This is a genomic window from Bordetella genomosp. 8 (assembly GCF_002119685.1).
Classification (GTDB): domain Bacteria; phylum Pseudomonadota; class Gammaproteobacteria; order Burkholderiales; family Burkholderiaceae_B; genus Bordetella_C.
Window position 1 is genome coordinate 1,253,977 of the sequence record NZ_CP021108.1, and the last position, 112,013, is coordinate 1,365,989.

A 112,013-nucleotide genomic window follows, 5' to 3' on the forward strand; every position below is an offset into this window, starting at 1 on the left:
GGCCGAGGCGCAATTGCGCCAGGCCCGCGATATGTCGCGCGATTTCTATGTTTCTTCGCAGATCGACGTGCAGATCAAGCAGGTCAGGGACAAGCTGGACGAGCAGCGCGAACTGCTGCAACGGTTCAAGAGCTGAGCGGCCGGCCGTCAGCCGCCTGTTTCGAAGAAACGCCCCAGCCGCTGCGGCAGCCAGCCCAGGTGCGCGGGAAACGGGCCCGTGGGGAAACCCGCGTGGCCGCCGTTGGCCGGCTGGTGCAGCAGTACGTGCGGCGAGCAATCCGCCGGCCCGGGCAATGCCGGCTCGGGAAAAAACGGATCGTTGCGCGCGTTGAGCACCAGCGTCGGTACCGCGATCGAGGCCAGCCAGGGTTTGCTGGACGCGCGCGTCCAGTAATCCAGGGCGTTGCGGAAACCGTGCATGGGCGCGGTATAGGCATCGTCGAAGTCGCGCAGATTGCGCGCATGCGCGATGCGCATCACGTCGATGGCGCCTGGAAAACGCCGCGCCTTCTCCAGCACCTTGTGCTTCATGGTGCGCAGGAAGTAAGCGCTGTAAATGCGCCGGTTGATGAAACCTCGGCACAGGCTGTTGCCGCCGGCCACCAGGTCCAGGGGGACGGAAATGCCGGCGCAAGCGGCCAGCCAATCCACCGACTGCTGCTGTTCGCCGACGTATTTCAGCAGCGCGTTGCCCCCGAGCGATACGCCAACGGCGTGCCAGCGGGCATGCGGCGCGCGCGCCCGGACGCTGGCCAGCATGAATCCGACTTCATCCGAGTCGCCCGAATAATAGGCGCGCGCCAGCCGGTTGGGCGTGCCCGAGCAGCCGCGGAAATGCGCGATGGCGACGATCCAGCCGCGCGCGCGGAAATAGTGGGCGATGGACTGCGCGTAGCGGCTCAGGCTGCCGCCTTCCAGGCCGTGGAACAGGACCAGCGCCGGGGTGCCGGGCAGCTGTGGCAGCGACGCCCAATCGGCGTCGACGATCCAGCGTGCCGCCGCGCTCTTGGCCGTGACGACCGGCGGCGCCGCCGCGGGCTGGCCGTCCACGGATTTATGGGGAAACAGGCCGGGACCGGTCCAATCGATATCGATGAAATCGCCGTCCGGCGTGTCGACGCGTTCGCGCACGAAGGCGATACGGTGATAGTGCGCCAGGGTGGCGGCGTACAGCGTCTGGCTATGCCCGTCGGGCAGCCAGCGCGGTACGGGGCAGGGGGTGGTATCCAGTCGGGCGTAGGCCAAAAGCTGTCACCCGCCTAATGCAGCATGTCAGGGACGTCGTGCAGGTCCAGCAGTCCGGCTTCCGCCGGCGCCGCGGATGCATGGTGCATGACCATGCGCCAGCCGGTCGGTCCCTTGTGGTAGATATTGGTCGCGTAGCAGCTGACGTAGCCGTCATGCGGCCCCTTGGACGAGCCGACCTGTTCGACCAGTATGTGCACCGCGCTGCCCATGCTCTGCATGATCAGCGGTCGCATCGGCCGCACGTGCAGCGGGCCCGCCGCGAGTATCGCCTGCCAGGATTCTTCCACCGCCTTGTGGCCGACGATGCGCATGCCTCCGGGGTGGATGCATACGATTTCCTCGTCGTCCGCCCAGACCTGCATCAGGCGGGTCAGGTCGGCGTGTTCCAGTGCTTCGTAGAAAGCGTCTTCGGTTTCTTGCGGCGTGGCGAACATGGGCTGGTCGAACGAAAACGAAGTGGACGAAAGGCAAGGCCGGCTAGGCGCGGGATCCTGGCGAAGACCGGTCGGGGCCGAGGGTCGCGGGCAGGCGCGGGCAAGCCGAGGCAGGGCGCGAGGTCAGTGCCCGTGCCCGCTCAGCACGGTGCCCGGCTTCAACCGGTATTCGGCGCCGCAGTAAGGGCAGCGCGTCGAACCGGTATGGGCGACGTCCAGGAACACGCGCGGATGCATGCTCCACAGCGGGGCCTTGGGATTGGGGCAGTAAACGGGCAGGTCTTCGGCGCCGACCTCGATGATTTCATGTTTGGAGGCAGTGGCGGCAGCGGTCATGGCAGGTCCTGGGACGATGGGTGCTTCGAATAGCGCAACGATAGCGGAGGAATCGATGTACGGGTAGGTGGGGCTTCACACCTTGGTCAACCACGACTGGTACTTGGCGTTGCGGCCCTGGACCATGTCGAAGAAGGCTTTCTGCAGGCGCTCGGTGACGGGGCCGCGGCGGCCGGCGCCGATGCGGCGATTGTCGACTTCGCGGATGGGCGTGACCTCGGCCGCCGTGCCGGTAAAGAAGGCTTCGTCGGCGATATAGACGTCGTCGCGGGTCAGCCGGCGGGTCAGCACCTGTATGCCCAGGTCGGCCGCCAGGGCGTGGATGGTCGATCGCGTGATGCCCGTCAACGCGGACGCGATCTCGGGTTCCACCAGCACGCCGTCCTTGACGATGAAGATGTTTTCGCCCGCGCCTTCCGCGACGAAACCGTCGGTGTCCAGCAGCAGGGCTTCGTCATAGCCGTCCTGCAGCGCTTCCGAGTTGGCGATGATGGAATTCGCGTAGGTGGTGGCCACCTTGGCGCGCGGCATGGTGACGTTCACGTGCTGGCGCGAATAGGACGACACCTTGACGCGGATGCCGTTGGCCAGGGCTTCTTCGCCCAGGTAGGCGCCCCAGGGCCAGGCGGCGATGGCGACGTGCACCTTGGCGCCCTTGGGCGACACGCCCATTTTTTCCGAACCGTAGAACACCAGGGGCCGCAGGTAGCAGGACTCCAACTGGTTGGCGCGCACGACTTCGCACTGCGCGGCTTCCAGCGTTTCGGCGTCGTAGGGAATGGGGATCTGGTAGATGTGGGCGGAGTTGAACAGCCGCTTGGTGTGATCCTGGAGGCGGAAAATCGCGGTGCCGGTGTCCGTCTTGTAGGCACGGACGCCTTCGAACACGGACAGCCCGTAGTGCAGCGAGTGCGTCAGCACGTGCGTGGTGGCGTCGCGCCACGGAACCATTTTGCCGTCATACCAGATGAGTCCGTCGCGGTCGGCCATCGACATGTTCGTTCTCCTTGAGTGGGCGGTATTGTATCAAGCGGACGGCTACAATATGCCCCATTGCGGTGCGCGGTATGCCCCACTGTGCGCCATTTTTGTCCGCCCGCGCGGCGGCATCAACCCCCTCGTACCAGGTCCGCTGTTGTCGTCCGAGCCGGCAGTTTCCGATACCGATGCGCCAGCCATCCGGCAGGAGCGGTGGAGCGCCGCCCGCCAGGGCGCGCAGGCCGTCGCGCCCACCCTGATCGCGACCGGTACATGGGGCCTGGTGACCGGCGTCGCCATGGTCAAGTCCGGCCTGACGGAGTCCATGGCGTTGATGATGTCGCTGGCCCTGTATGCGGGGTCCGCGCAGCTGACGTCCCTGCCTCTGATCGCCTCCGGGTCGCCGTTGTGGCTGATCTTCGCCGCCGGCTTCATCGTCAACCTGCGGTTCCTTATCTTCGGCGCGGCGCTGCATCCCTATTTTCGCCACTTGCCCTGGCCGCGCCGCCTGGCGCTGGGCTACTTCACCACCGACATGAGCTTCGTGATGTTCGTGCCGCGCTATGGCGACGCCCGCGTGCGCGGCACCCGCGAGCAGCTGTGGTTCTTCATCGGGGCGATCGCGCCCGCCTGGTTCGTCTGGCAGGGGACTTCGATCGCGGGGATCTACCTGGGCGCCCTCGTGCCCACGGCCTGGTCGCTGGATTTCGCCGCGGTCCTGGCGCTGCTGGCGATCGTGGTGCCGCTGGCCACGACGCGGCCGATGCTGGCGGCCATGGTGGCGGCCGCCGCCACCGCCTGGGTGGGGCAGGTGTTTCCGCTGCGCCTGGGGCTGGCCGCGGCCGTCGTCGCGGGCGTGGCGGCGGGCATGCTGGCGGAACGTTATGGGCGGGCCCGGACGTGAACCTCGACCTGGCCTCGGAAGACGCTTATGTGTATGCGGCCATTGCGCTGTTGACGCTGTGCAGCCTCATCACCCGCGCGGGTTACCAGGTATTCGGCGATTACCTGCCGCTGTCAGACAACGTGCGCCGCGCCCTGCGCTATGCCCCCGCCGCGGCCCTGACCGCCATCATCGTCCCGGACCTGCTGCCATGGAAGGCGGGCATGGGGCCGCAACTGGACATGAGGCTGCTGGCCGGCGTGGCTGGCGTGCTGGTGTTCCTGCGCACCCGCAGCGCCGTGCTGGTGATCGTGGTGGGCATGCTGGTGCTGTGGGGCTTGCGCTGGCTGGCGCCATGATGTCCGAACGGGCTCTGGCGCCACGCCGGGTTGTAGCGTCCCCAATAAATTAACGCGGACCCTGCCAGCGGGTGCTACCTGCGTTAAAATCCAGTTATCCACAGCAATCCGGGCCTGATTCCTTCTGTTTTCGTGCTTGCACGTGGCCTCGGAATCTGCCTACTCCATGACTGAAACCAATTCTTCCGCTGCGCCTTCCACGGAAGCGCCGACTCTCTCGTTTTCGGATTTCGATCTGCACCCGCAACTGCTGGCGTCGATCACCGAGACGGGATACACCACCCCGACGCCCATCCAGGCTCAGGCCATACCGGTGGTCATCGCGGGGCGCGACGTGATGGGCGCCGCCCAGACCGGTACCGGCAAGACGGCCGCGTTTACCGTGCCTATCCTGAATCGGCTGATGCCGATGGCCAACAGCAGCGCATCGCCCGCGCGCCACCCCGTGCGCGCGCTGATCCTGACGCCCACGCGCGAGCTGGCCGACCAGGTCGCGGAAAGCGTCAAGCGCTACAGCAAGCGCACGCCCCTGCGTTCCGCCGTGGTGTTCGGCGGCGTCGATATCGGCCCGCAAAAAGAAGCGCTGCGCAACGGCTGCGAAATCCTGGTTGCCACCCCCGGCCGCCTGCTGGACCACGTCGAGCAGAAGAACGTCAATCTGGGCCAGGTGGGCATACTCGTTCTGGACGAAGCGGATCGCATGCTCGATATGGGCTTCCTGCCCGATCTGGAGCGCATCATCCGCCTGCTGCCCGCGCAGCGACAGAGCCTGCTGTTTTCCGCGACCTTCAGCAACGAAATCCGGAAGATGGCGCGTTCCTATCTGAACCAGCCGGTCGAAATCGAAGTGGCGGCGCGCAATGCCACCGCCGATACGGTGACGCAGATCGCCTACGAAATGAGCAGCGAGGGCAAGCGCGCTGCGGTCGTGCATCTGGTGAAATCGCGCAACCTGAACCAGGTCATCGTGTTTTCGAATACCAAGATCGGCACGGCGCGGCTCGCGCGCCAGCTTGAACGCGACGGCATCAAGGCGGAATCCATACACGGCGATAAAAGCCAGGCGGATCGCATGAAGGCGCTGGAGGCTTTCAAGGCCGGACAACTGGAAGTACTGGTCGCCACCGACGTCGCCGCGCGCGGACTGGACGTGGCTGGCGTTCCCTGCGTCATCAATTACGACCTGCCGTACAACGCCGAAGACTACGTGCACCGCATCGGCCGCACCGGCCGCGCGGGCGCCTCGGGCGAAGCCATCGCCCTGTATACGCCCAGCGAAGAACGCCTGCTGCTGGACATCGAAAAGCTCATCAAGCGGCCCGTGCCGCGCGGGCATCTGGACGTACCCGCCGAATTGATCGCGCGCAGCCGCGGCCATGGCGACGAAGCGCGCGGTGGACGCGAAGGTCGCGAATCCTCGGGGCGCGGCGCCAGCGATCGCCGCTACGGCGATGCCGGCGCGCGCCAGGGCGGCTCGCGCCCATCGGGACCGCGCCAGGGCGGCCCGCGCCAGGCGCCGGTCGACGATTTCTTCCTCAAGCCTTACGTGCCCAGCAATCCGGCGCCCGAAGCCGCGCCGGAAACCGAGGCGCCCGCCGAGCGCGCCGGGACCAAGCGCAAGGTCGCCGTGCTGTTGGGCGGCAGCCGCAAGCCTTCCTGATTTCCAACGGGCACCGTCGCCACGTCTGGTCATGCGATCTGGCGATGCATGTCGCCGGGCCTGACCCGGAGCAGTTGGCGACCAGGGCCGCCAGGAGGGCCGCCGGGAAGGCCGCCAGGCTAGGCCGTCAGCAGGGCACGCACGTCGGGCAAGCCCGTCGCCACCGCGGCGTTGTCGGGACCCAGCGTATCCAGCAATCGTTCCAGGTGACCGATGTGCGGCAGCATGGGCCCGTAGAACACCGTCCTGCCCGCGCGCTGCACCAGCAGCGTGGGAAAGTTCTCCACCTCTTCCTCGCCCAGCAGTTCCGGATGGTCCTCGATGTCGACCCACGCAAAGGCCGCGGCAGGCGTGCGCGCGGCCAGGGCGTCGAACTTGGGGCGGTATTCCCGGCAGGTATCGCACCAGGCGGCGCAAAAGCAGGCGACCAGGTCGATGTCGGGGCGTTGAAGCAGGGCGCGCAGGGCGGCTGTATCGTTACCGGGTTCCAGGGCGGACATATGGAGCGAACATACTGGGATTGAACATGCAGGGCGGCGGGTCGACTATTTATTTATCATACCTTCGATGCACAACCGGACCATACCCATGCGCCCATCCCCTTATCCATCGCTCAATCCGCCTCCTGCGTCGGCAGGCATGACAGGCGTGTGGCAAGCCTTCAAGCGCGCGGCGGTATCGCAATGCCACCCGGCCATGCTGTTCGCGGTGCTGCTGCCTTTCCTGATCGCGCTGGTGGGTGCGATGCTGCTGTTGTGGTTCTGCTGGACCCCGCTGACGGATTGGCTGCGCGACGAAGCTTCCAGGTGGAGCGTCGTCAACAACGTCGACGAATGGCTGGTGACGGTGGGGCTGTTCTCGCTGAAGGTCTATCTGGTGCCGGTGGTGGCCGCCGCCATCCTGCTGCCGGTTTCGGGGATACTGGGCCTGGCCATCGCGGCGATATTCGTCATGCCGCTGGTGCTGCGGCATGTCGGCCAACGCGAGTACGCGGCGGTCGGCAAGCAAGGCAAGTTCGGCACGGCGGTCAGCGTCTGGAACGCGTTGTGGGTGAGCCTTGCCTTCGCCCTGGGCTGGCTGTTGACGCTGCCCCTGTGGCTGGTGCCCCCCATGGCCGTGCTGCTGTCCGTATTCTGGTGGGCCTTCGCGTTCTCGCGCATGATGCGCATCGATGCCATCGTCGAGCACGCCAGTCCCGAGGAACGCCGCATCCTGCTGCGCCGGAACAACGTGGGCTTCTGGGTCGTGGGCCTGATATGTTCGCTGATCAATCTGCTGCCGCCGGCCTGGGTCTTCCTGCCCGTGTTCTCGGCGCTGGTGTTCGCCCACTACGGCCTGGACGCCTTGCAGCGCCTGCGGCAGGAAAAGGTCATCGAAATGGCGAGGTTCCCAAATGTCTCTTGATTCCACCACGCCCCGCATCGGGCTGATCATCGTCGGCGACGAAATCCTGTCCGGCCGCCGGCAGGACAAGCATTTTGCCAAGGTGATCGAGCTGCTGTCCGCGCGGGGGCTGCGCCTGTCCTGGGCTGAAATCCTGCCCGACGACAGGGATGCCTTGATCGCCGGCTATCGCCGCAGCTTCGCCAGCGGCGACATCGTGTTTTCCTGTGGCGGCATCGGCGCCACGCCCGACGACCACACGCGCCAGGCCGCCGCCGCGGCGCTGGAACTGCCCTTGGTGCTGCATCCGGATGCCGAACGGGAAATTACCCTGCGCTGCGCCGAGATGGCCCAGAAGGGGCAGGGGTCGGCGGACATGAGCACGCCCGAGAACCAGCGCCGCCTGGAGATGGGGCGATTCCCGCAAGGCTGCGAAGTGGTGCCCAACCCGTACAACCGCATACCCGGATTCTTCATCCGCGATCACACTTTCGTGCCGGGCTTTCCCGTCATGGCCTGGCCCATGCTGGAATGGACGCTGGATACGCGCTATCGCCACCTGCAGCACCAGACGGCGCACGCCGAGCACGCCTTCCTGGTGTACGGCCTGCCGGAATCCCGCATCACGCCGGTCATGGAAGAAATCCAGTCGCGCTGGCCCGGGGTCAAGGCATTCAGCCTGCCCAGCGTGGGCGAGGACGGCAAATCTCCCCACATCGACCTTGGGGTCAAGGGGGAGCCGGCCGCCGCGGCGGAAGCGATGAATCACTTGCGTGCCGAAGTCGAGAGGCTGGGCGGACGGCTGACGCCTCCCGTTTGATGCAGCGGGACAGCGGGCCGGACAGCGCGGCGGGCGGGCGGTGGCTACCCGGGACCGCCGTGGCAGCGGGCCGTCCAGGTTGCCAAACGCACCCGCGTATTTCACAATACGGGAAATAACGAATTATTGCGCCGCCGCATTACCCCACATTCCGGTGGGGCGCGGGACCGGCGCATAGAGCTTATGACCCGCCCTTCTACGCACGGCAATACCATCCAGCAGCCTGGCGATGGCCATACGACCATCGCCATTCAGGTGATCGAGCGCGCCATGCGCCTGCTGGACGCGCTTGCCGCCCAGCCGGATCCTGTCACCTTGAAGGAACTGGCCGCCACGACCGGGCTGCATGCATCCACGGCGCACAGGATCCTGAACGATCTGGTCGTGGGTCGCTACGTCGAACGCGTGGACAACGGCGTGTACCAACTGGGCATGCGCCTGCTGGAACTGGGATCGCTGGTAAAGGGTCGCCTAAACGTACGTGATGCGGCTAAGGCGCCCATGCACGACCTGCACGAAATGACCGGACAGACCATCAATCTGTCGGTCCAGCAGGGCGATGAAATCGTGTACATCGACCGGGCCTGGAGCGAGCGCTCCGGCATGCAGGTGGTGCGTGCGATCGGCGGCCGCGCGCCGCTGCACCTGACGTCGACCGGAAAGCTGTTCCTGTCCATGGCGGAGCCGCGTCAGGTTCGTGCCTACGCCTCGCGCACCGGCTTGGCCGGCCATACCGGGAACAGCCTGACACAGCTGGAGCAGCTGGAACAGGAGCTTTCCACGGTGCGCAGCCACGGCTACGCGCGCGACAACGAAGAGCTGGAAGTAGGCGTGCGCTGCATCGCGGCCGGGATCCACGACGACAGCGGCAAGCTGGTGGCCGGGCTGTCGATTTCCGCGCCGGCGGAGCGCATGCAGGACGAATGGATCGCTCGGCTGAAGGACACCGCCGCTCGGATTTCGGCATCGCTCGGCTATGACATCCGCGCGGTCCATGCAGGGTTCGAACAGATCGGCACCGCGGAAAACGGCGACGGCCGCTGAAAGCCCGGCTGTGCTCGGGGACGGCCGGGCAGGTGCGCGGGATACCCCGCGCAGCCTATCGTATCAGCCGTCGACCCCGTGGGACGCGGCATGCTCGGCGATCCGCAGCAGCGCTTCGTCGTCTCCATAGCGGCCCACCAGTTGTACGCCCAAGGGCAAACCACCGGGCCCGCTCGCAACCGGCAAGGCCACCGTGGGCAGATGCAGCAGCGTCCACAGCGCGCCATGGCGTGGCGAGCCGGAGTTCTCCAGCCCCGCCTCGGCCTCTCCATCGGTGGCCGGGTAGACCAGGGCATCGACACCGTCGAACAGCATTCCGGCGCGGCAGCGGCCCAGCGCCGCGCGCTGCTGCATGGCCATATACGAAGGCAAGTCGATATCCTCGCCGCTGGCCATGCGGGCGGTCAGGCGCGCGCTGAGCCTGCCGGCATCCGTGCGGCGTTCATGGGCAAGGGCGTGGCGCGCGTCATAGGCCACCAGGCGACCCTGATCCTCTATCAGCGCTTCGAACTCGGCCGGCAGCGGGCGTTCGCTGATCGCGTAGCCGGCGGACGCCAGCCGGTCGACCCACGAGCGCAATGCCTGGACTGCCTCGGGACTGGCGTAGCGCCACTGGGATGACAGGCAGATGCCGAGCCGGTAGCGGCTATCCGCGGGCGCCGTTTCGAAGCGTCGGCCATGGATGCCCAGCACGGTGGCCGCGGCGTCGCCGACATTGCGCGCCAGCACGCCCACGGTATCCTGCAAGGGGCTGAGCAGCCCCACGCCGGCCGTCGATACCAGGCCGAAGCTGGGCTTGTAGCCGACCACGCCGCAGTAGATGGCTGGGCGTGTGATGGAGCCGGTGGTCTGGGTGCCCCAGGCCACCATCGCCATGCCGTCCGCCACCGCGGCCGCCGAGCCGCTGGAAGAGCCGCCGGGCGTGTGTGCCAGATCGAGTGGGTTGCGCGTGGGACCAGGCGTCTGCGTGGCGAATTCGCTGGTGACGACCTTGCCCATCAGAACGGCTCCCTGCTCGCGGGACAGGGCCACGCAGGCCGCGTCGCGGCCGGTGCGGTGCCCGGCATAGATGGCCGAGCCATATGTCGTGGGGTAATCGGCGCTCTGGATGACGTCCTTGACGGCGAAGGGGATGCCGGCCAGCAGGCCGCCGCGCCGGCCCGCATCGATCTCGTCGGCCTGTGCGCGCACGCGAGCCGGATCGCAGGCGGCATAGGCTTGCACCTGCGCATCGCGGGCCTCTATCCGGGCCAGGCACATCTCGGCCAGATCCCGCGCGCGTAGCTCGCCAGCCTCCATCCGGCGCAGCGCTTCCGCTATGCCGGGCAACTCATTCGATCGTTCCATCTTCTACTACTCGAGGCGGATGTTGGCGTCCTTGATGACCTTGGCCCACTTGTCGTGCTCGGCCTGCACGAAACGCGCGAAGTCCTGCTGGCTGCCCGAATTCGGTTCCGCGCCCTGGCGGCGGATCTGCTCCGCGGTCGCCGGCGCGGCCAATACCTTGGCGGTCTCGTCATGCAGGCGGGCGACCAACTCGGCGGGCATCCTGGCCGGACCGAACAACGCGAACCAACCATCCACGGCGTAGCCCGGCAGGCCCGCCTCCGCGATCGTCGGAACGTTGGGCAGCAGCGGCGAACGCTGCGTGGATGTCACGCCCAGCGCGACCAGCTTGCCGGCCTGTATATGCGGCAGGCACACAGGCAGGTTGCAGAACATCACCTGTACGCGGTTGCTCATCAGGTCGGGCAAGGGCTCGCTGCCGCCCTTGTAGGGGATATGCACCATATCGGTCCCCGACATGCTTTTGAACAGCTCGGCCGACAGATGCTGGCTGCCGCCGGCGCCGCCGGACGCATAGCTGTAGTTGTTCGCCTTCAGTTCTTCGATAAGCGCGGCTACGCTGCGCGCTTTCACCTGGGGATTGACGACCAGCACATTCGTGACCGATGCGACATTCGCGATGGGTACGAAATCCTTCATCGGGTCGAACTTCAGGTTCGAATACAGGCTGGGATTGATGGCATTCGTGCTGGCCGCTCCCATCAGCAGCGTATAGCCGTCGGGCGCGCTCTCCGCTACATAGCCTGCGCCGATATTGCCGCCCGCGCCGGCCTTGTTCTCCACGACGACGGACTGTCCCAGGCGTTCCGCCAGGCCGGAAGCGACGATGCGCGCCAGCTGGTCCGTCACGCTGCCGGGCCCGAAGGGCACGATCAGCCGGATGGGCTTGGCCGGATAGGGAGCAGCCTGCGCATGGACCGCCGGTGCGGCGGCCAGGGCCAGGGTCAGGCCGACGGCGAGCGTCGCCAGGCGGCGTTTGCGGATGGACATGTATTTCCCCTCGACGGTGTGGTCCACGGGCGGAACGATTCGCGCCCTGAGCTTCCGGCATCGTAGGAAAAGGCGATCCATATATCCAATATAAAATTCTGCTGCCGTTGATACGATAATCGTCTCAATCTGCTGGCTCGCGCCCTCGTGCGCCTCCATCGTCTTGCCAATGATCCGGAGATCCCGTGGCGCTCTTTTCCCGTCAGATGATTGCCTTCATGGCGGTGGCCGAAGAGCTGCACTTCGGCCGCGCGGCGCAACGCCTGCATGTCAGCCAGCCGCCCTTGAGCCAGCAGGTCCGCCTGTTCGAGGAAAGAGTCGGCGTGCCGCTCATCGAGCGCTCCACCCGCACCGTCAGGCTGACGGCGGCCGGCCTCGCGCTGCGCAACGCCCTGCAGCGCCTGATGGACGACGGCGATGCGGCGCTTACCGCCGCGCGGCGCGTGGCCGTCGGGGAGTCCGGCCTGCTGCGCATCGGTTTCACGCCCACGGCCGCCTATCGGCTGGTGCCCGCCGCGGTCGGCACGTATCGCCAGCAGTACCCGGGCGTGCACCTGTCCATGATCGAGGCCGATACCGCGCATTTGCATGCGCTGCTGCGCCATGACAGGCTCGACATCGCCGTGACGCGTCGCCACGAAAACATCGCGGATGACGACCTGCACACGGAGCCCGTCGATACCGAACCCCTGGTTGTGGCGCTGCCCGCGCACCATCCCCTGGCCGCCCGGGACGAGATCGACATTACCGAGCTGGCGGATATGCCGCTCGTGGGCTTCGTGCGCGCGCAATCGGAATACTTCCATGCGCTGCTGAACGAGCTGTTCAGGGCGAACGGCGTTGCGCCGGACATAGTCATGGAAAGCCTGCTCCCGACCTTGCTGACGCCGGTGGCGGCTGGCGTGGGCGTGGCGGTCGTCCCGGCGTCGATCAGCGAACTGCGGCCGCGCGGTGTCAGATACCTGCCCCTGAAGGCAAAGGTACTGCCATGCTCGACCCTGTATGTCGCCTATCGGAAGGACGGCATCAACCCGGCCGTGCCGCGAATGCGGGCAGCCCTGGTCGATGCGGGGGTGGTGAACGCGGGGATGATCTAGCCGGCCCGCGTGCATCCCGAAGGCTCGGGGATGCACGGGGCGTGCGCCGTGGTCCTTACTGCTTTTCGACCTTGGCTTTCTTGAACAGCTCAGCCCATTGCGGCACCTGCTGCTTGACCTTGGCGTCCAGGGCCTGGGGATTGGCCTCGTCGACCAGGACGGTGGCGCCCAGCGTCTGCATGCGTTCCTGGAACTTGGGATCCTTCACGCCCGCCTGCAAGGCCTTGACCAGCTTGTCCACGACAGGCTTGGGCGTGCCCTTGGCGACCCACATGCCGTGCCAGATGCCGACTTCGAAGCCCTTGTAGCCCGATTCGTCCATCGTCGGCAGGTCCGGCAGCGTCGCCACGCGCTTCAGGCTGGTGACGGCGTAGGCCTTGACCTTCTTGGCGTTGATCTGTTGGGTGGTATTGGTGGTCTGGTCGCACAGCATGTCCACCTGCTTGCCCAGCAGGTCGTTCATGGCGGGCGCAGTGCCCTTGTACGGAACCGTCAGCAACTGCACGCCGAAGGCTTCGTTCAGCATGGTGCTGCACAGATGGCTGGCGGCGCCGATGCCGGCATTGGCCAGCGTGATCTTGTCCGAATTCTTTTTGACGTATTCGGCCAGTTCCTTGATGTTGTTGGGCGGGAAGTTGTCGCGCGCCAGGATGGTCATGGGCACGTCGACCACCAGGCCGATGGGTTCGAAGCTCTTGTAGGGGTCGTAGCCCGGATCCTTGTACAGCGACGGCGCCGTCGAAAATCCCACATGCATCAGCAGTACGGTGTAGCCGTCGGCGGGCGCGCGGGCCGCGAATGTGGTCCCTATCGTGCCGCCGGCACCGCCCTTGTTCTCCACGATGACCGATTGGCCCAGCGACGGCCGCATGGCCTCGGCCAGCGATCGGGCGACGTTGTCGGTCGGTCCGCCTGCAGCGAACGGAACCACCATATTGATGACGTGGTCCGGATATTCGGCGTGCGCGGCGCCTGCCGCGGACAACGCGACGGCCGTGAGGACAGCGGCTAGCCGACGGGAAGGGAAGGGCATGTTGTCTCCTGGATCTGCGGATGCATTATGGTCATGAGCGCCTGCTGGACTACCCGCCGGGGGATACCCGCCGAGGCTCACTCTGAGGCCCAGTCTAGGCAATAAGCAGGGACGCGTCACCCTAGTTGTTTCCCCATGTTGCGCCTGCTCCACGGATCTCTATCTTTCGGTCCGAGTATTGAAGGCGTCATGTTGTCGCGCCATATTTCCCGGGTGTTTCCCGGGCGATGTTCCCGGGTTTTTTACCCGGCTATGGCCGGTTTTGTTTTTGCTCCCCGGCGATTTGTTTTTCTTTGTTGCGGCGCACCAAAAGTGCTTGACATCGATTCTGAGCTGCCTACAATGTGAATTGTGCAGTGCAACAACGGCTCGGGATTGGTGGTAGGCCGCGAGCCGGAGGCGTCTCCAGCAATATACGGGACCCTCTGCTGTCTTCCGCTTCCCATGTCAATTCCGCCCCCCGTGCAGGGGCACTAGAGGAGATCCCCTAATGAGCGCTATTCCGCAACAAGTTTTCGCCCGCCAGAAAGCCAGCATCAATACCCTGGTCGCCACCCAGTCGGCGCTGTTCGCCGGCTTCGAAAAGCTGATCGACCTGAACCTGAAGGTCATCAAGGCCACCATGGATGAAGTCGCCCTGCGTTCGCAGCAGGCCGCCGATGTAAAGGATCCGCAGGAAGCCCTGGCGTTCTCCACCGGCCTGGTGCAGCCCAGCGCTGAAAAGGCCCTGGCCTACGGCAAGCACGTGTACGACATCGTCGCCGGCGTGCAAGGTGAACTCGTGAAGCTCGGCGAAGAGCATATCGCCGACAACCAGGCGCAGCTGTCCGAAGCCATCGACCAGATGGCCAAGAATGCCCCCACCGGCACCGAAGGCGCCGTGGCCCTGATCAAGTCCTCGCTGGCCACCGCGACCAGCGCGTATGACTCGATGACCAAGGCTGCCAAGCAGGCCGCCGAAGTCGCCGAATCGAATCTGAATGCCGCCGCCAATGCGACCTTCAAAGCTGCGTCGGATGCCGCCGATGCCGCCAACAAGGTCGCCACGCCGCGCAGCCGCCGCGCCGCCGCCTGAGCCGAGATCGTTCACAGGTAGCACGCGCCGCCCTGCGGCGTCATCGAAGTAAGCCAGTTTGAGCAGAGCTGGAGCTGGGCCGCCCTATGGGCGGCCCTTTTTTGTCTGCCGTCGCCAGGCGCACCTGGTCCAGCAGCGCTTCGATGGGGTGACGGATGTGTCGGCCGCGCGGGACAGGCCCGGCGGCGGCCGTGCGCGCGACGCTCAGGTGGCGCGCTTCGACACCGCGTCCACGCATTCGCGGACCAGCTCCGGGCCGCGGTAGATCAGGCCGGTGTACAGCTGCACCGCATCGGCCCCGGCCGCCATTTTTTCCGCTGCCTGGCGGCCGCTGTGGATACCGCCCACGCCGATGATGGACAGGCTGGACCCCAAGCGTTGCTTCAAACGGGCGATCACCGCAAGGCAGAGTTCGTGCACCGGCGGGCCCGACAGGCCGCCTGCTTCGTCGGCATGCGGCAGGCCGGCCACGGCCGTGCGCGACAGGGTGGTGTTGCTGGCGATCACGCCGTCCACGCCATAGCGGGTGAGGATATCGGCGATCGCATCGACCTGTTCCGGCGTCAGGTCGGGCGCGATCTTGACGGCCAGCGGCACGTCGCGGCCATGCGTATCGGCCAGTTCCTTGCGCGTGTCGCGCAGGCGGCTCAGCAGGTCGCTGAGCTCGTCGCCGCCCTGCAGGGAACGCAGGTTCTGCGTGTTCGGTGACGATATGTTCACCGTCACGTAGTCGGCGTGCGGAAACACGCCGCGCAGCCCCTTCAGGTAGTCGTCCGCGGCCTGGGCGATGGGCGTGTCGGCGTTCTTGCCGATATTCAATCCCAGGATTCCACCGCGCGCCCGCCACTGGCTGCGCTTGACGTTGGCGATGAACGCATCCAGTCCCAGATTGTTGAAGCCCAGCCGATTGATCAGCGCATTCGCCTTGGGCAGCCGGAACAGCCGCGGCTTGGGATTGCCCGGCTGCGGCCGTGGGGTCACCGTGCCGACCTCGACGAAGCCGAAGCCCAGGTTGCCCAGCGCATCGATATAGGCCCCGTTCTTGTCCAGCCCCGCGGCCAGGCCGACGGCGTTCGGCACGCGCAGGCCCATCAGCGTTACCGGCGCCAGCGGCGCGGCGTGCAGCAGTGAACGCGTCAGTCCGCATTCATAGGCGCGCTGCAGGCTTTTCAGCGTGACTTCATGCGCGGTTTCGGCGTCCATGGCGAACAGGGCCTGGCGCGCGATCGGATAGGCGTGGAACAGGATAGACATGGGGCGGCATTGTAGAGCCATCCGCCGGCGGCGTGGGGCGTATCAGCGCGGCCCGTCTTCGTGCGCGGGGGGGCTCTGCCAGAGGCCCTCGATCAGCAACTGCGAAGGGCGAAAGCCGGCCTTGTAGGCCATCTTGCGGCTGGCGCCGATCCAGTACCCCAGGTACAGCCAGGGCAGGTCCAGCACGCGGCACTGGTCGATCTGCCACAGGATGCTGTAGGTACCCAGGCTGCCGGGATGATCGGGATCGTAGAAGGTGTAGACCGACGACAGACCTTCGTCCAGCACGTCGATGATGGACACCATCGCCAGGGTCCCATCCGGGTCGCGGAACTCCACCAGCCGGGTGTTCACGCGGCTGGTCAGCAGGAATTGCGCGTATTGCGTGCGGCTGTCCTCATCCATGCCGCCGCCTGGGTGGCGGCCCTGCTGGTAGCGCGTGTAGAGCTCGTAGTGCTCCGGCGACCAGGCCAGCTCGGCCACGAAGGGCCGCAGGTCGGCGTGTCGCTTCCAGGCCCGGCGCTGGGTGCGGCTGGGCGTGAACCCTTTGGCGTCCACGCGCACCGGAATACAGGCCTGGCAGCCATCGCAGTGCGGTCGATAGGTGAACAGGCCGCTACGGCGGAAGCCTTGTTCCACCAGTTGCGAATAGGTGCCGGCATGGATCAGGTGGCCCGGCGCGGCCACTTGCGAGCGCGCCTGGCGCCCCGGCAGGTAGCTGCAGGGGTAGGGGGCCGTGGCATAGAACTGCAGGGTAGAGAAAGGGAGTTCTTTTAGCTGGCTCATGCGCGGCCGCCAGCCGGTGTGAGGCCCGGTGGCGGTTCGGACATGATAACGCCAGTCGCGCTAGCACGCGCCATCGGTTTCCGCGGCCGGCAGGGGCAGCAGCCGGCCTTGCGTATCGAGCCGGCCGGGGCGCCAGGGCGGCGCGGGCCGGGCCACCAGTTCCGCCACCCGGGCGACGAACCGCGCGCGCGGCAGCGGCCGCGCGCCCAGGCTGGCCAGATGGCCGGTCTGCTGCTGGCAGTCTATCCAGGGCACGCCGTGGCTGGACAGGAAGCGCACCAGGTGCGCCAGCGCGATCTTGGATCCGTCCGTCACGCGCGTGAACATCGATTCGCCGAAGAACATCGCGCCCAGGCTGACGCCGTACAGCCCGGCGCACAGCTCGCCGTCGACCCAGGTTTCTACGCTGTGCGCGGCGCCGGCGCGGTGCCAGTCGGTATAGACGTCGCGCATCTCGCGCGTGATCCAGGTGCCGGACAGGTGGTCGCGGGGCGCGGCGCAGGCTTCCAGCACCTGCTCGAAGGCGGTGTCCACGCGCACCTGGACGTGAGGCTGGGCCTGTTGTTCATCGCGCGCCAGGCGACGCAGCAGCTTGGCCATCGAGTGCGAGACGACGAAGTCTTCGCAGGCCAGCACCATGCGCGGATTCGGCGACCACCACAGCACCGGTTCGCCGGCCGAATACCAGGGAAAGATACCGCGGGAATAGGCTTCGGTCAGGCGCGCCACGGACAGGTCGGCGCCGGCCGCGAGCAGGCCGTCGGGCTCGCTCATCGCGGACTCGACCGGCGGCAGCGGCGTGTCGGGATCGACCCAGGGAAGCTTCAATGATGCTCGAGCGAGTAGCGGTGGGTGGCGAAGACACCCCGCCGGCGGTCGTCCAGGTAGTGCCGCAGCGTCGTGACGACGGTGCGGAACGACAGGTCATCCCAGGGGATGTCCGCTTCATCGTAGTAGCGCGCTTCCAGGCTTTCGGGGCCGGGATCGAGCTCCGGACCCAGGGCGCGGGCCAGATAGTAGATGTGCACCTGATCCACCTGCGGCACGTCGATGACGGTGAAGAGCTCGCCCAGTTCCACGCGGGCGCCGGATTCTTCCAGGGTTTCGCGGGCGGCTCCCTGCGCCGAGGTTTCGCTCAGCTCCATGAACCCGGCCGGCAGCGTCCAGGTGTCGTAGCGGGGCTCGATGGCGCGGCGGCACAGCAGGATGCGGTTTTCCCACACCGGCACGGTACCCACCACGACCCGCGGATTCTGGTAGTGGATGGCGCCGCAGTGGTCGCAGATGTCGCGTTCGCGATTGTCGCCGTCGGGCACGCGCCTATCGACCGGCGATCCGCACTGGCTGCAGAATTTGGCGCGGCGGGGAGCCGGGAAATAGTGTGGGGGCTGTTCGCTCATGATGCCGATTCTACCGGCTTGGCCGGAAGGCCGGGGTTGGCCACGAAGCCCAGTTCGCGCGGCAGGCTGCCGCGCGGGATCCGGCGCAGGGGCGCCCGGTCTTTCGACGCCGGATGGCGTACCTGAAGCACGGCGCCCTCTTCCAGGGCGGCCGCCGCTTCCAGCGCGTCGCCGCCGTCCTCCAGCCGCATGGCGTCCATCACGACGGCAACGTCCCGCCCCGCCACCATGCCCGGGCCGACATCCGTCCGCGCATACAGCTGGTGCGCATCGTCCAGATACCAAGCGGCGACGTCGCCCACGGCCTGGCCGGTATGGGTTTCCAGCACCGAAGCGTCCGCGCCGCTGCGCAGGATATAGGGGGCCGCGTCCAGGCGGACGTAGACGCGCTGCGGCCCGTTCTGGAAGAACCAGCGGCCCTGTTCGTCGTGACCGTAGTTGCGATCCATGAAGGCCAGGATGGCGGTGTTGGAAATCGACATGCCCGGTCCGGCCTGCGCGGCATTGCCCTGCGGATGCAGCTTCCAGCGGCCCTGGGCGTCCAGCGACAGCCAGCCTGCCACGGCGGGAACGTCGGGCCAGCGGGCGATGGCTTCCAGCACTGATGGGTCCATGGGGTCTCCTGGTGTCCGTGCGGATGGCGCGGCGGCTAGCCCGCGCCGGCTTCGGCCAGCGTCGAGGGCAGCAGCGAGATGCCGCCGGCAAGCGTTGCGCCCGGGGCCAGTACGACTGTTCCGGTGGCAGGATCCGCGACCGTCGCATTGCCGCTGGCGGCGGTGCCGCCCGCATATCGGTTGAAGGCATCGGTCATGTGCGAAACCGGTTCGATGGCCAGGTGCGGCTTGCCGGGCGGGGTGAAGATGACGAGATGGCTGAATGCGGCGTCCGCTTCCAGCCTGACGGCGGCATCGCGTTCCGGCCAGGCCACGCACGCATGGCCGGAGAAATCGCGGAAAACGTTGTCGTAATCGGTTTCCGTCACCGCCAGGCGGGTCGCCAGCGCCGCCGGGGGCGGCGCCAGGTGCGTGGGCAGATGGTCGGCGTCGTTGACCCACATATCGCCGACGCCCGCGCGTATCCAGGTTTCAGCGGTGCGCGGGAAATACGGATGCCAGCCCAGGCCGGCGGGCTGCGGCAGGGTGCCGGTGTTGCGGATGGACAGCGTCATGCGCAGGCCATTTTCGCGCAGGTCGAACGTCTGCCGCGCGGCATAGGGGAAGGGCCAGGCCGGCGACGCGTCCTCGGGCACGTAGTCCTGTTCCAGCACGGCCTGGTGGCCGGTGCGCGAGGCGATGCGCCAGGGCCGCTGCCACGCCAGGCCGTGCATGGGCAGCGGCGCGTAATCGACGGTGGGCGGGATGGCGTAGGCGTGACCGCCGAAGCGCAGGCGTCCGCCGCCGATGCGGTTGGAGTAAGGCAGCAGGGGATAGCAGGCCGTGAGTCTGGCGATATCGGGCAGGCCGTCGCTGGGTCGCAGGATGGGGATGCCGCGCCAGGAGTAGCGCAGGATGGTCCCGCCCAGGCCGGGGCAGAGTTCGACGCTGGCATCGCCATGTTGCAGCCGCAGTATGGGGGTGTCGCGGGGTATTGTGTCGTTCATGGGCCGATTATGGCTCATCCACGCATGCCCGGTCCTCGCTGGAGGGGGCCCGGCGGGAACATGTTTTGCGGCGCGCGGCAGGCAGCGGAGCCGTTTCCGCGACGGAGCCTCACCATGAAAAAGACGCGTAAACAGCAGGCGAGAAAACGTTCGGCCCTCCTGGCCGTGCTCTACGTCGCCACGGCCATCGTGCTGGCCATGGCGCCCTGGGCGGCTTCCAGCGTGCAGGCCGCGGACCAGCGGTCGTCTTCGGGCTCTTCGCGCCCGTTGATGCCGGGCAACCAGCCGGCGGGAACGGGGCTGAACCAGCCTGTTCCCGGTTCCACCATGGGGCCGAACGGGCAGCGTCCCGGCACGCCCGCGCCGCCGGCCGGTACCGGCGTGCCGCCGACGTCGAAGGTGCCTTCGGGCGCGCCGTCCAGCTCCATGCCGGGGCAGGGCACCGTAAGCGGCAGCAAGGGAGCGCCCGGTTCGATCGGCGATCCCGCCGGTGGCACGGCGGGGTCGCGCGGGGCCAAGGACAATCAGCTCGGCCGTTGAAGCCGGTACGGAGCGCTTGTCCGGGCGGCTGGCCCCTCGCATCCGGAAATGCCCCGGGGCATCCTCAGAAAAAAGCCGCCCCGTCGGGGCGGCTTAAGCTCGTGTGAGATTCGGTCTACCAAACCAAATCCAAGGCAATTTTGCCGTCATTACGGCAACTTAGGAAGTTGGCGTTAACCACGATGCTGCCAGGTTAGGTCAGCAACCCTTGACAGTAATCCTTGAGACGGCGACACCAATGAAAACGGCCCCCATCGCTGGGGGCCGCTGAAATCCTGGAGGCGCAAGCCGGAATCGAACCGACGTACACGGATTTGCAATCCGCTGCATAACCACTCTGCCATTGCGCCTTGATATTGCCTGGTATTGCTTTGATAGCCTTGCTGCTGCTTCGCTATCGCCTGCGGCGATCCCCTCAGGGCCCGCGGTGATCCCCTAAGGGAAGCCCAAGATTCTAACATCATCCGCGGGCGGCCTGCAGCGTCGCTCGTCAGGCCGTGCAGAGCGCCTGCCGGGATGCATAAAATCCGCGCGGAACAGCAAAGGGGATTCCGTGAACGAGATCCGCGCCATTTCGCTTTTTGTCAGGACGGCCACGCTGGGCAGCCTGCGCAAGGCCGCTATCGAGCAGGGCGTGACGCCGCAGGCGGCCAGCCTGGCGGTCACGCAACTGGAAAAGCATCTGGGCATACGGCTGTTCCATCGCACCACCAGGCGGATCAGCCTGACCGACGAGGGCCGCCGCTTCCTGGAATCCGTGCAATCGCCGCTGGATGCGCTGAACGACGCCATGCACAGCGCCCGCCACGCGGACCTGGCGAGCGGGCCATTGCGGGTCACCGCGCCGCGCAGCCTGGGCTACTCGGTGCTGTGGCCGCTGTTCGAGGCTTTCGCGCGGGCGCATCCCGACGTGCACCTGGACATCCAGCTGGAAGACCGCCTGCAGGATTGGGTGGCCGAACGCATCGACGTGGGCTTTCGTACAGGGCAGCAGCCGGACGGACGCATCATCGCGCGGCGGGTCCTGCCGATACAGCTGATCGTGTGCGCGTCGCCGGAGTATCTGGCGCGCCATGGCGCGCCGGCCGGCATCGAGGATCTGGGCGCGCATCGCTGCACGGGGTATCTGCAGCCGAATACGGGCAAGGTGGCGCCCTGGGAATTCCAGGTAGGCGACGACGTCGTCTACCGCGACGTGCCGCCCGCCATCTGCATGAACGATCCCGACCTGGAAACGCGCGCCGTGCTGGCGGGGTTGGGGATAGGGCAGCTGGGGAGCTTCAACGCGGTACCCCTGATCCGGGCGGGGCAATTGGTGCCGCTGCTGCTGTCGCACACGGTGCAGCGTATCGCGATGTACCTGTACTACGCGCGCCGTACGCAGATGCCGAAACGGGCGCGGCTGTTCATCGACTTCATGATGGAACGGCTGCTGGCCAGCACCGAATGGCATCTGGGCGAGGAAGAACTGCGCGCCGGAAAGCCGGCGCGCAAGCGCCAGCCGCGCAAGGGATGATCGTGCGCGGATGCCCCGTGTACGCCCCGTGGGCGTGGCCCGTGATTCGGAGCTTCGCGCCAGACCCGGGCTTCGTGCGTGGCGCACGACCTTACCTGGGAAAGTCCGTCGACGCGGCCAGCTCGCTCCAGGCGGCGGTTTCCTCGGCGACGTAGGCGTTCTTGTCGGCGATGGCGGCCAGCGTATCGGTACCGAAAGGCATGCGCAGCGGCGGCTGGTCGGCGTCCACCAGCTTGATCATCGCGGCGGCCAGGCGCTTGGGGTCGCCCGGCTGCTGATGGTTGATCTGCACTGCCCGTTCGCGGACCTGGCCGGCGGTTTCCGCGTAGTCGGCGATGATCGTGGGCGACTTCACCAGCGAGGTCGCATCCAGGAAGTCGGTCCGGAAATAGCCGGGCTCGACCACCGTGGCATGGATGCCCAGCGGCGCCAGCTCGTCGTGCAGGGCTTCGGTCAGGCCTTCGACCGCGAACTTCGTGGAGCAGTACACGCCGAAACCCGCCGCGCTGCGATAGCCGCCGATGGATGAGATGTTGATGACGTGGCCGGCCTTCCGTTCGCGCATATGGGGCAGGATGGCGCGCGTGACGTTCAGCAGTCCGAAGACGTTGGTGTCGTACATCCGGCGGACGTCGGCGTCGTCGGCCTCTTCGACGGCGCCCAGCAGGCCGAAGCCGGCATTGTTGATCAGCACGTCGATGCGGCCGAAGCGGCCGATGGCGGCGCTGGCGGCGGCACGGGCCTGCGTTTCATCGGTGACGTCGAGCTGGACGGCCAGCACGTTGGGCGCGTCGCCGAAACGTTTCGCCAGAGCGGCGAGGTTGCGGCCGGCCACCACCACGGCGTTGCCGTCGGCCAGGGCCGCGTCGGCGATCAGGGCGCCCAGGCCGCGCGCGGCGCCGGTAATGAACCACACGCGCTTGAAAGAGGATGAAGTCGTAGTCGTCATGGCAATTCTCCGGGATATCAGGTGAGAGGGCACGGCCCGCATGCATTTGCTTGTGGCGCCGCGTTCGATGCCACTTTAGGTTTCCGCCCGTATCCGGCCTAGCCACGGAATACTGATTTGATTGACAAGAAAAACTTGTTAATCCGTCCTCCATGGCCTCGCAAGCGGGTTGCCAGCAAGGGTCGTTTACGATGTCCCCGAAGCGTCGCGCGGCGGCTGGAGGCCGGCCTGCGGCGCGGGCGCGCCAAGCATCCCGACTCTGTCGCGCCAAACACGGAGAACTGCCCATGATCGGTTTTGAGATCCATACCCGCCGCCGCGCCGTCGCCGCCAATATCGTCGCCAAGTACGTCGGCCTGCCCGTCGCCAATATCAGCGACGTCATGTCCCGGATGACCGCCGGCGGCCCGCGCCTGCGTCCCATGCATGACGGCAGCTTCATGGCGGGACCGGCGCTGACGGTCCGTACGCGGCCGGGCGACAACCTGATGGTGCACAAGGCGCTGGACCTGGCGGCGCCGGGCGACGTGGTCGTGGTGGATGCCGGCGGGGATCTGACCAATGCCATCATCGGCGAAATCATGGTGTCGTACGCCAAATCGCGGAAGCTGGGCGGCATCGTCATCAATGGCTCGATCCGCGACGCCGGTGCCTTGCGGCGCGGCGATTTTCCGGTGTTCGCGGCAGGCATTACCCATCGCGGCCCCTACAAGGACGGCCCGGGCGAAATCAATTGCACCATCGCGCTGGATGGCATGACCATCGAGCCGGGCGACCTGGTCGTCGGCGACGACGACGGCCTGCTGTGCATTCCCTACGACCAGGTGGACGCCATCTACGAAGCGGCCAAGGGCAAGCACGCTGCCGAGGAAAAGACCTTCGCCAACATCGCCGCGGGCAAGCACGACACCAGCTGGGTCGATGCCCGGCTCAAGGCGCTGGGCGTGATCAAGTGAACCGGAACGTCCCGGCAGATATACGCTGGGCGGTATGGTTGATAATTTAAATTCATTTCAGACTGCATGGCTCCGACAGGATAATTTCCTTCGAAGACGAATGACAAAACAAGCACGGGGATCGCGTCGCCACGTCTGGACGAGCGATCCAACCGGCACATGCCGACCCCGGCGGGTAATGCCACCGGAGGCGGCCATAGCAGCCGCGCCATGCGGCTAGCCATATGGAGACAGTCATGGCCATGCTTTCCCGCGCGCGGCTTCATCGCGCCTGTTCCATTCCCCCTCACGACCCGCGCGTCGCGCGATCGCCTTTGACGCGCGCCGCGGCGCGGGATCCGCGCGACAGCGCGGGCTAGCGCCCGCCGCCGGCGGCACGCCCTTGCGAGCGCCGTGGCCAGGCCACGCCGCATACCGATCTCGACATAGACGCGCCTGCGCCCACTCCCGCGCGCAGGCGCGATGGATACGTACGTCCGTCGCCTGGAGGCGGGGACGTCGCGCCACACTTTTCGACCCTCTTACCTCGAACCCCTTACAGGACGACGCGCATGCAGCTTGCCAGGCACCATATCGACGGAAAGTGGACCGACTCCATCGGCGGGCGCGACAGGCACGGCGTGTCGAACAACCCCGCGACCTCGGAACCGGCGGCTCGCTACGCCGATGGTGGCGTGGAAGATGCGCAGGCCGCCATCGCCGCGGCGCGGCGCGCTTTCGAGCAGACCGCCTGGCGCCGGTCGCCGCGGCTGCGCGCCGACGTGCTGTGGGACTACGCCGTGCGCCTGGACGCTCGCAAGGAGGAAATCGCCGACTGGCTGGTGACGCTGAATGGCAAGCTGCGCCGCGAAGCGATCGGCGAGATCATGGCGGGGGTGTCGGAGCTCAAGTACTACGCCGGCCTGGCGCGAAATCTGTTCGGACGGCTGATCGAAGTGGAGCCCGGCTGCCATGCTTCGCTGCGGCGCGAGGCCGCGGGCGTGGCGGGCATCATCCTGCCCTGGAACGCGCCCATCACGCTGCTGGTGCGATCGCTGGCGCCGGCGCTGGCGGCGGGTTGTTCCACCGTCATCAAGCCGGCCTTCCAGACCGCGCTGGCCCATAACCTGGCCCTGGAATGCCTGACGGTGGATGAGCGGCTTCCGGCGGGCATCGTCAATTCCGTGATCGAAAGCGGATCCGCGGTGTCGGAGACGCTCTGCGCGTCGCCGGAGGTGGACGTTGTCAGCTTCACCGGATCCACCGCCGTGGGCAAGAAGATCGCGGCCGCCGCCGCGGGTACGCTCAAGCGCCTGTCGCTGGAGCTGGGAGGCAAGGCCCCCGCGCTGGTTTTCGCGGATGGCGCCTCGGACGCCACCATCAAGGGCATCACCGCGGGCAGCCTGATACTCGCGGGCCAGCAATGCACCGCCATCAGCCGCGTGCTGGTCCAGGACAGCGTGTATGACGACTTCACCCGCCGGCTGGCCGCATCCTTTCGATCGGTAAGGGTAGGGCCGGGCAACGATCCCGGATCGCAGATGGGCAGCCTGATCGACATCGCCAGCCGCGACCGCGTGGCCGGACTGGTCGCGCGCGCCGGCGACGCCGGTGACGTACTGGTGCGTGGCGAGGCGCCGGACGGCGCGCTGGCCAAGGGCGCTTTCCTGGCGCCCAGCCTGGTCGCCATCGATGACCTGGAATCGGAATACGTGCAGCGCGAACTGTTCGGCCCCTTGCTGGTGGTCGAGCGATTCAAGGACGAAGAAGACGCCATCCGCCGCGCCAACGCCACGCGCTACAGCCTGGCTTCCAGCGTGTGGACCGCCGACGCGATGCGCGGCGAACGGGTGGCCGCGAGGCTGCGCTTCGGCACGGTCTGGGCCAATACCCACAACCGCCTGTTCGCCGAGGCGGAAACCGGCGGCCACGCCGACAGCGGCTATGGCCGCTTGCACGGGGTGGAAGGGCTCAACGATTTCCTCGAGACCAAGCATTACTACTTCGAGACCGGCGTCTGACCGCACCGCGACGAAACAACACAGGAGACGACATGGACACGCAGCAAACCGGTTCGGGCGCGCAGACCCGGCGCACGACGGCGCACTATTTCCTGGAAGGACTGGCCGATACGGGCGTCGAGTACATCTTTTCGAACCTGGGCACCGACCATGTGACGCTGATCGAAGAGCTGGCGCGCTGGCAGCGCGAAGGCCGGCGCGCGCCCGCCACCGTGCTGTGTCCCCACGAAAATGTCGCCATGCACATGGCGGCCGGTTATGCGGCCATGACGGGACGCGGGCAGGCCGTCATGGTGCATGTGGATGCCGGTACCGCGAATGCGGCCATGGGCATGCACAACATGTTCCGCAGCCGCCTGCCCGTCATGCTCATGGCGGGGAAGGCGCCTTACACGCTGCGCGGCGAGCTGCCGGCCTCGCGCGACAACTACGTGCACTTCGTGCAGGATCCGTTCGATATCGGCAGCCTGGTGCGTCCCTACGTGAAGTGGGAATACACGCTGCCTTCCGGCGTCGTGGCGAAGGAAGCGCTGCGGCGCGCCCATACGATGATGCAAAGCGATCCGCCCGGGCCGGTGTACATGACCCTGCCGCGCGAAACCCTGGCCGAGTCCTGGCCGGAGACGAACATGCCGTCCTATCCGGCCGATCGCTATGGCGCAGTGATGCGCGGCGGCATCGATGCCGAACAGGCCGAGGCCATCGCGCGCGACCTGATCGCGGCGCAATTGCCGATTGCCGTGACGGCTTACCTGGGCCGCAACCCCCAGGCCGTGGAGGCCCTTACCCGGCTTGCCGACCGCTGCGGCATGCGGGTCTATGAATTCATGCCCACCTACATGAACGTGCCGCGCGACGCGGCGTGCTTCGGCGGCTTCGACCCCAAGGCCGGCCTGGCTGGCGCGGACTTCGGCATGCTGCTGGACGTGGACGTTCCCTGGCTGCCGGCCTTCGCCGAAGCGAATCCGCGCACTGCCTGGACCCACATCGACGTGGACGCGGTCAAGCAGGACTTTCCCATGTGGGGCTTCGCCACGCATCGGCGCCTGCAGGCCGATTGCGGACGCGCCCTGGAACAGGTGCTGGCGGCGGTGGAGCGCCTGGCCACGGCCGATTTCGACCAACGCGCCCGGCAGCGCCGCGAGGCCTGGGAAGCCGACAACGCGCAGCGCAGGGCCATGCTGGCGCGTGCCGCGTCGCAGCCGGGCGCGGCGCGCGCGCTGTCGGCGCCGTATGTGTGCGCCGCCGTGGGCCGGGCCATCGCCAGCGACGACGTGGTCGTCAACGAAGCCATACGCAATTCGCCCGCCGTGCTGGGACAGATCCCGCGCAGCCGACCGCTCAGCCTGCTGGGATGTTCCGGCGGCGGCCTGGGCTACAGCGGCGGCATGGCGCTGGGCGTGAAACTGGCGCGTCCGCATGCCCGCGTGGTGCAGATCGTCGGCGACGGCGGCTTCCATTTCTCCACGCCGACCTCCGTCTACGCCGTCGCCCAGCAATATGGCCTGCCCATTTTCACGGTGGTGCTGGACAACGGCGGCTGGCAGGCGGTCAAGGAAGCCGTGCTGCGGGTATATCCCGAAGGCGAGGCCGCCGGCGTGGACAACTTCCAGGCCCGCCTGGCGAACCGCGGCGAGCGTCGTTTCGACCAGGTGGCGATGGCCTTCGGCGCGCATGGCGAGTACGTGGACGAGCCCACGCAGTTGGAGGCCGCGATCGCGCGCTGCCTGGCCGCCGTGGACGCGGGGCAGGCGGCGGTCATGCACGTGCGCATCGCGGCGCTGTAGAGGAGCAGCCATGCGGCGCATACTGATCGTGGGGTGCGGCGCCATGGGCGGCATCTTTGCCGCCCACCTGGCCGCCGTGGCGGACGTGACCGCGCTGGACGTCAATGCGGACCATGTCCAGGCGATACGCGGGCAGGGCTTGCGTGTGGAAGGACCCGAGCCGCGCACTGTGCCCTTGCGCGCAGTCATGTCGGCGGATGAGCTTGCCGGCGAGTCCTTCGATGCGCTGATCTTCCTGACCAAGTCCGGTCAGACGGGCGCAGCATGGTCGGCCCTGCGGGCCGTCCTGTCCGGCACGCCGCTGCTGGTCACGCTGCAGAACGGCATGGGTAACAGCGAGACCCTGCAGGACGGCAGCGATGCGCCGGTGGCGCGCGGCATCACGCTCGACGCCGGCCGTTACCTGGGGCCGGGCCGGGTCGAACACCTGATCCGCGGCAATACGACGTGGATCGGTCCCATGCGTGGCGCAGTGGAGGACTGCGACTGGCTGGCGCGCCTCTTGAGCGAGGCCGGCATGCCCGCGCAGGCGATCGCCGATCCCATGGACGCGGTCTGGTCCAAGTTCATATTCAACGCGGTGATGAACCCCGTCGGCGCCTTGCTGCTGGGGGTGAACCGCGCCCGGTATGAGGTGCCGCAGGTGCGCGACCTGATCGACGATCTGGCTCGCGAATGCATGAATGTGGTGGCCGCGCTGGGCGGCCGGCTTGCCTTCGATCCCATGCAGCTGGTCAAGCAGACGCGTGCCGGCGAGCGCCCGATCACGCGCCATGCGGGGTCCATGGCCCTGGACATCGCGCGGGGCGCGCCCACGGAAATCGAGGAATTGACCGGGTTCGTCGTCCGCGAGGGCGACCGGCTGGGCGTCGACGTGACGGCATGCCGCACCGTCTATCGCCTGGTCAAGGGATTGGAGCTGGCGCGCGCGATCCAGCTGGACGACAACGTGAATCACACCGTGGACGACGCCGTGGAAAACAAGGCGCCGCCGCCCGCGAGATAACAAAACCCTATAAAACACTGGAGACATGAATCATGACGCTTATCCCCGAGCGCGGCTTGCGCGTGCTGGCCCTGGCGGGCATGCTGGCCGCGACCTGCGCCCACGCCGACGACACCTATCCATCCAAGCCGATCACCATCGTGGTCGGCTATAGCACGGGTGGAGCCAACGATCTGCTGGCCCGCGTCGTGGCGGAAAAAATGTCCACCCTGCTGAAGCAGCCGGTCATCGTGGAAAACAAGCCGGGGGCGGGCTCCATCATCGGCGCGAACTTCGTGGCCAAGGCCAAGCCGGATGGCTACACGTTGCTGATGGGCGCGAGCGGCCCGATTTCCTTCAATCCTTCGCTGTACAAGAAACTGCCCTACGATCCGCAGAAGGACCTGACGCCGGTATCCCTGGTAGGCACGTTCCCGCTGGTGCTGCTGACGCAGAAGTCCAACCCGGACACCGGGTCCCTGCCCGCCTTGGTCGAGTATGCCAAAGGCCATCCCGGCAAATCGAACTACAGCGCCAGTTCGGCCTCGTTCCAACTGATCACCGAGCTGTTCAAGCGCCGTACGGACACGCAGTTCGAATACATCCCCTATAAGGGCAGCTACGAATCCGTGATGGCCGTCAGCACGGGCGACGCCACGATGACGCTGGCCGATTCCGGACCCGCCATGCAGGGCATTGCCGGCGGCCGGGTGCGGCCGCTGGCGGTGACGTCGCCGAGCCGGACCGCTTTCCTGCCCGACACGCCCACGATGAAGGAACTCGGCATCGACATGAACGTGGAGCTGTGGAGCGGCCTGTTCGTCCCGGCCGGCACCCCGCCCGCCGTGGTCCGGAAGCTCGAGGCTTCGATGAAAACCATCATGGACGACGCCGACGTCCGCAAGCGGGTGGAAGGCATGTCCATCAACCCGGTCAGCAGCACGTCCAAGGCCTTCGCCGCCCGCATCGCCGAAGAAATCCCCCTGTGGCAGAAGGTCGCGGCGGACGCCGGCATACAGCCGAACTAGCGGCCTGTTTCGGCGAATTCGCCGATGCGGCGCGCCAGCGCGCGTGGGTACTGGTACATCATCGCGTGGCCGGCGTCGTCCACTTCCAGCGCCGTGGAGCCGGGCAGCGCCTGCAGCAAGGCGTCGCCGTTGCGGGGCGCCAGGATGGCATCGTCCTTCGCATAGGCCACCAGCGTCGGGACGCCGATATGGTCCAGCGCGGCAAAGGCCCGCTTGTCCACGGTCCACGCTCGCAGGATGGCCTGCTGCGACCGGGTGACCTGGGCCGGAACGCTGACCGGGCCATAGTCGGCCGGACGGAACATGTCGCGCGCGAAGCAACGGTCCGCCTGTTCGCGGACATTCGCGGGGAACAGCACTGCCATCACCTGCGAGAATGTGACGCCGGGTCCGCCGGACAGGACGCGCATGTCCTGTTCCGGCACCGGGGCGCCCGCCGGTCCGGGGGGCGCCGTATTCATCAGCACCGCATTGCGCACCTGTTCCGGCTGCCGGGCCAGCAGGGTCTGGACGATCATGCCGCCCATCGACCATCCCAGCATCGTGACGTCCCGCAACTTGAGCGTCTGCATCAAGGTCGACGTATCGCGTGCCAGATCCTCGATACCGTAGTCGCCGGCGGCCGGCCCCGACCCGCCTATGCCACGGTTGTCGAACACGATGACCTCATGCCGCCTGGCCAGTTCGCCCAGGAAGTACGCGTTCCAATTGGCGATGGTGGCGCGGTAGCCCGTGACCAGCACGATGGGACTGCCCTGGCCGAACCGGTAATAGGCGATGGGCCCCCGCGGCGTGATCACGTACCGTTGGGTAAGGTCGGCTTGTGCGTCAGGGCGGCGCGGATCCGCGCCGCACACCATGGCTTCCTTCCAGTTGACCGGCTGGGCCCATGATGCGCCGCCGGTGCCCAGGGCGGCCGAAACGGCCAGCGTGGCCGTTGCCAGCAGTTTGCGCCAGGCCGGGCCCGGGCCGGGCCGGCGGAACGCCGTCATAGGGTGCATGCGTTTATCCTCCCGCGCTCGCTCGTGTCGGGCATCGCCATCGACCGGCGGGCCACCCGCCACATCTTAGCGGCTGTCCAAGGCGCAATGTATCGCACTGTATACGGATGCCCGGGGCCGGTACACGGCGATACCGCCCAGGCCCAAATCGAAAAAATGCCCGATACATCGGTCCGGTGAAATGCGTGCAATCCGTACCACGCACCCCCGAACACCTCGCACAGGAGAGCCACCGATGCCGGACCAGATCAATAAACGCCGCCGCCGTTTCCTCGGGACAGCCGCCGCCGGTATCGGCGCCGTCGAGCTGGCCATGGCCGGGCTGGCCCACGCCGACGCCGCGCCGCCCGTCGGCCAGCCCGGGGATGAACCTGCGCCTGCCCCCACTGGCAAGGCCGCCCGCGCCGTCGCCGCATTTCCGGTGATCCGGCAGGTCGACGCGGGACCGCTGAACATCGGCTACGCCGAGGCGGGTCCCGCCGATGGCCAGGTGGTGATACTGCTGCACGGCTGGCCCTACGACATCCACAGCTATGCCGACGTCGCGCCCATGCTGGCGGCCAAGGGCTATCGCGTCATCGTCCCCCATCTGCGAGGCTACGGCACCACGCGTTTCCTGTCCGAACAGACGCGGCGGACCGCGCAGCAGACGGCGGTCGCGGCCGACATCATCGCGTTGATGAATGCGCTGCAGATCCGCCGTGCGGTCATCGGCGGTTATGACTGGGGCGCGCGCACCGCGAACGTCATCGCCGCGTTGTGGCCGGAGCGTTGCAAGGCCATGGTGTCCGTCAGCGGTTACCTGATCGGCACGCAGGCGGCAAACCAGGCGCCGCTGGCGCCGGACGCGGAGTTGGCATGGTGGTATCAGTTCTATTTCTCCACGGAACGCGGCCGCCTCGGCTATGAAAAGAACTGGCACGATTTCGCGAAACTGATCTGGAAGACCGCATCGCCCAGATGGCGCTTCGACGATGCGACCTTCGAACGGTCCGCCGCGTCCCTGGCGAATCCCGACCATGCCGCCATCACGATCCACAATTACCGCTGGCGGCTGGGCCTGGCCGAAGGCGAGCCGCAATACGATGCGCTGGAAAAGCGGCTGGCCGGCCTGCCGGCCATCGCGGTGCCCACCATCACCATGGAAGGCGCGGCCAACGGCGCGCCGCATCCGCCGCCCGCCGCCTACGCGAACAAATTCACGGGCAAGTACAAGCACATCGACCTGCCCGGCGACATCGGCCATAACCTGCCGCAGGAGGCGCCGCGCGAGTTCGCCGACGCCATCATCGAAGTGGCCAGGTGGTAGCGGGCGCGGGCATGCCCCGGGCCGTCGATCATGCGACCTTGCGCGACCGTCCCCGCGAAATCCCGGCGCCGGCTTCCGGTGCCAGCGCGGCATAGCCCGGCGTTGACGCCAGCACCACCGCGCCGATCGCGATGAAGGACCAGGCAAAGTCCCAATGTTCCGGATGGTCGCGGCCGGCGATCAGCATGGACAGCTGCATGACGCCCGCCGCCACCGCGACGCCGGCGGCGCGCGGCAGATGCTGGGCCGTGCCGGAAAACGACGTCGCGGCGGAAAGCTTCGCCGGCGGGATATCCGCGTACGTCAATGCATTCATGCAGGCGAAGTTCAGCGAACGCGCCAGGCCGCCGCACAGCAGCAACACGAAAATGGCGCTCTCCGGCCAACTGGACGTCAGCGTCGCGCAAACCAGCAGCGTTGCGGTGAAGGCATAGCATCCGCCCAGCAGGATGTTGCGCACCCGAAAGCGCTGCAGGAAAAACTGCGCCATGGGGCGCATGCAGAAAGCGCCTACGGCGCTGGCCAGCGTCAGCATGCCGCTGCGCGACGCCGACAGGCCGAAGCCCAGCTGCAGCGTCAGCGGCACCATGAAGGGCAGGGCGCCGGCGCCCGCGCGGAACAGGCTGCCGGCCGCCGTGGCTGCCCTGAAGGTGGGAATGGTCAGCAGCGAAAAATCGATCGCCGGATTCGGCGCGCGCCTGCAATGCCACACCGTCAGGCAGAAGAACAGCAGGCCGACGGCAATCGCCAGCCAGGGCAGCTGCGGCGCCACGATGCCGCGTCCGACGGTCTCCACGCCTATCATGAAGACGCTGATGGCGATGCCCATCAAGGTCATTCCCGGTATGTCCAGCCTGGGCGGACGCTCGGTTTCCGAAGGCGGAATCAGGCGCCAGACCAGGGCCAGGCCGAGTACGCCGATCGGCAGGTTGATCCAGAAGATGCTGCGCCAGGAAAACGTATCGGTCAGGAAACCGCCCAGGGGCGGACCGATCACCGGTCCGACCATCGCCGGCATGGACAGCCAGGTGGTCGCGGACAGCAGATCTTCCCGGCGCACGCCGCGCAGCAGCACCAGCCTGCCGACCGGCACCATCATCGCGCCGCTGGCGCCCTGCACGATGCGGGCGATGACCAGGCCGCCCAGGCCATTGGACAGCGCGCAGCAACAGGATGCCGCGGTGAACAGGAAGATCGCGCACATGAAAATCCGCTTGGCGCCGAAGCGGTCCGCCACCCAGCCGCTGACCGGGATGAAAACGGTCATTGCCACCAGATAGGATGTGATCGCCGCGCTCAGGTGCACCGGATTGACGTTCATATCGCGGGCCATCGCCGGGAGCGCCGTCGCGATGGCGGTGCTGTCGATGTTCTGCATGAATAGCGTCGTGGCGACCACCACGGCGATGACGCGGAAATTGCTGTGCGGGTTCACAGATCGTTGCTGCAAGTTGACGGGGGCGGCGGGCAGCCAGGATTCTCGCCATAGCCCCGTGCCTTGTCAAAATGCTGAGCAGTGATTGCAAGCGGTTCATGGTTCTGTCAGCATGCGTTCCCACTGCATGATGAATCTGTCCCGCGCGGGCGGCACTCTGGCGCCTTGGCTGCCCACGCCCCGGGTCCACCTTTACGTCACGCTGAACGCAAATGACGCTTATCGTCTTCGTCGGGATCGTCGCGATCGCCACCTTGTTCCTATGCCTGGGCTGGCGTCGCGCGGGCCAGGCTGGCTACGGCATCGCGGCCGTCCTGTTCCTGGCGGTCGGCTGCGGGCCCGTGCCAGCCTGGCTGCTCGGGCAACTGCAATCCGCCTACGCAACGCGGCCCATGGTGCAGTGGGCGGAGCGCAACGCCATCGTCCTGCTGGGCGCCGGCACCGCGCTTATACCCGGCTCGCCAGGTGTCGAGCCCGGTTTTTTCGCCTACCCGCGCCTGGTCGAGGCCGCCATGCTGTATCGCGGCTGCCGCGCGACGCAGGCGGACTGCAAGATCATCGTGAGCGGCGGCGATCCCCAGTACCACGGCATGCCGGAAGCCTCGGTTTACCGGGCCGCGCTGGTGGACGTCGGCATTCCGGCTTCGGACATCCTGGCCGAAGCCGAAAGCAGGAACACCTGGCAGAACGCGCAGTTCACCAGTGCCATGCTGGCCGATTACCGGGCCAACCGCGTGGTGCTGGTTTCATCGGCCCTGCATCTGCGGCGCAGCCTGATGTACTTCGCGCATTTCGGCATCGCGCCGGTGCCGGTACGGGCCGACTACCCGCAGGCCGTCAGGTCGTGGCTGCCGCTGTCCTTCAATTTCACCCTGGCGGACTTCGCACTGCATGAATTCATCGGCATCGCGCGCTACCACTTCTACAACGGGATGGGATGGAATGTCGCAAGGACCCAGCCCGGCCAGGCGTGAATCAGCTCGCCGCCGTCAACTCCAGCTTGTCCCAATACAGGTCATGGCGAAAGCGTTCGGCGAAGTAGTCGACGCATGCGCGTATCTTGGGCGATACGAAAGGCCCGGCCACGTAGTGCAGCCACACGTGGGAACCGAAGGTGCCCAGGGCCTCGTAGTCGCTTAGCAGTACCCGCAGCCTGCCCTCCATGACATCGGCGCCGATGGCGAAGGTCGGCATCAAACCCACTCCCATGCCCGCGAGCGTGGCGCGGTAGACGGCCTCGCTGTCGTTGACCAGGTAGCGGCCGCGGACGGATATGGCGAACTCGGCCGTGCCGGCGCGGAAGCGCCATACCTCGCCCGATGTTACCGACGATCGGTAGAACACGCAGTTGTGCGCCTCCAGGTCGGCGGGCGTGCGCGGCACGCCGTGGCGCGCCAGATATTCGTCGGTCGCGCAGACCACCCAGCGTACGTCGGCAAGCTTGCGGGCCACCAGGTTCGCGCCGGGTATCACGTCCGCGCCGATGGCCAGGTCGAAGCGTTCCTTGACGAAATCCGCCAGGCGATCGCTCATCGTCAGTTCGATGGATAGATGGGGGTGCAGATGCAGGAATTCCGGAATGGCCGGTGCGACGTACAGGCGGCCGAACGCCGATGCCGCGCCGATGCGCAGCAGGCCGCGGGCCTCCGCCGCGAAATGGCCGGCCACGAGTTCGCCGGCTTCCGCTTCCCTGGACATGCGGGCGCAGTGGGCGAAAACGGCTTCGCCCACTTCGGTCAGGCTCAGGCGCCGGGTGGTGCGATTCAGCAGGCGTACGCCCAGCGACTGCTCCAGGCGCGAGACGTGCTTGCTGACCGCGGACGCGGACATCTGCAAATGCTGCGCGGCGGCCGAAAAACTCTCGTATTCGACGACCTTGGCGAACACGATCATGTCGATGGGGTTGTGCATACAGGCTTATACGCGATGGCGATCGGCGAAGGGGGGCGAGCGGCGTTCAGCTCCACCAAAGGTTACGAATGGCGCTCCGATTCGTCAATGAATGGAAAAAGACAAATTCCTGCTGGACGGCTTATCGCAGCCGCCACGCGACCCTAGAATTTCCACACGCCATCCATGCCGCCGTGCGCGGCGACCCGCGCCGCACTGGATCAGTGCCTGGCGCACCAATACGGAGATTTTCATGCGCGCCAATGTGTTTCCGGACGGCCTGTCCAAGCGCATCGTCGGGGGAAGAACGCTTTATTCGCCGGTGGTTTCGGTGGATATCGGCGGCTACAAGCTGGTTTTCGTCTCGGGCCTGCTGGCGCGCAACGCCGACGGCGACATCGTCGGGGCTGGCGATATGGCAGCGCAGATACACCAGGTCGGCGCCAACCTGAAGAGTGCCTTGTCGTCGGTGGGCGCGACCTTGGACGACCTGGTGCGCACGGCGACCTACACCACGAAGATCGACGAGTTCTTCCGCCATGTCGACGCCCGCCACGAGTACCTGGGGACCAGCCTGCCCACCAGTACCACCGTCGAGGTGACGCGCCTGTCCCATCCTGATTTCATGGTTGAGATAGAAGCGATGGCGGTCCTGGCACCGTCCGCGGCATAAGCGCCACGGACAAAAAAACACGATACAAGGGAAAAACGACGATGAGCGGAAACAACAGTGGAATCATGCGGTCCCGGCGCGCCCTGTTGCGCGCTGGCGCGACGGCCGTCGCGGGCGCGACGCTGGGCTTGCCGGCCTGGGTGGCCGCCCAGGCCGCGCCGGTGAAGATTCGCTACGCCACGGGCGGCGGCATCGGTCCCAATGAAATGGAGACCGTGATCTTCCTGGACTGGATGCAGAAGAACGTGCTGCGGCAGTACGGCAAGGCCTACGTGGTCGACATGACCTATACGCGCGGCACGCCCGAGGCCGCCACCCTGCTGGCGGCGGGCCAGGCCAACATGGCCACGCTGTCGTTTTCCGTTTTCGCGACGCTGATGCTGAAAGGCGCGGTGCCGAACGGTTTGTCCATCGTGGCGGACAACTACCAGGACGCCAAGCCGGGCTATGCCGCGAATACGTTCTTCGTGCTCGACGGTTCGCCAATACACAAAGTGGAAGACCTGCGCGGCAAGCGCATCGGTGTGAACGCATATGGTTCCGCGGTGGACCTCGGGCTGCGCGTGCGCTTGAAGAAGAGCGGCCTGGATGCCCGCAAGGACGTGGAAATCGTCGAGGTCGCCTTTCCCAACATCGGCGCGGCGTTGCGTGAAAAGCGCGTCGACTGCGGCGTGCTGGTGATTCCTTTCATGGTCAATGAAACCGCCAAGGGTGGCCTGCGGGCGTTGTTCAACGGCGGCGATGCCTTTGGCTCCTATGCGCCGATCTTCCAGGTGGCGACGCGCGACTTCATCAAGTCCAACCGCGCCGCGGTTTCCGCCTTCCTGGCCGATTATGTGCGCGGGCTGCAGTGGTTCTACGATCCGGCCAACCGCAAGCAGGCGATCGCGCTGACGGCGGCATTCACCAAGTCGCCGCCCGAACTGCTGGATTCGTATTTCATGACCAGCAAGGACTACTATCGCGACCGCAATGCCTGCGTCAATGCCGACCTGATCCAGCGTCCGGTGGACGCGATGGTGGAACAAGGCCTGATACCCAAGCCCTTGAAGATCGCCGACTACCTGGACCCCAGCCTGCTGCCGGGAACCTGCGGGTCATGAGCTTCATTGCGGTCAGGAATCTTTCCAAGCGCTACGGCTCGCGCCATGGCGACGTCATGGCGCTGCGCGATGTGAACCTGTCGATACGCGAAGGCGAGTTCGTTTCCATCGTTGGCCCGTCGGGTTGCGGCAAGAGCACGCTGCTGTACCTGATCGGCGGTTTCCTGCAAGCCGGGGAGGGCACCATCGAGGCGGCCGGCAAGCGCGTGACCGGCCCCGGCGTGGACCGCGGCGTGGTGTTCCAGGAGTACGCGCTGTTCCCCTGGTTGACCGTGGCGGGCAACATCGAATACGGGCTGAAAGAGGCCGGCAAGCCGCCGTCGGAGCGCGAGCGCATCGTACGGCATTACGTCAACCTGATCGGGCTTGCCGGCTTTGAAAACCGCTATCCCAAGGAGCTTTCCGGCGGCATGAAGCAGCGCGTGGCCATCGCCCGCACGCTGGCCTGCGGGCCGCGCATACTCCTGCTCGACGAACCCCTCGGCGCCCTGGATGCGCAAACCCGCGAAGGCCTGCAGGACGAGCTGCTGCGCCTCTGGCAGGCCACCTCGACCACCGTCATCATGATCACCCATGACGTCAGCGAGGCGGTATACCTGTCCAGCCGCATCATGGTGATGAGCCGCCGCCCCGGCACGCTGGTGGAAGAGTTCGGTGTCGATCTGGATCATTCCCAGGGCCGTGAGGCGCTGATGCTGTCCGACGCCTTCAATGCCTTGCGCAACAAGGTTTGGCTGTCGGTGCGCCGACAGGCAGTGGCGGAAGCGGAGCCCGCATGACCGCGGCCGCGCTGCATCTGCGCCGCGCCCTGCCGCTGCTGGGCCTGCTGCTGCTCTGGGAAGGCGTCGTTGTCGCGGGCCTGGTAAACCCGTCCTTCCTGCCGCCCGCGCATCAGGTGGTGGCCGCCTTCTGCCAATTGGTGAGCGAAGGCGAGATCTGGCGCGACCTGTCGATATCCGCGTATCGGGCATTGGGCGGATTGGTGCTGGGCTCCGCGGCCGGCGTGGTGCTGGGATTGCTGATGGCGACTTCGCGCCGCGCGAACGGCTTTTTCGGACCGCTGGTCGCCGCGACCTATTCCCTGCCCAAGGCGGCCCTGGTCCCGCTATTCGTGCTGTGGTTCGGCGTGGGTGACATGACCAATATGCTGACCGTGTTCCTGTCCAGCCTGCTGCCGGTGGTGGTCAACACCTATCATGGCGTCAAGGCCGTTCCACCGACCCTGGTGTGGAGCGCTCGCGCCTTCGGGACGCCCTTCCACCGGATCCTGGCGCGGGTACTGCTGCCGGCCAGCGCGCCGCATATCCTGACCGGCGTGCGCATCGCGCTGGGCTTTTCCTGGGTGCTGACGCTGTCGGCCGAGATGATCGCCGCCAAGTCGGGTATCGGCAAGCTGGTGTTCCAGTATGGCGAGAATGGATCCTATGCCTACATGTTCGCCGGGATACTGGCCATCGTGATCCTGGCGTATGCCATGGACAGGCTGATGGTGTTGCTGACCGGGCGCCTGTTGCGGTGGCATGAATCCTCGCATGCTCGGGAGGCCGCATGATGGCCGGCTCGAAGCGTTCCGCGATGGCCGAGGGCGTCGACGCCGGCGCCTCCGCGCGCCTGTTCCGCCGCGCATGTGGGGTGCTGCGCCGCCTGTGCCGGGGGCTGCTCGGGCTCTATCCTTTCGCGCTGGTCATCGCGGCCTGGTTCGCGATGACGGAGTGGGGAGGGGCGCGTCCCATGTTCCTGCCATCGCCCATGGCGGTGGTGCGCCAGTTCCTGGCCTTGCTGTCCTCCCAGGATGTCGTGCAGCCGGTGCTGCTGAGCCTGTATCGCGCCTTCCTGGGACTGCTGCTGGCGGTTGCCGCCGGCATCGCCCTGGGGGTGGGCATGGCGCGCATCCGCTGGGTCCGGCATGTGCTGGACCCATTGGTGGCGGTGGCCTTTCCGGCGCCGAAGATAGCGTTCATGCCTATCTTCATCCTTTGGTTCGGCATAGACAGCCTGTCCAAGGTGCTGCTGGTGGCGTTCACCTGCATCTTTCCCATGATCATCGCCGCGTACGAAGGCGCGATTTCCGTGCCGCCGGTCATGCTGTGGTCGGCCCAGGCCATGGGCACCACGCCGCGCCGTGTGCTGTGGCGCATCGTCCTGCCCGCGGCCGTGCCTGCGATCTTCAGCGGGATACGCGTTACCGTGCCGGTAGCCCTGATCACGGCCTATACGGCGGAAATGGTAGCCGGCGGTGGCGGACTGGGCGCGGTGTTGATGTATGCGCAGCGTTTCTTCGAAACGCCCACGGTGTTCGTCTGCATCGTATTGATGCTGCTGTCCGGGGTCGTGCTGGACAGGTTGCTGGTGGCGCTGCGAGGGCGATTCATCCCCTGGCAGGACGAACACGATGGCTGAGTCGCCGCCGGACGGCCGCATGCGCGGGCGTCGTTCCCGGCCGACACGCCGGCCCGATGCCCCGGCTCGATGTTCTAGCGGATAAGCGCGGCTTCGATCGCGGCGACGCATTCCAGGACGTGCCTGTCCACCATGCGCTGGCGCATCTCCGTCATACGGCTGCTGATGGACGCGACGAAAACCGCCGCGCTGGGGACGCCGCCGCGGTTGCGCACCACCCGGCCCAGCGCCACGATGTCCAGCGCGGCGCTGCCCTCGTCCAGCGCGTAGCCGCGGCGGCGGGTCTGCATGATCCGATCGCGCAAGACAGCTTCCGTCAGGCAGTAGCGGCCCAGTTGCGGGGCGATGGCCCCGATGGCGACGTCGGCATCGTTATCGTTCATCGCGGCCAGGATCGCCAGGCCGGCGGCGCCTATGCCCAAGGGGTGCCTGTCACCCACGTTGCGGGCCAGGGTCTGGATCTCGAAGTTGCCGGCAATCCGCCGCAGGCAGACGATTTCGAGTCCGCTGCGTCCGCTCAGGAAAGCCATGTCGCCAGTCGTGCGGGCCAGTTGCCGCAAGGCGGGCTCGGCGGCTTCTTCCACATTGGTTTCCGGCAGGGCGCCCAGGCCCAGTTCGTGCAGCAGCGGTCCCAGCCGGTAGCCGCGCCGGCCCGGATCGCGCGCCAGCATGCGTTCCTGCACCAGCCGTTGCAGCAGCCGATGCGCCGTGGACTTGTCCAGCGAGGCCATTTCGGCGATATCGATCAGGCGCAGGTTGTGCGATTTGCTCGATGCGACCAGCCGGATCAACTGGATGGCCCGGCCTACCGTTTGCGACGTCGATGTGGCGACTGCCACGATACACCTCCCGCTTCGATGCGGCGCACACGCCATGCCGGATGCGACGTGTCACGCTTCGCGCAGCAGCTTCAACGCCGTACCGCAGCACACGCACTGGCGCTCCAAGGGCGTCATGCGAGGCACCGCGTCCAGGGTGGCCGTGGGATGGTCATCGGCCATGTCGAAGGGCGCATCGGTGCCGATGCAGACATGATCGGCGCCGACCAGATCGATAAGATAACGCAGCGCCTGCGGATCGAACACCAGGCTGTCGAAGTAAATGCGCTTCAACAAATCCTTGGGTGACGATCTGCTGGCGCCGTGCGTTTCGGCGCGCACCGCGTGGCCGTGCACCAGCCGGCCTATCTGGTAGGGCGCGAAGCCGCCGCCATGGGCCAGCACGATGCGCAGGTCCGGCAGTTCGTCCAGGCGGCCCGAGAACATCAGGTTGGCCAGCATGACGGTGGTGTCCAGCGGATTGCCGATCAGGTTCGTCAGGTAGTAGTTTTCCAGGCCGTTCTTGGCGCCGACGTAGTACGGGTGTGCGAATACGAACACGCCCAGTTCGGAAGCGCGTCGCAACAAGGGCCGGAAGCGCTCCTCGGCAAGCTGGGCGCCTTCGATGGAGGTGCCGATCTCCACCGCCTTGAAACCGTATTCCCGCACGACCCGCTCGAGTTCGGCCACCGCGGCATCGGGATGCTGCATCGGTACGGTGGCCATGGCGCGCAGCCGGTCGGGCTTGCGCGCCACCATATCGGCGACGCCGTCATTGACCAGGCTGGCGACGTGCAGCGCCAGATCGGCGTCCGCCCAGTAATAGAACATCGGCGGCGCGGGCGAGATCACGGAGATATCGATGCCCTTGCGGTCCATCGCCGCGAGCTTGGCCTCGACGACGCGGAATTCATCGAACAGGGGGTAGACGTAGCCCTGGTCATGGACCATCTTGCGGGCAGCGCCTTCCCCCACGATCCGCGCCTGGAAGCGCGCGGGGTCGGCCGCGATCGCCGCGACGATGCGATCGGGAATGACGTGGCTGTGGATATCGATCTGCATGGTTGCGGCGTTCCTCGTTGCGCTAGCCTTCCCAGCCCACGTTCACGTGCGGCACCGACCATTGTTCGACAGCCATGGGCTTGAGCACCGGCTCGCCCAGGAAGGGCGCCGACAGCAGGTACAGGCCGGCGTGCGTGGACAGCCAGATCAATTTGCGATCCCATTCGATGAAGACCGCTTCCGACGTGCCGCGGCGCCAGCTCATGTAGTCGTGGATATCGCCGTCGCGCGCCGGCACGAAGTAGGCGACCTCCTTGGGCGCGGTCGGGTCGGAGATGTCGAAAAGACGCAGGCCGGCATTCAGGTAGGACAGCGCCACGATGTCCGGGCGCGCCTGGCCCGGCGCGATCCAGTGCTGCATGACGCGCGAACTGAACCGGCCGCGCGCCATCGCGAAATCCTTGTACGGTGCGTCCGGATGCGGCATGGGGCGCGGGAAGAGGCCGATGATGCGCGGATCGGCGGGGTCCTTCACGTCGACGACATAGCTGGTATGGAAGGGCTCGCGGCAGTCGGACTCCAGCGACTCCGGGATGGCGATCACCAGGTTCTGCAATCGCGGATAGCGCTTCGGATCGGCGGTGACGGGCACGACGTGGTGATAGGGAATGCCGCCGATGGCCTCCAATGGATGCGTGACCTTGCCGTACACCTTGGGATTGCGGATATCGGAGAGATCATGGACGTACATGCCGAAATGTCCCCAGCCGCCGTAGCCCACGGTGCCGCCATCCTCGACCCGGACGGGGACGATGCAGGGCGTGCGATTGCAGGTCCAGGAACTCTGGTCGCCGGCGAAGGGGTAGGTGGCGCGATAGTAGTCTTCCTCGTCCAGCCGCTGGCCCGGCGCCCACCAGCGCGACACCTCCTTGACCTTGGCGGGGTCGGACATATCGACGATCATCAGCCCGTTGCTGTACACGCGCTCCGTGCTTTCCATGCGCAGCTGATCGTCCCAGCCGCAGGCCAGGTAGGCGTATTTGCCGCCATCGTAGAAGGGCAGGTGCACGCCATGGCCGCTGCTGCCCGTTTCGAACTCGTTCAACAGCACCGTCTTTTCGGGATTGGTGACGTCATACGTCTTGATGCCCCGAAAGCCCGCGTGGCTTTTTGCCTTGTTGGCATATTCCTCGTGGTATTTGCCGCGTGGGTATTGCATCGTGCCCGGCGTCAGCGGCATCTGGTGCGCGACGACGCGTATCCATTTTCCGAGCTTTTCGTTGTAGACGCAGCTTTGGAAGGTCGACAGCTTGTCTTCCGGAATGACCGTCGCTTTCCGGGGATCCGTGATGTCGACCCAGCCGCCTTCGAAGGCGATCAGGCGGCGCTGGCCCTTGGCCCACATGCAGGAATGCTCGTCGCCGAAGATCGTCAGCTTGATCGACGGAAAGAAGTCGATGACCTCCATGTTGGAAAGGTACTGGTTCCGGTCAAGATGGTTCAGGGCGCCCGCGGGCAGCCGCAAGGGTACGGTTCCCCCGCCCGGCATGACGCCCTCGATACGTTCGGCATGGGACCGGCCGCCTGAAGCAAGCGCCTGATCGTCGATTTTCGCCATTGCGGATCTCCTGTGGGTAAGTGGTGCCTATGCCTTGAGCCGATGTGCCGGTCCGCCTGCCGCGCCGAGCTCGACGCCGGTGGACGGGCGCGCCGCCTTGCGGCGCATCGTGGTGGCGATCATCACCAGGATCATGGAAAGGATCGCGAAACCCGATGTCTGGATGATGCCGGCCGCCGTCCAGCCGAAAATTTCCTTCAGTTCGGCGAGCAGATAGCCGGCGAAGGCGGCGGGGATGTAGTAGCTGGCGATGAACATGCCCGAACCCTGGGCCGTCTTGGCCGGGCTCATGGATTCGATGATGATGGCGGACAGGTTGGAATAGAGCAGGCTCAGCACCGAAACGCCGAATACGCCGGCGGCCAGGGCATGCAGGAAGACCGAGCGATCCAGTTCGGTGAAGGCGATGCCCCCGGACAGGGCGCCCAGCGGCAACGCCAGGAAGAGCACCTTGTGATAGCCCAGCCGGTCACCCAGCCAGCCGCTGAGCGGCGCGAGAAAGCCGCCGATGCCGATGGCGCTCATGACGTAGGCCGCCTGCGCCGGCGTGTAGCCCAGTGCGTTGCGAAGATAGGTGGGATACAGGCCGGAGAAGCCATACACCGCGATGCCGGCGCAGATCGCGGCAAGCCCCAGCGTGACCGTGGTCGGGTTCCAGATGGTTTCGTTGGTGCCGTAGGGGGCGCGGTTGTTCGCGGTATTGGCCGGCGACTCGTTTTCGCGGCTCTCGCTGAACCAAGGCTTGACCCACATCCAGACCATCACCATCGCGACGGCGCCTATCATGCCGAAGACGACGAACGGCTGCTTCCAGTCGTATGCGTTCATCAGCGCGGCGGTGCTGGTCGGGCCCAGGAAGGCGCCGATGCCGTAGCCGAACGACACCGATCCGGTGACCAGCGCGCGGTGCCTGTAGAAATAGCTGGCGCCGATGGCGATGATGGCCGTCGCCTGCATGGCTTCGCCCAATCCGGAAATGAAGCGGTAGGCGAGCAGGTCCGCCAGTCCGTGCGCGTAGGCCGTCATCAGCGTGGCCACGGAGAAGATCAGCAGGCCCAGGATCACGACGGACCTGCGCGAGCGTACGCCCAGCAGATAACCGGTCGGTATCGCGGCCAACCCCATGCCAAGCGTGAACAGGGTGGATGCCAGGCCCACCTGCGGCAGCGACAGATTCATCGCGTTGCGCACTTCGATGGCCAGGACGGAGAACAGGGTGCGGTCGACGGCGTTCAGCACGTAGGACAGCAGCAGGATCAGGAACATCGCTATCGCGGCATGGCGTTTTTGCATGATATTTCTCCCTTGGGGGCGGCCAGGTGCGGCCGGCGAGGCGCGGCCGGTGACGGCTTCAGATCAACGGGTGCATCGCCGACTCGCGCAGCGCGCGCTCGTCGATCCCGAACACGTCGGCAAGCCAGTCCGCCATCAGTTCCTGGCCCAGGGTCGGGTTGTCGTGCTGGCAGTGATCCGCACCGGTCTCGTCCTCGGTCACGAAACGCAGCGTGACATCGACGCCCTTCGCCTTCGCATAATCGGCGACCTTCCGCGCCGCGGCGACGCCCAGCACGTCGTGGCCGCCGTGGACGATCAGGTAAGGGCAGCGCATGTGGTCGAGATGGCCTTCCAGCGCGAAAGGCCGTGCCTTCTCCATCGCTTCTTTCATGGAACTCGCGCCGAACACGGTCTTGATGTGGTCCGCGAGCCCGTGGTCTTCCCTGGCATTGGCCCACAGCTCCGTGATGGACCAGATCGCGCCATGCGAGATGGCCGCCGCCAGCCGGTGCTCGTAGCAGGCCGAGCGCGCGGCGTAGTAGCCACCCAGCGAGGACCCGCAGACCGCTATCCGGTCCGGATCGATATCCTGGCGCGTCAGCAGGTAGTCGATGCACTTGCCGACCGGGACTTCATAATCGGGCCGCGTCGGTATCTTGTGCCGGCGCAGCGTGCCGCCCTGGCCCGGACCGTCGATCATCAGGACCGATATGCCACGCTGCAGCGCGCCGTGGGCCTGCATGAACCACATTTCGTCCTTGATCGAATCCAGGCCGCCCATGCAGATCAGGACGGGCTGCTTGCCGTTGTCAAAGGGTGCCCGCACGAAATACGCGTAAAGCGGCTTGCCGTCCTCGTAAGGAATGTGTACGACCTCGCCCGCTGGATTCAGGTTCTCGATGAACTTGCGCGAGCATTCCTCCATGTTGGTGAAGGCGACCAGGCGGCGCGGGTCCGAGTATTCGAGCCAGAATTCGGTATGGCGGTAGTAGTTGGCGGCGCGCAGCCAGCAATTCATCGCGGTGCGGATGTGGCCTTTGGCGTAAGCGCCATCGCCGCGGGCCTGGTTGAAGTCGGCAATGCGCTGCCATTCGCGATGCCAGCTTTCCTTGTCGCCCGGCACCATGCGGCTGGCCGCCAGGAAGCACTCGGACACCGCGCCGCCGCCTTCCTGGGTTTCGCCGAGCGCGCGACGAAACTGATAACTCATCCACGGGTAAGCAGGCCAGTGATGCCAGCCGTAAGGCTGGTAGACGCCATGCGTGACATCGGTGACCTGATCGATCAGAAGCTCTTCCGCCATGTGCCGACTCCGAAACTGGGATGTGATGGACGGTGGGGCCGATCGCGCCGCAACTACGTGGGGAAAGGGCCCGTTCAACCGCTTGAATCGATCCTAGTGGCGCGGCCAAAACGCGGTCAAAGGAGAATCTGGGCTTTTCCCAGATAGCAATAAATTCTCGGGAAAACGATAGCGTCGGCTGCGGCGAGGCGGGTCCGGATGCCTGCGCGAGCGGCGTATGCCCTTGCGCAGCCCGCCCGCCGTCTTCTCGCTATGCGGGAAGCCGGCGTGAGGCTCGATGCTGTCCAGGCGTATGCGGGCGGATGGTATCCGGAGTGGCAACTCTACATCTTTATGACGGTATCTAGTATGTATCTTCGCCTAACTGGATGGTATCTACTCACTAAATGCTTGGTATTACCGCGAAAGGCGTATACATTGCGTTTTTTTTTGCGAATGCTCTTCCTTGCGGATCCGCATTCGTGGGAGTCGGAAACGCCGTCCCGGAACCTGCGGACGGCATGCGCCAGAAGGGGAATCCGAAGCTATGGCTAAAACGAAGAAGTTGCTCAAGGCAACGCTCGCGCTCAGCGCAACGTATTGCGGCGGCGTCATGGCCGCCGACCTGGTCGTGGGGCCGACCGATACCAGGCTCATCGATGGCTCCGCCAGTTTTCCGGGGGGCGTGGACGTCAACGGCGGCACCCTGGTGATCGGCAGCACCGGTCCGGGCGCCGGCACCACCCTCGACGGGAATGTCGCCGCGACCGCGGGCGCCACCGTCGGCGGTTTCGGCGCGGTGAACGGCGATCTCAGCCTGACGGGAAATGCGCGCGTCGCGCCAGGCTACCCCGTGGGTACGCCGACCGGGGTGTCCAACGGGAATATGGTCGTCAACGGCAACCTGTCCATCAGCAATGCCGCGTTCGACTTCGAAACCGGCTATGCCGGGCTGCCGATTACGCAGCCTGGAACCGGCGACAACATCACCGTGGGCGGCAACGTCGCACTCAACAACGCCACGCTGAATGTCTCGGTGAATACGCTGGGGGTCAACGCCGGCTATTACCGGATCATGTCGTACGGCGGTACCTTGAGCGGCAACGGCCTGGCCCTGGGCACCGTCAGCGGCGATTCGCTGCCCGCCGCCACCATTCAATCGCTGACGGGCGACAAGCAGATCAACCTTATCCTGGGTCCGAGCACGACCAATCTCTGGAACGGCAATGGCGTGGCGTCCGCGACCCGTGCCGGCGGCGGCGATGGAACGTGGACGGCCGCCAGCACGAACTGGAACAGCCCCACCAACGCCACGGGAGCGCTGCCCGATGGCGGGTACGCCATCTTCACCGGCGCCGCGGGATTGGTGACGGTCGACGGCGGTGCCGGAGCGGTGCGCGTGTCGGGCATTCAGTTCGCCACCGACCGATACCGCCTGCAGGGCGCTCCCATCACCCTGGTCGCCAGTGGCGGCAATCCACCGGCGATCGTGGTGGGTGACGGCACCTACGCGTCGGGCCAGTTCGTCGACACCATCGACAATCCTCTGCAAGGCACGAGCGGTTTCGTCAAGACCGGCCCCGGGTCGGTCATCCTGAATGCCGACAGCAGCGGGCTCAGCGGCCCCATCCTGATCGCCGACGGCGCCCTGGAGATCAATGGCAAGCTGAACGGCCCCATCGACATCGGGCGTGAGGTCGTGCTGGCCGGCGTGGGCCAGGTCGGCAGCACCACGCTATATCCCACCGCGGTCATCTCCCCCGGCAATGACGCGTCGCCGATCGGCACGCTGACGGTCAACGGCAACCTTACCTTCGGCCAGGACACCATCTATCGGGTGCATGCGGATCCGGCCAGCAGCGCCAGCGATCACATCCACGTGACCGGCATCGCCTACCTGGACGGTACCGTCGCGCACGTGGGGCCCAATGGCAACTATGCGCCGCGCACGACGTACAACATCCTGACGGCGGACGGGGGCATCCAGGGGCGGTTCACCGGTGTGTCGAGCGACTACGCGTTCCTGACCCCGACGCTGAGCTATGACCCGAAGAATGCGTTCATGACGTTGACCCGCAACGACGTACCGATAGGCAGCGTAGGCAACACGGGCAACCAGGGCAGCGTGGGCGGCGCGCTGGATAACGAAGCGCCGCCGGCCAACGGTAACGGGGCGCCAGCGGCGGGCAATGGCGGCGCCGGCGGCGGCACTGGTGGCGCCACCGGTGCCAGCGGTGCAAGTGGCGCGAATGGCGGTGCCGGCGTGGGCGGCGTGCCGGGCGGCGGCAATGGCGCCGCGGGCTCGGTGGCCGGCGCGGCCACCGGTACTGGCGCCAGCCAGGTCGCCGCGGCGGTTCTCGCCATGACGCCGGAACAGGCGCGTTCGGCCCTGAACATGCTTTCCGGTGAGGCCTACGCCAGCACCGCCAGCGTGTTGCAGGGCCTGGGCGACACCGTGCGCACGCTGCCGATGGCCCATCTGCGTGGCAACCTGGACGCACCGGCGGTGGCGGGACGGCCGACGGCGCAATTGGGAGCGCCATCCGCCGACGCCTTTCCAAGCAGCGGCGCATCGCCGGTGTGGGCACAGGTGTTCGGCAACTGGCGCACCTTCTCGGGCGACGGCAATGCGTCCCGTGTGCGGCAATCCGATGGCGGGCTGTTCGTCGGCGGCGACGGCGCGGTCGGCGGCGGCTGGCGGCTGGGCGGCGCGGTCGGCTACATCGGCAGCCACAGTTCCATCGACGACGTGTCGTCGCGCAGCAGCATCGACAGCTACACGGCGACGGTGTTCGGCGGGCGGAACTTCCAGGCGGGCGCTGGCCATTTCCGCTTTACCGCGGGCGCTGCCTACACCTGGCACGACATCGATACCAAGCGCGACGTGGCGGCGGGCGCCCTGAACCAGCAACTGGAATCGTCCTATCACGCCTCTTCGACGCAGCTGTTCAGCGAATTGGGCTACAACCTGCCCCTGGGCGACGCCTACACCATCGAACCGTTCGCGGGCGTGGCCTGGAACCAGTTGCGCACGCGCGCCTTCGATGAATCGGGCGGCACGGCGGCCTTGCACGGGTCGGCGGATAACAGCGACGTGACGAGCACCACGCTGGGCCTGCGCGGTTCATGGCAGTTCGAATCCGAGCGCGCGCCGGGGCGCCTGACCGCATCGCTGGGTTGGCGCCACGCCATGGGCGATGTGACGCCCAGGCAGGACCTGTCCTTCGACGGCGGCAGCACCTTCACGGTGGCGGGCGTCCCGATCGCCCGCGACGCCGCGGTACTCGGCCTGGGCATCGAGATGGCGATCACGCGCAACACCACCGCCGCGATCAGCTACGACGCGCAGTTCGGCGGCGGCAACCGGCAACAGGCGGGGCTGTTCAAGGTGGCCATGCGGTTCTAGCAAAACTCAGTCGATCTTCAGGTCGGCGTCCTTCACCACCTTCGTCCATTTCTTCGTTTCGGCCGCGACGAAGGCGCCGAAGTCTTGGGGTGTGCTGTACGAGACCTCATCGCCTTGCGCCGCCGGGCTGGCCTGCACGGTCTTGTCGGGCAATGCGATCTGCCGTCATGGCCGCCGGTCCCCCGCTGTAGGGAATATGGGTGGTGCCGAGTCCGTTTGCCTGCTTGAACAGTTCGCCCGCCAGCTGTGGGAAGCGGACAGCGCGAGCCCACCAGTCCATGTCCATTGGCATCGCGGATGCCGAGACGGCACGGCTGCTGCGCGTGTCAGCTGGCAGTCCGGTCGTGAACGTGACCCGCGTGTTCCTGGATGGCAAGGGGCTGATCCTGTACTACGCGGATGTGATCTATCGCGGCGATTGGGTGCGCTGGGAAATTGAGCTGCAGCCGTGATCGGCGCGGGCGACTACCCGCGCCGCCGACCATGCGTTACGGCTTCAGCGAATCAAGCAAGGCGCCGACTTCGACGGCCTGCGCGCGCAACAACTTCGCCATTGCCTCGACTCTGTCTCCGGATAGGCGTTCGGCAATGGCGGAGATGCTCAACGCACAGACGGGCCGCCCCTCGCGGTCCGGTATCGCGCAGCCGATAGCCCAGATCGCCGGCACGATCTTCCCGCGCATGAGAGCGTAGCCGTTCGACCGCGTGGCCTGTACATCGGCGAGGATTTCATCCAGCGAATAGCTGGGGTAGTCTCCGAGCCACTTCCGGTTTCTTTCCAGCATACGGGCGACCGTTCCATCATCCATGGCGGAAAGCAGCGCCAGACTGCCCGCGCCCACACCTAGAGGACGACGGTCGCCCACATTGAGCACCAGCGTACGGATAGGAAAGCTGCCGAGTTCCCGCGCGATGCATACGGCGCCGGAGCCCTCGACGACTGACGCGAACACGGTGTCGCCACTGACCCGTGCGACCTCCTCAAGCGCCCGCCGGCACGCACTCGCATACGACTGCGCAAGCGCGCTTGCGCCAAGCAGTGCAATCGTGGATCCCAACCTGTAGCGTTTGCTTTCCAGGTCTTGGTAGACCAGACCGGCGTCAGCGAGGGCGGCCAGCAGGCGGTGCGTTGTGCTTTTGCCAAGTTCGGTCTCGCGGCCTACATCGGTAAAACTGGCGCCGTCCGGGGCATATCGGCCAATCGCCTTGAGCACGTTGGCGAGTCGCATGACGACCTTCATGGACCCGTCAGGGCCGGTGTCGTCGATCACATCTTGGTATGGCTGGCGGGGCGGCATGTTGCGGATTCTACTGAAAAACGCATTGACAGCTCCTACTGGGCTCGCATAAAGTTCCTTAGAGCGGAACTAATGGTTCTGTAAAAAGGAACTGTGATTCGTCAATATTGTGGAGTGAGACCATGTTCGATAAGGCGTTGTCACGCCGCCGGATGTTGAGAATGTCCGTTGGCACCGTTGCGGTCGCCTACCTGCCGGCGCAGGCCCAGGGCAATTGGCCCAGCCAGCCAATCCGTATCGTGGTGGGCAATACGGCGGGGGGAACGCAGGATCCGATGGCCCGTATCGTGGCTGGAGGTATGAGCAAGGAACTGGGGGTGTCGGTCATCGTCGAAAACCGCCCCGGCGCGAATAGCAACATCGGCGCGGAGGTGACGGCACGCTCGCGGCCCGACGGCTACACGCTGTATGTCTACTCCACGTCCAATGCCATCAACGCCTCGCTCTATCCCAAGCTGAACTACGACCCCGTGAGGGATTTCGAGTTCGTCGGCCTTTTTGGCGGGTCCCCGAATGTGCTGGTAGTCAATGCGAGTCTGCCTGTCCATAGCGTCGCGGACCTGATCCGCTACGCCAAGGAGTCCAAGAGCGGCGTCACGTTCGCCTCGTCCGGCACCGGCTCGTCCACCCATCTATCCGCGGAGATATTCAAGACGCAGGCGGGGCTGAATATCCTGCATGTCCCCTACAAAGGTGCGGCGCCGGCGCTGGCGGACCTGCTTGGCGGACAGGTCCAGTGCATGTTCAACGCGGCGTCCTCCACGGTGGCGCTGATTCAAAGCGGCAAGCTGCGGGCGCTTGCCGTGACCAGCGCGCAGCGCATGCCACAGCTGCCCGACGTTCCAACATTGGCGGAATCGGGATTTCCGGGTTTCGACATCACGACATGGAATGGGCTGGTCGTCCCGGCGGGCACGCCAGTGCCTGTCGTAATGCGGTTGAACGCAGCGCTCAATGCAACGCTGGCAATGCCGTCCACGCAGAAGTCGTTTGCAGATCTGGCGGCCTTGACGATGCCGGGTACCCCGGACGGGATGCGCAAACTGGCGATAGCCGAGATCGAACGCTGGCGACCCGTGGTCCAGGCCTCGGGCGCCAGAGTGGATTGAAGCGAGGCATGGCCATGTTTCCCAAGGATCTGGTCATGACCGGCCGGCTGCTCGAGGGCCGCACCGTGGTGCTTTGCGGCGCCGCCAGGGCACGCGGCATGGGATTGGCGACTGCGCGGCTATTCCATCAGCACGGAGCGAAATTGGTGTTGCTCGATGTAGACCAGGCGGAGTTGGACGCGGCCACGTCAACGTTTCCCGGGCGCTCCGCGTTGGGCTTGCGGATCGATGTCACGGACATAAGTTCCTGCCAGCACGCGATCGCGCAAGCCCTCGATTGGGACCTGGGGGCAGGCCGCATGGATGCCGTCATCAATTTCGCGGGCATTACGCAGAAGCGGTCGTTCATGGAGATCGAGCAGGCGGATTTCGATCTGGTCTGCTCCATCAATCTGAAAGGTGCGTTCAATCTGTCACAAGCGGTCATCGGGCCCCTGCGCGAGCAGCGCAGCGGGAGTCTCGTGCACATTTCCTCGCTGGGTGCGCAGCAGGGTGGGCTGTATGGAGGCGCGCATTACTGTGCCAGCAAAGCCGGCATCCTGGGCATGATTCGTACGCTGGCCGTCGAATTGGGGAAAGACAATGTGCGCGTGAATGCAATCGCGCCCGGTCTCGTCATCACCGACTTTTCCCGTAGCGGTCGGACGGATGAAGAGAAGCAGGCTTCCGCAGCGGGCTGGCCTTTGCAACGAGCCGGCAGCGTGGAGGAAATGGCGGGAGCCTGCCTTTTTCTCGCATCCGATCTATCGACCTACGTTACCGGGGCGACGCTGGACGTAAACGGCGGCGCGTATCTACGCTAAACAGCCGCGCACGATGGCCCATATCGACATGAAACTGCATACCAGCGACATCTTCGATGCCGATCCCGATGCGTCGCGCATATGCGCCATCGACTTCCGGAATTATGGTGGCCGCCGCACTTTCTACGGCCCGTGCCTCACGTTGAAAGTGACCGAGGATCATCGCCATGCATTCTCGCTGCTCGAAGCGCCGGGCGCAGGCCGGATACTGGTCATTGACGGAGGCGGTCCTACCCGCAACGCGTTGTTGGGCGCGACCATGGCTTCGAATGCTTTGCGTCACGGTTGGGCGGGGGCGATCGTCTTCGGCTGCATACGCGACAGCGACCAGCTCGCCGATCTGGATATAGGAATCAAGGCGTTAGGCACCACCGTGCGCAAGGCCTCCGCGCGCATGGAAGGACTGCTGAATGTGCCAGTCGCATTTGGCTCGGCGCTATTCACGCCTGGTGACTGGGTTTACGCGGATTCCGACGGTGTGATTGTGCGCTCGGCTCCATTCCTTCCGCCATGCGGCACAAAGTGAGGACAACATAGTGAAAGGTCGTCTCGAAGGCAAGGTATGCCTGCTCATGGGCGGCGGCGCGACCCTGGCGGGCAGTGGTTTCAGCAATGGCCAGGCCGCCGCGCTCACCTTCGCGCGGCAGGGAGCGAGCTTGGTGGTGGTCGACGTGCGGCTGGAGGCGGCACGGGATACGGTCACGCAACTCGCCCTGGAGGGCTATGAGGCCATCGCGGTGCGAGCCGATGTGAGCAGGCGCGATGACGTGGCGGCCGCCGTGGCGGCCACCATGGAACGGCATGGGCGGATCGACATCCTCTATAACAATGTCGGCATAGAGTATCGCGGCGGTCCAGTGGAAACGCCGGAAGAAGCATGGGACCACGTGCACGACGTAAACATCAAGAGCGTGTTTTTGGCCTGCAAGCAGGTCATTCCCATCATGGAAAGACAAGGAGGCGGGGCCATCGTGAATATTTCCTCGACGGCGAGCCTCCGATGGGGTGGTCTTGCCTATATCTCGTACAACTCGTCCAAGGCGGCGCTGAACCATATGTCTCGCATCATCGCGCGCCAATACGCCGAAAAGCGGATTCGTTGCAACGTCGTGGTGCCGGGCCTGATCGACACTCCCCATGTACGCGTCCTGTATGGGAACGCAAACCCGCAGGAGTTCGACGCCATCATGAAAGACCGCGATGCCAGATGCCCCATGGGCCGGCAGGGAACATGCTGGGATGTAGCCAATGCCGCCCTGTTCCTGGCGTCCGACGAGGCGTCTTACGTCAGCGGTGCGCTGCTGGTGGTGGATGGCGCCTTGTCGGTTTGAGTTTCGTGTTGGGCTGTGCGCGTCACCTTTCGTCCTCAATGCGGTTGCACAGTACGCCTATCCCTTCAATTTCGATCTCGATCGTGTCGCCAGCCTTCATCCACACTGGCGGCGTGCGTGCGTAGCCGACCCCGGCCGGTGTCCCCATGATGATGACGTCTCCCGGCTCCAGGGTGATGGCTTCGGTGACGAGGCACAGCGTTTCTTCCACCGGGAAGAGCATGTGCGCGGTGTTGCTGCTCTGCATGACCGTCCCGTTCAGGCGGGATTGGATTTTCAAGCCGGCCGCGCCGGCGGGCAGCGCCGACGCGGGGACCAGCCAGGGTCCGAAGGCGCCTGTCCGGTCGAAGTTCTTGCCTATCGTCCATTGCGCCGTCTTGCGTTGGTAGTCGCGCAGCGTGCCGTCGTTGAAGCAGGAATAACCCGCCACGGCTTCCAGGGCGTTGGCCGGCACGAGGTGGCGCGCGGTCTTGCCGATGATCACGGCCAGCTCGGCTTCGAAGTCGAGCTTCGTCGACGCGCGCGGGCGCTGCAAAGGTGCGCCGTGGGCCGTCAGGGACGATGGGCCACGCATGAAGAAGCTCGGGTATTCCGGCTTGTTGTTGCCGCCCTCGGCGGCGTGGTCGGCATAGTTGAGGCCCAGGCAGATGATTTTGCCGGGGCGCGGCACCACCGGCAGCAGCGCCACGTCGGCCAGGGGGCGGCGATCCGCGGCAGGCGCCGCGGCAGCCGTCCGTGTCGCCGCGGCGAAGCCGGCAGCGCCACTGGCGCAGAGGCTGGCCATGTCGCCGGGAAGGGCGACGACCGAGTCATCCACCACGGCGCCCAGGCGGGGCGTAACGTCGGTGGCGGTTCGGAAAGTGACGAAGTTCATAGGCGTATTCCAGGGTTACTTGCAGATGGGGGAACGGCGCGGGGGCCGCGCGCGGTCCCGGCTGAGGAGCGATCGGCGTCAGTCCGCACCGACCGTGCGCATCAATGCGTACAGCGCGCTGTGGCCCTCGAAGCCGATGCCGGGCAACTGTGGCGGATGTACATAGCCTTCTTCCACCACCGTACCGTCCGCGTAGCCGCCGAAGGAGCCGAACACACCGGGATAGGCCTCGCAGCCGCCCAGGCCCAGTCCGGCGGCCAGGGCCAGCGACATCTGGTTGCCGCCATGCGGGAAGTGGCTGGACGGCGGCCAGCCCCGCGCTTCCAGATCGAGCACCATGGTGGCGTATGCGGCCATGCCATAGGATTGCGGAGGATCCACCTGGATCAGGTCTTGTCCGCTACGCCAGCCGCCCAGGCGAACCAGGTTCACCACATCCTGCATGCCGTAGAGGTTCTCTCCGGCCGACAGCGGCGGCGCGTAGACGGAGGCGAGCTCCGCCATCAACGAGTAGTCGTTGGGGTCGCATGGTTCTTCGAACCAGCGCAGCCGGTACGGGGCCAGCGCGGCCGCATAGGTGAGCGCCTCGTCGCGCTCGAATTTGCAGTTGGCGTCCACCGCCAGGTGCCCGCTGTCGGGCAACACGCCCAGGGCGCAGTCGATGCGCCGCAGGTCTTCGTCCAGCGACGCGCCGCCCACCTTGATCTTGACGTGCGTATAGCCGCTTTCCTGGTGGTCACGGATCTCGTCGGCCACGTCCCGCGGAACGCCGCCCGGGCGATACCATCCGCCGCCCACGTATACCGACACCCTCTGCCGCATCGGGCCGCCGCGGTATCGGCGCGCCAGCAGTTCCGCGGTGGGCAGGTCCCGCGCCTTGCCCAAGGCGTCCCACAGCGCGGTCTCGATGGTGCCGATGGCGATGCAACGTTCGGCGTGGCCGCCCGGCTTTTCGCCGACCAGCATCGTCGCCACAGCCTTTTCCGGATCGAGCATGCCGGCGGCGTCCAGCAGCGCTTCGGGCTTGGCGCGGAGCAGGCGCGGGAAGAAGCGGTCGCGCATCGATTGGCCGCAGGCATAGCGGCCGGTGGAGTTGAAGGCGTAGCCGGTTATTGGCGCCGCGCCAGCGCCGGGATCGAGCTTGACGGCGACGATGGAGGTGGTCATCTCCGCGAAGGAGAATACCGCATTGCGCATGGTGCTTTGCACCGGAAACGCGGCTTCGTGTAGGGCGATGATGCGCATGGCCTGGTTCGGGGTCCGTGTATGTTGTGTCGCGTCAGCGAGTCTGTTCGATGCCGGCGGCGCGGATCAGCGTGCCGTAGCGTTCGGTCTCGTCACTGATGAACGTGCGGAAGGCGTCCGGTGTGGCCGGCGCGGCGGGCAGGAAGCCGAGTTCGGTCAGCCGTTGGCGTGTCTCCGGGCGGCGTAGCACGCTGTTGACGTCGGCATTTATCTTGCTCACGATGGCTGCCGGCGTGCCGGCGGGCGCCACGAAACCCAGCCATGCGCCATAACGGAAGCCGGGGTAGCCCGACTCGGCTATCGTGGGCACCTGGGGCAGTACGGCAAGCCTTTCGGCCGTGCTGACCGCAAGCGGGACCAGCCTGCCGGACTGCAGGAATGGCAGCACCGCGGACACTCCTGCGAACATCACCTGTATCTGATCACTCACGACGCCGACCGCCGCATCCGATGCGCTCTTGTACGGAACATGCATCAATTTGATGTGCGCGCTGTGCATCAGCATTTCCATCGGCAGATGCTGCGCGCTGGCCAGGCCGCTGGAGCCGAAGTTGATCGTGCCGGGTCTGGCTCGCGCCAGCTCGACCAGTTCCTTCACCGAGCGTGCCGGGAGTCGCGGCGACGCCACCAGCACAAAGGGCGTCTCGCCGATCAGCGCGATGGGCGCGAAGTCCTTCAAGGGGACATAGGGAAGCCTGGCATACAACCATGGGTTGGCCGCCAGGGTAGTGTCGTTGGGAACCAGCAGCGTATAGCCGTCGGCGGGGGCGCGAGCGACCTGCTGTGCGCCGATGATGCTATTGGCGCCGACCTGGTTTTCCACGACCACGCCCTTGCCCCACATCGCGCTCAGCTTTTCGGCCATGAAGCGCGACGCGATGTCGGCACCCGCGCCCGCCGCGAATGGCACGATGGCGCGCACCGGCTTGTCAGGGTACTCGGCATGGACGGTGGTACCCGACAGCAGGGTGGCCAACGCGATCGCGCCCCAGCCTGGATGCTTATGCCGGGTCCGTTTCGCTAGCTGCGCCCAGGCGGATCGTGACGCGCGCGGCGCCTTGTCCATGGTGGCCATGTTGCCTCCGTTTTGTAGTTTGCCTGGGTATTCTGGACCGTGCCGAACCAACTAAAAATAATAGTTTTCAGATACCTTCCATCTATAATTTATATCGCCTTGTACAAGGAGACGCGGATGGATCTGCGGCCGGTGCGGTATTTCCTGGCGGTGGCGGAGAAGGGCAGCATCAGCGCGGCCGCCGCGGTGTTGCACGTGGCCCAGTCGGCCATCAGCCGGCAGATACGCCTGCTGGAGGAAAGCCTGGGCGGCCCGCTGTTCGCACGCAGTGTCGCCGGCGTGGAGCTGACCGACAGCGGTCTCATGTTCCTGGAGCGTGCCAGGTTCATCCTGCGTGAATTGCAGAGCGCCACCCAGGATGTCTCGGATTTCAACCGAGGGATGCGAGGCTCCAATCGCGACGTGCGTGGCACGGTGCGCATGTCGGCGGCTCCGACGGTGGGCCAGGCCCTGTACGGGCGGACCGCGCTGGATTTCCGCCCACGATTTCCGCAGGTCCGGCTCGAGCTGACCGAAAGCCCGACCGAGGACGCGTTGCATCGCCTGTCCGCGGGCACCATCGACATGGCTATCGTCTCGGATCCGGGCAACCAGGAACACATCCGCTTCACGCCCTTGATGAGGCAGGAGATCGCCGTCTTCTGCCAACCGGGCAGCAAGCTGGCCGCCCGGTCCAGCCTGCACGCCCGTGAGCTGGCCAAGCTCCCGATCATCATTTCGCTGGGCTTGCGCAACAGCCTCGAAGCGCAGCACGGCGCGGTGCAGCCCGTCATACAGATGGATGGTGGAGAGGGCGCCGCGCAACTGGCCCGTGCCGGGGTCGGCGTGGTGGTGATGCCGGGGTCGGTCTCGCGGACATCGGCGATCTGGCAGGGCCTGGTGGCGGTGCCGATCCGGGCCTTCTCCGTCACGCGCATGCTTGCCGTTGCCAAGGGACGGCCCGTCAGCCTCGCCGCGAAAGCTTTCCGCGGCGCGATCGAAGAACACGTGGCCCAGTGCGTAAGCGAAGGCCTGTTTCTGGCGGCCTGAGCGCGGGGAAATCGGCTATTCGTCGGGGCCGTCGAACAGGGTGAAGGACGTTCCCACGCCCCGCGCTTGCGCGCGGTCGATAACGGCGCGGCCGACCATGATGTCGCTGATGGCGAAGCCACGGTGCCAGAAGACGATGCGGCCATCGCCTTCTTCACGGCCTGCCCGGCTTCCGTCGACGATCTCGCCGATTTCCGCGTGGAGCATGTCCCGGGTCAGCTTGCCTTGCACGATCAGCTCATGCAGCTGGCCGCCGACGCAGCACTGGCGCCAATCGTCCACCACTACCTTGGACGCCGTCAGTACCGTTGCGGGGTCGACCGCCATCTTCCAGCCGTAGCACACCAGCAGGCAGTCCGGCTTGAGCCATGCGTCCCGGATCAGTATTTCCGGTTTTTCAAGGCGCGTCGCCTCGACCACGATGTCAGCATCGCGGACGGCGGCCTCCGTGGAGTCGACGGCGACGGCTTTGATTTTCAGTTCCTCCCTGACGCGCTTGGCCAGCAGCTCACGGGTTTCGCTGCGCTTGCTGTGTATGCGGACTTCTTCCAGGTCGAACTGGCGGGCCATGAGGGCAATGTTCGCGAACGCCGTGCCGCGTGCGCCGATATGGCCCAGGATCTTGCTGCCCGATGGCGCCAGGTGGCGCGCGCCTATCGTGGTGACCGCCCCGGTTCTCCAGGTCGTGATGTCCGTTGCATCGATAATGGCCACCGGAACTCCCGTCTTCGGGTCGTACAGCGTCAGCATCGCCACTTCCGACGGTAGCCCGAGCTTGTAGTTGTCGACGTAGTCGCTGATGACCTTGACGCCCGAAAGCCCAGCTGGCTCGGCCCAGCCCACGAGGATATTCAGATGCCCGTTGAACCTGTCGTCCAGATCCACATGGGCCTTGGGCGGCAGGACCACCTTGCCCTGGGCATGCGCCTGCAATCCCCTGGCGACAATGTCCACGAGCTCGGCGCCGGCGGGTATGAGGTCGGAGACCTGTTCGCGATTGAGGATGCGGAAATCGACTTTGGCCATATTGGTCCCTTGCTGGTGTGGATCGTTATGTTGACGTTAGTTGGCCTGCACGCCGGCGGTTTTGATGACCGCGGTCCATTTGGCGGTTTCGGATGCCACGAAGGCCGCGGCCTCCTTGGTCGTCCACGAGACGGTCGACGCGCCCATTTCTTCGTAGCGCTTGCGGAAGGCAGGGGATGCCAGGATCTCGCGTAGTTCCTTGCCGAGCGTATTCACCACCGAGTCCGGGGTGCCGGTGCGGGTCACCAGCGCGTACCAGGATATGGCCTCGAACCCCTTCATTCCGGCTTCGTCCATGGTCGGCACGTCGGGCAAGGCCACCAGCCGCGTGGAGGACGCCACGCCCAGGGCGCGCACCTTGCCGCCGCGTATCAGGGGGATCGAACCCACACTGTCGTAGAACATCATGTCCACCTGGCCGCCGAGGAGATCGCGCACGGCCACATTGCTTCCCTGGTATGGAATGGTTGCGAAGCTGATTCCCTCCTGCGTCCGCATCAGTTCGCCCGCCAGATGCGAGAATGCGCCCAACGTGGTGCCGAAACTCAGTTTGCCAGGGTGCGCGCGCGCGAAAGCGATCAGTTGCCCGACGCTTTCCGCTTCCACCTTCGGGTTGACCAGCAATATCTGCGGCGCTTCGACCAGCACGGACACGACCTCGAAATCGCGCTGGGGATCATAGGAAAGGGATTTGAACAACGCTTTCTGGGTTGCCAGGTTCGAGGCGGGGGACAACACCAGCGTATAGCCGTCGGCCGGCTGGCGCATCGCATAATCGAAGCCGATATTGCCCGATGCTCCAGACCGGTTTTCCACGATCACAGGCTGGTTGAGGCGTCCTTGCAGTTCCTGGGCGACGTCGCGCGCAACGCGATCCGGCATTCCGCCGGCCGGATAGGGCACGACCAGGTGGATGGGCTTGGATGGGTAGCCGTCGTCCGGATTTTGCGCGCTGGCGGTACCAATCGCCGCCAGCGCCATGATGGATGCGGTGATGAGCGCTCGCATGATTTCCCCTTGGCTGTCGTTGTGTGCTTTGCACAAGTCTCGGCCAGATCGGGCGCAAAAACAAAATATTGTTTTTGAATACAACCCCAAGTTTGCGGCTATGCAGCATCAGGGTTAACAGCTATGCGCGGCCGGCCCTCCGCTTGTAGTGCGTGCGTATGTACTCGCCGCAGTATGCGGCGAATTGCTGCACCGCCCGCCTGGGTTTCATCCCGGCGGCTTGAGCGATGCCCAATGTGATCGCGCCGACTTCGCCGCTGAAGGGACGGACCGCGAATTCGGCGCCGTCGACGGTGCGGGTGGATTTCAACGGAAAGTTCAGGATGCTGTATCCCAGGCCGTTGGCGACCAGGCCGCGCACGACTTCGGGCTGAGCGGATTGGAATACGGGTGTGGGACGCTCGCCCAGGGAATCGAAAAGCCGCGAAAAATATTCACGGCTGTGAGGCAGGTCAAGCATCACATAAGGCACCGTCAGCAGGCTGGGGATGGGGATGGTGCGGCGGGATGCGAGTGGATGGTTCTTCGGCAGGATGACGTATGGCGGCAGCGTCAGCAGCGGCTGGAAGTCGATGGTATCGCCGGTGTCGATGTCGTAGGTCAGTGCGACGTCCAGCGAACCGTCGTACAGCCCATCCAGCAACTCGTTCTGCGGCGCTTCGCGGGTGCGGAAGCTGATGCCCGTGTGTGCCTTCATGAACCGGCTGATCAGGCCCGGCAACAGCGGTGGCGCCAGGGACGTCAGGCAACCCAGCGCGATATCGCCGGACAGGCCCGCATCGATGTCCCGCGCGGCGTTCTGCAGCTCTTCGGCATTCTTCAGCAGCGCTCGGGCGCGCCCCAGCATTTCCTGTCCAGCCTGGGTCAGGGAAAGTCCTGAGGCGTGGTGGCGGATGAACAGTTGCACACCGAAGCTGGACTCCAGCTCGGCCAGGGCCGTGGACATGGACGGCTGCGAGATATGCAGCGCCTTGGCGGCCGCCGTGAACGAGAGGGTTTCGGCCGTCGCCACAAAATAGCGCAGCTGGCGCAGGGAGTAATGAAGCTGCGGAAGGCGCACGGGTAGGCTCCCACATGATCGACGGAGCAGTATTGCATAGCCAAAGGCTTGCTTCGGTGCGCCAACAATATATTTCCCCGATGCGGGGCGTATGCATCCAGGTACGTGTAAATCTCGACGGCCGAGCGGTCGTGCATGTCAGCGGCAGGACAAGGCATGGCTGCCAGCCAGATAGTGACGCGCAAAGAAAAAGGCGAATCTTGCGATTCGCCTTTTTTGATCGGCCCGCAGGCTGTTCACCAGCCCGCATGCCAAATTCTGGAGCGGGAAACGAGTCTCGAACTCGCGACCTCAACCTTGGCAAGGTTGCGCTCTACCAACTGAGCTATTCCCGCGTACTGGCTGGCCTGGCGCGGTGCCTGGGTCAGCAGCAAGACCGGCATTATACATAAATCCTGGCGCCTGTCTTTCCAGCCGAAGGGCCCTCGGCAAACGGGCCGGCGGCACCGCTGGCGCGGAACGCCACGCGTGGGCTGACAGTGACGATACAAGAAGCATCAGCGCTTCCGGGCAAGCCCCACGCGGGCGTACGGCCGGGGCAACGTGCGCTTACCTGCCAAGTCTCTGGTTACATCCATTCGTGTGGCGTCGCGTGCGGAGTCTTTAGGATGTAGGCCTCATGGCAGAGCTGTATGGCGCTGAGCCGCCTGCCTGGTCCATAGCCCCCACTCCCTGAAACAAGCCATGCCGAACCACGCCTACGCGGCGCCGTGCCGCCGCATTGTCCGTTTTCTCCTGCTGTCCTCCCTGGCCTTGTTCGCCGCCTGCGCGCAGGCCGGCACGGTGTGGATGGACAATGGCGACCGCATCACGGGCAACATCCTGTCCCTGGACAACGGCATCCTGCTGGTGAACACCCCCTACGGCGGCGACGTGCGCCTGCAGTTCAAGCACGTAAAGACCTTGCAGAGCGACAAGGCGCTGGTCATCCGCGACAAGTCCGTGGAGCACGACTACTACGCCAAGCTGGTGAGCGCCGACCAGGGCAAGGTGCAGGTGGAGGGCGTGCAGCGCAGCCCGGACGGCGATAACGAGGTCAAGACCGACGTCGCGCTTTCGTCGCTGCAAAGCATGACGGCGCCCAAGCCATTGCTCGGCGAGACGGCGGTGAAGGGCAAGCTGGACTTGTCACTGGCGCAGAAAACCGCGTCGGTCAATTCGCAGAATTACGCGGCCGCGTTTTCCCTGGATGCGCGCCGCGGACTGTGGCGCAATGTCCTCAGCGCGGCCTACAACCGCAGCAAGGACGGCGATGACGTCGGCACGGACAACTACGGCGGCGACTACGCGCTGGACCGCTTCCTGACCGAGAAGGCGTTCTGGCAGGGCCGCATCCGCTACAAGCGCGACTTCGTCGAGGAAGTCAGCCGCCAGACCGCCTACGGCACCGGCCCGGGCTATCAGTTCTGGGATGACGAACTGGGGGCGTTCTCGCTGTCGGCGCTGGTGGGACGAGTGGAATACGGCTACAGCGACGGCGGCAACGAAGGCTTCTTCGCCGGCGGATTGCGCTGGAACTACACGCGCTACCTGAGCGGCAAGCAATTCCAGGTGTACACCAACGGCGAATTCTATCGGGCGCTGGGCGACGCCGGCTTCGGCCTGAACGGCGAAGTCGGCCTGCGCTACAACATCAACAGCACCTTGTCGCTGTACGTGAAATACGCGCGCGACCTGGTTACCGGCACCCGCGAAAGCATGAACGAGTCCATCTACGGCACGGGCGTGGGCTGGAGCTTCTAGGCCTTCCGGGCCTCCGCGGCTGGCTGCGGACCGGCTCGGGCGGCCCTGCCCAGGCCCGTCCCACGCGGCACGGTGCCCTCAAACGGAAAGATGGCGCCGGACTTCCGCGTCGCCCATCGCGGCCTGCTCGCCGCGCGCCACGACCTCGCCGCGCGACATGACGACGAAGCGGTCGGCCAGTTCGTGGGCGAAGTCGAAGTACTGCTCGCACAGCAGGATGCCGATGTCGCCGCGTTCCCGCAGCAGGCGGATGACGCGGCCGATGTCTTTGATGATGGAAGGCTGTATGCCTTCTGTCGGCTCATCGAAGATGATCAGCTTCGGTTCGGCGACCAGGGCCCGCGCGATGGCCAGTTGCTGCTGCTGGCCGCCGGACAGATCGCCGCCGCGGCGCGCCAGCATGGTCTTCAGCACGGGAAAGAGTTCGAAGACTTCGTCCTTGATGCGCCGCGCCTTGGAGCCCGAGAACGCCGCCATGCCCATGACGATGTTTTCTTCCACCGTCAGGCGGGCGAAGATGTCGCGGCCCTGCGGCACGTAGGCCATGCCCATGGCGGCCCGCCGGTGCGGGGGCAACTTCGAAACGTCCTGGCCTTCGAACAGTACCTTGCCGCTGGCCAGCGGCAGTACGCCCATCAGGCATTTCAGCAGCGTGGTCTTGCCCACGCCGTTGCGGCCCAGCAGGGCCAGGCATTCGCCCTGCCTGACGTCCAGCGATACGCCGCGCAGGGTGTGGCTGCCGCCGTAGTATTGATTGATGGCTTGTACGTCGAGCATGTCAACGGCCCAAGTAAACTTCGATAACCCGTGGATGGGCTTGGACCTCGGCCATGCTGCCTTCGGCCAGGACCGAGCCTTCGTGCAGTACGGTGACCTTGCCGTCGCCGGCGATGCCGGTCACGAAATCCATATCGTGCTCCACCACCATCAGCGAGTGCCGGCCCCGCAGTTCGTTCAGCAGCTCGCCCGTGCGTTCGGTTTCGGCGTCGGTCATGCCGGCCACCGGCTCGTCCAGCAGCAGCAGGCGCGGCTCCTGCATCAACAGCATGCCGATCTCCAGCCACTGTTTCTGCCCGTGCGACAACAGGCCGGCCGGACGGTAGGCCTCCGCCGTCAGGCGGATCAGCGCGAGCGTTTCGGCGATGCGGTCCGCCTGCGCGCTGTCCAGCCGGGCGAACAGCGTGGGCCGCACACGTTTATCGGTCTTCATCGCCAGTTCCAGGTTCTCGAACACGGTGTGGTTCTCGAAGACCGTGGGGCGCTGGAATTTTCGGCCGATCCCGGCATGCGCGATCTGCGCCTCGTTCAGCGTGGTCAGGTCGATGTTCTGGCCGAAAAAGGCCGATCCGGATGTGGGCCGGGTCTTGCCGGTGATCACGTCCATCATCGTTGTCTTGCCGGCGCCGTTGGGACCGATGATGCAGCGCAGCTCGCCGACGCTGATGTCCAGCGTCAGGTTGTTGAGTGCCTTGAAACCGTCGAAACTGACGGTGATGCCATCCAGGTACAGGATCGCCCCGTGCGTGGTGTCGACGTCCCTGGAGTTGACGCGCCCATAGCTTGCGCTGCCGCTGGGGCCGTCGTTTTCCGCAAGCGGCGGCTCGGCGGGCACGTGCGGGGGTATTGCTTCGCGGCTCATTCCGTGACCCTCCTTTCGCCGTCCGGATCGGCTCCCATGGATGGCGGCGTGCCTTGCGCGCGTGCGCGGCGGTCGGCGCGCGCGGCGGCGAGCTGCCGCACCAGGCCGACGATGCCCTGTGGCAGGAACAGCGTCACCAGCACGAAAATCAGGCCCAGCGCGTACAGCCAGAACTCCGGGAACACGCTGGTGAACCAGGTCTTCAGGCCGTTGACGACGCCGGCGCCCAGGATGGGACCGATCAAGGTGCCGCGTCCGCCGGTGGCGACCCAGATCACCATTTCGATGGAGTTCTCGGTGGACATTTCGCCGGGATTGATGATGCCCACCTGCGGGACGTAGAGGGCACCGGCGATGCCGCACATCACCGCCGACAGCGTCCAGACGAACAGCTTGAAGCCCAGCGGCTCATAGCCGATGAAGCGCAGCCGGCTTTCCGAATCCCGTACGGCGGTCAGCACGCGGCCCAGCTTGGATTGCGTGACCGACCGCGCCAGCACCAGGCAGCCGCCCAGGAAGGCCAGCGTGATCCAGTAGAGCGCCGCGCGCGTGCCCGCCGACGTGATGTCGAAACCCAGGATGCGCTTGAAATCCGTGAATCCGTTGTTGCCGCCGAAGCCGGTGTCGTTGCGGAAGAACAGCAGCATGGCGGCGAACGTCAGGGCCTGGGTGATGATGGAGAAGTACACGCCCTTGATGCGCGAGCGGAAGGCGAAGTAGCCGAACACGAAGGCCAGTACGCCCGGCACCAGCACCACCAGCAAGGCGGCGTACCAGAAATGCTCGGTGAACGACCAGTACCAGGGATAGGACTTCCAGTTCAGGAACACCATGAAGTCCGGCAGGTCGCTCTTGTAGACGCCGTCATGGCCGATGGCACGCATCAGGTACATGCCGTGGGCATAGCCTCCCAGCGCGAAGAACAGCCCGTGGCCCAGCGACAGGATGCCCGCATAGCCCCAGACCAGGTCCAGCGCCAGCGCGGCCAGTGCGTAGCACATGAATTTGCCCAGCAGCGCCACCACGTACGAGGATATGTGCAAGGGGCTGCCCGGCGGGAAGGCCAGGTTCAGCAGCGGCGGCAAGGCCAGGATCAGCGCCACCAGGGCCAGCGCCACCCAGGCGCGCCGGGAATACAAGGGGGGCCGCGCCATCGCGGCCAGGTCCATGGAAGGGGACATCTTCATTCGACGCTCCGGCCACGCGGGGCGAACAGGCCTTGCGGCCGCTTTTGCACGAACAGCACGATCAGCACCAGGATGGCGATCTTGGCCAGCACGGCGCCCGCGTAGGGCTCCATGATCTTGTTGAGGCCGCCCAGGCCCAGGGCGGCGATGACGGTGCCCGCGAGCTGGCCGACGCCGCCCAGCACCACCACCATGAAGGAGTCGACGATGTAGCCGCGGCCCAGGTCCGGCCCGACGTTGCCCAGCTGCGACAGCGCCACGCCCGCCAGCCCGGCAATGCCGGAACCGAGCCCGAAGGCCAGCATATCGATGCGCCCCGTCGGGACGCCCACGCAGTCGGCCATGCGGCGATTCTGCGTGATGGCGCGCACGAACAGGCCCAGCCGCGTGTGATTCAGCAGCAGCCACACGAAGAACAGCACCAGCAGCGAGAACACGATGATGACGATACGGTTGTAGGTCAGCACCAGTCCGCCCATGACGGTGACGCCGCCGCTCATCCAGCCGGGATTGCTGACTTCCACGTTCTGCGCGCCGAACAGCGAGCGCACCAGTTGCATCAGGATCAGGCTGATGCCCCAGGTCGCCAGCAGCGTTTCCAGCGGCCGGCCGTACAGCCAGCGGATGACGGTGCGTTCCAGCGCCATGCCCACCAGCGCGGTCACGACGAAGGCGACCGGCAGCGCGGCGATCACGTACCAGTCCAGCCAGGCGGGCGCCCAGGCGCGGAACGCACCCTGCACGGCGAAGGTGGCATAGGCGCCTATCATCAGCAATTCACCGTGGGCCATGTTGATGACGCCCATCAGGCCGAAGGTGATGGCCAGGCCCAGCGCGGCCAGCAACAGCACGCTGCCCAGGCTGATGCCGTAGAAGAGATTGCCGGCCCATTCGATGGCGGCCAGGTGGCGATCGATGGCGCGCAGCGCCGCGGCCGCGGCATCGCGAACGCCGGCGTCCGCTTCCGTGTAATTGCCCTGCGCATCGCGGCCGGTCATCGCCGTCAGCACGGGAATGAAGCCCGTGTTCAGGCTGCGGCCCAGGATGTCGACCGCGTGACGGCGCACGTTGGCGTCGGGACTTTTCAGTTCGAGATTGGCTTGCGCGATTTCCAGCGCGGCCCGTACCTGCGGGTCTTTTTCCTTGTCCAGCGCGGCGACGATCTGCGGCAGCACGCTGGCCTGCGACGTTTGCTGCAGGCGCTGCGCGGCGGCCAGGCGCTGGGCGGGATCGGCGGCATGCAGCCGCGATTCCGCCAGCGCGCCATCGATGGCGCGGCGCAGGCGGTTATTGATCATGACGGCGCTTGCGTCGGCCGGCATCGTCAGGCTCTGCCCCGTGGCCGGGTCGAGCGCGCCCTTGCCGGTATCGACCAGCACGCGGCCGTCGGCCGTGGCATACAGGCGGTCCGAACCCATGGCCGCCAATACATCGGCGGCCTCGGCTTGCGTGGACTGGCCCAGTTTGCCGATCGCCTCCAGCTTGGCGTCGGTATCGTCGCCGGCCAGCGGCGCGAGCAGCGAGGCATCGAGCCCCGCGCCCAGCGCCGCCGCCATGGGCATGGCGAGCAGCCATGCGGCCAACAGGCGGCGCAGAGAGATTGCGAAGAGCGCGAGGCGCATGGCGATGCCGTTCCTTCCTATGCGTTTCCGTACTCGGCGGCGTCCTTGCGGGCCGGCCTTGCGGGCCGTCCCGGCAAGGATCGCCATTACAGGCCTTGCTTGCCTTCGTTGCCGGGGATGTAGGGGCTCCACGGTTGCGCGCGGATGGGCCCCTTGCTCTTCCAGACGACGTTGAACTGGCCATCGGCGCGGATTTCGCCGATGTAGACGGGCTTGTGCAGGTGATGGTTGGTCTTGTCCATCTCGATGGTGTAGCCGTCAGGCGCATTGAACTTCTGGCCGCCCACCGCCGCGATGACCTTGGAGACGTCCGTCGTCTTGGCCTGTTCGACCGCCTGCTTCCACATATGGATGCCGATGTAGGTGGCTTCCATCGGGTCGTTGGTGACCACCGTATCCGCGTTCGGCAGGTTCTTGGCCTTGGCGTAGGCCTTCCACTTCTTGATGAATTCGGCGTTGACCGGATTCTTGATGGACTCGAAGTAATTCCAGGCGGCCAGGTGGCCGACCAGCGGCTTGGTGTCCACGCCGCGCAGTTCTTCTTCGCCCACCGAGAACGCCACGACCGGAACGTCGGTCGCCTTCAGGCCGGCATTGCCCAGTTCCTTGTAGAAGGGCACGTTGGAATCGCCGTTGATGGTGGAGACCACGGCCGTCTTGCCGCCGGTGGCGAACTTCTTGATGTTGGCGACGATGGTCTGATAATCGGAGTGGCCGAAGGGCGTGTAGACCTCCTGGATGTCCTGGTCCTTGATGCCCTTGGAGTGCAGGAAGGCGCGCAGGATCTTGTTGGTCGTACGGGGATAGACGTAGTCCGTACCCAGCAGCACGAAACGCTTGGCGCCGCCGCCGTCTTCGCTCATCAGGTACTCCACCGCGGGGATGGCCTGCTGGTTGGGCGCGGCGCCGGTGTAGAAGACGTTGTGTTCGAGTTCCTCGCCTTCGTACTGAACGGGGTAGAACAGCAGGCCGTTCAATTCCTTGAATACCGGCAGGACCGACTTGCGCGACACCGAGGTCCAGCAACCGAACACCACTGCGACCTTGTCCTGCGACAGCAACTGGCGGGCCTTTTCGGCGAACAGCGGCCAGTTCGACGCGGGGTCCACGATCACGGGTTCGAGCTTCTTGCCCATCACGCCGCCGGCCGCGTTGATTTCTTCGATGGTCATCAGGGCAACGTCTTTCAGCGACGTCTCGGAAATCGCCATCGTGCCGGACAGCGAATGCAGGATGCCGACCTTGATGGTCTCTTCGGCGGCCAGGGCTTCCGGCAGCCATCCCGTCATCGCCATCACGCTGGCGGCCGTCAATTGTTTGAGTACGAGTCTGCGGTTCATGTTGTCGGGATCCTTAACGGTGAGCCGGCACGGGCCGGCAGGAGTGCGTGGCAATGCGTCGTACAGCGGCGGCCCGCGCGGCTGTCGATGCGCGGAGGCACGAGCATGAAAAGCAAAACGTATGCCAATTTCTCATGCAGGGGCGGGCCTCCCCCTGGGTGCGGTGCGGCGGCCGGCCGGCATGGGTTGGGGTGGCGCGGGCAGTCCGCGACGGCGCGGCGCGTACGCATCGACGCGCACGTCATCGTGAGTTCGTGCACCAATAGTAGGCGTCCGGCCTGGGGTATGGCACGGTGGTGGTGCGAACCGCGCCGCGGATTGGTGCGCGATGTTTGCTTTCGGGGGCCTTTCGTCAGACTTCAGGGCGAACAGGGGCCGCACTGGTGCGAAGCGGGCCGAGACTCCCGGTCTTCAACTTCGCCTCGCCATTGCTCAAGGCAACGTGAAGGCGGTTCGATCTTCCTGACGCGTCCCGGTCGATCGCGCCGCACGCGATAGCTGGATCGCACAGGCATTGACCAGTTCTATGCAGCGTGCGGTCTTTTGCGGGTCCTTGCGCGCCAGGGGCATGGAAATGCCAACGCAGCCGATGACCGCGCCGCTGGCGCCAAACACGGGAGCGGCGATCGCGTGCGAGCCTTCATACCGCTGGCCGTCCGAAATGCTGTAGCCCGCGGCACGCGCCTCCCGCATCCATTCGACGAAGGTGTCCCAGTCAGGCAAGGCGGCGACGCCTTCGCCGCCAGCCTTTTCGCGGTCGTAGATCATGCGCAGGGTGGGCTCGGGCAATTGCGACGCGATCGAACGGCCGGACGCGCCCCACAGCACGGAATATGTCTGGTCGGTGCGCATGACGTATTGGATCGCATGATGGGAGTGCAGGTTGGCAATGAAGCGCATGCGGGACACCTGCTCCAGGTAAGCCCCGTAGAACGCCGACTCGCCGCTTCCATCCACCAGCAGCCGCAGGGCGTCGTTGACCGACGCGGGGAAGCTGCTGGACGCCACCATCACGGTCGCCACGCGCAGGAATGCGGGTCCTGGGCTGTAGGCGCCGGTCTCCTCATCCTGCGTGACGTAATCTGCCTGCCGCAAGACGTTCAGGATGCGATGCGTCGTGCTGGCCGGCAGGTCCAGCACGCTCGCGAGCCGTGTCACCGTGATGGGGCGCCCAGCCTCCGCCAGCCCGAAAAGTACGCGCACGCTGCGCAACAGCGTGCTGTGGGCTTCCTCGCTCATCGATCCACTCCTTGAAGGCTATTGCCGGCCGGGATTCAAGTGTATAGAATCCCATTCCATTCAAATGAATAGTAAGTCATTCCAACCAGCGGAATATGACGGAGGAGACAAATGGCGGATGCACACCCTGCGGCAGCGCTCACCGTGCTGCCTTATCTGGAGAAGACGGCGGACGAGGTCCGTTTGTTGGCCACGCTGTGCGACGAATGCGGCTATCACACGTTCCCGCCTTCCACGGTGTGTCCGCGCTGCATGTCGCTGGCCGTGCGCCCGCTGCGCCTGAATGCGGAAGGCAGGCTCTACAGCTACACCACCATGCGTCACGGCGCCGGTATTACCTACGCGGGCTATGTGGACTTTCCGGAAAACATAAGAGTGTTTGGGCATCTGGGCGGATACACGGAAGACACACCCCCCGTATGCGACAGCCCGGTCCGCGTGGTGGCGGCGGCGCCCGTGGAAGGCGCGCGCACCAGCGCCCCCGTGGATTTCAAGTTCGTCCCGAAGGAGGTCGCCCGATGACACCCAAGGTCTATCTGATCGGCACGGGCATGGTGCCCTTCGGCCGCTTTCCTGAAATGAGCCATCGTGAATTCGCCTGGCCCGCCGTGCGCGAGGCCATCCTCGATAGCGGCGTGGCCAAGGAAGATATCGACGTCGCGTATTCCGCGTCGATGCTAGGCGGCATGCTGACCGGCCAGCAGGTGTTGGGCAAGATCGGGCTGACCGGCCTGCCCATCATCAACGTGGAAAACGCCTGTTCCAGCGGATCCACCGCCTTGGGCGAGGCGGTCAGTCGCATACGCGCGGGAACGGCCGATGTCGCGCTGGTCTTCGGCGTCGAAATGCTCAGCAAGCTGGGCGGTGGTCCATTGCCGCTCAGTCCCGACGATTGGGATGCCGCACACGGCCTGACCATGCCGGGTGTCTACGCCATGCGTGCGCAACGCTACGTGTACGAGCATGGCATATCGCGCGGCGACTTCTCACAGGTATCGGTGAAGGCGCGCAAGCACGGTGCGTTGAATCCGTTGGCACAGATGCGCAAGCCCGTCACGTTGGATGAAGTCGAAGGTTCGCGCATGATCGCCGACCCGCTACGCCTGCTGCATTGCTGCCCTACCGGCGACGGGGCGGCCGCGGTGGTGGTGGCGTCGGAAGACTGGGTCAAGCGCGCCAAGGTCGCCATGCCGGTGGAAATCTGCGCCACGGTGCTGCATTCCGGAAAATTCGAGCCAGGCCCGAGCTCCATGATCAAGTCGCACGTGTCCGGAAAATCGGCGGCCGAGGCCTATGAAATCGCCGGCCTGGGGCCCGAGGACATCGACGTTGCCGAAATCCACGATTCCTTCGCGATCGCGGAGTTGATGTACTACGAAACCTTCCAGTTTTGCCGGCCGGGCGAAGCGATCAGCCTGCTGAAAAGCGGCGCGACCTCGTTGGGAGGCAAGCATCCCATCAATCCGTCGGGCGGGCTGATGGCGCGCGGCCATCCTGTTGCGGCCACCGGTGTGGCGCAGATCGTCGAGATCGTGCGGCAGCTGCAGGGGCGTTGCGGCGCACATCAGGTGGAAGGCGCGCGCGTCGGCCTCGCCCATGCCACCGGCGGCGGCATATCCGGTTTCGAACACGGTGCCTGCGCCGTGACTATCCTCAAGCGTTGAGGACAACCCAAGGGCGCCATATCGACCAACCGTCGAGCAACTTAGAGACCGCCAGGCCCGCGCAGACGGGAAATGCGGCCGGCTGGCCCAGCCTACCCAAGGAGACAACACCATGAAATGCCACCTTCCTTCGAAACGAGGCGCCTCTCGTCCCGTCCTCGCCCATCCGGCCGGCGACAGGGTCAGACGTTCGCTGGCGGCGGCGGCCGTCACGCTGGCCGCGCTGGCGGCGCCGGTCCATGCGCAATCCGGCGCGCCGCTATTCGACCATCCGGTGCACATCGCCGTGCCGTTCTCGGCGGGCGGTACCGTCGACGTGGCGGCGCGCGTCATCGCCCAGGGCCTGCAGAAACGCATCAACCAATCCGTGGTCGTGGAGAACAAGCCGGGCGCGGGCGGCAATATCGCCGCCGTCTACGTGGCGCACGCGCCGGCCAGCCAGCCGACACTGCTGGTGACCATGGTGAATCACTTCGTCAACCCGGTCATCTTCAAGGACCCCGGCTACGATCCGGACAAGGATTTCGTGCCTATCCTGCAGCTGGGGACGTCCCCCTATGTTTTCGTCGTGCCCGGCAATAGCAGATTCAACAGTCTCCATGACGTCGCCGCTTACGCCAAGGCAAACCCTGGCAAGCTGGCTTGGGGTTTCGGCGGAATAGGCTCTCCGGGCCATTTCTTCGGCATCGAGTTCGCGCGCGCGGCGCACGTGCAAACCAATCCTATCTCGTACCGCGGCGGCCCCGATCTGCTGACCGCGGTCGGCGGCGGCCAGGTCGATATGGTCGTGATGTCGGCGGAAACCTCCTTGCCCTTGATACGCGAAGGCAAGCTCAAAGCCATCGCCAGCACCGGCGAGCAGCGCAACGCCGCGCTGCCAAAGGTGCCGACGGCCAGCGAGGAAATCCCCGGCTATGCGCCGCTCACGGGGTACACCATCATGCTCGCCGCACCGACCATACCCAAGGACAAGCTGGTTCGCCTGCACGACGCCGTCGTCGACGTGGTGAAGTCGCCGGAATATCAGGCTTCACTGCAACGAGTCGGGGCCACGGTCACCACCACGGCCAATCTGGAGGAAAGCCGCGCGTTCTTCCAGCAGGAAGGCGGCCGCTGGCGCACGATCGCCACAGAGTCCCGCTTGCAGATCCAGTAGCGTCAGAATCGAAAGGAGCATCACATGCGATTGGATCTCGAGGGCAAGACCGTGCTGGTCACAGGCGCGTCGCGCGGCATCGGCTTCGCGGCCGCCGAAGCCTTCGCCGCCGAAGGCTGCGCGGTAAGGCTGGTCTCACGCAGCACCGAGGCGCTGGCCGCGGCGGCCCTTGCTCTGCAGGACCGCCACGGCGCTACCGTCGAAACAATGGCGATCGACATGCGGGAGCCTGGCGCCGTCGACGCCGTGGCTGATCGGTTCGGCGGCGAACTCGACATCCTGGTGAACAACGCCGGCGATATTCCGCATGGCACCCTGCAGGATATCGATGCACAGCGCTGGCGCACCGCCTGGGACTTGAAGGTATATGGCTACATCGATCTGACGCGCGCCATTTATGCCGGCATGCGTGAGCGTGGACGTGGTGGCGTGGTGCTCAATGTGATCGGCATGGCGGGCGGCGAGGGCGTCATTCCCGAGTACATCGCGGGCAGTGCCGGGAATGCGGCGCTGGACGCCTTCACGCGGGCGCTGGGCGCCTTGAGCCCAGGCGACGGCATCCGCGTCGTCGGCCTGCATCCCGGCATGGTGGCGACGGACAGGCAGATCACGCGATGGCGTCAGCGCGCGGCCGACAGCCTGAACGATGCCGAGCGTTGGGAGGAACTGACCACGCATCTGCCGTTCGGCCGATTGGCCAGGCCGAGCGAGATCGGCAACGCCCTGGCGTTCCTGGCTTCCGGGGCGGCATCGTATGTCTCGGGCACCACCCTTACCGTCGATGGCGGCCTCAGCCAGAGGCGCTCCGCAAGATAATGCCGACGGTTTGCGGCCGCCGCGCGGCCTCGACCCATCATGGAACGAACAGGATCATCATGAGCGACCTATCCAAGGTGTCACCCGCCACTCGCAACGTATCCGGCCTGATCGCTGGCGCCCTCGGCACGCCGATGTCGGACCGGCTGATAGAAAAGGCAAAGCATCATATTGTCGACACGGTGGCCGCCATGGTCTCTGGAGCAGCGCTGGACGTGGGCAAGCGTGCGCTGGCCACCGCGCCGGTATTTGCGGGCCAGGAGCAGGCCACCTTGATCGGCACTGGCCAGCGCCTGCCGGTGTTCTCCGCCGCCATGCTGAATGCGATGCTGGCCCATGCCGATGAGACCGACGACTCCCACGAAAAGTCCGTCTTCCATCCCGGTTGCGCCGTCGTGCCTGCCGCGTTGGCCATGGCTCAGTTGCAGCGCCGGAATGGCAGTGAGTTGATCGCTGCGGTGGCCGCCGGCTACGACGTGGGCGCGCGCGTGCTGGAGGAAATGGGCGCGATGGCGCTGAACCACCGTGGCCGTTCCACGCATGCGGTAGGCGCGCTGTTCGGCGCCGGCGCCGCGGCGGGCGTCCTGGCGGGCTTCGATGAGGCGGCCGCGCGCCGGCTGCTTTCCTACCTGGGTCACGAAGTGTCTGGGCTGTCCTGCTGGATGGTCGACCACGACCATGTCCAGAAAGCCTATGTTTTCGGGGCGATGGCGGCCAAGAACGCGATCTTCGCCACCCTGCTCACGCAAGCGGGGTGGACGGGCGTGGACGACGTGCTGCACGGCGATCGTACCTTGTTCGTGGCTTTCGGCCGGGGGGAGAAGGGGCGGACCCTGGATGAAGGAATGACCCTGGGCGACGAGATCCTGTCGTCCAACATCAAGAAATGGTGCGTCGGTTCGCCGGTGCAGGCGCCGCTGGACAGCCTGGAAGCCTTGCGCGACCAGTTGCCGTCGCCGGACCGCATCCGAGCCGTCACGGTCGAGATCCAGGCCAACGAAGCTTTTATCGTCGACGGCCGCGATATGCCCAACATCAGCCTGCAGCACTTGAGCGCGCTGTATATCGTCGATCGCGGCCTGACCTTCGAGTCAGCCCATGACTTTGCCCGCATGGCGGATCCAGTCGTGGCGGCGCTGCGGGCGCGGATAAAGCTGGTGCCCAGCGAAGCCTTGCAGCGCAGTGGCGGTCGCCAGGCGATCGTGACGATCGAATGCGATGATGGCCGCACGCTCAGCCATCACACTCGCGCGGTACGCGGGACCTGGGGCAACCCCATGCCTCGCGAGGAGGTCGACGCCAAGGCGCGCGATCTGATCGTGCCGCTGCTGGGCCATGACCGTGCCCAAACGCTGCTGTCCCGGTTGTGGCGCCTGGAATCCCTGGACGCTCACGCGGTGGACCAGCTGGCGGACCTCACCATCGTCGGCGGAGCGTGAACATGGCAGCCGATTCCAGCAGCCGCCAGCACGCCAGGTCCGATGCGCGATCCGGCCCCTTGGCGGGTTACCGCATCCTGGATATGACGACCTTTCTCTCCGGGCCGTTCTGCACCCAGATACTCGCCGACCTGGGCGCCGAAGTCGTCAAGTTGGAGTCGCCAGCGGGCGACTCCAGTCGCGCGATACCACCCTATTTCGTCAAGGGCGAAAGCGCTTACTTCCTGGGCATCAACCGCAATAAGCGTAGCGTTGCCGTCGACATGAAGCACGCCGATGGCATGGGCCTGACTCGCCGCCTGATCCAGGCCGCCGACGTGGTCGTCGAAAATTACCGGCCGGGCGTGCTCGCGCGCATGGACCTGAACATCGAGAGCCTGCGCGCCGCGCAGCCGGGGCTGGTCTGGGCGTCCATCAGCGGCTTCGGGCAGCATGGGCCCTGGCGCGACCAGCCAGCGTACGACATGATCGTGCAGGCCTTGTCCGGCGTAATGAGCTTGACGGGTGAGGCCGGACGCCCGGCCGTGCGACTGGGCATTCCGGCCGGCGACATGGTCGCCGGCATGTATGCCGCCATCGCTATCAACGCCGCGCTGGCGGATCGCCAGCGCACCGGCCATGGGCGGACTATCGATATTTCCATGCTCGACTGCCAGCTCGCCATGCTGTCCTACCAGAGCACTTATGCGCTCGTGGCGGGGATCACGCCCCAGCCTCAGGGCGCGCGCCATGATTCCATCCCGACCTATCGTTCCTTCGTGGGGGGCGATGGCCGTGAACTCGTCATTACCGCGAATACCGACCGCATGTGGAAAGGACTGTGCGCGGTCCTGGACCGCGAGGCGCTGACGCGCGACCCCCGTTTCCTGACGGGAGCCGACAGACTCGAAAATCGCGATGCGCTTTGGGCCTTGCTGGAAGAGGCCTTCCTGGCGCGCCCCGCGGCGGACTGGGTAGAACCGCTGCAGCGCGCGGGCGTGCCGGTCGCACTGATCAAGAATGTTCCCGAGGCGCTGGCCGATGCGCGAGAGGCGGGCCGGAGCATGGTTCTGCCATTGTGCGATAACGACGGCGACGCTATCGATGTCGTCGGGAATCCCATCAAGTTCAGTGGCGAAGCCGAAGTTCCGCCCACCTATCCGCCTCGCCTGGGGAAAGACGCAGACGAGGTGCTGGCGCGTTGGCTTGGCATGCCGGCAGACGATGTCAGGTCGCTGGCCGAGCGGGGCGCATTGACGGGGTTTTGATTCGATACGTAGGCCATGCCGGTTCCTCGTATTCGCGTTATCGTTGCCGCTCCGCGTCCACGTATCGACAAGAATGCGATGAAAATCCAAAACTACGGTTGGCTCGCCGCGACCGCTCTTTGCATGATCTGTGCCGGTCCGGCCCAGGCGGCGGATGCCGCCAAGCCGGCAGGCAGGACGTCTTCGGCAAGCAACGCCGCCGACGGCTCGGACACCACGGTCGTCGCCCGAATGGGCACCGTGGAAGTGCAGCGAGGCGAAGTGCAGGCGATGCTGAACGCGCTGGCGCCGCAGGCTCGCGCGCAAGTGAAAGCCAACCGTTCCCTGCTGGACAATATGGTCCGCGGACGCCTGGCGGAAAAGGCTTTGCTGCAGCAGGCGCAGAGCCAGAACTGGGCGCAGCGTCCCGAGGTCAAGGCGCAGATCGAGGCCGCCACGCGGGAAATCGTGTTCCGCTCCTACCTGGCTTCGGTCAGCACGGTGCCCGCCGACTATCCTTCCGATAAGGAGCTCAGCGCCGCCTACGAACGCACCAAGTCCAATTGGGTCGAGCCCGCCATGTACCGGGTGGCGCAGATTTTCCTGGCCGCGCCGATCAACGACGCCGCCGCCGTGGCGCGCGCCCGCAGGCAGGCGGACGACGTCGCCAGGCAGGCCCAGGGTCCCAAGGCCGATTTCACGACGCTGATGAAGAAATATTCCCAGGACCCGGGGGCCCAGCAGGGCGGCGATACCGGCATGATCCCGCTGGCCCAGTTGCTGCCGGAGATGCGCCCCGTGGTCGCCACGATGCGCAAGGGGCAGGTTTCCGCACCCGTGCAATCGCTGCAGGGTTTCCATATCCTGAAGCTCGTGGACGAGCGCCCGCAGCAGGCCGCCACGTTCGCCCAAGTGCGTGACCGCCTGCGTCTGGGGATGCGGCAGGAACGACAGCAGCAGGCGGCGCAGGCCTATTTGCAGGGCCTGCTGGACAAGCAGTCAGTGACCGTCGATGGCGCCGCGCTGGGCGCGGTCCTGGACGCTACCCCCAGATAGCCAAGGACCCGATATGTTGAAGTTCGCCGCGAATATCAGTCTGCTGTACAACGAATACGGCTTCCTGGACCGTTTCCAGGCCGCCGCGCAAGATGGATTCAAAGGCGTGGAGTGCCTGTTCCCCTACGCTTGGCCGGCAAGCGAACTGGCCGTTCGCCTGCGGGATAACGGCCTGACCCAGGCTTTGTTCAACGGGCCACCGGGCAGGGAAGATGCCGGCGAACGCGGCCTGGCCTGCCTGCCCGGCCGCGAGGCTGAATTCCGCGAAGGTATCGAACGGGCGCTGGAATACGCCGAAGCGCTGTCCTGCCCACGCATCCATGTCATGGCGGGTCTGGCGCCAGCGGACGGCGATCGCGCGCACCTGCGCGAGACCTATGTGCATAACCTGGCCTGGGCCGCCGAGGCTGCCGCGAAAGGCGGCCGTGACGTGATGATCGAACCCATCAACACGCGCGATATTCCCGGCTACTTTCTCAACCGGCAGGCGGACGCCCACGCCGTCATCGACGAGGTCGGCGCCCCCAACCTGAAAGTCCAGATGGACCTGTACCACTGCCAGATCGTCGAAGGCGACCTGGAAATGCGCATCCGCCAATACCTGCCCACCGGGCGAGTCGGGCACATGCAGATCGCCGGCGTCCCCGCCCGCCATGAGCCGGACCTCGGCGAAATCAACTATCCCCACCTGTTCCGCGTACTCGAAGAACTGGGCTACGACGGCTGGATAGGCTGCGAGTACCGTCCCGCCAACGGCACGCGCGCCGGCCTGGGATGGCTGCACGCCGCGGAGCGGGCAGTGTCACGGGGGTAGGAGTATTGGTTCAACCGCGTATCGGGCCATTGAGCTTGCACACCGGCGGGGGCTCGCGAGGCGCAGGCAGGTGAGCCGCTTACTTTATATAAAGTTGAGTATTTTGGCGAATTAACTAAAATATATGTTATGCCAAAGCGATCTGCCGCCCTCGACGCCATGCCTCCAGCCGTGCTCGCTGACCTGCGTGCGCTGGGTGAGGACCTGGCTATCGCGCGGAAACGCCGGCGCGAGCCCCTGAAGTCCTGGGCTCAGCGGATAGGTGTTTCGGAGCCCACCCTGATACGCATGGAAAAAGGCGATCCCAGCGTCTCGATGGGCGTCTATGCAACGGCGCTATGGATGATGGGCCGCTCGCAGGCCCTTGCCGAAATTGCGGCTCCCGAGCACGACAGGGGGGCACTGGAAGACGCGATCCGGGCGGCCAAATCGCGCTCCGTACGCAAGCGCCCGCCGCTTTACCAGGTGCCGCCGACGGCCAAGGATACTCCGGGTGGTGATACATGATCGCCTTCGATATTGCGACCTACCAGCCCGTCGATGCGCTGTACTTATGGTGGTTGGCTGATCCCGCCGCGCCACGCCTCATCGGCGAATTGCGCCTCGTGCGCACGCTGAAAGGGGTTCGTTGCTCTACGCGCCGGGCTGGCTGAAAACCGGCTTCCCGTTGAGCGAGGATTTGCCTCTCGTGCCGGACGAACTATTCCCAAGGGATAGGGAGACCGCGGCAGGCGCGGTCGACGATGGAGAAATTGGTGTTGCAGGTCCTGGCGGGCGAGCAGGTCGACGAACGGAAGCGTCGCCTGATCACGCCGGGCACCACCTTGGGTGGCGCTCGCCCGAAGGCCCTGTTGGACATGGACGATCACCCATGGGTGTTGAAGTTGAGTTGGGCTATCCGGAACTGGCGCAGTTGCTGCGCCGGCGGGGAGTTACTGCTGATCATCGCAATCTGGAGCAGATGAAAGAGCTCTTCAGACGCATGGTGTTCAACATTCTCATCGACAATACCGATGATCACGAGAAGAACCATGTGCTGTTGATGAACGTCGAAGGCGAGTACGAGCTTTCACCGGCATTCGACGTTTTGCCATCCGGGCAGTCCCTGGGATTCCAGCAAATGCGCGTAGGGACATACGCCGCTGATTCGACGCTCGATAATGCGATGTCGGAACATGGCTTGTTCGGCATGTCCCGGAACGAGGCGCACGATCAGATAAAGAGGGTCTGCGCGGTTATCGCGCGTTGGAAAGACCATTTCGCCCGGCTCGGCGTGAACGATATGGATATCGCCACGCTGGAGCGCCAGATCGACCGCGCTTTCCTATCGGACCAGCGCAGGGCGTTTGCCTGACCGCCTCATCGACAGGAATACGAGCAGCGCGCAGATTGCCGCGCTACCGGCGGCCAGCAGGAAAGCACCGGAAAAGCCGGCGCCGTAGGCAAGGCGGGCGATGTTGCCCAGCGCATCCCACGCGCTGGACGGATAGGCGGCGATCGCGCCCTGGATGTCGCCCGCCACTACGCGTCCGATGAAGGCGTCGTCGACAGGCAGATGGGCCGCTTCCGTCGCCGCGCGGATGGCCGCGCCGGTATTGCTCGCCAGCACCGCGCCCAGTCCGGCAAAGCCCAGCAGGATGCCGGAAAAGCGCGCCGTCGTGCTGATGCCCGACGCCATGCCGGCGCGATGCGGCGGGACATTTCCCATGATGGCTTTCTGCGTTTCGCCATTCAGCAGGCCGCCGCCGGTTCCGAGCAGCGCCATCCCCGCGATGACGATGCCCTGGCCCGTTTGCAGCGCCGCGTAAGCCATGACCGCGTTGCCGAGGGCCACGATCGCCAGGCCCAGCGCCAGGATGTCCTTGCCGTCCAGCCACCGGGACAGCCGCCGCCCGACCTGGGGAAAGACCAGCATGGCCAGCGCGAAGGGCAGCATGCCGACGCTGGCCATCAGCGCGGTATCGCCGCGTCCGTTCTGCAGGAACAGCGGCAACACGGAAGCCATGACCTGCGCCGACGAGGCATAGGCAAACATGGCGATGACGGCGCCGACGAAAGGCCAGGCCTGGAACAAGGCCAGGTCCAGCATGGGATGGGGCCGCGCACGCTCCACCAGGCAGAACGCGCCGAACAGCATCAACCCGACGGCTGCGCGGCCCAGCACGGCGCCGCGGCCCCAGCCGTGCCCCGGACCTAGTATCAAGGCCCAGGTCACGGCGAACATGGCGGAGGCGAACAGCGCGATCCCGGCAAAATCCAACGGCCGCGGCGTGGGATCACGCGATTCGTCCACGCGGCGCAGTACCGCCGTGCCCAGCACGGCGCAAATCGGCACATTGATGTGGAAGGCCCAGCGCCATCCCAGCAGGCTGTTGATGACACCGCCGAGCAAAGGCGATAGCACCATGGTCAGGCCCATGATGCCGCCCCATACGGCCCAGGCTCGCCCCCGCGCATGTTCGTCGTGGAAAGTGTGGCCGACGATCGCCAGCGCGGGCGCCAGCAGGAAAGCCGCGCTGGCGCCCTGGGCGGCGCGCGCCGCGTAGAGCGCGACCGGCGTCGGCGCCAGCCCGCAGGCCAGCGAGGAGAGCGCGAACAGCCCGATCCCGCACAGGAATACCCGCCTGCGGCCGTAGCGGTCGGCGATGGACCCCGCCGGCAGCAGCAGCGACGCAAAACACAGCACGTAGGCGCTGATCACCCATTCGATTTCCGCGAAGGTCGCCTGCAGGTCGCGCGCGATCGTCGGCAGCACGATGCCCACGACATTGGTGTCGAGCACCGTCATCGCGCAACCGAACGATGCGATCAGCAGGATCGCGGTCTGCCGGCTGGCTGGCCGCGCGGCGAGGGTGGCTTCCATGGCTGCCTTGAGTGTGGATGTAAGGGTGTGGACGTAAGGGGTGTGAGCGCAAGGGTATGAGCGCAAGGGCTCATTGCAGCATGTGACTTGGTTGAGTTCAACCAACTATTCAGCCAAAATAATTCGAGAAAATCGAATACAGGAACACGCCATGGAGCTGCGCCATCTGCGTTCATTCGTCGTCGCGGCGCGCGCATTGCACTTCGGCAAGGCTGCTGAAGAGCTGGGCGTCTCGTCTTCCACCTTGACACTGCAGATCCAGGAGCTGGAGCGTGCATTGCAGGCGCGACTGTTCGACCGCACCAAGCGGTCCGTGGCCTTGACGCAGGCCGGCGTCGCCTTCCTGGCGGAAACGCTGGCCGTGCTCGATCGCTTCGACCGCGCCGTCAACGTGGGCCGCCGCGCGGGGCGCGGGCAGCTTGGACGCATTGCCTTGGGCTACGTCGGTTCCGCTGCCTTTTCCGGCGTCCTGCAACACCAGATGCAACGCTTTCGCGCGGACTGGCCGGACGTGACGCTGCACGCGCGCGAACTGCCCATGGACCAGGTGGCCGCGTGCATCGACGCCGGCACGGTGGACATCGGCTTCGTCCGCCTGCCGGTTCCACTGCCGGCCGGCATCGCCAGCCACGTCCTGGTGCGCGATGGCTTCTGCCTGGCCTTGCCGTCCGGCCATCGCCTGGCCGGCTCCGGCGGACGGCGGCATGGGCCCGCGGTCAAGGCTCGGGACCTGGCGGACGAGGACTTCATCGTCCCGGAGCAGGACCTCGGCCTGCGCGAGGTCGCCCGGCGCGGCCGCTTCACGCCACGCATAGGCGCCGTGCCGGGTTCATTGCTCGCGGTGGTGACCCATGTGTCCCTGGGTGTCGGCGTCGCCGTGCTGCCCAGCATCGTCAAGGACGTGCTCGCCTTGCCCAACGTCGTCTTCCGGCAGGTCGCCGGGGCGGACATTCCTTCTACCATCGCGGCGATATACCGGCGCCATGAGCGTACGCCCACGGTGCGGCATTTCATCGGCCAGATCCTGCAGACCGAGCCTGTCGTGGCGTCGCCGTTTCCGCTGGCGTGATCGCCGCCAGCGGTCCAGGCCTGATCAGGCGATCTGGTCGCGCATCCAGGCCACAAGGGCCTCGCTCAAGCCGCGCAGGTCGGCCTGCAGACGCGCATAACCCTCATGCGGACGCAGGGTGACTTCGTCCATGTAGAGCTTGCGGTTGACTTCGATCTGCAAGCTGTGCCGGCCTTCGGCCGGATGGCCGAAGGCGCGCACCAGCTCGACGCCCTTGTAGGGATCGTTCTCGGCCACGTCGTAGCCTTTTTCGCGCAGCCAGGCCGCCACGAACTGGCGGAATTCCGGCGCGCTGGTGCTGCCGTCGCGATCGCCCAGCACGAAGTCGGGGTGGACCAGCCCGGGCTTGTCGGTTGCGTAGGCGCCCGCCACGCTGGGCATGGAGTGGCAGTTGATGTGCCACACCTTGCCGAAGCGCTGATGGGCGGCGTCGAGCAACTGCGCCACGGCCTGGTGGTAAGGCTTCCAGCACGCGTCGATCCGATGATGGACTTCCGCCACGCTCAGCTTGCGCGCGTACAGCGGGGTGCCGTCGTCCAGCATGCGCCAGATCAGCCCCTTGCCCAGCTTGACCTTGCCGGTCTCGTTCAGCGGGCCATCCCAGGGCGCATCCAGCAATAGCGCGTCGATTTCATCGGCGGCGCGGTTGGCGTCGATGTAGGCACGTGGGAAGGACGCCGCCACCATGGGCACGCCGAACGCCAGCGCCCCGCTCCAGAGATCGTCGATCCAGGTGTCCTCCGCGGTGCGCAGCGCGCCGAAATCGATGGCGGGCGCGAAGTCCGGGGGATAGGTGGTGCCGCTGTGCGGCGAATCGAGGACCAGGGGGGAGGAGGCGGAAGCGGCCGGGTAATTGTCCGGCGCGTAGAGGCGGTAGGAAAGCGGCTGGGTTTTCAGCATGGTGATAGCTTTGGTATTCGGGAAGACGGGCCGCGACGCATGACGCCCGGCGGCCCGTGGCTACGGTCAGTCGACCTTGACGTGGGCTTCGGCGGCCACACGCTTGTTCTTGGCGATCTCGGCGTCGATCTGCTTGGCGAAAGCCTCCGGCGTGTTGTTGGCCGGCGCGGCGCCCAGCGCTTCCAGGCGGGCCTTCACGTCTTCCTCGCCTTCGACCTTGGCGACGGCGGCGTTCAGCTTGTCGACCACGGCCTTGGGCAGCTTGGCGGGGCCGACCAGGCCGAACCACGACGCGTCGTTGACGGCGGGCAGGCCGACTTCGGCGAAGGTCGGCACGTCCGGCAGGGCCTTGACGCGCTGGGGCGCGGCCACGGCCATGGCGATCAGGCGGTTGGCCTGCACGTGCGGCAGCGTCGAAGGCAAGTTGTCATACATGACGTCGACCTGGCCCGCCAGCACGTCGTTCAAGGCCGGACCCACGCCACGGTACGGGACGTGGACCAGGTTGGTGCCCGAGGCCATCTTGAACAGTTCGCCCATCATGTGCGAAACCGAACCGTTCCCGGCGGACGCATACGTCAGCTTGCCCGGCTCGCCCTTGGCCAGCTTGATGAACTCGGCCATGTTCTTCGCGCCGAGCTTGGGATTGATGGCCATGATATTCGGCACGGCCGCCAGATTGGTGATGGGGGTGAAGTCCTTTTGAGCGTCGAACGGCAGCTTGGTGTACACGGCCGGGTTGATGCCGTGGGTACTGGCGGTGGCGATGCCGAGCGTGTAGCCGTCCGGCGTGCTGCTGGCGATGGCCGCGCTGCCGATGGAGCCGCCCGCGCCGCCGCGGTTCTCGACCACCACGGTCTGCCCCAGTTCACGGCCCAGCTTGTCGGCGAACAGGCGGCCGACGATGTCGGTCGTGCCACCCGGCGGGAAGGGCACGATCAGGCGGATGGGCTTGCTGGGATAGGCGTCGTCGGCGTGGGCCAGGAGCGGCAGGGCGGCCATGGCGGCGACGGCGGTCAGGCCGAGGAGGCGTTGCTTGAAAAACATGAAGATCCCTTGTGGAAGGTGTTCTGAATATGCGGGCGCTTTGTGAGCCCCGGCGATTCTTGGCTGCCGCAACAAATTGTGCAAACGAAGAATTCTCCTTATGCTATGAAAATATTTCATACCTGATGGCTATGCTCATCCCTACCTCGTTATATACATGCGCCGCCTTTGCCCATCCCTGACGGATCTGCAGGCTTTCGAAATGGCCGCCCGTCACGGCAGTTTCACGCGCGCCGCCCAGGAACTGTCCGTCACGCAAGGCGCGGTGAGCAAGCAGGTCAAGCAATTGGAGCAGTTCGTCGGGGTCGAGCTATTCCTGCGGCTCAGGCATGGATTGGTATTGACCGAAGCGGGGCAGGCTTACCTCGCCAAGATCCAGGTCGGGCTGGGCCAGATCGAAGCGGCCACGCTGGAACTGATCTCGCACCAGGGGCAGGGCGGCACCTTGTATCTGACCAGCATGCCGACCTTCGGTGCGCGCTGGCTCATCCCCCGCCTGGCCGGTTTCATGCGCCTTCGGCCCGACATCCATGTCGAGTTCCTGCCGCACCGCCAAGGCTATGACTTTTCGACGCCGGAGCTGGACGCCGCCGTGCGATTCGGCGAAGGGGTATGGCCGGGCAGCGGCGCCGACTATATCGTCGGCCGCGACGTCGTGCCGGTGGGCAGCCCCAGGCTTTTTCCGCGCCCCTGCGCGACACCGGAGGAATTGCTCAAGCAGCCGCTGATGCACCACACATCGGCGCTGGATGGCTGGACCGACTGGTTCGAACAGGCCGGTTGCGACACCCGCCGCGCGCGCGAAGGCGCCCGCTTCGATCAATACAACCTGTTGTCGCAGGCCGCGGCGGCGGGCTTCGGCATCGCCCTGATCCCGCGCTGCCTGATCGAGGACGAATTGCGCGACGGCAAGCTGGCGCCGGTCATCGAGCTGCGGATACGCGCCCGTCAAGGGTATTACCTGTGTTATCCCGAGACCAAATCCAAGCTGCCCATCCTGCAGGCGTTCCGGCAGTGGCTGATGGAGGCATCGCAGGTGGCCGAGCCGAGGACGGACGACGGCTGAACCCGGGGAGGTCAGGCCGCGCGCCGGGCCGGAATCGTCAGTGCGGCCACCACGCCCAAGGCGTGTATCAGGCAGAACACCGCGAAGGTGCTGGAGAACGCGGGCGCCGCCTCGGCCTGGTGCTCGGCGAGACTGGCGTGCAGCCAGATCGCCAGCGAGGTCGTGGCGATGGGGCCGCCCAGTCGCTGCACGATGTTCAGCGCCGTCGTCGCGACGGGCAGTTGTTCGCGCGGGATGCTGGCGTAGGCGGACGACATCGACGGGATGTTGATCGAGCCCAGTCCCACGCCGCGCAGCCACAGCAGCAGGCAGATCAGCGTGTCCGGCATCTCGTAGACGCCGACCAGCATGAAGGGCAGGGTACCGGCCAGACCGATCAGCGCGCCCGCCGTCGAGACGCGGCGCGAGCCGTAGCGGTCCGTCAGCCGCCCCATCCACGGGAACGCGCAAAGCAGTCCTATGCCCATCGCCGCCAGCAGGATGCCGGCGCGCGACGGGCTGTAGCCGCGCGCGCTGATCAGATACAGCGGGAACAGCAACTGGCCGCCATAGGTCATGCAGTTCGTCAGGAACTGGGTGGCGGCCGAAGGCGCGAACGAGCGCGCGCGAAACAGGCGGATGTCGATCAGGGCCTTCGCGCCGCGGCGCAGCCCGTGCAGCAGGAAGGCCAGCAGCAGGAGCACGGCGATCGCCAGTTCCAGCCGGTTGGTATCGGCTGCGCCGCTTTCCGTGTTCGCCAGGGCTTCCAGGCTATGCAGCAGCATGGCCAGGCCGGGCGCCAGCAGCAGGAAGCCGATCGCGTCGAAGCCTCGCCGGACCCGCAGGTCGCCGTCCGGCGGCAGCACGCGCCAGGCCAGCAGGATGGCCAGTACGCCCACGGGCAGGTTGATCAGGAAGATCCAGGGCCACCCGGCATGTTGCAGGATGAGGCCCGCCAAGGTCGGGCCGAGGATGGGCCCGATCATCACCGGCATGACCGCGAAGCCCATGACGCGCGCCAGGTGTCGGCCAGCCGTGCGCGCCATCATCATCTGCGTCATGGGCGTGAGCAGTCCGCCCGCCATGCCCTGGAGGACCCGCGACACGATCAGGCTGTTGGCATCGGTGGCGATTCCGCAGAACAGCGACGTCAGGGTAAAGATGGAAAAGCAGATCAGGTACATCCGCTTCGCGCCCATCCGGTCCACCAGCCACCCCGTCAGCGGCAGCGTCAAGGCCAGGGCCAGCAGGTAGCCGCTGGATACCCACTGAATGGTGGCGAGGTCTGTATTCAATTCCTGCGCCAGCGTCGACAGGGAAACGTTCACCACGGTGGAGTCCAACTGCGCCATCAGCGGCGCCAGCATCACCACGCTGGCGGTTTTCCATACGCGGGCGTCGATGCGGTCGTCGGAGGTGCTGTTTGCCGCGGCTCTGGTGGCGGCGTTGCGCGGGCGTTTACCTGGGGATGAGGCGGACACGGACAATTGGGCTCGGCGATCTGGTGTTGGGCGACGGGTGTCTCGAGATTCTAGTGCCCGGCCCCTTAAAAGGACCTGCGCCGGCGGTGACCCGCCGCGGGCAGCCATCAGCCTGGCTTCTTGTCGTTGCGCGACACATTTCTTCCGGGAATGAGTCGTGCGATTCTTTCATTAGTCCTGCCAGCGCCTCGTTTGTATGCTGTCTCCACCACATACAGAGAAAGATCGCATCGGGCGCCAACGACCCGCATGCATGCATACAAGGGGCTATCTTGAACATCCGTATTCCCAGATTGCTGGGCGGCGCGCTTGCGGTCGCCATCTTCGGGCTGTCCACCGCCGCGCGTGCCGAGCCAGCCTACCCCTCGCGCACGATTACCGTCGTCGTGCCGTTCTCAGCAGGCAGTGCTAGCGACACCTACGCCCGCGTGATAGGCGCCAAGCTGGGCGAGGCGCTGGGCCAGTCCGTCGTGGTGGAAAACAAGGACGGCGCCGGCGGCTTCATCGGCGCCCAATACGTGCTGCGTGCCAAGCCGGATGGCTACACGCTGCTGTTTGCCGCCTCCCCATGGGCTTATACGCCGTATTTCTTCAAGCGGATACCGTACGAACCAATGAGGGACTTTGTCGCGGTCGCCAAGGTCGGCGCGGCGCCCAGCGTCCTGGTGACCGCCCCGGACGCGCCTTTCGGAGATATGGCCGGCATGGCGGCATACGCCCGGCAGCACCCCGGAAAGCTGACCTATTCGAGCGCGGGCATAGGCACGTATTCGCACTTGATCGGCGCCCTGGTCGACAAGCAGCTCGATATCGACATCATGCATGTGCCCTACAAATCCGCGGCGCAGGCCATGGCTGACGTCGTGGGCCACATGATCAGCCTGAATTATCCCAGCCTGTCGGCGGCGCTGCCTCTTATAAAGTCGGGGAAGCTCAAGGCACTTGGCGTGACCAGCCTGACGCCCGCTTCCATCGCGCCGGATATTCCATCGATTGCATCGCAGGGCATGCCAGGCTTCGAAGTCATGCAGTGGTTTGGCTTCGTATCGCCCGCGGGGACGTCACCCGAGGTGGTCAAGCTGCTCAACACGCAGATCAATCGCGTACTGGCGGACCCGGAGGTCGCCAGGCGATTCGCGCAGCTGGGCATTCAGTTGACGCCGGAGTCGCCCGAGGTCTTCACGGCGGATATCGACCGCGAAATCAGGAAATGGGTGCCGCTCGGCAAGGAATTGTCGATTACCTACGACTGAATCCAAAGGGATTTCCTTTGCAGCAGCCAATCCCGGAACAGCCGAGCCGCGGGGCTGAGGGTCCTGTGGCGCGAATGCACAAGATAGTCGTAGCGACCCGTGCGGCAGGCGAACTCCCCGATCGCACGCAGTTGTCCCCGGTCGATCGATTCGCGAACCATGTAGTCCCATCCCAGGCCCACGCCCAGCCCTTGCAGCGCCGCGTTGTAGACGAGCGTGACCTGGTTGAAGGTCAGGGCACGCGTGGGCGCGGTGTACTCGACGCCGAACTGGTGGAACCATGCCGGCCAATCCATGCAATTCCACTCGCGGGAGTCGAGCTGGATGAGCGGTGCGTCGCGCAGCTGCGCGACGGTCTCGATGGGCGGCAAGGGAAGATCGGGGCGGCAGACCGCGTAGACGACTTCCGGAAAGAGCGGGGTGGCGTCCAGCGAACTCCAATTGCCGTCGCCATACAGGATGCCGAACGATCCATCGCTGCAGCTTTCCTCGTTGATCGAATTGCTGGCGATGATATTCACATTGATTTCAGGATGGTCCTGGTTGAAATAGACCACCTGGGGAAACAGCCAGCTATGCGCCACGGCCTGGGTGCAGCGGATGGCGACGGCTTGCTCGGCATTCGTGCTGCGCAGTTGCGCCACCACGTCGTTCAGCCTGAGCAGCAGCGGCTGCAGTTCCGCCTGCAGTTCACGGCCCTTCGCGCTCAGGCGTATGCCCCGGCCTACGCGGTCGAACAACGAGGTCTTGAGGCTGTCTTCCAGCATGGCCATCTGCTTGCTGACGGCGCTCTGGGTCAGGGACAGCTCCAGCGCGGCGCGGGTAAAGCTGCCACATCGCGCAACGGCTTCGAAGCAGATCAGGTTCTCCATGGACGGCAGTCTGGAGAAAAGACGGGGACCGTTGATATCTAGCATGGCAGGACTCGGGAAATGATTCCAGGCGGGAATGAGTGGTGCGCGCAATTCGCTGGTCGCATTAAGCAGATAAACGCATCATAGCAAGTGTCAATCCACTTAAGTAGTTTGAATAGGCATTCTTGCCAGGAATGGATAAATCACGGTGCCATGAAAAAATTCGTACTCAAGGTGACGTGCCAGGATCAGCGTGGCATCGTAGGGGCGGTAGGCCAGGGCGTTGCCTCGCTGGGCGGCTGCATCACGGAAAGCGGCCAGTTCGTCGATCCGACGACCGGCCGCCTGTTCATGCGTGTCTGCTTCCAGTTCGACAGCGACGTACCGCATCAAGCGATCGACCGGCATTTCGAACCGGTCGTGCAGCGTTATCGGATGCGGATGGAGACATTCGATCTCACGCAGAGGCCCAAGGTTCTCATCATGGTTTCCCAGTTGGGCCATTGCCTCAACGACCTGCTCTATAGGAACAGCATCGACCAGTTGCCCCTGCAGCTGGTGGGCGTCGTGTCCAATCACACCGTTTATCGTTCACGGGTGGAGCATGAAGGCATCCCCTTCCATCATCTGCCCGTGACGCCGGATAACAAGGCGGAGCAGGAGCGAGCCTTACTGGGTTTGCTGGAGAGCCTCGAGGTGGATCTGGTCGTGCTGGCCAGGTACATGCAGATTCTTTCCGACGACCTGTGCCGCAGGCTGCCTGGCAAGGTCATCAATATCCATCATTCCTTCCTGCCCAGCTTCAAGGGTGCCAAGCCCTACCACCAGGCCTACGAGCGCGGCGTGAAGCTCATAGGCGCGACGGCCCACTACGTGACCGCCGACCTGGACGAAGGGCCGATCATCGAGCAGGACATACGGCGCGTAGACCATGCGACAAGTCCCGAAGAAATGGTCGCGATCGGACGGGATACCGAATGCCAGGTGCTGGCCAAGGCCGTCAAGACCCATGTTGAACACCGGATCCTGCTGAATGAGAACCGCACCATCATCTTCTGACGCGCGGAAGGCCATCGCGTTGAGCGGCACGGAGGCCGCCGCCGAAGTGACCGCCGAAGTCGCCAGGCAAATGCGCGAGTCTGGCGTGATCCCGAAACTGGCGGTGGTCCTGGTGGGTGACGACGCGGCCAGCGCGGTCTATGTGGCGAACAAGGCCAGGCAGGCCGAGCGTATCGGCTTCGGGTCGCTGCAGATCCGCCTTCCCGCTGAAACTTCCGGTGCCGAGCTCTCCGCGGTGATACGGCGCTTGAACGATGACCCGTCCGTGCACGGCATACTCGTGCAGTTGCCGCTTCCGCCGCATCTTCCGGCGGAAGCGGTCATCCGCGAGATCGCGCCCGAGAAGGACGTCGACGGCTTTCACGAGGTCAACGTCGGCCGCATGACGATCCAATCCAGCCGCAATGCATTCGTCCCATGTACGCCATTGGGCTGCATGCATCTGATCCATCGCGCCATCGGGCATGAGCTCAAGGGGCTGAGCGCGGTCGTCATCGGCAAGTCGAACATCGTGGGCCGGCCGATGGCGACGCTGTTGATGCACGCCGAATGCACCGTCAGCGTCGCTCACATACATACCCGGAATATCGAGCAGCTCTGCCGCACCGCCGACATCCTGGTGGTGGCAGCCGGCTCTCCCGGACTGGTCAGGGGCGACTGGATAAAACCCGGCGCGGTCGTCATCGACGTCGGCATCAACCGCATCGCCGGGGAGGCCGGCACGCACAGGCTGGCCGGCGATGTGGCGTACGACGAGGCGGCGGAGGTCGCATCCTTCATTACGCCGGTGCCTGGCGGGGTCGGGCCGATGACGATCGCGATGCTGATGAAGAACACGTATGCCGCCGCGCTCCAGGCCGAGCGTGCGAATCCGCGGCGACACGCCGGCCTGCGGGCCAGGAGTAACGGTTGATGAAGTATTCGATTTTCAGTATCGCCAGGAATGCCATGTCGTATCACGAGCGATGGGAACGGCAATGGCGCAGCCCCGCTCCCCGTCCGGAATACGACGTGGTGATCGTCGGCGGTGGCGGGCATGGCCTGGCGACGGCCTACTACCTGGCGAAGAACCATGGCATCACCAATGTCGCGGTGGTCGAAAAAGGATGGATAGGGGGCGGCAACACCGCTCGAAACACCACCATCGTCCGATCCAGCTATCTATGGGAAGAATCGGCGGCCTTGTACGACGCGGGCATCAAGCTGTGGGAAAACCTGTCCGCCGACCTGAACTACAACGTCATGTTCAGCCAGCGCGGCGTGGTCAGCCTGGTCCACTCCCAAAAGGACTTCCGGGACGTACAGCGCCGTATGCATGCCAACCGACTGCTCGGTATCGATGTGGAGTACCTCGATCGGGCGGCGCTCAAACGCGAAGTTCCCATACTGAACCTGGATTGCCGCTTCCCCGTGTGGGGAGGAGCCATGCAGAGAAAGGCGGGCGTGGCGCGGCATGATGCCGTGGCCTGGGGCTATGCCAGGGCAGCGGACCGGGCAGGGGTGGACATCATCCAGAACTGCGCTGTGCTGGGCATCGAGCGCAACGGCAACCAGGTCACCGGCGTCAGGACCGAAAGAGGCACGATCAAGGCCAGGAAGGTCGCGGTGGTGACGGCTGGCAATACCACCGTCCTGGCGGATATGGCCGGCATACGCCTGCCGTTGGAAAGCCACCCTTTGCAGGCCTTGGTCTCGGAGCCGATCAAGCCCGTGCTCGATACGGTCGTGATGTCCAATGCCGTGCATGCCTACATCAGCCAATCGGACAAGGGCGATCTGGTCATCGGCGCCGGCGCCGACCAGTACGTGGGATATGGCCAGCGCGGCAGTTTCCAGACGATAGAAAGCACCGTGACGGCCATCGTGGAGATGTTCCCCGTGTTCTCCCGGGTCCGCATGAACCGCCAGTGGGGCGGCATCGTCGATCTCAGTCCGGATTCCTGCCCGATCATCACGAAGACGCCTGTCAACGGGCTCTATTTCAACTGTGGCTGGGGCACGGGCGGCTTCAAGGCCACGCCGATATCCGGGCTGGTTTTCGCGCACACGGTGGCGCTGGATCGCCCCCACGAATTGAACGCGCCGTTCGGGCTGGACCGGTTCACCACCGGCAGCCTGATCGACGAATACGGCGCCGCGAACGTTGCGCACTGATGGAGAAATAACGTGCTACTGATCGAATGTCCCTGGTGCGGGCCGCGCGCGGAGATCGAGTTTTCCTGCGGGGGCGAGGCCAATATCCGGCGTCCGGCGCCGTCGGCGGAAGTGACGGACGGCGCATGGGCCGATTACCTCTTCATGCGCAGCAACCATCGCGGCCCGGGCGAGGAGCAGTGGCTGCACGGCCAGGGCTGCCGCCGCTGGTTCAGGGTGGAGCGGGATACGGTGACCTATGAAATCCTGCGCACATCGCGGTTCGGCTCCGGCCAGGCCACGAGCGACGGCCGGGAAAATCAGCAATGAAGCAGCAGAATCGAATCCAGAGCGGCGGCAACGTCGACCGGGCCCGGCCCATCTCCTTCACTTTCAACGGCAAGCGGTACGAAGGCTTCCACGGAGATACCTTGGCGTCGGCGCTGCTGGCGAACGACGTGCATTTCGTCGCGCGCAGCTTCAAGTATCACCGGCCACGGGGCATCGTCTCGGCCGGTCCCGAAGAGCCCAACGCCATCGTGCAACTGGAAGATGGTCCGCACACCGTGCCGAACGCCAAGGCCACCGAGATCGAGCTGTATGAAGGCTTGGCCGCGCGCAGCGTCAATGCCTTCCCGTCGCTGGAAAGGGATCGCATGGCTTTCAACCAGCGTATCGCCCGCCTCCTGCCCGCCGGCTTCTACTACAAGACGTTCATGTGGCCGCGGTCTTTCTGGCCCAGGTATGAACGCCGGATCCGCGACGCGGCCGGCCTGGGGACGTCGCCGGCGGCGCGCGATCCGTCGCGATACGACAAGCGGTTCGCCCATTGCGACCTGCTGATCGTGGGCGGAGGTGCCGCGGGGCTTGCGGCTGCATTGGCCGCCGCGGGCTCCGGCGCACGAATCATCCTGGTCGACGACCAGCCGGAGCTGGGTGGGTTCCTGTTGTCCAGCCCGCGCGCGATCGGCGAGCAGTCATCCGCCGCATGGATCGCCAGGGCACGGCGGCAGTTGGCGGCCTCGACTTCCGTCACGATCCTGGATCGGAGCACCGCTTTCGGCTATTACGACCACAACCTGGTCACGGTGACGCAGCGGCTGCACGACCATCTTCCGCTCGGCGAGCGCATCGGTACCCGCGAGCTGCTGTGGAAAATCCGCGCCAGGCGCGTGATCCTGGCGACGGGAGCGCACGAACGCCCCATCGTGTTTGGAAACAATGACCTGCCCGGCATCATGCTGGCATCAGCCGTGTCGTCGTATATCCACCGCTACGGTGTATTGCCCGGCCGCAACGTGGTGGTGTTCTGCAATAACGATGAAGGCTACCGCACCGCGAGCGCGCTGGCGGCGGTGGGCGCCACCGTGAGTGTCGTCGACGCCCGCAAGGCGGCGCAGGGCGTTCCGATCGACGCGGCCCTGCGGGCCGGCATCAGGATCTACGACGAATCGGTGGTCGTGGCGGCCTCGGGCGACAGGCGCGTAAGCAGCGTGAAAGTGCGGCGGCGCGCCCACGGCGTCAAGGGAGAGGACGTCGTCCTGCGATGCGACCTGGTTGCCGTGACGGGCGGGCTCAGCCCGACCATACATTTGTTCAGCCAGTCGGGCGGGAAAACGCGGTGGGACGACGCCCGATCGTGCTTCGTGCCGGGCGCCAGCAGGCAGCCGGAACAGAGCGTGGGCGCAGCCAATGGCACTTTCGCGCTGGCCGACGCGATGGCGGAAGGCGTTGCGGCGGGCAGGGCGGCCGCGGCAGCATGCGGCTTCGAGGCAGCGACGGAGCTGCCGCACCTGGCTGTCGAAGCAGGCCAGGGAATGCCGATTCTTCCCCTTTGGCGGGTAACCGACGACGTCACGGCAAGCCGGGGGCCCAAGCAGTTCGTGGATTTCCAGAACGACGTGACCACCGCCGACATCATGCTGGCCGTGCGCGAAGGCTTCGAATCGGTGGAGCACGTCAAGCGGTACACCGCGCTCGGCTTCGGTACCGACCAGGGAAAAACAGGCAATATCAATGGCATGGGGATCCTGGCCGGTTTGCTGAACAAACCGATCGCCGATGTGGGCACGACGACATTCCGCCCAAATTACACGCCGGTGACCTTCGGCGCGTTCTCCGGGCGCGATCTGGGGATTCACCACGAGCCGATCCGCAAAACCTGCCTGCATGAATGGCATGCCGAACACGGGGCGGTATTCGAAGACGTCGGTGCGTGGAAGAGGCCGTGGTACTACCCCAGGGCCGGCGAGGATATGCATGCGGCGGTGGCGCGCGAATGCCTGGCCGTGCGGCGCTCGGTCGCCTTGCTGGATGCCTCCACGCTGGGCAAGATCGACATCCAGGGGCCGGACGCGGTCAAGCTGCTGAATTGGGTCTATACGAACGACTGGAGCAAGCTCGCCGTCGGCCGCGCCCGCTATGGGTTGATGCTCAACGAAAACGGCATGATCTTCGATGATGGCGTGACGGTGCGGTTGGGCGAGGAACATTTCCTCATGACCACGACCACGGGCAATGCGGCGACCGTCATGAACTGGCTGGAGCTGTGGTTGCAGACCGAGTGGCCGGATATGCGGGTGCGTCTGACGTCCGTGACCGACCACTGGTGCACGATCGCCGTACCCGGGCCGCGCAGCCGCGATGTGCTGCGCAAGGTCTGCGATGACATCGACTTCGGCAACGCGGCGTTTCCCTTCATGAGCTACCGCGAGGGCACCGTCGCGGGCGTTCCCGCCCGCGTGATGCGCATCAGTTTTTCCGGCGAACTGGCCTATGAAGTCAACGTTCCGGCGGACTACGGTCGCGCGGTATGGGAGGCGCTCATGGTCGCGGGAGCCGAGTACGACATCGCGCCCTATGGCACCGAGGCGCTGCACGTCCTGCGCGCGGAAAAGGGCTTCATCATCGTCGGCCAGGATACGGATGGATCGATGACGCCCGCCGACATGGGCATGGGCGGGATGGTATCGAAGCACAAGGAATGCCTGGGGAAAAGGTCGCTGTCCCGAGCGGATACGGCCAGCGAAGGAAGACGGCAGTACGTCGGCTTGCTGACCGAGGACGCCGCCTTCGTGCTTCCGGAAGGCAGCCAGATCCTGCCGGCAAAGCATCCTGGCGCCGGCGCCGGACATGCCTTCAAGTCCGCCGGCCACGTCACGTCCAGCTACTTCAGTCCGATACTGCAACGATCCATCGCCCTGGCCATGCTGCGTGATGGGTCGAACATGAAGGGCCAGGCCGTGATGGTCGGCCTGGCGAATGGTGCCAGCGTGGCCGCGACGGTCTGCGACACCGTGTTCTACGACAAAGAGGGGCTGCGCCAAAATGTTGAGTGAACAGAGAGCCGCCTGGCCGACTCCCCGGCATGAATCTCCCTTGACAGGTATCGGGCACCTGTTGGCGGAGCACGGCTCGCCGAATGGCGAATTCGAGGTGAATGGCCGCCCGCTGGTCGGCTTCTGCATATTCCGGGCCTCGCCTGACGAACCAGCGCTGCATGCCGGCGTCGGCTCGGTAATAGGCATCAGCTTGCCGCTCCAGCCGAATACTTATACGCAAGGCGCCGATATCCGCGCCATCTGGCTGGGACCGGACGAATGGATGCTGGCGTCGGCGGTCTGGTCGGCTCGCGATATGGAAAGCCGGCTCCGTCACGCGCTCGGTCCGGGACATTATTCGGTGGTCGACGTGACCAGCGGCTATACCAGCGTGACACTCAGCGGCAGGAAGGCGCCGCTGGTGCTTGCGCGCGGTTGCCCGCTGGATTTGAGCGCCCGGGCGTTCCCGATGGGAGAGTGCGCGCAAAGCGTCTGTTTCAAGGCCCCAGTCATCGTCTGCGCTGGCGGCTCGGGGATATATGAGCTGATCATCAGGCGCAGTTTTGCGGAGTACCTCATGCTGATGCTGCTCGATGCCTACAAGCCGATCCAGCAGGCAAACCTGCGCTATTGAGTCCCGGAGGTTGATGAATGGAACATCCCAAGCAAGCGGAAAGCGGCCCGGTGTCGCTGGCCATCCCCGCCGTCAGCATGCGGCCCACGCCCATGGGCAGGCAGCATGCCGTGTCCTCCGGCCACTATCTTGCGAGCATTGCCGCCAACCGGGTACTGGACGCCGGCGGCAACGCCATCGATGCGGGCGTGACGGCTGCTTTCGCGCTGGCCGTGCTGCAGCCGGACGTCGTATCGGTGGCCGGGGTCGCGCCGACGCTGATCTACGTGCAAAAGCTCGGCCGGGTCGTATCGCTGCCGGGCCTGGGGCACTGGCCGGCAGCTACGGATATCCCGCGGCTGGTCGCCGAAGGGGATGGTTTTTCCGTGCCGGACGGGGTGCTGCGCACGGTGGTGCCAGCGGCGCCGGCCACGCACATCACCGCCTTGCGTCGATACGGGACCATATCCTTCGCCGAGGCCGTGGCGCCGGCCCTGGAGCTTGCTCGGGACGGGTTCGCCACGTATCCCTTTCTGGCGGAAAGCCTGCGCCAGGCCAGGTGGAGATATGAGCGCTGGCCTTCGAGCAGGGAGATCTTCGTGCCGGGCGGGCGGACCCCCGATGTCGGCGAGTTGTTCGTCCAGCGAGATCTTGCCAGGACACTGGAAAGCCTGGTCGAGGCCGAGCGTGGCGCGCATGGCGACCGCGACAGGAAGCTGCGGGCCGTGCATGATCATTTCTACCGCGGGCCGATCGCTGATGCGATCGGCCGGTTCCAGCAGGACAGCGGCGGATTCCTCCGCCATGAAGACCTGGCCGCATTCGAGGTGGAGCCGGAAGACAGCATCCACGCGGTCTACCACGGCACCGAAGTCCACTCCTGCGATACCTGGTGCCAGGGCATCGTATTGCTGCAGACGCTCAAGCTCCTGGAGCATGACGATCTGCGAGGGTTGGGGCGCAACTCGCCTGCCTATGTGCATCTGCTCACCGAGGCGCTGAACCTGTCCTTCGCGGATCGAGAGGCGTATATCGGCGATCCGAAGTTCATCGATGTGCCCACGGCGACGCTGCTCTCGGATGCCTATGCCCGCGCGCAGCGTGCTCGCATCCGCCCCGATGCGTGCTTCGGTGCAATGCCCGAGCCGGGCGACATCCCTGGGGTGTCGAACCGCAATACGGGTGGAGACAGGGCTGCATCCGGACCCGTGGGCATGTCGCCGGACACCATCCACGCCAGCGTGATGGACAGGTACGGCAACGCCTACTCGGCGACCTTGTCGGATACGTCGCATGATGCTCCCGTGGTGCCTGGGTTGGGCATGGTCATATCGACGCGCGGCCATCAGTCGCGTCTGCAGGATGGCCATCCGGCCAAGGTCGAGCCCGGCAAGCGCCCGCGCCTGACGCCAAGCCCGGGCATGGCGCTGCGCGACGGCAAGCCTTACCTTTGCTTTGGCACACCGGGTGGCGATGTGCAATCTCAGGCGATGCTGCAGGTCTTCCTCAATATCACGGAGTTCGGCATGCAGGTGCAGCAAGCCGTCGAGGCGCCCCGCTTTTCCAGTGCGAACTTCCCGAACTCGTTCGCGCCGCACGACTACATGCCTGGCCGCCTGTGCCTCGAGGAGAATATGCCGCAGGCGGTCTTCGACGCGATGCGGGCGCTGGGACACGATGTACAGGCCATACCCGTGCTGCCCGCGATGAGCGGCGCGGTGTGCGTCGTCTTGCGCGATCCGCATACTCGTCTGCTCCACGCTGGCGCCGACCCGCGCCGGGAAGCCTACGCGCTCGCGTGGTGATACGGATTTCGGTTTCGCCACCGGGTGCCGCCGTGGTGGCAGACCATCGTCGTATCCATACTCGAATATGGCCGGAATCTACCAGCGGGGACTAAAGCCACGCCCCTTATCCTGAAGGCGGTGCGAAGAATCGCGAAAAGGATGGAGTGCCATGCGTTGGAACCGGATGGTTTCTGCAATAGGCGTGCACGCGGAAGGCGAAATCGGCCGTGTCATTACCGGCGGGGTGCCGCATATTCCAGGCGGAACGTTGCTGGAAAAGATGCATCACATCAACACCGTCGACGACGCACTTCTGCGGTTCCTGCTGTTCGAGCCCAGAGGGGCCGCGCAGATGACGGTGAATGTGCTGTTGCCCGCGGTTCATCCCGACGCACACATCGCCTTCATTCCCTTGCAACCCGATGGCGCGCATGCCCTGTCCGGATCGAATTGCATGTGCGTTGCCACCGCGCTGTTGGAAACCGGCATGGTGCCCATGCGCGAACCCGAAACCCGATTGGTGCTGGAGACTCCATCCGGCCTGATCCACGTAGCCGCGCAATGCAAGGACGGGAAGTGCCAACGTGTTTCACTGGAGATGGTGCCCAGTTTCGTCGAGCATCTCGACCACCCGGTCGATGTGCCCGGGCTGGGCCGCATTACCGTGGACGTCGCGTTTGGGGGCTGTTATTTCGCCTTGGTCGACCCGCGCCAGCTGGGCCTGGCCTTGGATCGGACAGAGGCGCGTCGACTGGTGGAGATCGGTGCGGCGATCCAGCAGGCGGCGGCCGCCCAGATCGCGGTGCGGCATCCAGTATTCGAGCAGGTAAATCTGATCGAGTACGCGCTCTTCGCCGGGTCTCATCCCGAAGGGTTCCGCAACTGCAATATTATCTTTCCCGGCCGCGTCGACCGCTCTCCCTGCGGCACCGGGAGCGCCGCCAGACTGGCGGTGATGCATGCGCGCGGTCTCCTGGACGTCGGCGGGCAAGCGGCCATGTACAGCCTGATCGATAGCCGCTTCGATTGCGAGATCGTGCGTACGACGCAGGTGGGGGCGCGTGCCGCGGTCGTTCCTCGGATATCGGGACGGGCGTGGATCTATTCGATGGAACACTACGGCCGCGATCCCGACGATCCCTATCCCGATGGCTACGTGCTGGCCGACACCTGGGGGCCGGGTGCGGCCAGGATCGCAACGCCCAGGCGTCCATAGCAGCGCCTGGCCGACCATGGCTACGCGTTGCGTCGCCGCGCATCGCGACACTGGCTCGGTAACAGCGAGAACTTCGCGCGGAACAGCCTGTTCATATGCGAGGCGTCGGTGAATCCGCATTCCTGCGCGATCCGCTCCAGCGTGTGATCGGTCTTTTCCAGAAGATATCGGGCGTACGTCAAGCGCAACGAGCGATAGTGCTGGGTAATGGTTTCCGCGTACTGGCTTTTGAAAAGCCTGGAAAGCTGGCGCGAGCTGACGTTGACCCTTTTGGCCAGGTCGTCCAGGGATAGCGGCGCTTGCAGGTTGCGTTCCATCAGGAAGACCGCCTTGCGAAGCCGGGGGTCGGTTGGGGCCGCGCTGCCCGACACGGAATCGAACTGGGGATGGGCTGGGGGCCGTAACTGCGCCAGCACGAGTTGCCTCATGCATTTCAGCGCCCGTTCCGGGCCGCAATGGCGCTGCACCAAGTACATCGCGAGATCGCTGGTCGACGCGCCTCCCGCGCATGTAATGATGCCCTGATCTATTGAGAAGATTTCGTCGGTGACGGGCAGGGCGGCGGGGAAATGACTCAGGAATTCTTCGTAGTGGTACCAATGGACGCTGCTGCGCACACCATTCAGCAGACCCGCTTTGGCAAGTACGAACGACCCGGTACACGCGCCCACCAGTGCCGCCCCCACACGCGAGGCCTGCTTTACATACGCCAGGACTCGGCCGTCGTACTCCAGGCCTTCCGGGAGTTTTCCTCCCACCACGACGACATAGTCGAAACGCTTGGGATCCAGCAGGCCGCAAGTCGGCGTTATCCGTATTCCGCAGCTGGACAGCACGGCGGCGCCATCGTGGGTCATGACGGTCCACGAACAAAGCAACTGGCTGCTGCGGTCTCCTTTGTCGGCAGCATGCCTCAGAACTTCGACGAAGCAGGTCAGCGCCATCAGGGTGAAGTTCGGCAGCAGGACAAAGCCAACCGCCAGGCTGGGGCGGTCGGTCTCGCACACCGTGTCTTCCAATCGGGTTTCCCAATCCATCGGACCTCCTTGGCCTTGACGCGCCCTGGCGCCCGGCAGAACCGGCCGCGTTCGCATGACGGCGGTACCGTCGCCGCATGACAGCGAGAATGCCGTAGTTGGCGCATGTTCGAAGCAGGGTATTCCCCTGCCTGTCGCTTTTGTACTTCACGTTGTCGCGAATCTACGAAGAGCGCGGCCACGTGGCTATATATCGTAGTTGCGAGAGACGGGCGTCCGTCGCCTCGGACAAAGGGAAACCATGAAAAGACTGATCGCGGGGGCGGCGCTTTCGGCGCTGATGGCCGGCGTTTCGCTGGCTCATGCCCAGCACCAATACCCGGAGCGGCCCATCCGGCTCATCGTGGGGCAATCGCCCGGGTCGGCCGCGGATGGCGTTGCGCGTCTGCTCGCGGCCGAGATGGGCAAGTATCTGGGCCAGCCCGTCGTCGTCGAAAACCAGGCCGGCGCCGGTGGCACGATTGCAGCGGCGAGCGTGGCGCAGATGAAGCCGGATGGATATACGCTGATGATGGGGATCGCTTCCCAATTGAGCCTGGGACCGCATCTATTCAAGAAGGCGGCCTATGACCCGTTCAAGGACTTCACCTATATCGCTCCCGCGGCTGATGTCGTGATGGTCCTGACCGCCAGTGACAAAAGCGGCATCACCGATCTGGATACGCTGGTCCGCAAGGCCAGGGCGGCGCCGGGGCGCATCACCTACGCAAGTTCGGGTGTGGGGTCCGCGTCCCAGCTCTCGGTGGAGATGCTATCGGACCGAGCAGGTATATCGTTGCTGCACGTCCCCTATAAAGGCACGGCACCCGCGGTGACGAGCGTCATAGGCAATGAGACGGACCTGCTGTCCAACGTAGTGGGCGCGGTAGCTGGGCCCGCCCGAGCCGGAAAATTGCGGCCGATCGTCGTTTTCGCGGACAAGCGCAGCGCTTTGCTGCCGGACGTGCCGACGTCCTCCGAACAGGGCTATGAACTGCCGAAGATCGCGGGCTGGGTGGGCCTCGTGGGGCCGGCCGGATTGCCCGGTGAGATCACGGCGAAGCTCGCCGATGCATTGCACAAGGCCCAGCAGGATCCCAAGGTCCAGGCGTTCTACGCAGCCCAGGGCCTGATCCTGTGGCAGGGCGATGCAGCCGGATTCCTGGACCGCGCACGTACGGACAGTGATGTCTGGGGGAAGCTGATCAGGGAGAAGGGCATCGTTGCGGAGTAGGCGTTCATTGCCTGGAAAGCGTCGAATTTCCCTCGCGCTTGATCGCATGACGCGCCAGCGCCTCGAGCGCGACGACCAGCGCGGAATGGTCGGACGGCCCGTGTCCGAGCGCGTCGCAGGCGTTCATCAGCTGAGCGGCACCGGCGGTCTGGGGCAACGCCAGGCCTAGGCGGCGCGCGCTCTGAATGGCGAGGTTCAAGTCTTTCTGATGCAGCGCGATGCGAAAGCCCGGTTGGAAGTTGCGCCCGATCATGCGCTCGCCATGGACTTCCAGGACACGGCTGGCGGCGAAACCGCCCATCAGCGCCTGGCGCACCTTCGCCGGGTCCGCGCCGGCCTTGCTGGCGAAGAGCAGGGCCTCGCCCACGGCCGCGATGTTCAATGCGACAACGATCTGGTTGGCTACCTTGGTAATCTGGCCAGCACCCGCTTCGCCCACCAGTGTCACGTTCCTGCCCATGGTCTCCAGCAGCGGACGCACCGACTCGAAGGTTTTCGCGTCACCGCCACACATGATGGTCAGGGTGGCCGCCTTGGCGCCGACTTCGCCGCCGGAGACGGGGGCGTCCAGATACCCGCAGCCGAGCTTGGCGATGCGCGCCGCGAAATCCCTGGTGGCGAGCGGATCGATGGAACTGCAGTCCACCACGGTTTTCCCCGCGGACAGCCCCGCCGCGACGCCGTCGGTGCCGAACAGCACCTTTTCCACGTCGGGAGTGTCCGGCAACATCAGGAAGATCACGTCGGCATTCCGCGTCACGTCGGTGCCGGACGTGCAGACTTTCGCTTTGTCACGAACGCCAGGCGGAACCTGGCTGCGCGTGTGCACGAATAGCGTATGGCCGGCGTCGGCCAGGTGGCCGGCCATGGGCGTGCCCATGATGCCCAGACCGATGAAGCCCACTTTGCGGGGCGCCGCAATGTTCATGGTGATGTCTCCAAGTCTGTCTGGTCGTAGCTTCTCGGCTCAACCTGTAGTCATGCCGGCGGACGAACGCCACCCCAACCCCTCGATCGTGGTCGCGCGTGGCTTGTACTCGCAGCCTATCCAACCCGTATAGCCGATGGCGTCGATGTGGCGAAGCAGCCAGTGGTAGTTGATCTCGCCCGTGCCAGGTTCGCCCCGTCCGGGGTTGTCGGCCAGCTGGATGTGGCCGATGCGCGACAGGTGCGTGCTCAGGGTATTGCCCAGTTCGCCTTCCATCCGTTGCGCATGGTAGATGTCGTACTGGATGCGCAGATTGTCGGAACCCACCTCGTCCAACAGCGTCAGCGCCTGATCGGTGCGGGTAAGGAAAAATCCCGGGATATCGAAACTATTGACCGGCTCGATCAGCAGCTTGAGGCCGGCCTTTTCCAACTCGCGCGCCGCGTAGCGCAGGTTCTCGACCAGCGTCGTGCGCGCATCCTGACGGTTTACGCCATCAGGTAGTTTGCCGGCCAGGCAGTTCACCTGCGGACTTCGCAGCACGGTCGCGTACTCGATGGCGCGGCCCACGCCCGCGCGGAACTCGGCCTCGCGGTTGGGATGGCAGGCGATGCCGCGTTCGCCGGCGTCCCAATCGCCCGCTGGCAGGTTGTGCAGCACCTGGGCCAAGCCGTTGGCGTTCAGCGCTGCGGCCAGCTCCTGTTTCTCGAACGGATAGGGAAAGAGATACTCCACCGCTTCGAAGCCCGCTTGCGCCGCGGCTTCGAAGCGCTGCATGAAAGGCAGCTCGGTGAAAAGCATGGTCAGGTTGGCAGCGAAACGCGGCATGGTTCAAGCGCCTTTCAGTTGCTCGGGCGGAATGACCTGCGACAGCGCTTCCCGAATAGCGGCTTGCTGCGCCGCGGTGACCGCCGCCACGGGGCGCAGCGTGTGGCCAGTCGGCGCCCCTTGCAGCGCCAAGGTGAATTTGGTCGTCGCAACGCGATTGTCGGCATAGATCGCATTCCACAGGCGCAGCAGCCGTTCATGCATATCCTTGGCGAAGATGTGGTCGCCTCGCTTTACCGCGTCCCACAACTGGATCAGCGCGCCCGGGACGGCGGTGGTCAGTATGGAAATGACGCCGTGCGCGCCCAGCACCATGCATGGATACAGCAGGGAATCCACCGCGGCGAAGATGCGGTCGCCCGGTTGGGCGCCGATCATCAGGTCGGCCAGCGACTTGAGGTCGCCCGCGCTTTGCTTGACGCCCGCCACGCCGGGAATTTCGCGCATGGCGCGCAAGAGCAACGCGGGCGACAAGTAGTTCCAGGGGATGACGTTGTAGATGAGAATCGGGATGTCGGTCTCGGCGGCGATCTCGCGGAAGTGGCGCAGCATCGATTCCTCGTCCGTCTTGTAGATATAGTGCGACGGCGTGACCTGCAGCGCGGATATCCCCAGCTTCTGCACGGCGCGCACCTTGGCGATCGCGTCGCGCGTGCTGTTGGCGATGACGCCCGCCACCAGGGGCACCGTTCCGTCGATTTCTTCCGCGGCGATTTCGGTGATGCGGGCCAATTCGCCGGTCGTCAGGGAATAGCCCTCGCCGGAACTGCCGCCCGCTACCAGGCCGTGCACCCCCTGGTTCAACATGAAGCGGATGGTGCTGCGCAAGGACTTTTCGTCGAGCACGCCGTCCTCGGTAAACGGCGTGACCAGGGGCGGAACGATGCCTTGGATGTCGGCCGGGCTGAAGGTCTTGGTCATGGTGTCTGTCTTCCTCGATGTCGCTGTGGTTCGGTTCACTTACTGCGGTTCAATGCCAGCCAACTTCACCAGGCGGGCGAAGGTGGCCGTCTCTTGGCTGATATATGCGCCGAAATCGCTCGAACTGGTGGGCGCAGCCTCCAGGCCCAGTTGAAGCAGTTGCGCTTTGACTTCCGGCGCGTTCACCGCCTTGACCACTTCCGCGTTCAGGCGCTCGACGACGTCCGGTGGCGTACCGGCTGGCGCCACGAGGCCGTTCCAGGTAATCAACTCGTAGCCGTGCAGGCGTTCCGCGATGGCGGGGACCTGTGGCAGCAAGGGGCTGCGCTGTGCGCTGGTAACCGCGATCGCCTTGAGCTTGCCGGCCTGGATGAGCGGCATCACTTCGAGTATGGGGCTGAACGAGGCCTGGATCTGGCCCGCGAGCAGGTCGGAGTTGACCTGGCTGCCGCCCCGATAAGGCACCGCGGTCATCTCGACAGCGGCCATCTTCTGGAAAAGAACGCCCGCCAGATGTGGGGACGAACCTGTGCCCGACGTGCCGTAATTGACCTTGCCCGGGTGGGCCTTGACGTAGGCGATGAATTCGTCGAGTGTATTGGCCGGTACCGAAGTGTTGACCACCAGCACGCTGGGGCTGGTAGTCGTACGCGCTATTGGCACGAAGTCCTTCGCGGCGTCGTACGGAAGGCTTTTGTAAAGGCTGGCGTTGCCCGCGAGCGGGCCGCTCGACAGAAAACCCAGGGTATAGCCGTCTGGTTTGGCCTTGGCCACGAACGTCGCGCCTATCGCTCCGCCTGCTCCGGTCTTGTTGTCCACAACCACGGCCTGGCCAAGATTCCTGGCCATCTCCTGCGCGATGATGCGGCCCGATACGTCGTTGTTGCCGCCGGCGGCGAAGGGCACCACGATGGATACGGGCCTGGCGGGGAAGGGCTGGGCGGCCGCCGAAAAGGCGAGCGCCGCCGCCGCGCCCGCAAGGGCGCGTTTGAGCTTGATCATGCTTGTCTCCTGGTTCTTCTATGGAATGGCGGGTTGGCGCTCAGGCGGTTCTGCGCTCCTCCGCAGGGTCTGCCGCGAGGCCATTGGCACGCGCCAGCACGCGCTGGCGGGATGCGTCGATATGGGCGACCATCAAGGCGACGGCACGCGATTCATCGCGGGCGCGCACTGCCTCCAGAAATGCCAGGTGCTCCTGCATGGCGGGTACGACGCGCATGGGGCGCGCCATCGCACTGTCAATGCGGATCAGCTTGATGTGCAGGTTGTTGACCCGATAGATGTCCGACAGGATTTCATTGTCCATCGCATCGACCATCCGATTGTGCAGTCCCCAGTCGACGGCGAGCGCGTCCTCGTCCAGGGCCGGGTCGGTCGAGGGAGTCTCCGCGCGCGCCAGGATGGCGCGGTGCTGGGCGATGACGTCGTCGATCTCGTCGTCGGTGGCGTCGCGGACATATTGCGTCATCGCTTCGCGTTCTATCACCGTGCGCGTCTGGAACGCGTTCCGTATCAGCTTGAGATCCACGGCGGCAATCTGCAGACCGCGTTTCGGCACGGTCGTGATGAGCCGCGCCGCTTCCAAGCGCGGGATCATTTCGCGCACGGCGCCCAGCGGCATGCCCAGCAGCAGCGTCAGTTCCTGCTGGGAGACGAATTGGCCCGGCTTCAAGCGCGAAGCGAGCACCTGCTGCCTGAAGCGTTCGTAGGCCTGGTTGCGGAGATGGTCTGCGGGAGAGGTATCCATGACCGCACATTAACATCAGTCTGACATGTTAGCAACATGTCTCGTCTGGATTCTGGAACCGTTCGGCCGTTCGCGTGATTAGCTGATTCAGCCGCCCAGAATGGAAAAAGGCCGAACACGAGGTGTTCGGCCTTTTTTCGATCATGTTGTTGAACGTGTCGGCGCCGAGTAAAACATGGCGCCCGGAATTCTGGAGCGGGAAACGAGTCTCGAACTCGCGACCTCAACCTTGGCAAGGTTGCGCTCTACCAACTGAGCTATTCCCGCATTGCTTCACTCGCCCTGCGCACATTGCACCGTGCAGTTCGCATCTTGCATTTTGCGCATCGCGTAAAATCAGCGAAGACAGAAACTATATCAGATCACAAAAAGCGATGTCAAACTCATCGGCGCCAGTTGGTGAAACCGGCACTCTCACACCGATGGCTGCGGGCCTTACGCCGCTGAACACCTTCGGCCTGGTGTCGCAAGCGGAGGCCTACGTCCGTATCGTTTCGCCTGAGCAGCTTCCCGCCCTGTCGGAGCTTGCCCGCCGGTACGGCCGAGCCTTCGTCCTGGGCGGCGGCAGCAACGTCGTGCTGCCGTCCACCATGGAAGGCCTGGTGGCGCACATGGCCATCCCCGGCATCCGGCTGCTCGAAGCGCGCGACGACGCGTGGATCGTCGAGGCCAGCGGTGGCGAAAGCTGGCACGGTTTCGTCGATGCATGCCTGCGCAACGGGTGGGATGGCCTGGAAAATCTCGCCCTGATACCCGGTACGGTCGGTGCCAGTCCCGTGCAGAACATCGGCGCGTATGGCGTCGAGCTGGACCAGCGTTTCCTGGGGCTGACGGCGTGGGACATCGCGCGCGGCGAGAGGGTCGAAATGTCGGCAGGGGACTGCCGCTTCGCCTATCGGGACAGTCGTTTCAAGCACGACGCGCCTGGCCGATGGGCCATCGTGTCGGTGCGCTTCGCCTTGCCGCGGCCCTGGCGGCCCGTGCTCGATTATCCCGATCTGCGGAAGCATCTGGCGCTGGCCGACGCCGTGTCGGCGCAGGCGATCTTCGATGCCGTATGCGCCATCCGCCGACAGAAATTGCCGGACCCCGCGGTGATCGGCAACGCCGGCAGCTTTTTCAAGAATCCGATCGTGACGGCCGGGCAGCATGCCGTCCTGCGCGAGCGCTTTCCCGGACTGGTGTCCTACCCCCAGCCGGACGGCCGCTACAAACTGGCGGCCGGCTGGTTGATCGACCAATGCGGGTGGAAGGGGCGCTCGCTGGGACCGGTGGGCGTGCATGACCGCCAGGCGCTGGTACTGATCAATCGCGGCGGCGCTCGCGCCGCCGACATCATGGCCCTGGCCGACGCGATCCGTGAGGACGTCCAGGCCCGCTATGGCGTGGACCTGGAGCCCGAGCCGGTACGGCCCTGAATGGGGCCTACAGTCCCAGTACCTTCTGCATATCGAACAGCCCCTGCGTCTTGTCGCGCAGGAAGGCGGCGGCGCGCAGGCTGCCTTGCGCGTATGTTGCGCGGCTGGTGCTGCGGTGCGTGATCTCGATGCGCTCGCCGATGCCGCAGAAGTACACCGTGTGATCGCCGACGATGTCCCCGCCGCGCACGACGGAAAACCCGATGGTGCCCGGTTCCCGCACGCCCGTCTCGCCATGCCGCGTCCACGTGGCCACGTCGGGCAAGTCCACGCCCCAGGCCTGCGCGATGGTTTCGCCCATCTTCAACGCGGTGCCCGATGGCGCATCCACCTTCTTGTTGTGATGCGCTTCGAACACTTCCACGTCATAGCCCGAATTCAGGATGCGTGCCGCCATGTCCAGCAGGCGCAGCGTCGCGTTGACGCCCACGCTCATGTTCGGCGCGAATACGATGGCGATGCTTTCAGCCGCCTTGGCGATCTCGGCGCGGCCGGCTTCGTCGAAGCCCGTGGTGCCGATCACCGCCTTGACGCCATGCCGCACGCAGGCCCGCAGATGGTCCAGCGTGCCTTCCGGACGCGTGAAGTCGATCAGGCAGTCGGCGCCGGCCAGCGCCTGCAGGTCACCGGTGATCGCCACGCCGGTATCGCGGCCCAGGAAGGCCCCGGCGTCCTGTCCGACCTGGTCGCTGCCCGCGCGGTCGAGCGCGACCGTCAGCGTCATGTCGGGATGGTTCAGGACCGCTTCGATAAGCATGCGGCCCATCCGGCCGCCGGCGCCGGCAATGGCGATGCGCATGTGAAATCCTTGTCGTTGGCTGCTGGGTAGGCGCTACTTCTGGCTGGGCGCGGCCGGGGTGCTGGCGCCATTGATGGTCGTGGGCGTGCCGCCCGTGCCATTGACATTGGCGGTCGTGCCGCTGCCACCGCTGACGCCGGCGGGCAGGCCGGCGCCGGTCGGGCCGGCCGGGGCGGTACCGGCGGGCGCCGGTGGCTGCGGCGGCGGCACGTTGGTGCCGGCCGAATTGGACGGCCCGTCGGCCAACTGATAGGGCTGCACGGCAGGCTGCTGGTCGCCCTCCCAGCGGGTCAGCTTGTCGTTTTCGAAGAAAACGGTGAACTTGCGTTCCTGGGCGGCGCCATAGCCGGGCTTGTAGTAGTAGGGATAGTCCCAGCGGTCGGCGTGCAGCACGCTGGTCAGCGTGGGGCTGCCCAGTGCGAACCGCACCTGTTCCCGGGTCATGCCGGGGCGCAGCAGACCGACCTGCTCGCTGGTGATCCAGTTGCCTTGCTGGACCGGCGCCTTGTACGGGAAGCCCCATTTGCCGGAGCTGCATCCCGCCAGGGCAAGGGCGACCGCACCGACTGCGATGACCGCCTTCAAGCGGCGGGAAGTGGGACGTATGATCGTGGACACTCGGGGTTCCCCGTAATGGATACTGGCAAAACCGTTATCATAAAGGCTTATCCAGTCATTCCGTTTTCCATTGGACCAATGAGCGATCAAAGCGACCTCAAGACCATGGGTTTGAAGGCGACCTTTCCGCGCCTCAAGATCCTGGACATTTTCCGTAAGGCAGAGCAGCGCCATCTTAGCGCGGAAGATGTATACCGTGCCCTGATCGCCGAAAACGTCGAGATCGGCCTTGCCACCGTCTACCGCGTACTCACGCAGTTCGAGCAGGCGGGCATCCTGGCGCGCAGCCAGTTCGATAGCGGCAAGGCCGTCTTCGAATTGAACGACGGCGACCACCACGATCATCTGATCTGCACCAACTGCGGAAAAGTGGTCGAATTCAACGATATCGAGATCGAAAAGCGCCAGCACAAGATCGCCAAGGACAACAGCTTTCTACTTGAAAGCCATGCGATGGTGCTCTACGGCACGTGCGGGGACTGCGCCACGCGCCGTTGATCCGGCGGCAGGCGCCCCCAGCGGCTGGCCACCGCGGTGGCCACCGGTTCAGGCGCCGAGCATTTCCCGGGCGTGCTGCCGGGTGGTGGCCGTGATCTTGATTCCGCCCAGCATGCGCGCAATTTCCTCGACGCGCGCTTCGGCATCCAGCTCGACGATGCGCGAGTGCGTGGTGCCTGCCTTTTCCGCCTTGCTGACCTGGTAATGGGCACCGCCGCGCGCGGCGACCTGGGGCAGGTGGGTCACGCACAGCACCTGGTGCCGTTGTCCGAGTTCGCCGAGCAGGCGGCCCACGACCTCGGCCACGGCGCCGCCCACCCCGCTGTCGACTTCATCGAATATCAGGGTGGGGACGCGTGCCGCCCGGCTGGCGATCACCGACAGGGCCAGCGAAATGCGCGAAAGTTCGCCGCCCGACGCGACCTTGGCCAGCGGCCGGGGCGTGGTGCCGGCGTGTCCGGCGACCAGGAATTCCACGACATCGTCCCCCTGCGCCGACGGCGCGGAGGCTTTTTCCACTGCCACTTCGAAGCGGCCTCCCTGCATCGCCAGCGTCTGCATGGCGTCGGTAATCAGCTTGCCGAGTTCCTTGGCGGTCTTGCGGCGGGCGGTCGACAGCTTGGTTGCGGCCTTGGCATAGTCGGCCTGCGCCGCTTCGGTCTGGGCGCGCAGCGCGTCCACGTCGGCGGCCGCTGCCATGTCCGCCAATTGGGCATGCAGCGATTCGCGCAGCTCGGGCAGGCCTTCGGGGTCGACCTTGAACTTGCGTCCCAGCTCGAATACCGCGGTCATCCGTTCTTCGACCTGTTGCAGGCGGGCCGGGTCCAGCTCGACGCGACTCACATAGTTGTTCAGGTCCGAGACCGCCTCCGCGATGGCGATCCGGGCGGACTCCAGTTCATCGTAGACGCCCGCCAGTTCGGGATCGTGGCGCTTGAGCTGTTCCAGCACGTGCGCCGCGGCCACCACCCGGCTGTGCGCGGATTCATCGTCGCCATCCAGCGCCTGCACGGTGCGCGAAGCCCCGTCCAGCAGCGATTGCGCATGCGACAGGCGCGTGTGCTCGGTCTGCAGCGTTTCCCATTCGCCCGGGTGAGGATCCAGCTTGTCCAGTTCGTCGGCCTGCCATTGCAGGCGTTCGCGATCGGCTTCCAGCGTCGCGCTGTCGCGTTCGGCGCCTTCCAGCTGCTTGGCCAGTTGGCGCCAGCGCTTCCAGGCCTGCGACACCGCTTGCCGCAGGTCGCCATGGCCGCCCTGGGTGTCCAGCAGGTCGCGCTGGGCATCGGGCCGCATCAGGCTTTGATGGGCGTGCTGGCCGTGGATATCCACCAGGCTGTCGCCCAGCTCGCGCAACTGCGCGACGGTGGACGGCACGCCGTTCACGAAGGCGCGGCTGCGGCCCTGCGCGTCCACCACGCGGCGCAGGACGAGTTCGTCCTCGGCGTCGATTTCGCGTTCGGCGAGCCAGGGGCGCAGATGCTCGGGCGTGTCGAATACCGCGCTGATGTCGGCGCGCGCCGCGCCTTCGCGCAGTACGGACGCGTCGGCGCGTTCGCCCAGCGTCAGCGCCAGCGCGTCGATCAGGATGGACTTGCCGGCGCCGGTTTCGCCGGAAAACACGGTAAAACCAGCACCGAAATGGATGTCGGTCTTCTCAACGATAACGAAGTCCCGGATATGCAGCGTGCGCAGCATGGCGGCGTCATTCTCCGCTGTCGGTGGCTTGCGGCATCAGGTTCCAATGCAGCTTGCGTCGCAGGGTCGTGAAGAAGCTGTAGCCTTCGGGATGCAGGAAGCGGATAGTGTGCGGCGCGCGGCGGACCACGATGCGGTCGCCGGGCTGCAGGTCCGACCAGGTCTGCATGTCGAAATGGCAGGAGGCGCCATGTTCGACGCGGCCCATGCCGGTCAGGGTCATCGCCAGTTCGCCGTTGTCCGGGATGACGATGGGCCGGTTCGACAAGGTCTGCGGCGCCACCGGCACCAGCACCATGGCCTGCAGGCCCGGATGCAGGATGGGCCCGTTGGACGACAGGGCGTAGGCCGTGGACCCCGTGGGCGTGGCGACGATCAGTCCATCCGCCCGCTGCGTGTACATGAAAATCCCGTCCAGTTCGACCCGCACTTCGATCATCCCGCCGCGGCCGGCGCGGTTGAGCACGACGTCGTTCACCGCGGATGAGGAAAACAATTGCTGGTCGCCGCGCCAGATGCCGCCTTCCAGCAGCATGCGGTCCTCGGCCTTGAAGTTGCCCTCCAGCACGCGCGACAGGGCGCTCTTGGCGTCGTGCAGGGGCACGTCGGTGATGAAGCCCAGCCTGCCGTGATTGACCCCGATCAGGGGCACGCCGTGCGGCGCCAGGACGCGCGCCGCGCCCAGCATGGTGCCGTCGCCGCCCATCACCACGGCCAGATCGGCGCGCCGGCCGATTTCGTCGATGTCCGCCACGGGGAATTCCGCCAGGCCGGTATTGTGGGACGTGTCCTTTTCAATAAGCACGGCGCGGCCTTCCTCGGTCAACATCTGGGCCAAGGCGCGCAGCGGTGCGTCCAGTCCGGTGTCCTGGTATCTGCCGATGAGGGCGACAGTCGGGAAATGCATGCTGGAGGCGGCGTCCGGTGTGGGTTTGAGCTAGGATTCAACGATTATATGGGGTCATATTTGCCTTTAAGGGACAAAATTGGCACCGTTGCAAAAAAGTTTCCATAGAATAGCGACATGGACGACCGCGCACGCGCACTGCTCAAGGCGTTGATTGAACGCTATATCGCCGACGGCCAACCGGTCGGATCGCGCACGCTTTCGAAGGTGTTCGATCTTTCCCCGGCCACCATACGGAATGTGATGGCGGATCTGGAAGAGTCCGGGCTGATCCACAGCCCGCATACTTCTTCCGGGCGGATTCCCACGCCACGCGGCTACCGGCTCTTCGTCGATTCGCTGCTGGCGGTGCGCAGCTATGACATCCAGCCCGAGCATATCCGCGAAAGCCTGCCGGCGGCCGAGCCCGCGCGGGCGGTGAATGCGGCGGCGGCCCTGCTGTCCAACCTCACGCAGTTCGCCGGCGTCGTGCTCACCCCCAAGCGCGCCCAGGTTTTCCGCCAGATCGAATTCATCCGCCTTTCCGACAAGCGCGTGCTGCTGATCATCGTCACGCCGGACGGCGACGTGCAGAACCGCATCCTGTTCGTCCAGCGCGATTACGCCGAACACGAACTGCTGGAGGCGGCCAATTTCTTCAACGTGCACTTCGCCGGCAAGTCCTTCGACGCCGTGCGCCGCACGCTGGCGACCGAGCTGGCGCAGTTGCGCGACGATATCTCGCGCCTGATGCAGGCCGCGGTCGAAGCCGGCACGGAGGCCATCGAAGACGGCGACGCCGTGGTGATTTCCGGCGAACGCAAGCTGCTGGACGTCACTGACATCGCGTCGGACATGGACCGGCTGCGCAAGATGTTCGCGCTGTTCGAAAAGAAGACCGACCTGCTGCAACTGCTGGACGTGTCCAGCCGGGCCCAGGGCGTCCAGATCTACATCGGCGGGGATTCTCAGCTGGTGCCGTTGGACGAAGTCTCGGTCATCACCGCGCCGTATGGCGTCGATGGCCAGGTCGTCGGCACGCTGGGCGTGATCGGTCCCACCCGCATGTCGTACGAGCGCGTCATCCCCATCGTGGACATCACGGCACGCCTGCTGTCCAACGCCTTGAGTCATAACCACTAAGAATTCCCGCGTCCCGCGGGGGACGTACGGGTGGCGAGGTATCCGCGTGTTCCTGCGTGCGTTCAAATATCTGTGGCCGGAGCGTTTCCTGCCGGAACCCGAACAAGCCGATCCCTTCGAAGAGCGCATGGTGCCCCCACTGG

Annotated in this window: 110 protein-coding genes and 3 tRNA genes (2 of these 113 only partly in view); 57 read left to right on the forward strand and 56 right to left on the reverse strand. The window is 65.5% G+C overall.

Annotated elements, in window-relative coordinates; genetic code table 11:
• Positions 1-136: the 3' portion of a M48 family metalloprotease gene (locus CAL12_RS05680; protein WP_086063605.1), read on the forward strand. 1,379 nt of this gene lie to the left of the window's left edge; the window shows 136 of its 1,515 coding nt (coding positions 1,380-1,515); its start codon lies beyond the left edge, outside the window; its stop codon occupies positions 134-136.
• An 11-nt stretch (positions 137-147) separates the two neighbouring features.
• Here the strand turns inward: CAL12_RS05680 and CAL12_RS05685 are convergent, their stop codons facing one another.
• The 4 genes from CAL12_RS05685 to CAL12_RS05700 all read right to left on the reverse strand — a co-directional run bounded on the left by CAL12_RS05685 (position 148) and on the right by CAL12_RS05700 (position 3,014).
• The gene (locus CAL12_RS05685; RefSeq protein WP_086063606.1) at positions 148-1,245 is read right to left on the reverse strand and encodes a YheT family hydrolase; all 1,098 of its coding nucleotides are present in this window, start codon (positions 1,243-1,245) and stop codon (positions 148-150) included.
• Between the two features lie 14 nt (positions 1,246-1,259).
• Complete coding sequence (locus CAL12_RS05690) at positions 1,260-1,682, reverse strand: YybH family protein (protein WP_086063607.1); 423 nt, start codon at positions 1,680-1,682, stop codon at positions 1,260-1,262.
• A 123-nt stretch (positions 1,683-1,805) separates the two neighbouring features.
• The gene (locus CAL12_RS05695; RefSeq protein ID WP_086063608.1) at positions 1,806-2,018 is read right to left on the reverse strand and encodes a zinc-finger domain-containing protein; all 213 of its coding nucleotides are present in this window, start codon (positions 2,016-2,018) and stop codon (positions 1,806-1,808) included.
• A gap of 75 nt (positions 2,019-2,093) precedes the next feature.
• Complete coding sequence (locus CAL12_RS05700) at positions 2,094-3,014, reverse strand: branched-chain amino acid transaminase (protein ID WP_086063609.1); 921 nt, start codon at positions 3,012-3,014, stop codon at positions 2,094-2,096.
• A 139-nt stretch (positions 3,015-3,153) separates the two neighbouring features.
• Between CAL12_RS05700 and CAL12_RS05705 the strand changes: the two genes are divergently transcribed.
• From CAL12_RS05705 to CAL12_RS05715, 3 genes are all read left to right on the forward strand, one after another.
• A complete protein-coding gene (locus CAL12_RS05705) occupies positions 3,154-3,900 on the forward strand; it encodes an AzlC family ABC transporter permease (protein WP_198298382.1) in 747 nt (248 codons plus the stop codon).
• A gap of 8 nt (positions 3,901-3,908) precedes the next feature.
• Positions 3,909-4,238 (forward strand): AzlD domain-containing protein, encoded by a 330-nt coding sequence (locus CAL12_RS05710; protein WP_086067694.1) that lies wholly within the window; start codon positions 3,909-3,911, stop codon positions 4,236-4,238.
• Between the two features lie 166 nt (positions 4,239-4,404).
• Positions 4,405-5,898, forward strand: coding sequence for a DEAD/DEAH box helicase (locus tag CAL12_RS05715; RefSeq protein WP_086063610.1), 1,494 nt, complete (start codon positions 4,405-4,407; stop codon positions 5,896-5,898).
• A gap of 119 nt (positions 5,899-6,017) precedes the next feature.
• Here the strand turns inward: CAL12_RS05715 and CAL12_RS05720 are convergent, their stop codons facing one another.
• Complete coding sequence (locus CAL12_RS05720) at positions 6,018-6,398, reverse strand: thioredoxin family protein (protein ID WP_086063611.1); 381 nt, start codon at positions 6,396-6,398, stop codon at positions 6,018-6,020.
• Positions 6,399-6,486: 88 nt separating this feature from the next.
• Here CAL12_RS05720 and CAL12_RS05725 point away from each other — a divergent pair, with 88 nt between their 5' ends.
• The 3 genes from CAL12_RS05725 (at position 6,487) to CAL12_RS05735 (ending at position 9,145) form a co-directional block, all read left to right on the forward strand.
• Positions 6,487-7,302: an EI24 domain-containing protein gene (locus tag CAL12_RS05725; RefSeq protein WP_086067695.1), complete on the forward strand. Its 816-nt coding sequence runs from the start codon at positions 6,487-6,489 to the stop codon at positions 7,300-7,302.
• A complete protein-coding gene (locus CAL12_RS05730) occupies positions 7,292-8,101 on the forward strand; it encodes a competence/damage-inducible protein A (RefSeq protein WP_086063612.1) in 810 nt (269 codons plus the stop codon). Before CAL12_RS05725 ends, CAL12_RS05730 begins: the two co-directional genes overlap by 11 nt.
• 183 nt (positions 8,102-8,284) lie before the next feature.
• The gene (locus tag CAL12_RS05735) at positions 8,285-9,145 is read left to right on the forward strand and encodes an IclR family transcriptional regulator (protein WP_086063613.1); all 861 of its coding nucleotides are present in this window, start codon (positions 8,285-8,287) and stop codon (positions 9,143-9,145) included.
• A gap of 63 nt (positions 9,146-9,208) precedes the next feature.
• Here CAL12_RS05735 and CAL12_RS05740 read toward each other — a convergent pair whose 3' ends face one another.
• Entirely contained in the window at positions 9,209-10,492 is a 1,284-nt protein-coding gene (locus CAL12_RS05740) for an amidase (protein ID WP_086063614.1), read from the reverse strand.
• 6 nt (positions 10,493-10,498) lie between these two features.
• The gene (locus tag CAL12_RS05745; protein WP_086063615.1) at positions 10,499-11,482 is read right to left on the reverse strand and encodes a tripartite tricarboxylate transporter substrate binding protein; all 984 of its coding nucleotides are present in this window, start codon (positions 11,480-11,482) and stop codon (positions 10,499-10,501) included.
• Positions 11,483-11,667: 185 nt separating this feature from the next.
• On the opposite strand from CAL12_RS05745, the gene CAL12_RS05750 reads away from it, so the two are divergent.
• Positions 11,668-12,579 carry a LysR family transcriptional regulator gene (locus tag CAL12_RS05750; protein WP_157792894.1) on the forward strand — a complete coding sequence of 304 codons (912 nt, stop codon included), beginning with the start codon at positions 11,668-11,670 and terminating at the stop codon, positions 12,577-12,579.
• 55 nt (positions 12,580-12,634) lie between these two features.
• Here CAL12_RS05750 and CAL12_RS05755 read toward each other — a convergent pair whose 3' ends face one another.
• A complete protein-coding gene (locus CAL12_RS05755; RefSeq protein WP_086063617.1) occupies positions 12,635-13,612 on the reverse strand; it encodes a tripartite tricarboxylate transporter substrate binding protein BugD in 978 nt (325 codons plus the stop codon).
• Positions 13,613-14,102: 490 nt separating this feature from the next.
• On the opposite strand from CAL12_RS05755, the gene phaP reads away from it, so the two are divergent.
• On the forward strand, positions 14,103-14,687 hold the full coding sequence (gene phaP, locus CAL12_RS05760; protein WP_086063618.1) for a TIGR01841 family phasin: 585 nt from the start codon (positions 14,103-14,105) through the stop codon (positions 14,685-14,687).
• 204 nt (positions 14,688-14,891) lie between these two features.
• Here phaP and CAL12_RS05765 read toward each other — a convergent pair whose 3' ends face one another.
• The 8 genes from CAL12_RS05765 to CAL12_RS05795 all read right to left on the reverse strand — a co-directional run bounded on the left by CAL12_RS05765 (position 14,892) and on the right by CAL12_RS05795 (position 20,617).
• Positions 14,892-15,941, reverse strand: a complete 1,050-nt coding sequence (locus CAL12_RS05765; protein WP_086063619.1) for a quinone-dependent dihydroorotate dehydrogenase — start codon at positions 15,939-15,941, stop codon at positions 14,892-14,894.
• Between the two features lie 42 nt (positions 15,942-15,983).
• The gene (locus tag CAL12_RS05770) at positions 15,984-16,727 is read right to left on the reverse strand and encodes an arginyltransferase (RefSeq protein WP_086063620.1); all 744 of its coding nucleotides are present in this window, start codon (positions 16,725-16,727) and stop codon (positions 15,984-15,986) included.
• A 60-nt stretch (positions 16,728-16,787) separates the two neighbouring features.
• The gene (gene aat, locus CAL12_RS05775) at positions 16,788-17,555 is read right to left on the reverse strand and encodes a leucyl/phenylalanyl-tRNA--protein transferase (RefSeq protein ID WP_086063621.1); all 768 of its coding nucleotides are present in this window, start codon (positions 17,553-17,555) and stop codon (positions 16,788-16,790) included.
• A complete protein-coding gene (locus CAL12_RS05780; protein WP_198298383.1) occupies positions 17,552-18,127 on the reverse strand; it encodes an NUDIX hydrolase in 576 nt (191 codons plus the stop codon). The genes aat and CAL12_RS05780 overlap by 4 nt, the downstream gene beginning before the upstream one ends.
• A complete protein-coding gene (locus CAL12_RS05785; RefSeq protein WP_086063622.1) occupies positions 18,124-18,741 on the reverse strand; it encodes a DUF2946 family protein in 618 nt (205 codons plus the stop codon). The genes CAL12_RS05780 and CAL12_RS05785 overlap by 4 nt, the downstream gene beginning before the upstream one ends.
• Before the next feature lie 35 nt (positions 18,742-18,776).
• Positions 18,777-19,727: an aldose 1-epimerase gene (locus CAL12_RS28010; RefSeq protein ID WP_157792895.1), complete on the reverse strand. Its 951-nt coding sequence runs from the start codon at positions 19,725-19,727 to the stop codon at positions 18,777-18,779.
• Positions 19,728-19,897: 170 nt separating this feature from the next.
• Entirely contained in the window at positions 19,898-20,245 is a 348-nt protein-coding gene (locus CAL12_RS28015) for a hypothetical protein (protein ID WP_157792896.1), read from the reverse strand.
• Positions 20,246-20,543: 298 nt separating this feature from the next.
• Positions 20,544-20,617 (reverse strand) — tRNA-Cys (locus tag CAL12_RS05795).
• Positions 20,618-20,820: 203 nt separating this feature from the next.
• On the opposite strand from CAL12_RS05795, the gene CAL12_RS05800 reads away from it, so the two are divergent.
• Positions 20,821-21,783: a LysR family transcriptional regulator gene (locus CAL12_RS05800; protein ID WP_086063624.1), complete on the forward strand. Its 963-nt coding sequence runs from the start codon at positions 20,821-20,823 to the stop codon at positions 21,781-21,783.
• Positions 21,784-21,874: 91 nt separating this feature from the next.
• Here the strand turns inward: CAL12_RS05800 and CAL12_RS05805 are convergent, their stop codons facing one another.
• Positions 21,875-22,732, reverse strand: a complete 858-nt coding sequence (locus CAL12_RS05805) for an oxidoreductase (RefSeq protein ID WP_086063625.1) — start codon at positions 22,730-22,732, stop codon at positions 21,875-21,877.
• Between the two features lie 287 nt (positions 22,733-23,019).
• On the opposite strand from CAL12_RS05805, the gene CAL12_RS05810 reads away from it, so the two are divergent.
• From CAL12_RS05810 to CAL12_RS05830, 5 genes are all read left to right on the forward strand, one after another.
• Positions 23,020-23,688, forward strand: a complete 669-nt coding sequence (locus tag CAL12_RS05810) for an RraA family protein (protein WP_086063626.1) — start codon at positions 23,020-23,022, stop codon at positions 23,686-23,688.
• A gap of 551 nt (positions 23,689-24,239) precedes the next feature.
• Entirely contained in the window at positions 24,240-25,688 is a 1,449-nt protein-coding gene (locus CAL12_RS05815; RefSeq protein ID WP_086063627.1) for an aldehyde dehydrogenase family protein, read from the forward strand.
• Positions 25,689-25,720: 32 nt separating this feature from the next.
• Positions 25,721-27,475, forward strand: a complete 1,755-nt coding sequence (locus tag CAL12_RS05820) for a thiamine pyrophosphate-requiring protein (protein WP_086063628.1) — start codon at positions 25,721-25,723, stop codon at positions 27,473-27,475.
• A 10-nt stretch (positions 27,476-27,485) separates the two neighbouring features.
• On the forward strand, positions 27,486-28,481 hold the full coding sequence (locus CAL12_RS05825; protein WP_157792897.1) for a ketopantoate reductase family protein: 996 nt from the start codon (positions 27,486-27,488) through the stop codon (positions 28,479-28,481).
• Positions 28,482-28,513: 32 nt separating this feature from the next.
• On the forward strand, positions 28,514-29,488 hold the full coding sequence (locus tag CAL12_RS05830; protein ID WP_086063630.1) for a Bug family tripartite tricarboxylate transporter substrate binding protein: 975 nt from the start codon (positions 28,514-28,516) through the stop codon (positions 29,486-29,488).
• Here CAL12_RS05830 and CAL12_RS05835 read toward each other — a convergent pair.
• Positions 29,485-30,489: an alpha/beta fold hydrolase gene (locus CAL12_RS05835; RefSeq protein WP_086063631.1), complete on the reverse strand. Its 1,005-nt coding sequence runs from the start codon at positions 30,487-30,489 to the stop codon at positions 29,485-29,487. The genes CAL12_RS05830 and CAL12_RS05835 overlap by 4 nt on opposite strands.
• Before the next feature lie 235 nt (positions 30,490-30,724).
• Here CAL12_RS05835 and CAL12_RS05840 point away from each other — a divergent pair, with 235 nt between their 5' ends.
• Entirely contained in the window at positions 30,725-31,798 is a 1,074-nt protein-coding gene (locus CAL12_RS05840) for an alpha/beta fold hydrolase (protein WP_086063632.1), read from the forward strand.
• A 28-nt stretch (positions 31,799-31,826) separates the two neighbouring features.
• On the opposite strand, the gene CAL12_RS05845 is transcribed toward CAL12_RS05840, so the two are convergent.
• The gene (locus CAL12_RS05845) at positions 31,827-33,176 is read right to left on the reverse strand and encodes an MFS transporter (RefSeq protein ID WP_086067697.1); all 1,350 of its coding nucleotides are present in this window, start codon (positions 33,174-33,176) and stop codon (positions 31,827-31,829) included.
• Positions 33,177-33,445: 269 nt separating this feature from the next.
• Between CAL12_RS05845 and CAL12_RS05850 the strand changes: the two genes are divergently transcribed.
• The gene (locus CAL12_RS05850) at positions 33,446-34,207 is read left to right on the forward strand and encodes a YdcF family protein (protein WP_086063633.1); all 762 of its coding nucleotides are present in this window, start codon (positions 33,446-33,448) and stop codon (positions 34,205-34,207) included.
• A gap of 1 nt (position 34,208) precedes the next feature.
• Here the strand turns inward: CAL12_RS05850 and CAL12_RS05855 are convergent, their stop codons facing one another.
• Complete coding sequence (locus CAL12_RS05855) at positions 34,209-35,144, reverse strand: LysR family transcriptional regulator (protein WP_086063634.1); 936 nt, start codon at positions 35,142-35,144, stop codon at positions 34,209-34,211.
• Between the two features lie 232 nt (positions 35,145-35,376).
• Here CAL12_RS05855 and CAL12_RS05860 point away from each other — a divergent pair, with 232 nt between their 5' ends.
• The 5 genes from CAL12_RS05860 to CAL12_RS05880 are packed head-to-tail and all read left to right on the forward strand — an operon-like array spanning position 35,377 to position 39,299.
• Positions 35,377-35,796 (forward strand): RidA family protein, encoded by a 420-nt coding sequence (locus CAL12_RS05860; protein ID WP_157792898.1) that lies wholly within the window; start codon positions 35,377-35,379, stop codon positions 35,794-35,796.
• A gap of 41 nt (positions 35,797-35,837) precedes the next feature.
• Positions 35,838-36,899 (forward strand): ABC transporter substrate-binding protein, encoded by a 1,062-nt coding sequence (locus CAL12_RS05865; protein WP_086063636.1) that lies wholly within the window; start codon positions 35,838-35,840, stop codon positions 36,897-36,899.
• Positions 36,896-37,678 (forward strand): ABC transporter ATP-binding protein, encoded by a 783-nt coding sequence (locus CAL12_RS05870; RefSeq protein ID WP_086063637.1) that lies wholly within the window; start codon positions 36,896-36,898, stop codon positions 37,676-37,678. The genes CAL12_RS05865 and CAL12_RS05870 overlap by 4 nt, the downstream gene beginning before the upstream one ends.
• Positions 37,675-38,451: an ABC transporter permease gene (locus tag CAL12_RS05875; protein WP_086063638.1), complete on the forward strand. Its 777-nt coding sequence runs from the start codon at positions 37,675-37,677 to the stop codon at positions 38,449-38,451. Before CAL12_RS05870 ends, CAL12_RS05875 begins: the two co-directional genes overlap by 4 nt.
• Entirely contained in the window at positions 38,448-39,299 is an 852-nt protein-coding gene (locus CAL12_RS05880; protein ID WP_086063639.1) for an ABC transporter permease, read from the forward strand. The genes CAL12_RS05875 and CAL12_RS05880 overlap by 4 nt, the downstream gene beginning before the upstream one ends.
• A gap of 74 nt (positions 39,300-39,373) precedes the next feature.
• On the opposite strand, the gene CAL12_RS05885 is transcribed toward CAL12_RS05880, so the two are convergent.
• Genes CAL12_RS05885 through CAL12_RS05905 form a run of 5 tightly spaced genes read right to left on the reverse strand, consistent with a single transcriptional unit; the run spans position 39,374 to position 45,315 of the window.
• Positions 39,374-40,138: an IclR family transcriptional regulator gene (locus CAL12_RS05885; protein ID WP_198298384.1), complete on the reverse strand. Its 765-nt coding sequence runs from the start codon at positions 40,136-40,138 to the stop codon at positions 39,374-39,376.
• A gap of 51 nt (positions 40,139-40,189) precedes the next feature.
• Positions 40,190-41,179 carry an amidohydrolase family protein gene (locus CAL12_RS05890; protein ID WP_086063641.1) on the reverse strand — a complete coding sequence of 330 codons (990 nt, stop codon included), beginning with the start codon at positions 41,177-41,179 and terminating at the stop codon, positions 40,190-40,192.
• 22 nt (positions 41,180-41,201) lie between these two features.
• A complete protein-coding gene (locus CAL12_RS05895; protein ID WP_086063642.1) occupies positions 41,202-42,737 on the reverse strand; it encodes an LVIVD repeat-containing protein in 1,536 nt (511 codons plus the stop codon).
• Positions 42,738-42,764: 27 nt separating this feature from the next.
• The gene (locus CAL12_RS05900) at positions 42,765-44,030 is read right to left on the reverse strand and encodes an MFS transporter (protein ID WP_086063643.1); all 1,266 of its coding nucleotides are present in this window, start codon (positions 44,028-44,030) and stop codon (positions 42,765-42,767) included.
• Between the two features lie 58 nt (positions 44,031-44,088).
• Positions 44,089-45,315 (reverse strand): alpha/beta hydrolase family protein, encoded by a 1,227-nt coding sequence (locus CAL12_RS05905; RefSeq protein ID WP_086063644.1) that lies wholly within the window; start codon positions 45,313-45,315, stop codon positions 44,089-44,091.
• Between the two features lie 526 nt (positions 45,316-45,841).
• On the opposite strand from CAL12_RS05905, the gene CAL12_RS05910 reads away from it, so the two are divergent.
• On the forward strand, positions 45,842-48,700 hold the full coding sequence (locus CAL12_RS05910) for an autotransporter family protein (RefSeq protein WP_086063645.1): 2,859 nt from the start codon (positions 45,842-45,844) through the stop codon (positions 48,698-48,700).
• 6 nt (positions 48,701-48,706) lie between these two features.
• Here CAL12_RS05910 and CAL12_RS28020 read toward each other — a convergent pair whose 3' ends face one another.
• Positions 48,707-48,853 carry a hypothetical protein gene (locus CAL12_RS28020; RefSeq protein ID WP_157792899.1) on the reverse strand — a complete coding sequence of 49 codons (147 nt, stop codon included), beginning with the start codon at positions 48,851-48,853 and terminating at the stop codon, positions 48,707-48,709.
• Positions 48,854-48,903: 50 nt separating this feature from the next.
• Here CAL12_RS28020 and CAL12_RS05915 point away from each other — a divergent pair, with 50 nt between their 5' ends.
• Positions 48,904-49,152, forward strand: a complete 249-nt coding sequence (locus CAL12_RS05915; protein WP_269768426.1) for a UTRA domain-containing protein — start codon at positions 48,904-48,906, stop codon at positions 49,150-49,152.
• A gap of 36 nt (positions 49,153-49,188) precedes the next feature.
• On the opposite strand, the gene CAL12_RS05920 is transcribed toward CAL12_RS05915, so the two are convergent.
• The gene (locus tag CAL12_RS05920) at positions 49,189-49,941 is read right to left on the reverse strand and encodes an IclR family transcriptional regulator (protein WP_198298385.1); all 753 of its coding nucleotides are present in this window, start codon (positions 49,939-49,941) and stop codon (positions 49,189-49,191) included.
• A 179-nt stretch (positions 49,942-50,120) separates the two neighbouring features.
• Between CAL12_RS05920 and CAL12_RS05925 the strand changes: the two genes are divergently transcribed.
• Genes CAL12_RS05925 through CAL12_RS05940 form a run of 4 tightly spaced genes read left to right on the forward strand, consistent with a single transcriptional unit; the run spans position 50,121 to position 53,241 of the window.
• Positions 50,121-51,107 (forward strand): Bug family tripartite tricarboxylate transporter substrate binding protein, encoded by a 987-nt coding sequence (locus tag CAL12_RS05925; protein WP_086063648.1) that lies wholly within the window; start codon positions 50,121-50,123, stop codon positions 51,105-51,107.
• An 8-nt stretch (positions 51,108-51,115) separates the two neighbouring features.
• Entirely contained in the window at positions 51,116-51,910 is a 795-nt protein-coding gene (locus CAL12_RS05930; RefSeq protein WP_198298386.1) for an SDR family NAD(P)-dependent oxidoreductase, read from the forward strand.
• Between the two features lie 28 nt (positions 51,911-51,938).
• Positions 51,939-52,436, forward strand: a complete 498-nt coding sequence (gene rraA, locus CAL12_RS05935; protein ID WP_086067699.1) for a ribonuclease E activity regulator RraA — start codon at positions 51,939-51,941, stop codon at positions 52,434-52,436.
• 10 nt (positions 52,437-52,446) lie between these two features.
• On the forward strand, positions 52,447-53,241 hold the full coding sequence (locus tag CAL12_RS05940; protein ID WP_086063649.1) for an SDR family NAD(P)-dependent oxidoreductase: 795 nt from the start codon (positions 52,447-52,449) through the stop codon (positions 53,239-53,241).
• Between the two features lie 22 nt (positions 53,242-53,263).
• Here the strand turns inward: CAL12_RS05940 and CAL12_RS05945 are convergent, their stop codons facing one another.
• From CAL12_RS05945 to CAL12_RS05955, 3 genes are all read right to left on the reverse strand, one after another.
• A complete protein-coding gene (locus tag CAL12_RS05945; protein ID WP_086063650.1) occupies positions 53,264-54,115 on the reverse strand; it encodes a fumarylacetoacetate hydrolase family protein in 852 nt (283 codons plus the stop codon).
• A 78-nt stretch (positions 54,116-54,193) separates the two neighbouring features.
• A complete protein-coding gene (locus CAL12_RS05950) occupies positions 54,194-55,360 on the reverse strand; it encodes an enolase C-terminal domain-like protein (RefSeq protein WP_086063651.1) in 1,167 nt (388 codons plus the stop codon).
• Between the two features lie 34 nt (positions 55,361-55,394).
• Entirely contained in the window at positions 55,395-56,435 is a 1,041-nt protein-coding gene (locus CAL12_RS05955) for a Bug family tripartite tricarboxylate transporter substrate binding protein (protein ID WP_086063652.1), read from the reverse strand.
• A 117-nt stretch (positions 56,436-56,552) separates the two neighbouring features.
• Here CAL12_RS05955 and CAL12_RS05960 point away from each other — a divergent pair, with 117 nt between their 5' ends.
• Positions 56,553-57,464: a LysR family transcriptional regulator gene (locus CAL12_RS05960; RefSeq protein WP_086063653.1), complete on the forward strand. Its 912-nt coding sequence runs from the start codon at positions 56,553-56,555 to the stop codon at positions 57,462-57,464.
• A 15-nt stretch (positions 57,465-57,479) separates the two neighbouring features.
• Here CAL12_RS05960 and CAL12_RS05965 read toward each other — a convergent pair whose 3' ends face one another.
• The 4 genes from CAL12_RS05965 to CAL12_RS05980 form a co-directional block, all read right to left on the reverse strand.
• Positions 57,480-58,490: an ornithine cyclodeaminase family protein gene (locus CAL12_RS05965; RefSeq protein WP_086063654.1), complete on the reverse strand. Its 1,011-nt coding sequence runs from the start codon at positions 58,488-58,490 to the stop codon at positions 57,480-57,482.
• A 36-nt stretch (positions 58,491-58,526) separates the two neighbouring features.
• Positions 58,527-59,498 carry a Bug family tripartite tricarboxylate transporter substrate binding protein gene (locus CAL12_RS05970; protein WP_086063655.1) on the reverse strand — a complete coding sequence of 324 codons (972 nt, stop codon included), beginning with the start codon at positions 59,496-59,498 and terminating at the stop codon, positions 58,527-58,529.
• Positions 59,499-59,619: 121 nt separating this feature from the next.
• On the reverse strand, positions 59,620-60,558 hold the full coding sequence (locus CAL12_RS05975) for a LysR family transcriptional regulator (protein WP_086063656.1): 939 nt from the start codon (positions 60,556-60,558) through the stop codon (positions 59,620-59,622).
• Positions 60,559-60,817: 259 nt separating this feature from the next.
• Positions 60,818-60,893 (reverse strand) — tRNA-Gly (locus CAL12_RS05980).
• Between the two features lie 349 nt (positions 60,894-61,242).
• Here CAL12_RS05980 and CAL12_RS05985 point away from each other — a divergent pair.
• Positions 61,243-62,301, forward strand: coding sequence for a DUF481 domain-containing protein (locus CAL12_RS05985; protein ID WP_086063657.1), 1,059 nt, complete (start codon positions 61,243-61,245; stop codon positions 62,299-62,301).
• Positions 62,302-62,379: 78 nt separating this feature from the next.
• On the opposite strand, the gene urtE is transcribed toward CAL12_RS05985, so the two are convergent.
• The 6 genes from urtE to CAL12_RS06015 form a co-directional block, all read right to left on the reverse strand.
• Positions 62,380-63,078 carry an urea ABC transporter ATP-binding subunit UrtE gene (gene urtE / locus CAL12_RS05990; protein WP_086063658.1) on the reverse strand — a complete coding sequence of 233 codons (699 nt, stop codon included), beginning with the start codon at positions 63,076-63,078 and terminating at the stop codon, positions 62,380-62,382.
• 1 nt (position 63,079) lies between these two features.
• Entirely contained in the window at positions 63,080-63,940 is an 861-nt protein-coding gene (gene urtD / locus CAL12_RS05995; RefSeq protein ID WP_086063659.1) for an urea ABC transporter ATP-binding protein UrtD, read from the reverse strand.
• Complete coding sequence (urtC, locus tag CAL12_RS06000; protein ID WP_420042784.1) at positions 63,937-65,121, reverse strand: urea ABC transporter permease subunit UrtC; 1,185 nt, start codon at positions 65,119-65,121, stop codon at positions 63,937-63,939. The genes urtD and urtC overlap by 4 nt, the downstream gene beginning before the upstream one ends.
• Before the next feature lie 2 nt (positions 65,122-65,123).
• Positions 65,124-66,749 carry an urea ABC transporter permease subunit UrtB gene (gene urtB / locus CAL12_RS06005; protein WP_086063661.1) on the reverse strand — a complete coding sequence of 542 codons (1,626 nt, stop codon included), beginning with the start codon at positions 66,747-66,749 and terminating at the stop codon, positions 65,124-65,126.
• A gap of 86 nt (positions 66,750-66,835) precedes the next feature.
• Positions 66,836-68,089, reverse strand: coding sequence for an urea ABC transporter substrate-binding protein (gene urtA, locus CAL12_RS06010; RefSeq protein WP_086063662.1), 1,254 nt, complete (start codon positions 68,087-68,089; stop codon positions 66,836-66,838).
• 432 nt (positions 68,090-68,521) lie between these two features.
• Entirely contained in the window at positions 68,522-69,328 is an 807-nt protein-coding gene (locus CAL12_RS06015) for an IclR family transcriptional regulator (protein WP_086063663.1), read from the reverse strand.
• Positions 69,329-69,439: 111 nt separating this feature from the next.
• On the opposite strand from CAL12_RS06015, the gene CAL12_RS06020 reads away from it, so the two are divergent.
• The 11 genes from CAL12_RS06020 (at position 69,440) to CAL12_RS28220 (ending at position 78,853) form a co-directional block, all read left to right on the forward strand.
• On the forward strand, positions 69,440-69,850 hold the full coding sequence (locus CAL12_RS06020) for a Zn-ribbon domain-containing OB-fold protein (protein ID WP_086063664.1): 411 nt from the start codon (positions 69,440-69,442) through the stop codon (positions 69,848-69,850).
• Positions 69,847-70,992, forward strand: coding sequence for a thiolase family protein (locus CAL12_RS06025; protein ID WP_086063665.1), 1,146 nt, complete (start codon positions 69,847-69,849; stop codon positions 70,990-70,992). Before CAL12_RS06020 ends, CAL12_RS06025 begins: the two co-directional genes overlap by 4 nt.
• A 112-nt stretch (positions 70,993-71,104) precedes the next feature.
• Entirely contained in the window at positions 71,105-72,148 is a 1,044-nt protein-coding gene (locus CAL12_RS06030) for a Bug family tripartite tricarboxylate transporter substrate binding protein (protein WP_086063666.1), read from the forward strand.
• A gap of 24 nt (positions 72,149-72,172) precedes the next feature.
• Complete coding sequence (locus CAL12_RS06035; RefSeq protein WP_086063667.1) at positions 72,173-72,964, forward strand: short-chain dehydrogenase/reductase; 792 nt, start codon at positions 72,173-72,175, stop codon at positions 72,962-72,964.
• Positions 72,965-73,023: 59 nt separating this feature from the next.
• Positions 73,024-74,403 (forward strand): MmgE/PrpD family protein, encoded by a 1,380-nt coding sequence (locus CAL12_RS06040; protein ID WP_157792900.1) that lies wholly within the window; start codon positions 73,024-73,026, stop codon positions 74,401-74,403.
• Between the two features lie 2 nt (positions 74,404-74,405).
• Positions 74,406-75,650 (forward strand): CaiB/BaiF CoA transferase family protein, encoded by a 1,245-nt coding sequence (locus CAL12_RS06045; protein WP_086063669.1) that lies wholly within the window; start codon positions 74,406-74,408, stop codon positions 75,648-75,650.
• Positions 75,651-75,728: 78 nt separating this feature from the next.
• Complete coding sequence (locus tag CAL12_RS06050; RefSeq protein ID WP_157792901.1) at positions 75,729-76,685, forward strand: peptidylprolyl isomerase; 957 nt, start codon at positions 75,729-75,731, stop codon at positions 76,683-76,685.
• Positions 76,686-76,698: 13 nt separating this feature from the next.
• Positions 76,699-77,499 (forward strand): 2-oxo-tetronate isomerase, encoded by an 801-nt coding sequence (gene otnI, locus CAL12_RS06055; RefSeq protein WP_086063671.1) that lies wholly within the window; start codon positions 76,699-76,701, stop codon positions 77,497-77,499.
• 288 nt (positions 77,500-77,787) lie between these two features.
• Positions 77,788-78,006, forward strand: a complete 219-nt coding sequence (locus CAL12_RS28210; protein WP_198298387.1) for a hypothetical protein — start codon at positions 77,788-77,790, stop codon at positions 78,004-78,006.
• Complete coding sequence (locus CAL12_RS28215; RefSeq protein ID WP_198298388.1) at positions 78,003-78,152, forward strand: hypothetical protein; 150 nt, start codon at positions 78,003-78,005, stop codon at positions 78,150-78,152. Before CAL12_RS28210 ends, CAL12_RS28215 begins: the two co-directional genes overlap by 4 nt.
• A 218-nt stretch (positions 78,153-78,370) precedes the next feature.
• Positions 78,371-78,853: a HipA domain-containing protein gene (locus CAL12_RS28220; protein WP_198298389.1), complete on the forward strand. Its 483-nt coding sequence runs from the start codon at positions 78,371-78,373 to the stop codon at positions 78,851-78,853.
• Here the strand turns inward: CAL12_RS28220 and CAL12_RS06070 are convergent.
• On the reverse strand, positions 78,824-80,362 hold the full coding sequence (locus tag CAL12_RS06070) for an MFS transporter (protein WP_086063672.1): 1,539 nt from the start codon (positions 80,360-80,362) through the stop codon (positions 78,824-78,826). The two genes, CAL12_RS28220 and CAL12_RS06070, sit on opposite strands and share 30 nt — an antisense overlap.
• Positions 80,363-80,513: 151 nt before the next feature.
• Between CAL12_RS06070 and CAL12_RS06075 the strand changes: the two genes are divergently transcribed.
• The gene (locus CAL12_RS06075; protein WP_086063673.1) at positions 80,514-81,431 is read left to right on the forward strand and encodes a LysR family transcriptional regulator; all 918 of its coding nucleotides are present in this window, start codon (positions 80,514-80,516) and stop codon (positions 81,429-81,431) included.
• A gap of 24 nt (positions 81,432-81,455) precedes the next feature.
• On the opposite strand, the gene CAL12_RS06080 is transcribed toward CAL12_RS06075, so the two are convergent.
• A complete protein-coding gene (locus CAL12_RS06080) occupies positions 81,456-82,331 on the reverse strand; it encodes an N-formylglutamate amidohydrolase (RefSeq protein WP_086063674.1) in 876 nt (291 codons plus the stop codon).
• Between the two features lie 66 nt (positions 82,332-82,397).
• Positions 82,398-83,378: a tripartite tricarboxylate transporter substrate binding protein BugE gene (locus CAL12_RS06085; RefSeq protein WP_086063675.1), complete on the reverse strand. Its 981-nt coding sequence runs from the start codon at positions 83,376-83,378 to the stop codon at positions 82,398-82,400.
• A 157-nt stretch (positions 83,379-83,535) separates the two neighbouring features.
• On the opposite strand from CAL12_RS06085, the gene CAL12_RS06090 reads away from it, so the two are divergent.
• Positions 83,536-84,444, forward strand: a complete 909-nt coding sequence (locus tag CAL12_RS06090) for a LysR substrate-binding domain-containing protein (protein WP_086063676.1) — start codon at positions 83,536-83,538, stop codon at positions 84,442-84,444.
• Between the two features lie 11 nt (positions 84,445-84,455).
• Here CAL12_RS06090 and CAL12_RS06095 read toward each other — a convergent pair whose 3' ends face one another.
• A complete protein-coding gene (locus CAL12_RS06095; RefSeq protein WP_232464717.1) occupies positions 84,456-85,904 on the reverse strand; it encodes a DHA2 family efflux MFS transporter permease subunit in 1,449 nt (482 codons plus the stop codon).
• 272 nt (positions 85,905-86,176) lie between these two features.
• Here CAL12_RS06095 and CAL12_RS06100 point away from each other — a divergent pair, with 272 nt between their 5' ends.
• Complete coding sequence (locus CAL12_RS06100; protein ID WP_157792902.1) at positions 86,177-87,157, forward strand: Bug family tripartite tricarboxylate transporter substrate binding protein; 981 nt, start codon at positions 86,177-86,179, stop codon at positions 87,155-87,157.
• On the opposite strand, the gene CAL12_RS06105 is transcribed toward CAL12_RS06100, so the two are convergent.
• Positions 87,148-88,074 (reverse strand): LysR substrate-binding domain-containing protein, encoded by a 927-nt coding sequence (locus CAL12_RS06105; RefSeq protein ID WP_086063679.1) that lies wholly within the window; start codon positions 88,072-88,074, stop codon positions 87,148-87,150. The two genes, CAL12_RS06100 and CAL12_RS06105, sit on opposite strands and share 10 nt — an antisense overlap.
• Positions 88,075-88,224: 150 nt before the next feature.
• Between CAL12_RS06105 and purU the strand changes: the two genes are divergently transcribed.
• From purU to CAL12_RS06145, 8 genes are all read left to right on the forward strand, one after another.
• The gene (gene purU, locus CAL12_RS06110; protein ID WP_086063680.1) at positions 88,225-89,070 is read left to right on the forward strand and encodes a formyltetrahydrofolate deformylase; all 846 of its coding nucleotides are present in this window, start codon (positions 88,225-88,227) and stop codon (positions 89,068-89,070) included.
• Positions 89,045-89,983 carry a bifunctional 5,10-methylenetetrahydrofolate dehydrogenase/5,10-methenyltetrahydrofolate cyclohydrolase gene (locus CAL12_RS06115; RefSeq protein ID WP_086063681.1) on the forward strand — a complete coding sequence of 313 codons (939 nt, stop codon included), beginning with the start codon at positions 89,045-89,047 and terminating at the stop codon, positions 89,981-89,983. The genes purU and CAL12_RS06115 overlap by 26 nt, the downstream gene beginning before the upstream one ends.
• Positions 89,980-91,224, forward strand: a complete 1,245-nt coding sequence (locus CAL12_RS06120) for a sarcosine oxidase subunit beta family protein (protein ID WP_086063682.1) — start codon at positions 89,980-89,982, stop codon at positions 91,222-91,224. The genes CAL12_RS06115 and CAL12_RS06120 overlap by 4 nt, the downstream gene beginning before the upstream one ends.
• Positions 91,225-91,236: 12 nt before the next feature.
• A complete protein-coding gene (locus CAL12_RS06125; protein ID WP_086063683.1) occupies positions 91,237-91,533 on the forward strand; it encodes a sarcosine oxidase subunit delta in 297 nt (98 codons plus the stop codon).
• Positions 91,530-94,541 carry a sarcosine oxidase subunit alpha family protein gene (locus CAL12_RS06130; protein ID WP_086063684.1) on the forward strand — a complete coding sequence of 1,004 codons (3,012 nt, stop codon included), beginning with the start codon at positions 91,530-91,532 and terminating at the stop codon, positions 94,539-94,541. Before CAL12_RS06125 ends, CAL12_RS06130 begins: the two co-directional genes overlap by 4 nt.
• On the forward strand, positions 94,531-95,157 hold the full coding sequence (locus CAL12_RS06135; protein ID WP_157792903.1) for a sarcosine oxidase subunit gamma: 627 nt from the start codon (positions 94,531-94,533) through the stop codon (positions 95,155-95,157). Before CAL12_RS06130 ends, CAL12_RS06135 begins: the two co-directional genes overlap by 11 nt.
• Before the next feature lie 17 nt (positions 95,158-95,174).
• Positions 95,175-96,941, forward strand: a complete 1,767-nt coding sequence (locus CAL12_RS06140; RefSeq protein ID WP_086063686.1) for a gamma-glutamyltransferase family protein — start codon at positions 95,175-95,177, stop codon at positions 96,939-96,941.
• 166 nt (positions 96,942-97,107) lie between these two features.
• Entirely contained in the window at positions 97,108-98,139 is a 1,032-nt protein-coding gene (locus CAL12_RS06145) for a proline racemase family protein (RefSeq protein WP_232464718.1), read from the forward strand.
• 20 nt (positions 98,140-98,159) lie between these two features.
• Here the strand turns inward: CAL12_RS06145 and CAL12_RS06150 are convergent, their stop codons facing one another.
• The gene (locus tag CAL12_RS06150) at positions 98,160-99,176 is read right to left on the reverse strand and encodes a GlxA family transcriptional regulator (protein WP_086063688.1); all 1,017 of its coding nucleotides are present in this window, start codon (positions 99,174-99,176) and stop codon (positions 98,160-98,162) included.
• Positions 99,177-99,417: 241 nt separating this feature from the next.
• On the opposite strand from CAL12_RS06150, the gene CAL12_RS06155 reads away from it, so the two are divergent.
• Positions 99,418-100,389 (forward strand): Bug family tripartite tricarboxylate transporter substrate binding protein, encoded by a 972-nt coding sequence (locus tag CAL12_RS06155; protein ID WP_086063689.1) that lies wholly within the window; start codon positions 99,418-99,420, stop codon positions 100,387-100,389.
• Between the two features lie 4 nt (positions 100,390-100,393).
• On the opposite strand, the gene CAL12_RS06160 is transcribed toward CAL12_RS06155, so the two are convergent.
• The 6 genes from CAL12_RS06160 to CAL12_RS06185 form a co-directional block, all read right to left on the reverse strand.
• Positions 100,394-101,317 (reverse strand): 2-hydroxy-3-oxopropionate reductase, encoded by a 924-nt coding sequence (locus CAL12_RS06160; protein WP_198298390.1) that lies wholly within the window; start codon positions 101,315-101,317, stop codon positions 100,394-100,396.
• Positions 101,318-101,356: 39 nt separating this feature from the next.
• Positions 101,357-102,145, reverse strand: a complete 789-nt coding sequence (gene hyi, locus CAL12_RS06165) for a hydroxypyruvate isomerase (RefSeq protein WP_086063690.1) — start codon at positions 102,143-102,145, stop codon at positions 101,357-101,359.
• A 3-nt stretch (positions 102,146-102,148) separates the two neighbouring features.
• On the reverse strand, positions 102,149-103,066 hold the full coding sequence (locus CAL12_RS06170) for a dihydrodipicolinate synthase family protein (RefSeq protein ID WP_086063691.1): 918 nt from the start codon (positions 103,064-103,066) through the stop codon (positions 102,149-102,151).
• 39 nt (positions 103,067-103,105) lie between these two features.
• Entirely contained in the window at positions 103,106-104,068 is a 963-nt protein-coding gene (locus CAL12_RS06175) for a Bug family tripartite tricarboxylate transporter substrate binding protein (protein ID WP_086063692.1), read from the reverse strand.
• Between the two features lie 40 nt (positions 104,069-104,108).
• Entirely contained in the window at positions 104,109-104,813 is a 705-nt protein-coding gene (locus CAL12_RS06180) for a GntR family transcriptional regulator (protein ID WP_086063693.1), read from the reverse strand.
• A 191-nt stretch (positions 104,814-105,004) separates the two neighbouring features.
• Positions 105,005-105,080: transfer RNA gene (locus tag CAL12_RS06185), tRNA-Gly, on the reverse strand.
• A gap of 155 nt (positions 105,081-105,235) precedes the next feature.
• On the opposite strand from CAL12_RS06185, the gene murB reads away from it, so the two are divergent.
• A complete protein-coding gene (gene murB, locus CAL12_RS06190; protein ID WP_157792904.1) occupies positions 105,236-106,231 on the forward strand; it encodes a UDP-N-acetylmuramate dehydrogenase in 996 nt (331 codons plus the stop codon).
• Between the two features lie 7 nt (positions 106,232-106,238).
• Here murB and dapB read toward each other — a convergent pair whose 3' ends face one another.
• Positions 106,239-107,030: a 4-hydroxy-tetrahydrodipicolinate reductase gene (dapB, locus tag CAL12_RS06195; protein ID WP_086063695.1), complete on the reverse strand. Its 792-nt coding sequence runs from the start codon at positions 107,028-107,030 to the stop codon at positions 106,239-106,241.
• A gap of 33 nt (positions 107,031-107,063) precedes the next feature.
• The gene (locus tag CAL12_RS06200; RefSeq protein WP_086067701.1) at positions 107,064-107,639 is read right to left on the reverse strand and encodes an outer membrane protein assembly factor BamE; all 576 of its coding nucleotides are present in this window, start codon (positions 107,637-107,639) and stop codon (positions 107,064-107,066) included.
• An 87-nt stretch (positions 107,640-107,726) separates the two neighbouring features.
• Here CAL12_RS06200 and fur point away from each other — a divergent pair, with 87 nt between their 5' ends.
• Entirely contained in the window at positions 107,727-108,146 is a 420-nt protein-coding gene (fur, locus tag CAL12_RS06205; RefSeq protein WP_086063696.1) for a ferric iron uptake transcriptional regulator, read from the forward strand.
• A 48-nt stretch (positions 108,147-108,194) separates the two neighbouring features.
• Here fur and recN read toward each other — a convergent pair whose 3' ends face one another.
• Entirely contained in the window at positions 108,195-109,841 is a 1,647-nt protein-coding gene (recN, locus tag CAL12_RS06210; RefSeq protein ID WP_086063697.1) for a DNA repair protein RecN, read from the reverse strand.
• A 7-nt stretch (positions 109,842-109,848) separates the two neighbouring features.
• Entirely contained in the window at positions 109,849-110,748 is a 900-nt protein-coding gene (locus tag CAL12_RS06215) for an NAD kinase (protein ID WP_086063698.1), read from the reverse strand.
• Positions 110,749-110,865: 117 nt separating this feature from the next.
• On the opposite strand from CAL12_RS06215, the gene hrcA reads away from it, so the two are divergent.
• Both hrcA and hemH read left to right on the forward strand, forming a co-directional pair.
• Complete coding sequence (hrcA, locus tag CAL12_RS06220) at positions 110,866-111,870, forward strand: heat-inducible transcriptional repressor HrcA (RefSeq protein WP_086063699.1); 1,005 nt, start codon at positions 110,866-110,868, stop codon at positions 111,868-111,870.
• Between the two features lie 46 nt (positions 111,871-111,916).
• Positions 111,917-112,013, forward strand: partial view of a ferrochelatase gene (gene hemH / locus CAL12_RS06225; protein ID WP_086063700.1) — the beginning only. It continues 980 nt past the right edge of the window; only the first 97 of its 1,077 coding nucleotides appear in the window; it begins with the start codon at positions 111,917-111,919; its stop codon lies beyond the right edge, outside the window.

Coding starts and splice junctions, on each gene's coding strand:
- urtB (WP_086063661.1), bottom strand. CDS start 66,749: ATGCGCCTCGCGCTCTTCGCAATCTCTCTGCGCCGCCTGTTGGCCGCA.
- CAL12_RS05860 (WP_157792898.1), top strand. CDS start 35,377: ATGCGCGCCAATGTGTTTCCGGACGGCCTGTCCAAGCGCATCGTCGGG.
- CAL12_RS06155 (WP_086063689.1), top strand. CDS start 99,418: ATGAAAAGACTGATCGCGGGGGCGGCGCTTTCGGCGCTGATGGCCGGC.
- CAL12_RS05965 (WP_086063654.1), bottom strand. CDS start 58,490: ATGGCCAAAGTCGATTTCCGCATCCTCAATCGCGAACAGGTCTCCGAC.
- CAL12_RS28210 (WP_198298387.1), top strand. CDS start 77,788: ATGGAAAAAGGCGATCCCAGCGTCTCGATGGGCGTCTATGCAACGGCG.
- CAL12_RS05810 (WP_086063626.1), top strand. CDS start 23,020: ATGATCGGTTTTGAGATCCATACCCGCCGCCGCGCCGTCGCCGCCAAT.
- CAL12_RS05900 (WP_086063643.1), bottom strand. CDS start 44,030: ATGCAAAAACGCCATGCCGCGATAGCGATGTTCCTGATCCTGCTGCTG.
- urtD (WP_086063659.1), bottom strand. CDS start 63,940: ATGAGCCGCGAAGCAATACCCCCGCACGTGCCCGCCGAGCCGCCGCTT.
- CAL12_RS05880 (WP_086063639.1), top strand. CDS start 38,448: ATGATGGCCGGCTCGAAGCGTTCCGCGATGGCCGAGGGCGTCGACGCC.
- CAL12_RS05960 (WP_086063653.1), top strand. CDS start 56,553: ATGGATCTGCGGCCGGTGCGGTATTTCCTGGCGGTGGCGGAGAAGGGC.
- CAL12_RS05740 (WP_086063614.1), bottom strand. CDS start 10,492: ATGGAACGATCGAATGAGTTGCCCGGCATAGCGGAAGCGCTGCGCCGG.
- CAL12_RS28215 (WP_198298388.1), top strand. CDS start 78,003: ATGATCGCCTTCGATATTGCGACCTACCAGCCCGTCGATGCGCTGTAC.
- murB (WP_157792904.1), top strand. CDS start 105,236: ATGGCTGCGGGCCTTACGCCGCTGAACACCTTCGGCCTGGTGTCGCAA.
- CAL12_RS05715 (WP_086063610.1), top strand. CDS start 4,405: ATGACTGAAACCAATTCTTCCGCTGCGCCTTCCACGGAAGCGCCGACT.
- CAL12_RS05785 (WP_086063622.1), bottom strand. CDS start 18,741: ATGGACCCATCAGTGCTGGAAGCCATCGCCCGCTGGCCCGACGTTCCC.
- CAL12_RS05970 (WP_086063655.1), bottom strand. CDS start 59,498: ATGCGAGCGCTCATCACCGCATCCATCATGGCGCTGGCGGCGATTGGT.
- CAL12_RS06085 (WP_086063675.1), bottom strand. CDS start 83,378: ATGTTTTTCAAGCAACGCCTCCTCGGCCTGACCGCCGTCGCCGCCATG.
- CAL12_RS06035 (WP_086063667.1), top strand. CDS start 72,173: ATGCGATTGGATCTCGAGGGCAAGACCGTGCTGGTCACAGGCGCGTCG.
- CAL12_RS05985 (WP_086063657.1), top strand. CDS start 61,243: ATGCCGAACCACGCCTACGCGGCGCCGTGCCGCCGCATTGTCCGTTTT.
- CAL12_RS05690 (WP_086063607.1), bottom strand. CDS start 1,682: ATGTTCGCCACGCCGCAAGAAACCGAAGACGCTTTCTACGAAGCACTG.
- CAL12_RS28220 (WP_198298389.1), top strand. CDS start 78,371: ATGGGTGTTGAAGTTGAGTTGGGCTATCCGGAACTGGCGCAGTTGCTG.
- urtA (WP_086063662.1), bottom strand. CDS start 68,089: ATGAACCGCAGACTCGTACTCAAACAATTGACGGCCGCCAGCGTGATG.
- CAL12_RS06145 (WP_232464718.1), top strand. CDS start 97,108: ATGGTTTCTGCAATAGGCGTGCACGCGGAAGGCGAAATCGGCCGTGTC.
- phaP (WP_086063618.1), top strand. CDS start 14,103: ATGAGCGCTATTCCGCAACAAGTTTTCGCCCGCCAGAAAGCCAGCATC.
- CAL12_RS06150 (WP_086063688.1), bottom strand. CDS start 99,176: ATGGATTGGGAAACCCGATTGGAAGACACGGTGTGCGAGACCGACCGC.
- CAL12_RS05720 (WP_086063611.1), bottom strand. CDS start 6,398: ATGTCCGCCCTGGAACCCGGTAACGATACAGCCGCCCTGCGCGCCCTG.
- CAL12_RS06130 (WP_086063684.1), top strand. CDS start 91,530: ATGAAGCAGCAGAATCGAATCCAGAGCGGCGGCAACGTCGACCGGGCC.
- CAL12_RS05950 (WP_086063651.1), bottom strand. CDS start 55,360: ATGCGCATCATCGCCCTACACGAAGCCGCGTTTCCGGTGCAAAGCACC.
- urtE (WP_086063658.1), bottom strand. CDS start 63,078: ATGCTCGACGTACAAGCCATCAATCAATACTACGGCGGCAGCCACACC.
- CAL12_RS06070 (WP_086063672.1), bottom strand. CDS start 80,362: ATGGAAGCCACCCTCGCCGCGCGGCCAGCCAGCCGGCAGACCGCGATC.
- CAL12_RS05755 (WP_086063617.1), bottom strand. CDS start 13,612: ATGCCCTTCCCTTCCCGTCGGCTAGCCGCTGTCCTCACGGCCGTCGCG.
- CAL12_RS05695 (WP_086063608.1), bottom strand. CDS start 2,018: ATGACCGCTGCCGCCACTGCCTCCAAACATGAAATCATCGAGGTCGGC.
- CAL12_RS05890 (WP_086063641.1), bottom strand. CDS start 41,179: ATGCAGATCGATATCCACAGCCACGTCATTCCCGATCGCATCGTCGCG.
- CAL12_RS06115 (WP_086063681.1), top strand. CDS start 89,045: ATGAGAACCGCACCATCATCTTCTGACGCGCGGAAGGCCATCGCGTTG.
- CAL12_RS05825 (WP_157792897.1), top strand. CDS start 27,486: ATGCGGCGCATACTGATCGTGGGGTGCGGCGCCATGGGCGGCATCTTT.
- CAL12_RS06180 (WP_086063693.1), bottom strand. CDS start 104,813: ATGGATACCTCTCCCGCAGACCATCTCCGCAACCAGGCCTACGAACGC.
- CAL12_RS05875 (WP_086063638.1), top strand. CDS start 37,675: ATGACCGCGGCCGCGCTGCATCTGCGCCGCGCCCTGCCGCTGCTGGGC.
- CAL12_RS06040 (WP_157792900.1), top strand. CDS start 73,024: ATGAGCGACCTATCCAAGGTGTCACCCGCCACTCGCAACGTATCCGGC.
- CAL12_RS05865 (WP_086063636.1), top strand. CDS start 35,838: ATGAGCGGAAACAACAGTGGAATCATGCGGTCCCGGCGCGCCCTGTTG.
- CAL12_RS06050 (WP_157792901.1), top strand. CDS start 75,729: ATGAAAATCCAAAACTACGGTTGGCTCGCCGCGACCGCTCTTTGCATG.
- CAL12_RS06135 (WP_157792903.1), top strand. CDS start 94,531: ATGTTGAGTGAACAGAGAGCCGCCTGGCCGACTCCCCGGCATGAATCT.
- CAL12_RS05815 (WP_086063627.1), top strand. CDS start 24,240: ATGCAGCTTGCCAGGCACCATATCGACGGAAAGTGGACCGACTCCATC.
- CAL12_RS05770 (WP_086063620.1), bottom strand. CDS start 16,727: ATGAGCCAGCTAAAAGAACTCCCTTTCTCTACCCTGCAGTTCTATGCC.
- CAL12_RS06140 (WP_086063686.1), top strand. CDS start 95,175: ATGGAACATCCCAAGCAAGCGGAAAGCGGCCCGGTGTCGCTGGCCATC.
- CAL12_RS06015 (WP_086063663.1), bottom strand. CDS start 69,328: ATGAGCGAGGAAGCCCACAGCACGCTGTTGCGCAGCGTGCGCGTACTT.
- urtC (WP_420042784.1), bottom strand. CDS start 65,121: ATGTCCCCTTCCATGGACCTGGCCGCGATGGCGCGGCCCCCCTTGTAT.
- dapB (WP_086063695.1), bottom strand. CDS start 107,030: ATGCGCATCGCCATTGCCGGCGCCGGCGGCCGGATGGGCCGCATGCTT.
- otnI (WP_086063671.1), top strand. CDS start 76,699: ATGTTGAAGTTCGCCGCGAATATCAGTCTGCTGTACAACGAATACGGC.
- CAL12_RS05920 (WP_198298385.1), bottom strand. CDS start 49,941: ATGAAGGTCGTCATGCGACTCGCCAACGTGCTCAAGGCGATTGGCCGA.
- CAL12_RS05725 (WP_086067695.1), top strand. CDS start 6,487: ATGCGCCCATCCCCTTATCCATCGCTCAATCCGCCTCCTGCGTCGGCA.
- recN (WP_086063697.1), bottom strand. CDS start 109,841: ATGCTGCGCACGCTGCATATCCGGGACTTCGTTATCGTTGAGAAGACC.
- CAL12_RS06215 (WP_086063698.1), bottom strand. CDS start 110,748: ATGCATTTCCCGACTGTCGCCCTCATCGGCAGATACCAGGACACCGGA.
- CAL12_RS06080 (WP_086063674.1), bottom strand. CDS start 82,331: ATGCTGAAAACCCAGCCGCTTTCCTACCGCCTCTACGCGCCGGACAAT.
- CAL12_RS06025 (WP_086063665.1), top strand. CDS start 69,847: ATGACACCCAAGGTCTATCTGATCGGCACGGGCATGGTGCCCTTCGGC.
- CAL12_RS05855 (WP_086063634.1), bottom strand. CDS start 35,144: ATGCACAACCCCATCGACATGATCGTGTTCGCCAAGGTCGTCGAATAC.
- CAL12_RS06175 (WP_086063692.1), bottom strand. CDS start 104,068: ATGATCAAGCTCAAACGCGCCCTTGCGGGCGCGGCGGCGGCGCTCGCC.
- CAL12_RS05780 (WP_198298383.1), bottom strand. CDS start 18,127: ATGAGCGAACAGCCCCCACACTATTTCCCGGCTCCCCGCCGCGCCAAA.
- CAL12_RS05840 (WP_086063632.1), top strand. CDS start 30,725: ATGCCGGACCAGATCAATAAACGCCGCCGCCGTTTCCTCGGGACAGCC.
- rraA (WP_086067699.1), top strand. CDS start 51,939: ATGAAACTGCATACCAGCGACATCTTCGATGCCGATCCCGATGCGTCG.
- CAL12_RS06090 (WP_086063676.1), top strand. CDS start 83,536: ATGCGCCGCCTTTGCCCATCCCTGACGGATCTGCAGGCTTTCGAAATG.
- CAL12_RS05745 (WP_086063615.1), bottom strand. CDS start 11,482: ATGTCCATCCGCAAACGCCGCCTGGCGACGCTCGCCGTCGGCCTGACC.
- CAL12_RS05850 (WP_086063633.1), top strand. CDS start 33,446: ATGACGCTTATCGTCTTCGTCGGGATCGTCGCGATCGCCACCTTGTTC.
- CAL12_RS06030 (WP_086063666.1), top strand. CDS start 71,105: ATGAAATGCCACCTTCCTTCGAAACGAGGCGCCTCTCGTCCCGTCCTC.
- CAL12_RS05945 (WP_086063650.1), bottom strand. CDS start 54,115: ATGAACTTCGTCACTTTCCGAACCGCCACCGACGTTACGCCCCGCCTG.
- CAL12_RS05895 (WP_086063642.1), bottom strand. CDS start 42,737: ATGGCGAAAATCGACGATCAGGCGCTTGCTTCAGGCGGCCGGTCCCAT.
- CAL12_RS28010 (WP_157792895.1), bottom strand. CDS start 19,727: ATGAACGACACAATACCCCGCGACACCCCCATACTGCGGCTGCAACAT.
- purU (WP_086063680.1), top strand. CDS start 88,225: ATGAAAAAATTCGTACTCAAGGTGACGTGCCAGGATCAGCGTGGCATC.
- CAL12_RS06160 (WP_198298390.1), bottom strand. CDS start 101,317: ATGAACATTGCGGCGCCCCGCAAAGTGGGCTTCATCGGTCTGGGCATC.
- CAL12_RS05845 (WP_086067697.1), bottom strand. CDS start 33,176: ATGCAGAACATCGACAGCACCGCCATCGCGACGGCGCTCCCGGCGATG.
- CAL12_RS05735 (WP_086063613.1), top strand. CDS start 8,285: ATGACCCGCCCTTCTACGCACGGCAATACCATCCAGCAGCCTGGCGAT.
- CAL12_RS06105 (WP_086063679.1), bottom strand. CDS start 88,074: ATGCTAGATATCAACGGTCCCCGTCTTTTCTCCAGACTGCCGTCCATG.
- hrcA (WP_086063699.1), top strand. CDS start 110,866: ATGGACGACCGCGCACGCGCACTGCTCAAGGCGTTGATTGAACGCTAT.
- CAL12_RS05905 (WP_086063644.1), bottom strand. CDS start 45,315: ATGGCGGAAGAGCTTCTGATCGATCAGGTCACCGATGTCACGCATGGC.
- CAL12_RS05765 (WP_086063619.1), bottom strand. CDS start 15,941: ATGTCTATCCTGTTCCACGCCTATCCGATCGCGCGCCAGGCCCTGTTC.
- CAL12_RS05820 (WP_086063628.1), top strand. CDS start 25,721: ATGGACACGCAGCAAACCGGTTCGGGCGCGCAGACCCGGCGCACGACG.
- CAL12_RS05805 (WP_086063625.1), bottom strand. CDS start 22,732: ATGACGACTACGACTTCATCCTCTTTCAAGCGCGTGTGGTTCATTACC.
- CAL12_RS06020 (WP_086063664.1), top strand. CDS start 69,440: ATGGCGGATGCACACCCTGCGGCAGCGCTCACCGTGCTGCCTTATCTG.
- CAL12_RS05925 (WP_086063648.1), top strand. CDS start 50,121: ATGTTCGATAAGGCGTTGTCACGCCGCCGGATGTTGAGAATGTCCGTT.
- CAL12_RS05835 (WP_086063631.1), bottom strand. CDS start 30,489: ATGCACCCTATGACGGCGTTCCGCCGGCCCGGCCCGGGCCCGGCCTGG.
- CAL12_RS06170 (WP_086063691.1), bottom strand. CDS start 103,066: ATGACCAAGACCTTCAGCCCGGCCGACATCCAAGGCATCGTTCCGCCC.
- hyi (WP_086063690.1), bottom strand. CDS start 102,145: ATGCCGCGTTTCGCTGCCAACCTGACCATGCTTTTCACCGAGCTGCCT.
- CAL12_RS05830 (WP_086063630.1), top strand. CDS start 28,514: ATGACGCTTATCCCCGAGCGCGGCTTGCGCGTGCTGGCCCTGGCGGGC.
- fur (WP_086063696.1), top strand. CDS start 107,727: ATGAGCGATCAAAGCGACCTCAAGACCATGGGTTTGAAGGCGACCTTT.
- CAL12_RS06075 (WP_086063673.1), top strand. CDS start 80,514: ATGGAGCTGCGCCATCTGCGTTCATTCGTCGTCGCGGCGCGCGCATTG.
- CAL12_RS05870 (WP_086063637.1), top strand. CDS start 36,896: ATGAGCTTCATTGCGGTCAGGAATCTTTCCAAGCGCTACGGCTCGCGC.
- CAL12_RS05955 (WP_086063652.1), bottom strand. CDS start 56,435: ATGGCCACCATGGACAAGGCGCCGCGCGCGTCACGATCCGCCTGGGCG.
- CAL12_RS05930 (WP_198298386.1), top strand. CDS start 51,116: ATGGCCATGTTTCCCAAGGATCTGGTCATGACCGGCCGGCTGCTCGAG.
- CAL12_RS05700 (WP_086063609.1), bottom strand. CDS start 3,014: ATGTCGATGGCCGACCGCGACGGACTCATCTGGTATGACGGCAAAATG.
- CAL12_RS06045 (WP_086063669.1), top strand. CDS start 74,406: ATGGCAGCCGATTCCAGCAGCCGCCAGCACGCCAGGTCCGATGCGCGA.
- CAL12_RS05730 (WP_086063612.1), top strand. CDS start 7,292: ATGTCTCTTGATTCCACCACGCCCCGCATCGGGCTGATCATCGTCGGC.
- CAL12_RS05910 (WP_086063645.1), top strand. CDS start 45,842: ATGGCTAAAACGAAGAAGTTGCTCAAGGCAACGCTCGCGCTCAGCGCA.